The following is a 114,333-nucleotide window of genomic DNA, read 5'->3' as shown; positions in this document are numbered from 1 at the left end:
ACATCGCGTGCCGAAACAAGCTCCGGGCCCTCAGCCTTGACACCGGACACGGAAGCCAACGGCCCATTGGTTACCAGCCTGAAAAGGGCCAACTGCTTGGCTGTCCCTGAACTGTGCCCGATACTGGGTTGGAGATTTCCGAGAGTCGCCAAGGTTTGGAAGACCTGGAAGGCCATCAAGGCCGTGTCCCTCGCATAGCTGGGATGCCACGGGGGAACCAGAGTATCGCGCCTGGACAGACAGTCCGTTGGCCGCTGGCGACATCCCTCGTCAATCTCCGCTGCCAGGCGCCGATAGAAGGATCTGGCGCTGCGGGCATCCTTGTAATGGCCTGCTTGCGCCACCGCGTCGCGCAGAGCCCACATGAACCACCCCGACAATATTTCCGGACAGGGGCTGATGCCGGTTTGATCGCAACCGGTTCGCCGCCAGGCCTCGCCATTGTCCCCCTCGAAAAACGGCTTGAGCTCGCGCGCCGCAGCGCTCATCTCATAGGCACGCTCTCTCGCATCCGCCGGAAACGGCACATAACGCCGCCACTCGTCCTGGCGAATTCTCGTCAGTGCGCCATACCCGGACTGGAAATCGCTGGAACGGAAATCATTGTTGCGAAACACCCCGTACACCGCGTAATTTATCGAGTTGACCACGCCGACCAGGAGCGTCGCGACGACCAATGGCACGGCAACGCAGCTGAGAACGGTTTTCCATGTGCGCTTTGCAATGAACTGACGGACCACCCAGTAAGCGGCAAGAATCGTCATTGCGGGAAGCAGCCATACACCCTCTTCGCGCGTCAACCAGAACAGCGCCGCCACAACGCCCAGCAACACCACAGACCGCCAGTTTCCATCTCGCGGCACTTCTGCGCCGCTGCCCATGCAAGGCAGTACCCAACTGCGTATCCCCAATGTGAGCAGCAGCAGCGACAAGGACACGTACAGCCCCTCCCGAACCACGCGCCCGCCGACTGCGTCAACCCATACCGCCGGAACAAAGGCAAGCAAGACAAAGGTGGCCAACGCAGCCCAGCGCGACAGGTACAACCGCCCTATGGTCACCGAAAAGAAGGCCGCCGCGAAGAGATAGACCAGTTGTTCCGAGAACTTCAGCGGAATTCCTGTTGCATGATTGAGCAGCAGGAAAAAAGAGTAGACCATGCCTTTGGCATGCGTCAGGTTGCTGTAGTCCCCCAACCAATTCCCCATTCCAATTTCCGCAGCCTGGCGCACGAACAACAAGTCGTCATGGCCGGCTCCCCCGTAGGCCATGATGGGAAAGAGCATTCGAATCCACAGAGATGCGATACCAACCAATACAAAGGTGATTTGAAAAGAACGCGGGAAAGCAAGTTGTGGTGCCATAGGGATAAGTCAGAATGTCGCTTTGTCCGAGCAATACCTGAAATTCTGGCACGTATATTCAAGTACGAATCGCAAGAATTTGTGTACACGGTTCCCCAGGGGCGCCACGCCCCCCTCTCAGTGCCACGAAATGCGAAGTGCTCACCGAACCCACATCAAACCAAGTGACACGAAGGTTCGCATGGCCAACACGCGCATCCCGCCCATCCAGTGCCTGCTGACGTTTGAAGCCCTGGCCCGCCTGCGCAGCGTGACGCAGACGGCGGACGAGCTGTGCGTGACGCCCAGCGCGGTGAGCCACCGGGTCAAGCAGCTCGAACAGATCCTGGGCGTGCGGCTGTTCGGGCGGGCCGATTTTTCGCTGACCACCGAGGGCAGCGCCTACCTGGCCCACGTGCGCGAGGGCCTGGGCGCGCTGCAGCGGTTTCCGGGGGCCGCTGCGGCGCCCGGGCGCCGGCGGCTCAAGCTGGCTGTGACGCCCACGTTCGCGCGCACCATCCTCATTCCGCGCCTGCGCCAGTTCACCGAGGCCTACCCCGAGATCGACCTGGCGCTGCAGGTGTCCATCCCGCTGCTGGACGTGGTGGCCGAGGACGCCGACCTGATGGTGCGCTTTGGCCCCGGTCACTACGCCGACGTGGAGCATGTGGAGCTGGCCCGCGACGTGGTCACGCCGCTGGCCTCGCCCGCGTTCGTGCGCGAACACGGCCCGTTCGACCGGCCGGAGGACCTGGAGGGCGTGCCCCTGCTGCGCAGCCCGCTGGAGCCCTGGCGCACCTGGTTTGCCGCCACGGGCCTGGACTGGGCCGAGCCCAGCGAGGGCTCGCAGTTCAACGACATCGGCCTGATGTGCGACGGCGCCGCCGCCGGCATGGGCGTGGCGCTGGTGCGCCTGAAGCTCGGGGCGCCGTGGCTGGAGAACGGCACGCTGGTGCGCCTGTTCGACACCGATACGACCAGCCCCCACGCACACTACCTGTGCTGGCGCACGGGCACCATGGACCGCTGGGAGTGCGCGGCGTTCGCCGAGTGGCTGCGCAAGACCATGGCCTGAGCCCTCGCCGCATTCAAGGCCATTCTGGCCTCCAGCGCTTACCTACAAAGCGTCAATAGCTATACATTTTATAGCACACCGGATCCACCCCACCCTCCCCTGTGGCGCGCAGGGTCCCAGATTCACGCAGCCCGCCTGACGCCGTCACCCGGCACGCGCCTCTCGCCTGTCCTGTCTCTTGACCTCTCCACCATCTCACCACGCCGTGCCACAAGACGCCCACTTCAAGAAGAGATACCCCACGCTGGAGCAGAACGCGGTGCTCAACGCCACGGCGAGCGCGGTGCTGGTCAACGCGCTCGCGGGCACGGGCAAGACCACCACCCTGGCCATCAAGGCCGCCGACCTCCTGCGCACCCAGGGCGCAAGCCGCATCCTGATGCTCGCGTATTCGGAGGCCGGGCTGGCCGCCATTGCGCAGCGCCTGGAAAAGCTCGTTCCGGCCATTCCGCGCCAGGTGCAGATCATGACCGTGGAGCAGCTGTGCGCCACCGTGCTCAAGGAACAGGGCGACGAGCTGGTGCGTGTCACCGAGCCCCTGCAAAAGAACCTGCTGGTCCGCCAGGCCCACACCGCGCTGCTCCAGGACCCGGCGCTGGACAGGGCGCCCGAGGCCGGCGACTTCCTGTCGCGTGAACTGGACGTGCAGGCCTTCGCCGACTTCGAGGCCCGGGCCAAGCAGCAACTGCTGCTGCGCGACATGGACCGCTCGGACCTCGGCGCCCTGCCCTACTGCCGCGAGCACCAGCTCGACTACGGGCTCTACCAGCTGCTGGTGAAGTACGAACGCCTGCGCCGGGGGCTGAACCACGAGCCGCATTTCTACGCACCGGGCGACTGCACGTATGAAGTGGCCACGCAGCTCGGGGAGCTGGATTTCGGCGATGCCTTCGCGCCGCTGCAGGGGCGCTTCGATGCGGTGCTGTTCGATGAGCTGCAGGACCTGGACGAAGCCGCCATGCTGGTGCTGCGGCATCTGGTGCAGGGCGGCAACGGTCTGTTCGTCGGCGCGGGAGACTTCAACCAGCACATCCTGCCCGGCGCGTTCTCCGTCTTCGGCGACAGCCTGGCCCGCATCCGGCAGGAGCTGCCCGCGGACACCCAGGTGGTCGCCCTCAACACCACCTACCGCTTCGGCAACGCCATCTGCCAGGGGCTGAACCCCCTGTTCGGCGTGGAATTTGCCGCGCACTACCCCACCAAGCCCTCCGCGTTCGAGCGGCGCAGCTACACCGACGACGAGGATTGCGCCCGGCAACTGCTTGCGATCCACGACGCCGTGCTGCACCAGCAGCCCCCCGCGCCCGGCGGCACCACGCCCCCTCCTTGCCTGAACGTGGTGCTGCGGTCGCCGGAAGACTCCATCCTGCTGGAATGGATGTTCGCCCACGAAGGCGTGCACTACGCCTGCTTGGGGCTGAAGCGCTTCTACCAGCGCCGCGAGATCGCCCTGGTGCTGGCCATCATGGGGGCCATGCAGGGCTGCGGCACTGGCGTGCGGCTCACGCAGGGCATTCTGAGCAGCGCCATGGAAGGCCTGCTGCGCTACGTGCGGCGCGGCAGCCAGCCGGACCAGGACGTGCTGGCCAACGGTGCGTTCGACATGGAGGCGCTGGTGGAGGACTCCCCCGTCGAAATGGACACCCGCGCCGTGGCGGCGGAACTCATCGGCAGGCAGGACCTGGTGCGCCGGTTCCTGGTGCGCGCCAGCTTCAACCCCCAGGCCCCGGTGGCGTCCCCCGTGTGCGAACAATTGCTGGCCTTGCCCCCCGAGGCCTGCGCCGACGCGGGGCAGCTGTGCGCGCACCCGCTGGTGCACCGCTTCTTCGCGCAGGCGCCCATCAGCCCGCAGGAGCTGCGCTACTGCAGAGACAGCCTGGCGGCGCTGGCCCGCATCTGCGCCGGCTTGTCCGTGGACGAGTTCCTGGGCCGGCTCACGCTCATGGTGCAGGCCAGCATCCACCAGCACACCCAGCAGGAAGCCTCCAGCCTGCAGCTGCTGACGGTGGAGCGCTGCAAGGGGCATGAATACGACCATGTGGCCGTGCCCCTGGTGGAGCGCGGGCGCTTTCCGCGCAGTGCCGCCCGGCAGGAGGCCTATCGCGAACGCAACATGCTGTATGTCGCCATGACGCGCGCCAGCAAACGCCTGTGGCTTCTGGAAGGCAGCCAACGCCCGGTGAGCCCCGGGCCGGTGTGAGGAGGATGAGGGTGAGGAGGGGGGCTGCGGGCCGCCCACCGGCCCAATTCAAGACAAAGGAGCCTCCAGCGCTTTGCCCACATGCGCCAGCCGCTCATTGATTGATAGCAAACGGCCACACCCAGGCCATTTCACAGACCGCTGCAAGAAAACTCACGCTCCCGCGCGCGGGCTTCCTCTACAGTGGCGGCCATGAACACTGCCGCCGAACCCACCACAGCCCTGTCCGAACGCGCCGCACGCCAGGCCGAGGTTGTCCAGGCCCTGAGCCGCGTGGTGCCCGCGCACGCGCTGCTGTGGCACGCCGAAGACACCACCCCCTACGAATGCGACGGCCTCACCGCCTACCGCCAGCGCCCGCTGGTGGTGTGCCTGCCCGAAACATACGAGCAGGTGCAGGCCGTGCTCAAGGCCTGCCACCACCTGCAGGTGCCCGTGGTGGCGCGCGGCGCGGGCACGGGCCTGTCGGGCGGCGCCATGCCGCATGCCCTGGGCGTCACGCTCTCGCTGGCCAAGTTCAACCGCATCCTCGACCTCGACCCGGTGAGCCGCACGGCCGTGGTGCAGTGCGGCGTGCGCAACCTGGCCATCAGCGAGGCCGCCGCGCCCTACGGCCTGTACTACGCGCCCGACCCCAGCAGCCAGATCGCCTGCACCATCGGCGGCAACGTGGCAGAGAACTCGGGCGGCGTGCACTGCCTGAAATACGGTCTCACGGTGCACAACGTGCTCAAGGTGAAGGGCTTCACGGTGGAAGGCGAGCCGGTGGAGTTCGGCAGCGATGCGCTGGACACCCCTGGCTACGACCTGCTGGCCGCCGTGATCGGCAGCGAAGGCATGCTCGCGGTGATCACCGAGGTGACGGTGCGCATCATCCCCAAACCCATGCTGGCGCGCTGCATCATGGCCAGCTTCGACGACGTGCGCAAAGCGGGCGACGCCGTGGCGGCCGTGATCGCCGCCGGCATCATCCCCGCCGGCCTGGAGATGATGGACAAGCCCATGACCGCCGCCGTGGAAGATTTTGTGCACGCAGGCTACGACCTCACGGCCGAAGCCATCCTGCTGTGCGAAAGCGACGGCACGCCGGAAGAGGTGGAAGAAGAAATCGGCCGCATGAGCGACGTGCTGCGCGCGGCGGGTGCCACCGCCATCTCGGTCAGCCAGGACGAGGCCGAACGCCTGCGCTTCTGGAGCGGCCGCAAGAACGCCTTCCCCGCCAGCGGCCGCATCAGCCCCGACTACATGTGCATGGACTCGACCATCCCGCGCAAGCGCCTGGCCGACATCCTGCTGGCCATCCAGGAGATGGAAAAGAAATACCAGCTGCGCTGCGCCAACGTGTTCCACGCGGGCGACGGCAACCTGCATCCGCTGATCCTGTTCGATGCGAACGATGCCGACCAGCTGCACCGCTGCGAACTGTTCGGCGCCGACATCCTGGAGACCAGCGTGGCCATGGGCGGCACGGTGACGGGCGAACACGGCGTGGGCGTGGAGAAGCTCAACAGCATGTGCGTGCAGTTCACGGCCGAGGAGAACGCGCAGATGTTCGGGCTCAAGCACGCGTTCGACCCGGCGGGGCTGTTGAACCCGGGGAAGGTGATCCCCACGCTGAACCGGTGTGCGGAGTACGGGAAGATGCTGGTGCGCGGAGGGGCGATCAAGCATCCGGATTTGCCGAGGTTTTGAAGGGTGGCAGCTACACCAACACCAGAATTGAAGATTAACTGCAGTTCAAGGTGCACGCCAATTTGGCGAGAAACCCGTGTCCAAGAGTCTCCAGCACCGCCCAGCTTTTCCAGAAAGTTCTTCGAGTCTGACAACGACAGGCGTTACTTAAAATCGTCAACATGGCCATTTGCGTAGCCAGTTCAACTTCCTCCATCGAGGGCCGCATCAATGAAAAAGCTGAAATCTGCTGTACTTCCCCTCATCAGTTCGATAACTATGTGTGTATCCGGATCCGTGGGCGCCCAACAGAAACAGAGCGTCAACGAGGCTATGAGTGAAAAACTTGTGGAGATATCGAAGTCTTGCGAGGATCAAGGGAGGATCCTCGCCGAAGCCAAGATCAGCAAGTGGAAGAAGTCGGGACAGAATGTAGAGGAGCGACTCGGAGATAACGCATTTGCAATCATTTCGAAGGTGATGCATCAGCAGTGCGTGAGCATCCAACACGTAGTGCTTCTGCGCATGACGAAATCTCTCATTTCCACAGAAGAAGCACGTCGAATGAACATCGACGCAGAAATTTCGCGACAAATGGAAATCATCGAACGAACGTTGTAGCGGAGTCTATCGGCGCGTAACAACGCCCGAAAGCCGTTCACATCAAAGGTCGAGTGACTGCTTCTCTTGCGACCAACCACGGGCTTGGCCGAAAACAGCTGCCCCCGACAATCCTCAGCACCATCATCCTTCTTTCTAAGCGCCATGCTCAGCGACTCCCCCTCCACCCTCCTCCAATCCGGCAACGCCCTAGTCGCCCAGGCTCAGGCCGTGGCTACGCAGGACTTTGCGGCGGCACGGGCGCTGTGGCGGCAGGCGGGGGTGTTGTTTCAACGGGCGCATGACGCCGACCCCACTCAACATGCTGCTGCGTTTCGTCTGGGGCAGGCGTGGGTCGCAGAGGCCCATGCGCTGCAGAAAGAAGGATCTGAAGATGCGACCGCGATGTGGCGGCAGGCGGCGCTGCAGTGCGAGGTGGCCTTTGCGCTCGACCCGCACCATGCGGTGACGGCCATGCACATCGCCAGCTGCTACGCCTGGGCCCAAGACGCAGACGCCAAGCTGGCCTGGGCGCAGATTGCGCAGCATCTGCAGGAAGAACACGCGGCCAACATGGTGGCGGATCAGGCAGCACGCTAGCTGACGCAGCCCAGCCGCGGCCGAGCAACGCGATGGCCCGTGTGGCTGCTCGGCTGTTGGCTGTTCGGCTCCCCCCCCTGCTGGCTGCGCCTGCGGCGGGGCGGTTGCGGGGTGAGCATGGGCGTCGCAGCGCCCATGCCTCGTGCTCTGACTCGCCGTGGTTGTCCGAGCGGCGCGCCGCAGGCGCAAAGCGAGTTCCACGGCGCACCCCGCAACCGCACCGACGCAGGTTTGCCCCTTCGCATCGCGAAGGGGTCGCAGACTGGGGGTCGCCTTTTCTTTGGTGACTTTCTTTTGGCGAAGCAAAAGAAAGTTACTCGCACGCCGGGCGACTCCCGGCCTCCGCCCCCAACACCAGCAAGCTTGCCAACCAGTACGCCCCGGCTTCGACAAGCTCAGCCCGAACGGATGGAGTGGCGCCCTGGCTTCGGCAGGCTCAGCCACCCACCACCGCCCGCCAAATCTCCCCAGCGTGCGACACCACAAACAGCATCAGCCCGATCAGCCCGCCCACCACGGTGCCGTTGATGCGGATGTACTGCAGGTCCTTGCCAATGTTCAGCTCGATCAGCTGCGTCATCTCCTCGGTATCCCATCGCCGCACGGTGTCCTCGATGTGCTGCGCAATGAACGCCGACACATCCGGCGCCAGGCCCTCCACCCACCGCTCCAGCCGGTCATTGAGCGACTGCCGCAGCGCCGCATCCCCCGCCAGCGACTGGCCCAGCCACTGCCCCAGGTTGCGCACCTGCCGCGCCAGCACCGAATCCGCGTCGGCCAGATCGCGCTGCAGCGCCCCGCGCAGGTCCTGCCACAGCGCCTGCACATAGCCCCCCACCGTGGCATCGGTCTGCAGCCAGGCGCGGATCTCTTCGCCCTTGCGCGCCCAGTCGGGGTCGCCGCGCAGGCGCTCGATGAAGCGCTGCACCGCCGCATCGAACTGCGCGCGCAAGGCGTGCTGCGGGTTGGCGGCCACATCGGCCATCACGCTCTCCAGCGCGCGCGCCAGCAGGGCCGAGCCCTTGTCGCCCAGCCAGTCGCTGGGCAATAGCCTCTCGGTGCGCGGGTGGTCCTTCTTGAGCCAGGCCACGATGGTCTGCGCCACCCAGGCGCGGGTCTGCTCGTTCTGCAGCAGCTCGATGAGCTTGCCCAGCACGTCGTCCAGCAGCGCCTGGTGGCGGCCGTTGTGCGTGAGGGTGCCGAGCACCGCCGCCAGGGCCCGCGACATGTCCACCTGCCCGATCAATGCGCGCGCCGCCTTCTGAATGAAGCGCTCCACCTGCGCGTCCTGCACCGTCTCGAGCGCGGCCGACGCCAGGCGGGTGGCCTGGTGGCCCAGGAGCGCGGCGTTGCCGGGTGCCGTGAGCCACTGCGCCAGCCGCTCGGCGGGGTCGTGCCGGCGGATCAGCGCCACCAGCGAGGGCACGTCCAGGAACTTGTCGCGCACGAAGACCGCCAGGTTGCGGCCGATGCGCGCCTGGTTGCGCGCGATGACCGCCGTGTGCGGGATCGGCAGGCCCAGCGGGCGGCGAAACAGCGCCACCACCGCGAACCAGTCGGCCAGCGCGCCCACCATCGCGGCCTCGGCCACGGCCTTCAGGCAGTTCAGCCACAGGCCGCGCTCCACCACGCTGGTGGCCACGAACACGGCCGACACCAGCACCAGCAGCCCCAGGGCGTGGCGCCTCGCACGTTGCAGGGCAAGGGCTTGTGGCAGCGGTTCGGATTCCTGGGTCATGGCATCGGACAGGCAGCATGCGGGCGGGCGGGGCGGCCGGCCGGCCGGCGGGGGATTCAAGATGCATTCACCCTACCATGCCCGGCCCCGGCGCATGCCCCGTCTCCACTCGCGCCCCGGCCGTCCAGGCGCACCCACTGTCATTCGCGGGGCGCGGGCTCCCTGGCCAGGATGCCGCGCGCGGCGCGCTCCTCCTCCCGCAGCTCCCGCAACCGCCGCACGTTCGCCAGGATCATCTGCCGCTGGGCGGGCGTCAGGATGAGCCGCTGGCGTTCACGGTCGTCCACGGGCGGGGCGGGCACCACTGCCGCCACCGGCCGGGCGCCGTCCTGGGAGCAGCCCCCCACGGGGTGGTCCCGCCCTGCGCAGGGCGGCAGCGATCCTTCGCGGGGGTGGCGGGGGCCGCTGCTGCACACGTCCCGGCCCCCTGTCAGTGCGGCAGCCCGCGCACCGCGGGCGTCACCGCCGCGCAAGTACATGGGTGACTGTGGCGCAATGCAGAACCCCGCACAATGGGCCGGCGGCCGGGCCACCCGCGCGGCCGCCGCCCGCCCGGCAGGGCTGCCGCGCGCATGCAGGCACCGGGAAACCAGCCCACCCGCTCCCGCCGGGCTTCCCAGGTTTCCATCCTTCGGTGTTCGACAGCCACGCCACCCTCCTTGCAAGGCCGCTCGTTGCCCCTGAATTGGCGGGCAGACCCGCTACGTAACCAACGAGCAAATTGATTGCGTGACTATATACAAGAATCACCGCAGCTCCTGCGCGCCTTTTTAGTGTGACTGCATGCAGGATGCAAAAAGACAGTTTGCGGACCGGTTACGCAAGGCGATGATGGACGCAGGCTATGAACCCAGGCCGGCGGTGCTGGAGCGCGAGTTCAACACCCGCCACTGGGGCAAGCCCATGACGCTGCACGGCGTGCGCCGCTGGCTGCTGGGCGAGACCATGCCCGACCACAAGAAGCTCACCACCCTGGCCGAATGGCTGCAGGTGCCGGTGCAGCAGCTGGGCTACGGCGATGCAGAGCCCCTGCGCGTGCGGGAGCGGCAGGCGCAGTGGCATGCGGGCCTGGGCTACCAGGACCGCGAGCTGTTCGACATCTACCTGCGCCTGCCCGTGCCCAAGCGGCGCCTCGCGCGCGACGTGATCCTGGCGATCGCGCGCGCCCACGCGGCCGAAGAGGCCGAGCGCGAAACCCAGGCCCCCTAGGGATTCTCTGCACAAGCGAATCACCGCGCCGTGTGCATCTGCGGTCTCGGGCGGTCCGCGGCGCGCACTTGCCGCCCGGTGCGTGCCGAGCCCCCAGGCACCGCCACCGCGCCCGGCCACCACGAAAAAAAAGCCACCCGCAGGTGGCTTTTTTTTCAAGAGGCCCGCGAAACACGGGCGGCGGCCCGGTTCAGCCGCGCGGGGCCACCTGGTCGAGCGCGGTGCTCAGGTGGCCCACCGTGCGGTCCACGTTGTGCCACTTCTCCAGGCCGAACAGGCCGATGCGGAAGGTCTTGAAGTTCGGCCCCTCGTCGCACTGCAGCGGCACGCCAGCGGCGGTCTGCAGGCCCACCTCCATGAACTTCTTGCCGTTCTGGATGCCGGGGTCGGTGGTGTAGCTCACCACCACGCCGGGGGCCTTGAAGCCCTCGGCCGCCACGCTCGGGAAGCCGCGCGACTCGAGCAGCGCGCGCACCTTGGCGCCCAGCTCGATCTGCTCGTCGCGCACCTTGGCAAAACCGTATTCGCGCGTCTCGGCCATCACTTCGGAGAGGCGCACCAGCGCGTCGGTGGGCATGGTGGTGTGGTACGCGTGCTGGCCCTTTTCGTAGCCCTCGGCGATCTGCATCCACTTCTTGAGGTCGCACGAGAAGCTGCTGCTCGTGGTGCCGTCGATGGCCTGGCGCGCGCGCTCGCTGAGCATCACCATGGCGCAGCAGGGCGAGCCGCTCCAGCCCTTTTGCGGGGCCGAGATCAGCACGTCCACGCCGGTGGCCTGCATGTCCACCCACATCGCGCCCGAGGCCACGCAGTCGAGCACGAACAGCGCGCCCACCTCGTGGGCCGCGGCCGTCAGGGTGCGCAGGTAGTCGTCGCTCAAGATGATGCCGCTGGCCGTTTCCACATGGGGCGCGAACACGACCTTGGGCTTTTCGGCGCGGATGGTGGCCGCCACTTCCTCGGCCGGGCACGGCGCCCAGGGCGCCTGCGGGCCGCTGCCCTGCGGGCGCGCCTTGCACACCACGGAGCCGCCGCCCAGGCCCTTGTCGGCGTCGAAGATCTGCGTCCAGCGGTAGCTGAACCAGCCGTTGCGCACGATGAGCACCTTCTCGCGATTGGCGAACTGGCGCGCCACGGCCTCCATGCCGAAGGTGCCGCTGCCGGGCACCAGCACGGCGGTGTGGGCGTGGTAGACCTCCTTGAGCGTGGCCAGGATGTCCTGCATCACGCCGGTGAAGCGCTTGGACATGTGGTTGAGCGCGCGGTCGGTGTAGACCACCGAAAACTCGAGCAAACCATCGGGATCGATATCGGGCAGCAGTCCGGGCATGGTGAAAAGTCTCCGTCAAACAGGGGCGCCGCCCCGGCGTGGGGCGGGCAAGGCGGGCCAGCTTAGCATGCAGCGCGCGGCCCGCGCGCTGCCCTACCAGGTGTCCACGAACCGGTGCCCGGGCGGCGCCACCTGCGCCGATGCCAGGCCCCGTGCCAGCCATGCGCGCGTGTCGGCCGGGTCGATCACCGCGTCGATCTCCAGCGTGGTCGCCATGTGCAGCGCCTCGCCGTTGGCGTACGACCTGGCCAGCAGCTTGGCGAACAGCGCGTCGCGCTCGGCGCCCTCGGGCAAGGCCTCCAGCTCCTTGCGGAAGCCCAGGCGCACCGCGCCTTCGAGCCCCATGGCGCCGAACTCGCCCGTGGGCCAGGCCACGGTGAACACCGGCGCGTGAAAGCCCCCGGCCGTCATGCCCATGGCGCCCAGGCCGTAGCCCTTGCGCAGCACCACGCTGAAATACGGCACGCGCAGGCTGGCGGCGGTGACGAACAGGCGGCTCACGTGGCGCACCTGGGCCGTGGCCTCCACCTCGGGGCCGACCATGAAGCCGGGCGTGTCCACCAGGCTCACGATGGGCAGGCCGTGCGCGTTGCACAGCTGCATGAAGCGCGCGCCCTTGTCGGCCGCATCGGCGTCGATGGCGCCGCCCAGGTGCAGCGGGTTGTTGGCCAGGATGCCCACGGGGCGGCCCTCGATGCGCGCCAGCGCCGTGTGGATGCCCGCGCCGAAGCCGGTGCGCAGCGGCAGCAGGCTGCCGTCGTCCACCAGGCCGGCCATCGCCGCGCGGGTGTCGTACACGCGCAGCCGGTTCTCGGGCACCACGGAGCGCAGGGCCCGTGCGTCCGGCGCCGTCCAGGCACCGGTGCGCCCCTGGAAGAACGACAGGTAGTGCCGCGCGGCCGCCACGGCCCCGGCTTCGTCATCGACCAGCACGTCGATCACGCCGTTGGCATGCTGCACGCGGCTGGGGCCGATGTGCTCGGGCTTGAACACGCCCAGGCCGCCGCCCTCGATCATGGCCGGGCCGCCCATGCCGATGTTGCTGCCGCGCGTGGCGATGATCACGTCGCTGCAGCCCAGCAGGGCCGCGTTGCCCGCAAAGCAGCGCCCCGCCGCGATGCCGATCACCGGCACCTGGCCCGAGAGCGCGGCGTAGCTGGCGAAGGTGTGCACGTGCAGGCCGGCCACCACGGGCATGTCGGTGTCGCCCGGGCGGCCGCCGCCGCCTTCGGCGAACAGCACCACGGGCAGCTTCTGCGCCAGCGCCACGCCCAGCATGCGGTCGGTCTTGGCGTGGTTGCGCGCGCCCTGGGTGCCCGCGAGCACGGTCGCGTCGTAGGACATGACCACGGCGCGGGACTTCTCGGGCCCGAACAGCGCACCGTTGATGCCGCCGATGCCCGTGACCATGCCGTCGGCGGGCGTGTTGGCGATGAGGTCATCCAGGCTGCGGCGGCGCGTCTGCGCGGCGATGGCCAGCGTGCCGTATTCGATGAAGCTGTCCGCGTCGCACAGGTCGGCGATGTTCTCGCGCGCGGTGCGCCCGCCCTGGGCGTGGCGCCTGGCGATGGCCTCGGGCCGCGCGGCGTCGAGCGTGAAGGCGTGGCGGTCCCGCACGCGCTGCAGGTCGGGGCGAATGGCATCCAGGTCCTGTTGCGCGCCCTGTGCGTCCTGGGCGGCGTCCGCCCCCTCCACGGCATCGAGCACCAGCAGCGGCTGGCCCTGCACGAGGTAGCCGCCCGGCACCGCGAGCAGCGCGCGCACGCGGCCCGCATGCGGCGCCAGCAGCATGTGCTCCATCTTCATGGACTCGAGCACGGCCAGTTCGGCACCCGCGGCCACCACGTCGCCCTCGAACACGCTCAGTTGCACGAGGCGCGCGGGCATGGGAGCGAGCACGGCGCCTTCGGGTGCGGGCGCTGACGGATTTTGGTGGTTTTTAGCGCTAGCGCCCGAATCACATGCACCAGCAGCTATATTTTTGGTAGCAACCAGCAGTTCTGGCAGCACCGACTCCAGCCAGCGCGTATGCACCTGCTGGCTTTCCATTTCGGGCCGCGCGGCCAGGGCCTGCAGCAGCGCGAGGTTGGTGGCCACGCCACCGATGCGGCACTCGTCCAGCGCGCGCCGCGAGCGGCGCAGCGCATCGGCAAAGCGCGGGCCGCCCGTGTGCACGATGAGCTTGGCCAGCAGCGTGTCGTAGTGCGGCGAGGGCGTCGCGCCCGCTGCGCCGTGCGTGTCCACGCGCACGCCGGGGCCGGTGGGAAGGTCGAAGCGGGTGAGCGTGCCGCTGCCGGGGGTGGCACCGCCCTGCGCGTCCAGCGTCTCGGCGTTGATGCGCCACTGCACCGCAAAGCCGCGCACGGCGGGCGGCGCGACGGGGTCGAGCCCGATGTCTTGCAGCCTGCGGCCGGCCGCCAGCGCGATCTGCGCCTGTACCAGGTCCACGCCGGTCACCTCTTCGGTGATGGTGTGCTCCACCTGCAGGCGCGGGTTGCATTCGATGAACACGAAGGGCACGTCGCTGGAGGCCAGGTCCACCAGGAACTCGAAGGTGCCCAGGCCCTCGTAGGCTACCGCGCGCGCCATGGCCAGCGCGGCGGCGATGATGCGTTCACGCAGCGGCGCGGGCAGCGAAGGGCTGGGCGCGATCTCCACCACCTTCTGAAAGCGCCGCTGCAGCGTGCACTCGCGCTCGCCCAGCGCGACCACGTCCTGGCCGTCGCCCAGCACCTGCACCTCGATGTGGCGCGCGTTGGACATAAGCCGCTCCACATACACGCCGTCCACGCCAAACGCGGCCTGCGCCTCGCTGCGGCAGCGCGCGTAGGCGGCGGGCAGGTCGTCCTGCGCCTGCACGGCGCGCATGCCGCGCCCGCCGCCGCCGCCAATCGCCTTGATCACGATGCCGGCGCCGCCCTGCTGCGCGAAGAAGGCCTGGGCCTCCTCCAGCGACACCGCCGCCTGGGTGCCCGGCATGAGCGGCACGCCCTGCTGCAGCGCCAGCGCGCGGGCCTGCGCCTTGTCGCCGAACAGCGCGAGCTGCGCGGGCGTGGGGCCGATGAAACGCAGGCCGGCCCCGGCGCAGGCGCGCGCGAAGTCGGCGCGTTCGCTCAGGAAGCCGTAGCCGGGGTGCACGGCGTCGCAGCCCTGCGCCTGCGCGATGGCGATGATGCGCGCGCCGTCCAGGTACGCGGCGGGCCCGGTGGCGCCCAGGGCGACGGCGCTGCCCGCGGCCTGCACGTGCGGGCTGGCCGCATCGTCATCGGCAAACACGGCCACGCTGGCGATGCCCAGGTCATGAAGGCCGCGCACGGTGCGCAGCGCAATCTCCCCCCGGTTGGCGACAAGAACTTTGGTGAACAGAGCGGGCGATGGCATGGGGTGTTGCTATGGTTGGTGGAGCTGCCAGCGCAGGATGGGCAAGCGCTGGAATCGTTTCTGGTTCAAAGGTCGCGCAGCAGGCGGCGCAGCACCTTGCCGGCGCCCGTGGCCGGCAGCGCGTCGATGAAGCGCACCTCGCGCGGGGCCTTGTAGGGCGCCATGTTCTCGCGGCACCAGGCCACCAGGGCAGCGGCGTCCACGTCCTGGCCGGGTTTCTTCACGATGAAGGCACGCACCACCTCGCCCTTTTCCGCGTCGGGCACGCCGATGACGGCGGCCTGGGCCACGGCGGGATGCTTGATGAGCAGGGTCTCCACCTCTTCCGGGAACACGCTGTAGCCGGAGACCTTGATCATCTCCTTGAAGCGGCCGATGAAGGTGACGTAGCCGTCGGCATCGATCTTGCCCATGTCGCCGGTGTAGACCCAGCCGTCCCGCAGGGTCTTGGCCGTGGCCTCGGGCTTGTTCCAGTAGCCCTTGAAGTTGCCGGGGCCGTGGATGGTGATCTCGCCCACCTCGCCCGTGGCCAGCGGGGTGCCGGTGTCGGGGTCGACGATGCGCAAGGTGTTGCCCGGCACGGGCTTGCCCTGGGTGCCCCAGCGGATCGCGTCCACGGGCATGGCGGTATCCACCGTGTGGGTTTCGCTCAAGCCGTAGGCGGCCTCGTGCGCGATGCAATGGGGCGCGAACTGCCGCCACTGCTGGGCGAGCGCCTCGGTGAAGGTGATGCCAAAGCTCGTGACCGGGTTGCGGCGCAGCGCGCTCCAGTCCATGGCGCGCGCGCCCGGCACCTGCATGAGCGCGCCGTTCATGGGCGCGATGCTGTACCACCAGGTGATGCGGTGGCGCTCCAGCGCCTGGGCCACGCCCAGCGGATCGAAGCGGTACAGCAGCACGGCCGTGGCGCCGGTGTAGACGGGCAGGTTCACGCCCATCACCATGCCGGCGATGTGGTACAGCGGCGCCACCGCGAGCAGCGTCTCCTGCCGCGTCATGCCGTTGCAGTCGGCCGACGCGGCGGTCTTGAAGGTGGCGTTGCCGTAGCTCAGCATCGCGCCCTTGGGCAACCCCGTGGTGCCCGAGGTGTAGGTCATGAGCGAGACATCGTCCATGGACAGCGCCACGGGCGCGGGCCGCTGCCCGGTGCGCGTGGCGGCCAGGAAGTCCTCGCAACCCGCCGGGGCTGGCGCCATGGCGGCACGCATGGCCAGCAGCTCGGCGGGCGCGTCGATGCTGAGCGCGCCGTCGGGCAGCAGCTCGGCATAGCGCACCACGAACACGTGCCGCAGCGCCGTGCTGGCGCGCACCTTGTCCACCACGGGCAGCAGTACGTCGGCCGCGACGATCACGCGCGCCTGCAGGTCGGTGAGCTGGTATTCCAGCTCGTGCTCCTTGTTCAGCGGCCCGCAGGGGCAGACGATGGCGCCGATCTTCTGGATGCCGTAGTGCGCCATCACGTACTGCGGGCAGTTGTTCATGAACAGCGCCACGGGCTCGCCCTTGCCCACGCCCAGCGCCTGCAGGCGCGCGGCGAAGGCGTCGCTGGCCGCGTCGAGCTCTGCCCAGGTGACGGGCTGGCCGTACCAGAGGTACGCGGTGCGGTCGGGCGTTTCGCGCGCGTGGCGGCGCAGGTGTTCGTGCAGCGGCAGCTGCGGTGCGGTCTGTGGCATGGCGTTGTCTCCGAGGTGTCTGGAATCGCTGGTTCTAAGGGCTTGCTAAGGGTTTGCGATAGGCACCCCTGCCCGCCAGCGTCTTGCCAATATATACCGACTGGTAGAACAATGCTACCCATGGGTATAAATCAACCGTCACACAAAGGACAGCCTGCCATGGGCCAGCAGCTCCCCATGCAGGCCAGCGGCCGGCAGAAAGCCGCCACGGCCGGGTCGGACGAGAAGCGCGAGCGCATCCTGCGCGCAGCAGAGGCGCTGTTCGATGCGCAGGGCTACGCCAACACCACCATCGAGCAGATCGTGCAGAAGCTGGGGGTGACCAAGCCCTTCGTCTACTACTACTTCCGCAACAAGCAGGAGATCTTCGAGACCCTGTCGTGGGCACCCGCCGTGGCGTGCTTCACGGCCATGGACTTCGCCGAGGACGACCCGCGCCCCGCGCACGTGAAGGTGGCCGAGGGCATCGACCGCCTGATCCGCGCCACGCTCGCGCACCACCCGTCGGCGTTCTTTCCGTACCGCGAACCCCAGGTGTACCGCCCCGAATACCTGGTCACCCAGAAGCAGCTGGCCAACCATTTCTACGACAAGCTCTGCGCCCTGCTCGAGGAAGGCCGCGAGGACGGCATGTTCGAGTTCCACGACACCAAGATCACCGCCCTGGCGGCCTGCAGCCTGCCGGGCTTTCTCTACAACTGGTACCGGCCGGACGGCCGCCTGTCGGCCGACGAAGTGGCGCAGGAGCTGTCCACGCTGGCCTACCGGGTGCTGGGCCTGCGCGCCCGGCGCCGGCCCGCGCGCTGAGCGCGGCGAGAGTCTTTAGCCCCCACACACCCCTCAAGGAAACCTAGCCACCATGCTGCTGTCACGACGATCCACACTGGCGCTGCTCGGCGCCACATCGCTCGGCCTGAGCCGCGCGCTGCACGCCTCCGCCCCGTTCCCGGCCAAGCCGCTGCGCTGGATCGTGCCCTACCCCGCGGGCGGCGGCTCCGATTTCATGGCGCGCACGGTGGGCCAGCCCATGTCGGCCGCCGTGGGCCAGAGCGTGGTGGTGGACAACAAGCCCGGCGGCAATGGCGCCATCGCCGTGGCCGATGTGCTGCGCGGCCCGGCCGACGGGCACACGCTCATCAACGTGGACAACGGCACGCTGGTCTTCAACCCGGTGCTGTACCGCAAGCTCGGCTACGCGCCCGACAAGGACCTCAAGCTCGTGACGCTGCTGGCGCGCGCCCCGATGATCCTGGTCGTGGGCCCCGCCTGCGACGCCAAGGACGCGAAGGAGTTCATCGAGCAGGCGCGGCGCCAGCCCGGCACGCTCAACTTTGGCTCGGCGGGCGCGGGCACGCCGCAGCACATGGCGATGGAGATGCTCATGCACCACGCCCGACTGAAGATGACGCACATCCCCTACAAGGGATCGTCGCCCGCGCTCGCCGACCTGGCGGGCGGGCAGATCCCGGCGGTGATGAGCGACTACGCGGCCGCGGGCGGCTTCCTGCAGGCGGGCAAGCTGCGCGCGCTGGCGGTGGCCGACAGCCGGCGCCACCCGCGCCTGCCCGATGTCCCCACGTTCGAGGAACTGGGACTCAAGGGCGTGGAGGCCACGGCGCTGGTGGGCGTGGCGGTGCATGCGTCCACGCCGGATGCCACCGTGCAGGCGCTGCAGAAAGCCATCGCCCAGGCCCTGCTGTCGCCGCAGACCAGCGCCCGGTACCGCGAGGTGGGGATCGAGCCCGTGGGCAACACGCCGCAGGAGTTCACGCAGATGATCACGGCCGAGGTGTCGCGCTGGCACCCGCTGATACGCAGCCTGGGCATCGCGCTCGACTGACGGGCCCAGCCTTCTCCCTCCCGCCGGGGTGGCAAGCCCGCCCCGGTCTCACCACGACAAGAAAGCGAGACAAGCACCATGCTGCGCCACCCCCTGACGCGTTCCCTCACGCCCCTGGCCGCCTGTGCGGCCCTGCTGTGCACCGCCGCCGCCTCCACGGCCTGGTCGCAGGAGACCTTCAAGGTCGCCTACATCGACCCGCTCTCGGGCCCCTTCGCCAACGTGGGCGAGCTCATGCTCACGCACACGCAGTACGCCATCGAGGACATCAACGCCAAGGGCGGCGTGCTCAAGGGCACGAAGCTGCAATTGCTGCAGTTCGACAGCAAGCTCTCGGCCCAGGAGAGCCAGAGCGCGCTGCAGGCGGCCATCGACCAGGGGGCCAAGGCCATCGTGACCGGCGGCTCGGGCTCGTCGGTGGTCACCGCGCTGGTGCAGGCCGCAGCGCGCCACAACCAGCGCAACCCGGGCAAGGAGATCCTGGTGCTGAACCACTCCTCCATCGACCCCGAGCTCACCGGCAAGACCTGCAACTTCTGGCACTTCCAGTTCGAGGCCAACACGGCCATGAAGATGAAGGCCATCGCCAACTACATCAAGAAGCAGCCGGACATCAAGAAGGTGTACCTGCTCAACCAGGACTACGCGCATGGCAAGCAGTGGGCGCACTACGGCCGCGAGATGGTGGGCCTGGCGCGCCCCGACATCCAGTTCGTGGGCGAGGCGCTGCACCCCATCGGCCGCGTGAAGGACTTCGCGCCCTATCTCGCCAAGGTCAAGAGCACCGAGGCCGACTCGGTCATCACCGGCAACTGGGGGCAGGACATGACACTGCTGCTCAAGGCGGCGGGTGACGCGGGCTACAACCTGCGCTACTTCAACCACAGCGCGGGTTCCATTCCCGGCACGGTACTGGCGGTGTCGCAGGCCAAGCAGGGCCAGCTGACCTGGGTGGCCGAATGGCACCCGGGCCAGGCCGACACCCCCAAGGTGGACGCGCTCGCCAAGGCTTACCAGGCCAAGACGGGCAAGGACTTCCTCGCGCCGCGCATCGAGATGACGCCGCGCTTTCTGGCCGCGGCCATCAACAAGGCACAGTCCACCGACCCGGTGAAGGTGGCCCGCGCGCTGGAAGACCTGACCATCGACTCGGTGGTGGGCCCCGTGCGCATGCGCGGCGAGGACCACCAGCTGCTGCTGCCGCAGGTGGTCAACACCATCGCGCCGGTGGACGGCAAGACCGTGAAGGTGGGCTGGGAAGGCACGAACTATGGCTTCCGCACCGATGCCGCCTACACTGGCAATGAGCTGGCACAAGGCACGGACTGCAAGATGACCAGACCGTAGCCCCCCTGAGTCGCCTTCGGCGCCTTCCTCCAGGGGGACGACGCCCTCGCTGCGGGGAGGCCCTGGCTCGGCGTCCCTGGCCTCGGCAGCGCCCATGTCGCCGGCCGAGCGCCTTGCGGCCGCAGGGGAGGCCAACGCGACTAACATGGCCGGTCTTTGCATTCATTGACCCGACCCACGAGGACCGCGCCCATGCCCGACTTTCGCAGCGACACCGTCACCCAGCCCACGCCCGCCATGCGCGAGGCCATGTTCAAGGCCCCGCTGGGCGACGATGTGTTTGCCGACGACCCTTCCGTGAACGCACTGCAGGAGCATGCGGCGCAGTTGCTGGGCTTCGAGGCCGCGCTGTTCGCACCCTCGGGCACGCAGACCAACCTGATCGCGTTGTGGGGCCACTGCCAGCGCGGCGACGAGGCCATCGTGGGCCAGAGCTGGCACACCTACCGCTGGGAGGCCGGTGGCATGGCGGTGCTGGGCTCCATCCAGCCGCAGCCGGTGGAGACGCAGCCCGACGGCACCTTGCGCATTGCCGACATCACCGCCGCCATCAAGCCCGACGACCCGCACTTCGCGCGCACCCGCCTGGTGGTGCTGGAGAACACGACCGGCGGCCAGGTGCTGCCGCCCGCCTACATCGCCGAGGTGGCCCATCTGGCGCGCAGCCGGGGGCTGGCGATGCACCTGGACGGCGCGCGCCTGTTCAACGCCGCCACGGCCAACGCGGCGCGCCACGGCACCGATGTGTACGACGAGGCGCGTTCGCTGTGCAGCCATTTCGATTCGGTGTCGCTGTGCCTGAGCAAGGGCCTGGGCGCCCCCGTGGGCTCGCTGGTGCTGGGCTCGCGCGACTTCATCCGCCAGGCGCGCCGCACCCGCAAGATCCTGGGCGGCGGCATGCGCCAGGCCGGCGTGCTGGCCGCAGCAGGCCACCATGCGCTGGAGCACCACGTGCGCCGACTGGCCGACGACCATGCGAACCTGGCACGGCTGGCCCAGGGGCTGAGCGATATCAACCAGCGCCATCCGGTGCTGCAGGGCAAGATCACGGTCCACCCCTGGCAGACCAACATCCTGTTCACCGACCTTCATGCGGATGTGGCCCCCGCCTTCACCGCCTGGCTGGCAGAGCATGGCGTGCGGGTGACGAGCAGCCTGTACGGCGTCGCCACGCGCCTGCGCTGGGTGGCGCATCTGGACGTGAGCGAGGCCGATGTGACAGCGGCGCTGGACTGCGTGGGGCGGTTCCAGCTGCCGGGCTGATCGACCGGCTCATGCTTCAGGCGGGGTAAGTCCGACCTCCAAAAATGCCGGTGCCCACGCGCACCATCGTGCTGCCGGCGTGGATGGCGGCCTCCAGGTCGGCCGTCATGCCCAGCGAGAGCGTGTCAAAACGAGCCAAGCCTGGCTCGTTCAGGGCGCACATCTCGTCAAAAAGCGCTCGGGCGCGGGTGTGGATGGCCAACTGTGCTTCGAATTCAGGAGCCTGGTCCGGGATGCTCATGATCCCGCGCACCACCAGCCGTGGCAGTTTCGCGACAGCGCGGACCAGTTCCAGCGCGTCGGCCGGCGCCACGCCCGACTTGGTGGCCCCGCCATCGATGTTGACCTGAACGCATATTTGTAACGGCGCCAGGTGCTCCGGCCGCTGGGCCGACAGGCGCTCGGCGATCTTCAGGCGGTCCACCGTGTGCACCCAGTCGAAGTGTTCGGCCACCAGGCGCGTCTTGTTGCTCTGGATGGGGCCGATGCAGTGCCACTGCAGCGCCACGCCGGGCGCGACAGCGCGCAGGGCGGCGATCTTGTCCACCCCTTCCTGGATGTAGTTCTCGCCGAAGTCGCGCTGCCCGGCGGCCAGGGCCTCGGCCACGGCGTCGGCGCCAAAGGTCTTGGAAACCGCCAGCAAGGACACGCTGGCCGGGTCGCGCGAGGCGGCTGTGCACGCCTGCGCCATCCTGCCCAGAACCTGTTGGAGGTTGTTAGCAATCGTGGTCATAATGTTTGACAGCGTATCAAACGATAGAGGGATTCCGTGGACATTACCCAACTGCTCGCTTTCAGCGTCAAGAACAAGGCCTCCGACCTGCACCTTTCAGCCGGTCTGCCGCCCATGATCCGGGTCCACGGGGATGTCCGCCGCATCAATGTCGATGCGCTCGACCACAAGACGGTGCATGCCATGGTGTACGACATCATGAGCGACTCGCAGCGCAAGACGTATGAAGAGTTCCTGGAGGTCGACTTCTCGTTCGAGATCGAAGGCCTGGCCCGCTTTCGCGTCAACGCCTTCAACCAGAACCGTGGCGCGGCCGCCGTGTTCCGGACCATTCCCTCCAAGATCCTCACGCTCGAGCAGCTCAACGCGCCCAAGATCTTCGGCGACCTGGCCCTGAAGCCGCGCGGACTGGTGCTGGTGACCGGCCCCACGGGCTCGGGCAAGTCCACCACGCTGGCCGCCATGGTCAACTACCTGAACGAAACCGAGTACGGCCACATCCTCACGGTGGAGGACCCGATCGAGTTCGTGCACGAATCCAAGAAGTGCCTGATCAACCAGCGTGAAGTCGGCCCGATGACGCTGTCGTTCGCCGCCGCGCTGAAGTCCGCGCTGCGCGAAGACCCGGACGCCATCCTGGTGGGCGAAATGCGCGACCTGGAAACCATCCGCCTGGCCATGACGGCGGCGGAAACGGGCCATTTGGTGTTCGGCACGCTGCACACCTCCAGCGCCGCCAAGACCATCGACCGGATCATCGACGTGTTCCCGGCCGAAGAAAAGGAAATGGTCCGCGCGATGTTGTCCGAATCGCTGCAGGCCGTGATCTCGCAGACGCTGTGCAAGACCAAGGACGGCTCGGGCCGCGTGGCGGCGCACGAGATCATGCTGGGCACCAGCGCCATCCGCAACCTGATCCGCGAGGCCAAGGTGGCGCAGATGTACTCCACCATCCAGACCAGCAACAGCGTGGGCATGCAGACGCTGGACCAGAATCTCACCGACCTCGTTCGCCGCAACATCATCAGCCCGGCCGAGGCGCGCGCCAAGGCCAAGATCCCCGAAAACTTCCCGGGCTGATCCGCGCGCGGCACCCATGTACCCTGCGGCCCGACGAGCTGCCGCACACCGGAGCACTGTATGAAAGGCATTCTGAGCCTTCTGAAAATGAAAACCCGCGGCGGCAAGCCCATGGAGGACAACACGGATTCGGTGCTGTTTTCCACGGCCTTCGCCGGCCAGGGCGTGGACGATTCGATGCTCGTGCCCTGGGAGGCGCGTGCGGTGGAAGTGGGCGCCAAGCGCCTGCCCACCAGCCGTGGCGGCAAGCTGCTGCAGGGCCTGTGGGCCAAGGACAAGTACATGGCGCACCTGGACAAGGACGCCGTGGAGCGCATGGAGCGTTTCTTCGAATTCGCGGCCATCCCGTCCAACCGCGACGTGATCCGCCAGGACGAATACGGCAACTTCATGGTGGTGCTGCTCACCGGCACCATCGCGGTGGACCGCGTGCAGCCCTGGGGCGAACAGCTGCGCCTGGCCGAGACCCGGCCCGGCGACATCCTGGGCGAGATGTCGCTGCTCGACAGCGGCATCCGCTTTTCGGCCTGCACCACGCTCACCGACTGCGAGATCGCCGTGCTGAGCGCCGAGGCCATGGACGACATGATGACCAAGGACCCGCAGCTCGCCGCCAGCCTGATCGCGCTGCTGGCCCGCAAGCTGTCGCTGCGCCTGCGCGTGGTGAGCGCCCGCCTGAGCGACAACCAGAAATGATGATGCGCGGATACCACCTGCACAACGACCACCCGACAGACGAACACCCCCGGGAGAAATTCTGATGGAACGCGATCAGGCCAGTAAATTCATCAATGACCTGCTCAAGTTGATGGTGAGCCGCAATGGCAGCGACTTGTTCATCACGGCGGAATTCCCCCCCGCGATCAAGGTCGATGGCAAGGTGACCAAGGTGTCGCCCCAGCCGCTCACGCCCAACCACACGCTCACGCTGGCGCGCGCCATCATGAGCGACAAGCAGGTGGCCGATTTCGAACGCACCAAGGAGTGCAACTTCGCGATCTCGCCCGCCGGCATCGGGCGGTTTCGCGTCAACGCGTTCATCCAGCAAGGCAAGGTCGGCATGGTGCTGCGCACGATTCCGCTCACGCTGCCCACCATCGACGGCCTGGGCGTGCCGCAGGTGCTGAAAGAAGTGACGATGACCAAGCGCGGCCTGTGCATCCTGGTGGGTGCCACGGGCTCGGGCAAATCGACCACGCTGGCCGCCATGGTGGACTGGCGCAACGAGAACTCGTTCGGCCACATCATCACGGTGGAAGACCCCATCGAATTCGTGCACCCGCACAAGAACTGCGTGGTGACGCAGCGCGAGGTGGGCCTGGACACCGACAGCTGGGAAGCGGCCCTGAAGAACACGCTGCGCCAGGCGCCCGACGTGATCCTGATGGGTGAAATCCGCGACCGCGAGACCATGGAGCATGCCGTGGCCTTTGCGGAAACCGGCCACCTGTGCCTGGCCACGCTGCACGCCAACAGCGCCAACCAGGCGCTGGACCGGATCATCAACTTCTTCCCCGAAGAGCGCCGCGCGCAGCTGCTGATGGACCTGTCGCTCAACCTGCGCGGCATGGTGTCCCAGCGCCTGATCCCCAAGCAGGACGGCAAGGGCCGTGCTGCGGCCGTGGAAATCATGCTGAACACCCCGCTGATCTCCGACCTGATCTTCAAGGGCGATGTCTCCGAGATCAAGGAGATCATGAAGAAGAGCCGCAACCTGGGCATGCAGACCTTCGACCAGGCACTGTTCGACCTGTACGAGGCCAACGTGATCAGCTATGAAGACGCGCTGCGCAACGCCGATTCGCTCAACGACCTGCGCCTGCAGATCAAGCTCAACAGCCAGCGCGCCAAATCGCCGGACCTTGCCTCGGGCACCGAGCACTTCGCGATTGTGTGACAACCCCCTGAGCGGCTGCGCCGCTTCCCCCTTCTCTCGCGCTGCGCGCGGGAAGGGGGACGACGCTGGTGGCCTGGCAAAGCCAGTTCCACGGCGTCCGCTGGCCTGGGCCGCGCCAGTTTCAAACGCTGCCCCCGTGGCGGCCTTTTTTTGCAAGAACCACTCCCATGCCAAGCACCAATCCCCGCAACTACGACGCAACCCCATCCCGCAAGGTCGCCTTCCTGGGCCTGGGCGTGATGGGCTATCCGATGGCCGGCCACCTCGCGCTGGCCGGGCATGAGGTCACGGTCTACAACCGAACCGCTACAAAATCCATAGCTTGGTGCGCGGAGTACGCCAGCGCCAAGGCGCCAAGGCATGCCGCAACGCCGCGCGAGGCCGCGGCTGGTGCCGACATCGTGTTCTGCTGCGTGGGCAACGACGATGACCTGCGCTCCGTCACCCTGGGGGCCGACGGCGCCTTTGCCGGGATGAAGCCGGGCGCGATCTTCGTGGACCACACCACCGCGTCGGCCGAGGTGGCGCGCGAGCTGTACGCAGCCGCCCATGCCCTGGGCCTGCACTTCGTGGATGCCCCCGTCTCCGGCGGCCAGGCCGGCGCGCAGAACGGCCTGCTCACCGTGATGTGCGGCGGCGACGCGGCGGCCTTCGAGGCGGCCCAGCCCGTGGCCATGGCGTTCTCGCGCGCCTTCACGCTGCTGGGTGAAAGCGGCGCGGGCCAGCTGGCCAAGATGGTCAACCAGATCTGCATCGCCGGGCTGGTGCAGGGGCTGTCCGAGGCGGTGGCGTTTGGCCAGAACGCGGGCCTGGACATGAAACAGGTGCTGGAGGTGATCGGCAAGGGCGCGGCCCAGAGCTGGCAGATGGACAACCGCGGCAAGACCATGGTGGACGGCAAGTTCGACTTCGGCTTTGCGGTGGACTGGATGCGCAAGGACCTGGGCCTGGTGCTCGACGAAGCCAAGCGCAATGGCTCGCGCGTGCCCGTGACGGCGCTGGTGGACCAGTTCTACGCCGATGTGCAGAAGATGGGCGGCAACCGCTGGGACACGTCGAGCCTGATCAAAAGGCTGACGTAGCCCCCTGGGTCGCCTGCGGCGCCCCGGTGGCACGCGCCAGAAGCGCGCGCGGCCTCTTCGGCCTGGCGAAGCCGGCTCTGCGGGTGCACTCGCTTGTGCCGTGCCAGCTTCATGCCGCAACGCGCGATGCAGGGTCTTCAAGAAAAAATCCCGGTCCGCGTCATGCGAACCGGGATGTTTCGACCCAGGGGCTGTGCAGGCTATCGAGCCTGACCGCCCGCTTTCAACCGCCGGGCGATGCGCTGTTGTCGGTGGTCACTGGCGCGGGCTGCGGCGCGATGCGGCGCAGCTCTTCTTCCGAGACGATCTCGAACACGCGCACGACCTTGCTCACGCCGCTCACGCCCCGGGCGATCTCGGTGGCGCGGTTGGCCTCGCGCTGCGACACGCGGCCCATCAGGTAGACGATGTTGCGCTCGGTCACCACCTTGAAGGAATTCGCCGAGATGTCCTGGGCGTCCACCAGGCTGGCGCGCACCTTGCCGGTGATGAAGGTGTCGTTGGAGCGCTGGCTCAGGCTGCTGGCGGGCATCACGGCCAGGTCATTGACGACCGAGCGCGTGTTCTCCACCTGCGACACGATCTGCTCGACGGTCTGGCGGTCCTGGGCGCTCGGTACCTCGCCGGTCAGCAGGGCCTGGCGGTTGTAGCTGGTCACGTTGACATGGGCGCGGTCGCCCAGGGTTTCGCGGATGCGGTTGGCGGCGCGCAGCTCGATGCCTTCGTCCTCGATCTGCGTGCCGGTCGTGCGGCGGTCCACGGCCATCACGCCGCCCACGACGGCGCCGCCCACGATCAACGGCGCGCAGGCCGACAGGCCCGCGGCCAGCGCGGCGGCGGCCAGCACCGTGCACACGGTGCGCCGGGTACGTTTCAGGGTGGTTTGCTTCATAGGGGAATCTCCTGTTCGCCAAGTAACTGGGCGTCCACGCCATCGCTCAGGCAATGCAGCACCAGGGCATGGACTTCGCGCACGCGCGCGGCGCGGTCGTGCGGAACGCTGATCAACACATCGGTCTCGCGCAGCAGGGCGGCCAGCTTGCCGCCCGTGCGGCCGGTCAGCACCACCACGGTCATGTCACGCTCGTGGGCGGCCTCGGCGGCGGCCAGCAGGTTGGCGTCATTGCCGGTGACCGACAGCGCCAGCAGCACGTCGCCCGCCTGGCCCAGCGCACGCACCTGGCGCGCAAACTGCTGCGCCGCATCGTGGCTGCCACCCGTGGCGGCCGTGAGCAGCGTGCTGTCGGAGGTGAGGGCCAGCGCGGCCAGCTCGGGCCGGTCGCGCTCGAAACCGGCCACGCAGAACGCGGCGAACTGCTGCGCCTCGGCGGCCGAGGGGCCGTTGCCGCAGGCCAGCACCTTGCCGCCGCTGGTCACGCAGGCCAGCACGGCCTGCACGGCGGCGGCGATGGGGTGGCTCAGAACCTGCGCGGCCTGGTACTTCAGGTCGGCGCTGTCGATGAAATGCTGTTGGATGCGTTGCTCAAGCATGAGGGCCCGATGATACCCGCCGCGTGTTACAGCTTTTGTAGCAAACCGTAGTTCCCTGCATGGCGCCGGCGCCAGGGATGGCGGCCACCGGGCGCGCGCCTACTGCGCATCGAAGGCGGCCTGCAGCCACTGCACGGACTCCTCGACCAGCACCACATCGAAGCGGCACGGCGGCGGGGAAGGCAGGCGCAGCAGGTAGTGCCGGGCCGCGAAAATGATGCGCCGCTGCTTGGTGGCGCCAATGCTGGCCCCTGCGCCGCCAAACGCGCGGCCCGCGCGGCTGCGCACCTCGACGAACACGAGCGTGCCGTCCCGTGCACGCATCACCAGGTCGATCTCGCCGCCGCCGCGCCCGGGCGTCCGATAATTGCGCTGCACCAGTTGCAGGCCCGCCGCCTGCAGGTGGGCCAGGGCCTGGTCTTCCGCCGCATTGCCGCGCTCGCGCGTGGTGGCGGGTTTGGCGGCCGGGCCAGGGGCTTCCGCCGGTTTTCTCTTTCCAAGGAATTTCATTGAGCGCATCTTTCGCTTCAGCCCAGGGCGCCGCGCGTGAAGCGGCGGCTGCGCAGCATTATCCCGAGGGCGCCCTGTACGTGGTGGCCACGCCCATCGGCAACCTGGCCGATATCACCCTGCGCGCGCTGCATGTGCTGCAGATGGCCGACACCGTGGCCTGCGAGGACACGCGCCATACGCAATCCCTGCTGCGCGCCTATGGCATCGACAAGGGGGCCTCGCAGCTGCTGGCCGTGCACCAGCACAACGAGGCCGAAGCCGCGCAGAACGTGGTGCAGCGGCTGCAGCAGGGCCAGCGCGTGGCGTACGTGAGCGACGCGGGCACGCCCGGCGTGAGCGACCCCGGCGCCCGGCTGGTGGCCGCCGTGCAGGCGGCCGGCCTGCGCGCCGTGCCCCTGCCCGGCGCCAGCAGCATCACCACCGCGCTGAGCGTGGCTGGCGCCGTGGCCCACAGCACCGAACACGGCGGCTTCGTGTTTGCGGGCTTCCTGCCCGTCAAGAACGCTGAACGCGCCACGGTGATTGCGCAGCAGCTGGCCCATGAGCCCCGCTGCGTGGTGCTGCTCGAAGCCCCGCACCGCATCGGCGAACTGGCCCAGGCCCTGGCGGTGCTGGGCGATCGCCCGGTGACGCTGGCGCGGGAATTGACCAAGCAGTTCGAGGAAGTGACCACGCGGCCCGCCCATGAGCTGGCGGCGTGGCTGGACGGCGCCCCCCAGCGTTCGCGCGGCGAGTTCGTGGTGCTGCTGCACCCGGTGGCGGTGGCCAGCGACGATGGCTCCAGCCTGCGGGTGCTGCGCCTGCTGGTGCAGGAGCTGCCGCTGAAAACCGCCGTGCGCCTGGCCGCCGAGATCACCGGCGCATCGCGCAATGTGCTGTACGACACGGCCCTGGCATGGAAGCGCAGCGGTGCGGACGACGGTGGCGCAGACAGCGGCACCGCGGACTGATTCCGGCCCGGATTTCATGCTAATTGGCCGCAGGCCCTTGGCAGGAAAGCGCCAACAGCTACATTTTCAATAGCAAACCGACCCGCCACAGCGAGTACCGGCACCGGCCAGGGTGCGCGGCACCTCCCGCCGGACTCTCACCCCGACACCGCCAGCCCGGCCGCCACGCCGCCGAACAGGTCGCCTTCCACCTGGGGGGTGCCGGGAAATGCCGTCTTGAGGGCCTGGCGCAGCGGCCGCAGGGCCGACGAGCCGCCCGTGAGATAGATCGCATCGACCCCCTGCTGCCCCAGGCCCGCCAGCTGCACACATTCCTGCGCGCAGGCCACCACCTGTTCGAGGGGCTGCGACAGGAACCGCGCCAGCCCCTCGGGGGTGACGGATTCAGCCAGCCCGGCCTCGATCCAGTCCAGCGGCATGGGCGCGTCGGCATCGCCCAGGGACGCGGCGATCTTGGCCTGCTCCACGGTGTTGGCCATGCGGTGCCCCAGGCGCTCGTGCAGCACCCGCATGAGCCGCGCGTGCAGCCGGGCATCTGAATAGTCGGTGCGCAGGTTCTGCGCGTCGCGCAGCGCGCGCGGCGAGTACAGCCACTGGATCAGGTGCCAGGTGGACAGGTCGAAGAACACCCGGCTGGGCACCTCGCGCCCCGCGGGGCCGGTGTGCCGAAATCCGAGCAGGGGCATCAGCAGGTCCAGGCTCAGCCGCCGGTCGAAGTCGGTGCCGCCCACGTGTACGCCGGTGGTGGCCAGCACATCGCTGCCGCGCTCGGCGCGCGCCATGCGCTGCGGCCCCAGCCGTACCACCGTGAAGTCCGACGTGCCCCCGCCGATGTCCACCACCAGCACCAGCGACTCGTGCGTGATGCGCTGCTCGTGGTCCAGCGCGGCGGCGATGGGCTCCAGCTGGAACGACACCTCGGCGAACCCCGCGTCCACCGCGGCCTGGCGCAGCGCATCTTCCGCCTGCTGGTCGCGGCCAGCGTCCCCGTCCACGAAATGCACCGGGCGCCCCATCACCACCCGGGCCGGCATGCCGCCCAGGTCATCGCGCGCCTTTTGCACCAGCATGCGCAAGAAGAGGCTGATGATGTCCTGGTAGCTCACCAGCTTGTTGTGCACCGCCGTCTTGTCCTGCAGCAGCGCGCTGCCCAGCAGGCTCTTGAGCGAGCGCATCAGGCGCCCCTCCGTGCCCGCCAGGTACTGCCCCACGGCATCCCGGCCAAAATGGGTGCGGTGGTCTTCCGCATTGAAGAACAGCGCGGTGGGCAGTGTGGGGGCGCCTCCTTCGAGCGCGATCATCCGCGCGGGCCCGGTGCCCTGGCGCACGGCCATCGCGGAGTTGGAAGTGCCAAAGTCGATGCCGAGGGTGGTGTCCTTCAGGAAGGGTGTCATGGGAGGTCAGAGAATCGGTGGCGAAGTCACTCTGCACGGCCGAACTGTCGTGCCCGGGCCGGCGAGTGGCGGCGGTGGCCGCGTGGAACAGGGTGAATGGCATGCCGCGAGGCATGCCGGGGGAAACCGTCCGGCGCCCAGGGCGCCCATTGAAAAGAAAAGGCCCTTGATTCCTTCATCAAATCAAGGGCCTTCGGCGGTGCAGGCGGGTACCGGCACATCGGCCGCGCATTCACACGCCGTTGCCTGGCGTTGCCGCCGGGCCTGGTGCCTGCCACGGCATGGCTGCCCTCGGATCGGCAGCGGCAGTGGGGCTCCCGTGGAGCCGCTGCGCAGGGCGGCATTGTCTCACGCTCCGCGCGCCCTTGGCCCGAAGCGGCATGCCGCCCCCGGCAGGTGCGCATGGAAACCGGCGACCGCCCGCCGCGGCCACCGGCGGGCACGGGAAAGGCAGGCCGTCAGCCCCGGGTGAGGCCCCGGCGCGCCGGGGCCGGCGCCTTCTTCGCCGGCGGCGGGGGCTGGCAATCGCTGCACTGGCCGTACAAGGTGATGTCGTGGCCGTCCACGGTGAAGCCCGGCGGGGCCAGGTGCGCGAAGCCGCCGGGGCATGCATGGATATCGAACACGCGGTGGCAGACCCGGCACAGGAAATGGTGATGGTGGTCCTGCCCCGCCATCTCGTAGCGGGCGCTGCTGCCGGGCAGGGTCACCGGCTCGATCGTGCCGTCCTCCATCAGCGCGCGAAGATTCCGGTAGACGGTTGCCACCCCCAGCGAGGGGATGTCGGCGCGTGCTGCCTCCAGGACCTCCTGCGGCGACAAGGGACGCCCTGCGGTGGCTATCGCGGCGTGGATTGCCGCACGCTGGCGGGTTGCTCGTTCCATGGTCGTGTTTCTTGGGGGGTCGGTGGGCTCCCGCGATTCTAGGGACTCGCCGTGCCCCACGGGACCGGCGGGCGGCGCGCCCTGAGGGGGCCCACAAAGCTCCACCATGCCATCTATTGGTTCCCCGCAAGGCCTCCAGTCGGTATATTCGACCTGGCCGATAGCAGCCAGCCAACGGATTCCTGATGTGCTGCACGATGCAGCAGGCATGGCGAACCCCGTCCTTCCGGTGCCGGCGTACTGTTCGATCCGGGTCCATCCGGCCGGGTCTCCTCACGGAAAGGTCAATACGGTGGCACGCTGGTCCAGTTTCGAAAGCAAGGTCGCCATTGCATTCGGCGCCGCCGTGCTGGTGGTGGCGGCGCTGGTGGCGGCCACCTGGCGGGTGGCGAACGATGCGTCCCAGACCGCGCTGATGCTCGCGCATACCCATGAGGTGCTCAACAACCTGGCCCGCACCCGTGGCTATACCCTGCAGATCGAGCTGGCCACGCAGAACTTCCGGCTCAGCGGAGACCCCGCCCACATCGCCGAACGCGACGACACCATCGCGCAGAGAGAGCGCACGCTGGAGAGGATCCAGTTGCTGACCGCCAGCAACCCCGACCAGCACCAGCGCTGGGGCCAGCTGCGGGAAATCGTGAACCAGCGGATGGTGATCTCCCGGCAGGTCGAGATGCTGCGCAAGACCCAGGGCCAGGAGGCCGCCAATGCCTTCGTGGCCACGGCGCCGCTGCGGGCCACGCGCGCACGCACCTACGAGCTGCTCGGCGACATGGACACGGCGGAGCGCCACCTGCTCACGCTGCGTGCCAACGCGCATGCCCAGGCACGGCAGAAACTGGTGGTGGCGGGCTCCATCGCCGCCGCGATGCTGGTGGCCCTGCTGGGCGCGACCTACCTGCTGATCCGCCGGCAGCTGCGCGAAACCGAAACCAGCCAGCGCGCGCTGGCGGACAGCGAAGAGAGCCTGTCGACCACGCTGCACTCCATCGGAGATGCCGTGCTGGCCACCGACACCGAGGGCCGCATCCTGCGCATGAACCCCGTGGCCGAGCAGTTGACGGGCTGGCCCATCGCGCTGGCCCGGGGGCTGCCGGTGGAAGCGGTGTTTCGCATCGTCAACGAACAGACCCGCGAGCCCGCCCTGGTGCCCGTGGCCGCCGCGCTTGCCACCGGCGAGATTCAAGCCCTCGCCAACCACACGTCGCTGCTCGCGCGCGACGGCACGGAATGCCCCATCGCGGACAGCGCGGCCCCCATCCGGGATGCCAACGGCCAGCTGCATGGCGTGGTCCTCGTCTTCCGTGACGTCACGGCGGAGCGCCAGGCCGAGCAGACCATTCGCGCGCAGAACATCCTGCTGGAGTCGCACGTCCGGGAGCGGACGACGCAGCTCAAAGAAAGCGAAGACCACCTGCGCAGCGTCATTGGCGCGGTTCCCGCGCTGATCGCGTTCGTGAGCGCCGAGCGGCGCTATGTGTACGTGAACGACCAGTACCGCCAGAGCTTCGCCCCGGAACGCGCGGACATCACGGGGTGCACGGTGCAGGAAATACTCGGCGACGAACGCTACGGCCAGGCCGCCCCGATGATCGACGGCGTGCTGGCGGGCACTCCGCAGGCCTATGACTGGCAGCCCTTCCCCGGGGTCTGGCAGGCCATCCGCTACCTGCCCAGGTTCGAGGCGCACGACAAGGTGGGCGGCTACTACGTGCTGGGCACCGACATCACGGACCGCAAGCACTTCGAGAACCGCATACAGACGCTCAACACCGAACTGGAGCAGCGCATACGGCAGCTGGAGCACGCGACCCGCGCCCTGCGCACCCTGAGCGCCGGCAACCGCACCATGCTGCGGGCCAGCGAGGAACAGGATCTGCTGGACAGCATGTGCCAGGCCATTGTCACGGCCGGCGGCTATGGCATGGCCGTGGTCTGGTACTGCGGCAGCCGCCCGGAGCTGCCCCTTGAACCCATGGCCGAATGCGGCTACCCCGGCGGCATGGACGCGCTGCGGCAGCTGGGGCTGGACCTGAGCGGCACGGCCCTGGGCCAGGGGGTCACCTCCAGCGCCATCCGGACCGAGGAGGTCTGCCTGGTGCGCAACATGAACACCGACCCCGGCCATGCGCCCTGGCACGGCAGGCCCCACGGGCCGAGATCCGGCATCTCGTGCCCGCTGCGAGTGGCAGGCCGGGTCATTGGCGCCTTGTCCATCTACGACCCGGAACCCGACACCTTTGGCGAGGACGAAATCGCGCTGCTCACGGAGTCCAGCGATGACCTTGCCTATGGCATCGCGACCTTGCGCTCGCGCGTCGAACAGGAGCGCGTGCAGGCCGCCATGCACCACTTCACCCGGCATGACCCGTTGACGGGCCTGCCCAATGCCCTCCAGTTCGAAGAGGCGCTGGCCGCAGCCATCCACGAAGGCGGTGAACAGCCGCGCTCGCTGGCGGTGCTGCAATTCAATATCGAGCGCCTGAGCGAAATCAACGAAGCGCTGGGCTTTGCGCACGGCGACGACATCCTGCGCGAGTTCGCACGGCGGCTGCAGCGCAGCGCCCCGCCATCGGCCCTGGTGGCCCGCCTGCGCGGCGATGAGTTCGCGGCCCTCTTGCCGGACAGCGATCTGCACGCCGCCCGCCACACGGTGAACATGCTGGAGCAGAACTTGTCACAGCCGATTTCGGTGGCCGGCATCGCGCTGGATGTGGTGGCCAAGGCCGGCATCGCGCTGTTCCCGGAGCACGGGCGAACCGTGCACGACCTGCTGCGCCGCATGGACAAGGCGGTTCACCAGGCCAAGAGAATGGGCGTGGACCACGTCGTTTTCATTCCTCAGCAGGAACAGGACCAGGCCGAGCGCCTGAACATGGCGGGCGAGCTGCGCCACGCGATCGACGCCGGCCAGCTGCGGGTCTACCTGCAGCCCAAGGTCGATTTCGCCAGCGGCCGCGTCTGCGGCGCCGAGGCACTGGTGCGCTGGCTCCACCCCCAGCGCGGCCTGCTGGCGCCCGGGGTCTTCATCGAACTGGCGGAGCACACGGGGCTCATCAAGCCGCTGACGGAATGGATGCTGGTGTCCGTGCTCGACATACTCCAGGCCTGGCAGCGCCAGGACTGCGCCCTGCCCATCGCCGTCAACCTCTCGGCGCGCAACCTGCGCGATGAGCAGCTGTTCGCCAAGTTCCGCCACTGGCAGCGCGAGCGCGGCGTGGCACGCGGGCTGCTGGAGGTGGAGATCACCGAGAGCACCGTCATGGAGGATGCGCAATACGCCATGGGCGTGCTCCACGCCCTGCGGGAGGAAGGCATTCCGCTGTACATCGACGACTTTGGCACCGGCTACTCGTCCCTGGCATACCTGCAGAAGCTCCCCGTGGACTGCATCAAGATCGACCAGTCTTTCGTCGCCGCCATGACACACGACAAGAGCTCCGCCAAGATCGTGCGCTCCACCATCGACCTGGTCCATGACCTGGACCGCAAGACAGTGGCCGAGGGCATAGAGACCCGCGAGCACTGGGAGCAGCTCTTGCATCTGGGGTGCGACATAGCGCAGGGCTACTTCATTGCCAGGCCCATGCCGGCGGACGAGTTCCCGGCGTGGGCCGCCAGCTTCAGGGCACCGGCTCCCCCGCCCGGGGGATGACCGCGTTCACGCGCCGGGCAGAGGCCGTGCGCCGTGAGGGCCCCTGCACGCCCATCAGCCCCGGCGGCGGCGCAACCCCAGCAAGGCCATGGCGGCCAGCGTGGCCCCCGTCAGCACGACGCCCCATTCGCTCAGCGTGGGAATGGCGGTGGCCAGGCCCGCGGCGGCCAGTGGCATCACCGGGTCCACGATCACGCCGTTCTGGGCCCAATCGTCGTCTCCCAGCTGGCCGTCGGTCAGGTCGAAACTCACGGCGTTGCCGTCGATGGTGAGATTCGTCGGCGCAAAGAAGCTGGCGCTGGCGGCGCCGCTGCTGGCCCTGCCGTACTTGGTGAAGCCGGCGACCGGCTGCGGCCACAGGGTGGTCACGCGCACCGTGGCGCCCGGGGTGCAGTCCACCAGCCGGACGCGGAACGCGCCCTGCGGCGCGCTCTGCCCCGGCGGGGCGGCGCTGGCGGCCATGAAGCCGGTGGCGGCGGGGTCGAACCGGCAGCCGGCGCCTCCACCCGTGAAGCTGGCGCTGGCCGGGCCGCCCGCACCCGTGGTGGGCACGGTGGTGCCGCTGTAGGTGACAGGGATGGCGATGGTCTGCTGCACCTGGGCGGCAGCGGCGTAGTTCGCGTCGCCTGCCTGGTTGGCATTGACGGTGCAGGTGCCCGCGCCGGCAAATGTCACCACGCTGCCCGCGACCGAGCAGGCCCCGGCCGTCGAGGCGGCATCGATGGTGAACACGACCGGGTTGCCCGAGCCGCCGCCGAGGGCTGACACCGCATAGGCCCCGCCCACGACGGGGTACGCAGGTGGCGTGGAGGTGAACGTGATCGCCTGGCCGGGCAAGACCACCTGGTTGACGAGGACGTTCATCGTCGTCTTGATCGTGCCGTCGCCCTTGCTCGTCGCCGTGAGCGTGCGCGAGCCGGGCCCGGCAAACGTCGCCGCGAACGCCGCGCTGCCTTCGCTTTGCTGGATCTCGCCCGGCATCGTGTCGCCCGGGTTGCTGCTCGTGATCGCCCAGCGTGTCGTATCGTCGATGTTCGCATTGACCGGGTCGGCCACGGTCAGCCGGAACGGGATCGGCGCATTGGCCGCGACCGTCACCGACGCGGCGCCGGGCACCATGTCGATGGTGCCCGGGCCACCGAGCGACGGCGCGGGCAGCGGCAGGTTCTCGAAGTGGATGACGGCGCGCAGGTTGTGCCCCGGCATGCTGATGATTCCCTGGTACTGGCCCGCGACGCGGTTGGCCCGGGCGTCGTAGATGTAGTAGCCCGTGCCGCCATCGCCCATGAAGCCCTGCTCCGCCGGATCGGGATCACTCTGAATGATCGCGCTGGCGCCGCTGGACGGCACCGCGACGTTGATCGGGGTCGCATAGGGCAGGTAGGAACCTTCGGGGGTCGATGCCCTTGGGTCGATGACGATGGGGTTTCTCGTGAAGAGCTGCCCCAGGCGCGCGCGCAGCGACAGCGACGGGTTGCACATCCCATCGCCCAGCGCAAGGCAGTAGTTGCGCGTGTGTTCGCTGTCGTCCCTGTCGAACTTCATGAAATTGCGCATCCTGTCCGACACGGGCGTGATCGCGGCGACGAAACGCGGCATGTGCCCGGTCCGGGTGTTGTTGTCGCTGTCCAGCGTCAGCGGAGCCTGCAGGTTCGTCGAGCCGGCGATGGCGAAGTTCTCGCGGCGATCCGCGTTGTAGGCACCCGCGAGCGCGGAGACATAGCCCTCGCTGGCATCGACGAACAGGGACTGGTTCTGCGCATCCCGGTCGAGCGGTGCGGTGGCGAACAAGGCTGCTGCGGATGGTTCGGTCCAGCCCCCGTTCCAGGAGGTGACCTGCTGGTTCTGCGAGGTGAATCCCGGCCTGGTGTAGAAATTCGCCTGCGGCTGTGCCGTGGCCTGTTCCGGCACCGGCGCATTCACGAACGCCACCATGGTTTGCTTGACCCCCACGGAACCCATCTCGTTCAGGGCAGTGCGCAAGGTGAAGGCGCCCGTGGGCAATGATTGCGGCTGTATCAGCGCATATGCCCGGTTGCCCGGGACGCCGCTCAGCCACAGATTTTCGTCCTGGGCAAAATTCCGTGAAGCCACGGAGGGGTCGATGGACGACTGGCGCACGCTGGTCGCGGCATAGGCGTTCCTGGTGGCGCCCACCGCATCGCTGAGCGTGATCAGCAGCTGGGGCTGGTGCAGTACATGGGCCTGCCCCGCTGGCAGCTCCTTGCTCGCGAACTCGAAACTGCCAAAGGTGTTGTCGTTGGGATCGGGGGCCGCGCCCACACGCATCATCGACTCGACGTTGTTGGCCAACCGGTATTTGACCAGCTTGGTGACATCGAAGCTGTAGAAACCCGGCGTGGTGATGCGCAGGGGCTGCGCGGGACTGTCCGCATCGGTGGCGGCCGCATCGGCGCTGGCCACGGACTGGCCGCAGTGGGGTGCCGTGTCCTCGCGCTCGAAGCAATCGGCACCGTCCTGATGGGCGCTGAATATCGCGATGTAGCCAGGCGCGGCCACTTTCTCCACATAGAGCACCAGGCGCGCGCGCGCGACCTTGTCGGCATTCAGCGTGTAGGCTTCCTGCCCCACGGAGGCCGTCGTGCTCGCCTTGTCCACGACCAGCTTGGTCAACGTTCCGCTCGGCAACGTGGCGTACGAGAACTTCAGCTGCGCATTCGCGTCGGGGTTCACGAGCAGCGTGGGCTCGAAGGGGAAATAGTCCGCGTTGCGGGTGTAGCCGTCGGCGACAAGCGGCGCCTCGATCCACGACGACAAGGTCGCTCCGCCGCAGGCCTGCAGCAAGACCACCGCCGCCGCAAGCGCGAGCCCCCGGATCGCCCGGGACCTTTCCAGGGATGCGCCCGCGCTGCGCCCTGGCCGGGAGCTGTGGCGCGCCGTTGCGCCCGGCCGCATCACGGCCTCTACCATCCGAATCATGTATTCCTCACTCCGTGGTGCGTTCGAGAAAAGCCGCTCGGGCTTGCCCTGAATGGAACGGTGTCGGCCACCGTGTTCTTGTGGATTCAGGTGCAGGCCCCTGCTTGCGGGACCGGAAGTTACCGGATGGGCACGGTTTTGTATGTCCCCCGTTTGGGCGACATGACAAGGGCCCCGGGGGATGGCAGCATGGACGGAGCACCCGCCGAATGGGCGCGCATTGACGACCTGGAACCCATGCAGAAACCCACCGACCCCGCATGCAGCCCGAAGAACCGACCATGATCCGCCGCTTGCCACCGTACCGGCTGGCGCAGCCGGCCTGCCGGGCACAGCAGCCCCGCCAGGCCCGGCGCTTTTGACCTGGGCCTGTGGCAGCATCGGCGCATGGTTTCCCTTCCTCGCACAACTCCCTGGGCGCCGGATGCGGCGCCTGCGCCCCCTGCCATCCGCGTGGCGGTGGTGGAGGACGACTTCGTCTGCCGCAACGCGCTGGCGCATGCCTTGCAAGGCGCGGCCGACATGCATCTGCAGTGGGTGGCGGCCAGCCGCGCCGAAGCGCTGGCGGCGCTGCAGGCGGACGATGCGCCGCTGGACGTGCTGCTGCTGGACCTGGGGCTGCCCGATGGCAGCGGGCTCGACGTGCTGGCCGTGCTGCGCGCGCGCTGGCCCGGGGCGGCGGCCATGGTGAGCACGATCTTTGGCGATGAGGCGCATGTTCTGGGCGCCATCGAGGCCGGTGCGATGGGCTACCTGCTCAAGGACCTGCCACCCAGCGCCGTCGTGGACGAAGTGCGCAGCCTGCATGCGGGGGGCAGCCCCATCAATCCGATGGTGGCGCGCAAGCTGCTGCTGCGCCGCGCGCAGTCTCCCGTGACAGCCAAGCCCTCAGCGGGCCTGGAGCCGGGGTTGGCGGCGGCGGAGATCACGGAGGTGGCACCTTCGGCGCGCGAGGCCGAGTTGCTGCGCATGGTGGCACGCGGCTACACACTGGACGAGGTGGCGCGGGCGATGGGCGTGTCGCGCCACACGGTGCGTACCTTCGTGCGGCGCGTGTACGCCAAGCTGCAGGTGACGACCCAGGCCGAAGCGGTGAGCGCCGCGGCGCGCAAAGGGTGGATCGATGTGGCTTGATCTCGCGCGCCTGGCGCTGCGGCTCTTGCTGGCCGGTGCCGCCGCCGGGGGCGCGGCGCTGGCAGGCGTGCTGCCCGCGCACCTGGTGCAGGCGCAGGCGTGGAACCCCGCCAGCGGGGGCTGGGCGCCGCCGCCCTCGCTGCACGAATCACCCGATGCAGTGCTTTCGAGCACCATACCGTGGAGCACGGTGGACCTGCCACATGCCCGCGCACGCAGCACGGTCTCGACAGCCGCGCAGGCCGATGCGCCACCCGAGGTGTGGTGGTACCGCCTGCGGGTGCCGGGCGAGGCGCTCGCCGCCACGCCCCAGGGCACGCGCCTGTACATCCCGCGCTGGCAGACAGTGGGCACGGTGGCGGTGTATGCCGATGGGCACCTCGTCTGGCAGTCGCACGGCAGCCGGGTCTGGAACAGCTTCAACCGCCCGGTGTGGGTGGACCTGGCGGGCCATGCTGCGCCCGGCGTTCCCCTGGAGGTGCATGTGCGCATGGCCAACCTGCCCGGCGTGGGCGGCGCGCTGTCCAGCGTGTGGGCCGGGCCGGCCGAGGCGCTCTGGCCGGGGTGGCGGCTGCGCAGCCTGCTGCAGACCGACCTGGTGGCCTACCTGCGCGGTGCCTACCTGGTGCTGGGTGTGTTCGCGCTGGCGGTGTGGCTGGTGCGGCGCGGCCGGGGCGAGGCGGGCTACCTGCTGTTCTTCCTGCTGTCGGTCGGGCATTTGCTGGCCACGCTGTTCTACCTGGTCGATGCCGAGGGCTTCGGCGTGCCCGATGAATGGTTCTCCTGGCTCACGCTCGTGGGCTCGCTGGGGTCGTCGGCCTGCTCCTTCTTTCTGTTGTGCCGGATGCAGGGCCGGGGCTATCCGCGGCTGGCGCGCGCCGTGGTCGCCTATTGCGGCTTGGTGGCGCTGGCGGCCCTGCCACTGTGGGACCTGCGGCACGAGGCGATGCTGCCGCTGTTGCGCCTGGCGCTGTTTCCTCCGGCCCTGGTGGTGCTGTGCGTGGCGGCGCTGGGCGCTTGGCGCGAACGCTCCTGGTCCAGCGTGCTGCTGGCCGGGTCCGTGGCGCTCTCGTTCCCCCTGGCCGTCCACGACCTGGCGATGCAGCGCTACCGCATCAGCATCGAGCACATCTACCTCACGCCCTACGTGTACATGGGCGTGTTCACCATGTTCCTGCTGGTCGGTTTCACGCGCTACCACCGCGCGCTGGAAGTCGCCGAGCAAGCCAATGCCGTGCAGGCCGAGCGCCTGTCCGCGCAGGAATTGCAGCTGCGCGAAACACACGAGCTGCTGCGCGCCGCCGAGCGCGAGCAGACGCTGCTGCACGAGCGCCAGCGCCTGATGCGGGAGATGCACGACGGCGTGGGTTCCTCGCTGATGAGCGCACTGCGGCTGGTAGAGACTGCGCCGGCGGCACCCGTGGACGTGGCGCAGGTGCTGCGGGAGTGCATCGACGACCTGAAGATCTCCATCGACTCACTGGAGCCCGTGAATGCGGATCTGCTGGCACTGCTGGCCGGCCTGCGCTATCGGCTCGGGTTGCGGCTGGAGGGCGCGGGACTGGTCATGCACTGGCAGGTGGACGACCTGCCGCCGCTGCCCTGGCTGGACGCGCAAAACGCGCTGCACGTGCTGCGCATCCTGCAGGAGATCCTCACCAACATCCTCAAGCACAGTGGCGCGACGGAGATCGTGCTGAGCACGGCCGAGGCCGTCTGGCCCCCGCCAGAGGGCGGCGGCGATGGCACGCGCGGCGTGCAGGTGTGCATACGGGACAACGGCCGTCCATTCACCCCCCCGGCGTCCGAGGCGCTGGCGCCCGCCCGCCGGGGCCTGCCCAACGTGCACAGCCGCGCGCTGGTGCTGGGCGCGCATTGCACCTGGAGCACCAGTGGCGGCGCCCAGGCGCAAGGTTCCACGTTCACGCTGTGGCTGCCGCTGCACAAGCAGGGCTGACACCCCGCCCTCCGCGCGAGCCAGCCGCCACGGGATCGTTGGCACCGGTTCAGGGCCGATGGCGCCAGCACAAGGCATCCACCGCAGCGACAGCGGTGGCGATCCAGAGGGCATGAAGTACCGCCATCGAGCGAAGAAGACTGTGCGATGGGGACTTCCGTGCGCAGCGGGACCCTAGCCGCGCAGGAAGTCTCTTGCCACCAGGCCATGCCGGCGCAACTTGTCGTACAGCGTCTTTCGGGGGAGATGGAGCTGCTCGGCGGCCTGGGCCACGCGGCCCCGTGCCTGGCGAAGCGCTTCACGTATCAGCGCGGCCTCTGTTTCGTCCACGCGCGCGGTGAGCGACGTAGAAACCGGCGGCGGATCGGCTTGCGAAAGCCCGTCGGGCAGGCCCAGGCAAAGCCTCTCAGCAACGTTGCGCAGCTCGCGGATATTGCCGGGCCACCGGTGGGCCTTCCAGCGGCGCAGGTCGTCATCGCTCCATTCCGGTTGCGCCATGCCGTGGTGTTGGGCGAACTCGCGCAGGAAGTGGGCCATGAGCAGCGGGATGTCCGGCATGCGATCGCGCAATGGCGGGACGTCGATCGTCACCACATTGAGCCGGTAGAACAAATCCTCGCGGAATCGGCCTGCCGCCGTCATGGCCTTGAGGTCCCCCTTGACGGCGGCGAGCACGCGGCAATCGACGGGTATGGAGACATTGCTGCCCAGCCGTTCGATCTCGCGCTCCTGCAGCACCCGCAGCAGCTTCAGTTGAACGGAGAGCGGCATCGACTCGATTTCATCGAGGAACAATGTGCCTTTGTTGGCGAACTCGATGCGCCCCACGCGCCGCTTGGCGGCGCCGGTGAAGGCACCCACCTCGTGGCCGAAGATTTCACTCTCGATGACGCTCTCTGGCAGGGCGCTGCAGTTGAGCGCAACAAAGGGACCGCTGCGGCCGCTGGCGGCATGAATCGCCCTTGCCACGACCTCCTTGCCCGCGCCCGTCTCACCGGCGATCAGGACATCCACGTTGGTCGCCGCCAGTGCGCGAACCAGCTGGCGGACACGCTGCATGGCGGGTGTCTGGCCAATGAGCGGACGCCCCTCTTCGCAAGGCAAGCGCTCGCGCAGGCGCCGGTTTTCTTCCAGCAGCACGCGCCGCTCGACGGCCCGGCGCACGACGCCGACCAGCGTTTCCGAGGAAAACGGCTTCTCTATGAAGTCGTAGGCGCCTTCGCGCATTGCCTGCACCGCCATGGCGACGTGCCCGTGCCCGGTGATGAGAACCATCGCGACTTCACGATCATGCTGGCGCAATCTGTTGAGCAGCTCCAGGCCATCCATGCCGGGCAACTTGACGTCGCTCACGACGGCCCACGGCTGCACGTCCTCGAAAACATCCAGCGCGGCCTCCGCGCTGCCGACCGCCTTCACGGCGATGCCGGCAAGCACCATGGCTTGCTCGAGGCCGCGCCGCACGGCGGGCTCGTCATCCACGAGGAGAACTCGCGGCCTTTCGTCGGCAGGGATGGGTGGCACGGGCATCAATAGACCTCCAGCGTGATGGTGAAGAGCGCGCCCTGCCGGTCCAGGTTGCGCGCTTCGATGCGCCCGCCGAAGCTCTCGACGATGCTTTGCGAAAGGGCGAGCCCAAGACCCAGCCCCGCGCCCGCGGGCTTGGTGGTGTAGAACGGTTCGAACAGCCGTTGCATGGCCTCTGGCGCGATGCCGCCGCCCGTGTCGCTGACGGAGATGACGGCATGGCGCCCCTTTTGCCGGACCGCCACCCTCACCAGGCGCTCCGCCCGGGACTCGACCGCGTCGAGCGCGTTGCGCATCAAGTTCACGAGCACCTGTTCGAGCCGGGTGGCGTCGGCCCGCACCGGGCGGGTCGCCAGCGTTGAGCTGACCAGGATATCCGCCCGCACCTCGCACCGCCGAGACTCTACGAGCATGAGCGCATGATGGATCGCCATGTCCATGGCCACGGGTTCGAGGCTGGTGCTGTCGGCGCGGGCAAAGGCCTTGAGCAGCGCCATGATGCGCCCCATGCGGGCGGTGAGTTCGCTGATGAGGTGAAGGTTCTCGCGCACCTCTTCCAGGCGCGCGCCGTCAAGCAGCGTGATCGCGTTGTCCGACAGGGTCCGCAGCGCGGTGAGCGGCTGGCTGAGCTCGTGGCCCATGCCCGCAGACATCTGCCCGAGCACGGCGAGCTTGCCCGCGTGCACCGCACCGTCCCGCGTCTCATGAAGAATCGCCTCGGTACGGCGCAGTTCTTCGATCTTGCGTTCCAGCGAGGCATTGGCGTGGCTGATATCCGCCGTGCGCTCGATGATGCGCTGCTCAAGCCGGGCATTCGCTTCCACCAGCGCGCGCTTGGCTTTGCGCATCTCCTCACGACGATACCGGCCTTCCTGAAAGCCGATGGTGAGCGCCCCCAGGAAGGCGACGACGGAGGCGGCGGCCAGTGCGGCCAGGACGGCGGCGCGGCGCGAGGGTGCCTGGTCCACCAGAAGTGCGGCACGCCAACCCAGATCTTCGCTCGCATGGGTGGCCATGGTGTAGTGCGTGATGCCCCCTTCGCGCACGAGCGTTGCGTGGGACCGGGTGAAATCCAGCCCCGGCCCGGGCAGCGCGAGCAGCGGCAGGTCCCCATACTGCCGCGATTGCCGGATGCGGTCGCGCGCGGCCGGTGCGAGCGCGGCGACGGTGCGGTACCGCCACTCGGGAACGGAGCTGAGAATGACCACGCCCTCGCGGTCCGTGAGGATCACCACGTCGGTGCTCTGCCGCATGGCTTCCTCGAACTTTTCGAGCGAGAGCTTGACCGCGATCACACCGCGGGCGCCGCCCGGCGCCACCACGCCGGCCGCCAGGAAGTAGCCGGCTTCGCCGGTGGTGGATCCGATGCCGTAGAAGCGCCCGGTGCGGCCCGCCATCGCATCCTTGAAGTAAGGCCGATAGGCATAGTTCTCGCCAACGAAGGTCAGCACCTGGTTCCAGTTGCTCGAAGCCAGCGTCGTCCCGCCGGCATCCAGCAGGTAGACGGCAGAAATGCCGGAGGCCTTCGCCACTGTTTCAAGATACGCGTTGGCGGCGGCCTGGGCCGCCAGCGTGTTCGTGTCCAGCAGCGAGCCAAGCGTTGACTTGAGTCCGATGATGCCTGGCAGGGCTTCGTTGCGATGGACGAGCGCCTGCAGGCTGAGCACGACAAACTCGAGGCGTTTCGCGGCGCCCCGGGCCTGCTCTTCCCGATAGAAAGTGAAGGAGGCCACATAGGCGACCGCGCCGCACAGCGCGCATGCCGCCAGCACGGCAACGTGGCGCCACCGCCAGCGGAGCGTCGTGCCCGCCCGGGCGGGTATCGAGAGATCGCCCGAGGATGCATCGCGCGCCGGATCCGCCGCAGGCAAGACCCGCAGCGAAGAGGCATTGCGGGGTGTCGTCATGGGCGATCCGTGGGGTCAACCTGCCTGCACGGCGCAGGCCCATTCTTCCATCAGCGCCGTCCCCGGCGCGATGCAGGGGGCTCGGGCTCCAGCTCCCCGGGGGTGGTGTCGGTGGCATCCCTGAGCTGCCCTTCATGGTCGTGGTGAACCAGCAGCTGCCGCGTGCGCTGCCAGGACGACAGGCGGGCGGGCGGCACGTCAATGTAGGAGGCCAATGCGGACAGCGACGATGGCTCATGGGTGGATGGCGCCTCGCGTTCATGCTGGCGGCGGCGCCACGGTGCCACCACCAGCATCGATACAAGGATCGCGGCGATCACTGCCGCGTACAGGCCAAGCAGATGTAGCACTTCGGGCTGCGAGCGGGCATTGAGCACATAGGGCCAAGCGTACCAGACCGCACAGAACCAGATCGCGAGGGTGAGCGCAGGGCGCAGCACGCGCAGCCAGAGGTACATGGCGAGCGTGCGCCGCGGTGACCGCCCCGCGCCGAACGCCTGCAGCGAGACCCGGGCGGCATCGATGATCGGCTCCTCGCCCACTGGCTGCCCCCAGGAATGCCGCCGGCTCGGTGGGCGCACGTCGGCGTGCGGCGCGGGCGGCAGGGAATGGTCGTCAGGCTCATGAGACATCGGAGACTCCTCGGTCGGGGCTCGTCCACACAGCGCGCTTGCCGCGGCGGCGCATCAGAGCGTTGGGAAGCGCGACCACGGTGGTGGTCATCGTGATGGTCCAGAATGCGATCGGATACCAAATCGTTCCCGCGAAATAGCGCATGAGATCGCGGTCGTAGCGCCGGTCGATCCACAGGCTCAGCAGCATCTGCAGGATGCAGGTCATGGCCAGCAGCGTGCCTTGCCAGTGCGGAAGAAGCGTGGAGTGCCAGACCGACTCCTGCGGCAGCAGCGGACGCATCGCGCTGATCAGCAGCACGATCGCCATCGCGTAGGCCCACACCACGCTCGCCATGTATTCGCCATAGATGAGCCACAGGCGCCAGCTGCGCAGACGCAGGATGGAGGGCGTGATGCGCAGCATGGTCTGGATACCGCCCACCGCCCAGCGCAGGCGTTGTTTCCAGAGGCCGCGCAGGGTTTCCGGCATCAGAATCCAGCACAGCGCGCGCGGCTCGAACCGCAGCCGCCAGCCAAGGAGCTGCAACTTCCAGCTGATGTCGATGTCTTCGGTGAGCACATCGGGGCTCCAGAAGCCCACCTCGAGTACCGCGCGGCGGCGGAACATGGCGAGCACGCCGGACACCGTGAACAGCGTGCCGACAAGCTGCTGCGAGCGCTTGATGAGACCGATGATCGAGGAGAACTCACCCACCTGCATGCGCCCGAGCAGCGTGGTGCGCGTACGGATGCGCGGGTTGCCCGTGACGGCGCCAATGCGGTCCGAGACCAGCATGCGCCGCAGCATCCAGGCGATGGCGTTGGGGTCCACCAGCGCGTCCCCGTCGATGCCGAGAATGTACTCGCCGCGCGCGAGCTGGCTCGCGGTGTTGAGGCCGACGGCCTTGCCCTGGTTGCTGGCGTTGTGGATCACGCGCAGGCGGCTGAACTCCAGCGTCATCGCGTCGAGCAGCTCGCCAGTTCCATCGGTGCTGCCATCATTGACGGCGATCACTTCATAGTTCGGGTAGCGCGTGCGCATCAGCTGCTCGATCACTTCTCGCAGGTGAGGCGCCTCATTGAAACAAGGGACCACCACCGTGACGAACGGCCGCGAGGGCAATGCCAGCAAAGGGTCGGTCTCTACGTCGTCCTTGCGTTCGAACGCCCACGCGTGCGAAAGGCCGCCGGCCATCCACACCCATGCCATGAAGAACGGGTAGTAGAAAACGAAACCGAAGAGCAGCGAGGGCAGCGCCTGGACGAGCCACGGGCCGGAGGTCATCGGGATTCCCCGGCCTGCGCAGGCACCGCAGGCGCCGTCTGTGGAGGGACCGTCGCCGCGGCACCCGCCGGCGAGCGCAGCGCGCGCGGCAGCAGCTTGCGCACCGAGATCGCGCGGCGCACCGTGTCGAGCGAGGGATGGTTGCCAAGAAAGTCATCCGGGTAGTAGCCCAGGTGCCGCACGCCTGCGCGCTGCAGCTGCGCCCACTGGCGCGTGAGCTCGTCGTTGGGCACGGGCTTTCCGGTATGCCAGTCGCGGGCCTGCAATTCGAACACGGTGCCGTCCAGGCCACGGGGGGTGTCGGCTGCGCGGCGCGCCAGCCGGGCAAGCCAGCCCTGGGCATCGCTCTCGCGCTCCATGCGCGGCATGGCCATCAGCGCAACATAGTCGTAGGCCGCGAGCGATGCTTCGTAGTTTTGCGCGAACCATTGCTCCGCCTCGGGTTCGAGCACGGGCCGGGCGTACAGGTTGCGCGCGGTTTCGAGCGTTGGCCGCCAGGCGCCCACCCGGCCCAGGAGCTCCTGGGTGAACTCGATGAGGTGGCGGGTCTTGGCGGTGGTCCAGCGGGACCGCAGCGCCGGATCGGCCTGGATTGCGCCCACATCGGGCGGCAGGCCCCAGCGGGCGTAGGCGGACAGCGCGTCGGGAGAGGCGTCCTCGTCGTCGGCCAGCATTGCGTCGTCGTGGAACAGCAGGCCATCGAAGAAGGTGTAGCGGCCCAGGTCTTCATAGATGTCGCCGATCAGCGTGCGCACCGCCGGATGGAAGGGCGTGAGCCGGTGATAGCGGTCGGCCGGCGCCTTGCCGCCCCGCGCCATCACCGTATGGGCAGACAGTGGATGCGAAGCCGGCAGACGGTAGGCCATCACCGGCATCCAGGCATAGACCTTCACGCCGGCGCGGCTGCGCAGCTGCCAGGCAGCGCGGCCGAACAGGTCGGCGCGCACGGGCAGATGGCGGTTCGGGAAGTACATGGCATCGGCCACGCCGTCGCCATCGGGGTCGGCGTAGGCCTGCAGGAACACCGAGCGCGGCCGCACGGCGGCCACACGCTCGATCAGTGCCGAAAGGTTGCGCTCCTGCTGTCCCGGATCGGGGTCGTACACATAGTCAAGGTCCACGTGCATCACGCGGTTGACAGGCCGCGTCTCGCCGCCCGCAGGGCTGCGCAGGAGCTGGGCGTATTCGGGCGCCGCATTGTCGTAGACGGCCAGCGCGCGGCGGATGCGTGCGAGCGGCACGGCGGCCGTATTGGGACCATCGTCCAGCGTGAAGGTGATCGGCATGCCCGCGCGCTCGGAGGCCCGCAGCGCCATCGCGTTGTAGGCGCCATAAGGCCAGACGGTGGCGCGGACCCTGGCGCCGGTGCGCGCCTCGATGATCTCCCGGCTGCGGCGCAGGTCGGTCTCGATGCGGTGCCGGTAGGCGGCATCTTCTTCGTAGCGGCCGGTCCCGGGATCGTAGCGATGCGTGGCGGCGGCCGCCAGCATGTTCCCCTGCGGGTTGGCCTGGATTCCCATGTGCATGGCATCGCTGTGGCTGGCGAACTCGGCCAGGCCCGAGCGCGCCATTTCGGCGGCCTCGCGCCAGAGCAGGAAGTTCTCGCGTGGCGCCGGCTTGTCGCCCCAGTGCACCGGCTGGCCTTCGGGCACCTCGAGCCAGCTCGTCACCAGCGCGAACAGCGCCGGGTACCCGTAGCGCTTGAGCAGCGGAAACACCTTGGTGTAGGCGCTGCGGTAGCCGTCGTCGAAGGTCAACAGCACGGGCCGGACGGGCAGGGGCCGGCCGCCCGCACGCGCGTCGATGATCTGCTGCAGGCTCACCGGGTGGTAGCCGCTGTACTGCAGCCAGGCGAACACCTCCACGAGCGTGCGGTCGTCAATGGCGGTGGCATCGGGCGAGCTCTCGAAACTGGCGCGCACGCCGGTGCGCACGTCATGGAATGAGATCACGCGAAAGCTCACGCCATCGTCGGGGTCAGCCGGCGGCAGCGGTTGGGCGGGCGCAAGCCGGGACAGCGCGCACAGCGCAAGCCCGATCAGCAGCCATGCCATGGCGGCCCGCAGGAAGGGGAAGGTGTTCTTTGCGGACATCACTGCAGGGGCATCGAGAAGTTCAGAAAGACGCTGCGCTGTCGTTCGCGCACGCCGTCGTAGGGATGGCTGGCGATGCCCAGGCCGTAGCGCAGCGTGAGCCGCTGGCCCAGGCTCCAGCTGTGTTCATAGCGCAGGCTCCACAGCGGTCCGCTGCCGAAGCCGCGCTGGTGATAGTTGCCGCCACCGACCTCGATGGCCTGGAAGAACTGCCGGTCGTCGCTCTTCCACGTGAGCCATTGGGCCCGCGCCGCAAGCCGCACGCTGGCATCGCGCGGCGGGTTGAAGTACGGCGTGTCCAGCACGCGGCCACGGCCCGTGCCGGCCTCGAGCCGGGTCTCGGCCTGGACGCGCGGCGTGCTGACCCAGCGCTCGGTCCAGCCCAGGCCCAGGCCGCTGCGCACATTGCCGTCGCTGAAATCCAGGCGCTGCCACTGCAGGTTGAAGCGGCGCGCCTCGTTCACCACATGGCCCACGCCGCCCGCCATCTCGCGCGCGCCTGTGCCAGCTACCCGCGCCTTCCAGGGCAGTTCCTTGCTGTCGCCATCGTAGGCAGCCCACAGCCGCCAGGCATCGCTGGCGCGGTAATCGACGCGACCGGCCACCCCGTTGCGGTAAGGGCCGGCAGCGGCATGCTGCAGAGCACCTTCGGCCACCCAGGGACCGCGCTGCCAGCGCAGGCCGAGGCCACCACGGACCCTTTTGGCGTTGCCGGCCTCGGTGCTGCCCTGGGCGAGCGACTGGTCGTAGAACACGCGCCACTGGTCTGCGATGAGTCCCGAACTCAGCCGACTGTCGATGCGCCACTCGCTGCTGGCGATCACGGCGCCACCACGCGACGCCGCGGCGTCGACCTCAAGCCGCGCACCGGTGAGGGTATCGCGCTTGCGTTCCATGTCGCGCACCTGCAGGCTGTCGGGAACATCGGCCACCAGCGATGCGGCGCGCTGGCGGGCTTCGCCGAACCAGCCCGCACCGAGCAGCGCCTCGACATGGCCGACGCGCATGCCGATGTCGTCGGGATGGTCCGCCATCTGCGCCTCAAGGCGCGCGAGCCCGGCCTCGGGGCGTTCGCGCAAGCGCTCGGTGAGGCTGGCGCCAAGGGCATAGCCCGCGTTGAGCGGCGCGTCCAGCGTCAGCGCCGTGAAGCTCTGCTGAGCAAGCGCGAGCCGGTCGGTGTAAAGCTGCATCAGCGCACGCATGCCAATCACCTCGGTGTATTGGCTGTTGGGCCGGCCAGGTTCGGGTGCCAGGCGCGTGAGCGCCGGCGTGCTCTCCTCGAGCCGCTTGAGCAGCGCTTCAGCCTGTTCGAAGCGGCCGGTGTCCAGGTAGGCATAGACCAGACCGAAGTGGATTTCGCCCGGCATCGGCACGTCCGCCCCACCCTTCGCGATGGCGGCTTCATACAGGGGCACGGCCTCGGCCGAACGGCGCTCCTGCGCGAAAGCGCGGGCCGCCGCGGCGAGTCCGTGGAACGACAGGTCGATGCCCGCCAAGCTCAGGGTTTCGTAGAGCGCGACGGCGTCCCCGGGACGGCCACGCTCCACCAGCGCGAGCAGCCGATCGGACTCAAGATTCCTGCGCAGCACGCGCCAGGCCTCGGCGTCCGCGCCGCGGGCCTGCTGCGCCGCGGCTTCGAGCCGGACCAGGGCGGCCTCCTGGTCGGCCAGCACCTTGTCGAGTGCGACCACGCGCGCCACGCCCCGGCGTTGGTCGCGCTCCTGGAGGGCCCAGCGCAGCCGCTGGGCCAGTGCCTTCTGTTGCAGCATGGACAGCGCCAGCGCGGAAAAGGCGCCGGGGTTTTTCCCTGCGGCTGCTTCGGCGTCGTCGAAGGCGGTAGGCGCCGCGCCGTTGTCGGCGAGCAGAAAGTCGGCCTCGCGGCGAATGTCCAGGCGCTCGGGGCGCAGCGCACCGGCCTCGGCGTAGGCGGCCATCGCGATCAGTGGCTGGTCTTCGGCGCGGGCCACGGCAGCGCGCAACTCCAGCAGCGCGACACGGACTTCGATGTGCTCTACCGCTTTCCGCATGAGCGCCTCGCTGATTGTTTTCGCGCCCACGACATCTCCGCTGTCGAGGCGCCAGAAAGCTTCGTGGATGCGGGGTCCGAGCGCCTGCGGCTGCCGCGCGCGCCAGATGCTGATGGTGTCGCCTTGCAGCGCGGTGTCCTGCACGCGCCGCGCGGCCACGGCGAGCGCCTCCAGCGCGTAGTCGCTCAACCCCGCCGCGGTTTGCTGGCGTCCCAATGTCACGGCTTCGGCGAACTGGCGGCCGGCGGTCGCCATCACGACGGCGTCGGAGACCAGACGCTGGCGCACGCTGTCGCTCAATGGCACGTCGAGCCAGTCCTTCAACTGCTGCAGCGCTTGGGCCGGGGGGACATGCCCCCCGCGGTGCGCCAGGATCAAGGCATCATGCCGCTGCGGGTCATAGGCCATGGAACTGCGGTCCGTGGCGGCTGGGGTGGAGTCCGCCGGGTTCGCGAATGCCACCGAGGCACCCAGCATCAATGCGCAGGCGATGGGAGGGAAAGCCGTTGACCACCCTCGATGCCGCAGCGGAACTGCCCCGACAGCCCCGGATGGCCGTTCCGCGGCAAACGATCCGCCGTCTTGTTGGAGGACTGGCACTCGGCAATCCGGCTATCGATGGAATTTGGCAGCAGTGCGCGGCGCCCATGCACGCCGCAGGCGCTCGTCGTCATCGCCGATGACCGCCTGGCAAGACGGGTGGAGGCAGGGTGGAGGGGCGTGCGGCTTGGGGTGTGACAGCATGGAGATGGGGGTTCCTGAACCTGTGTTGGACGAAGCCGCCTTGTTCATGGCGGCTTGAAATCACGCAAGAAGATGGTTCACACGGCATCCATTTCTGCAATCGATGAACCGATCAACGAATGTCCATCTAGCAACGCATGTGCCACACGGCGCCATCCTTGGAAGTCATTGATTTCAAAGAGATTTCCATTTCCATGGCGGCACCTTTCCCGCATTCCTGGATGAAAATCCATCCCAGAAAACCGGAGAGGCTGGAAATCCGCACATGCCGCGCGGTGATGCCCTGCGCCCGCGTTCACCCCGGACGCGGCATGTGCCTGAAGGAAAGACAACCCCGGGCTTGTCCGGCCCGTGCCGGCGGCCAATGAGCCGACAGACCGCCCCCATACGCTGGGCGCCTTGCGGCTGGGGGGTGTCGCTGCGGGTGGATGGCCGCGCTGCGCATCCACAGAATGGCCATGGGGCTTCGGCAGCAACCTCGACGGATCCGAAACCTTTCCAGCCACGGACTGGGCGGCCGCCTTCAACGATCCAGCGTGCGCAACACCTGCGCGAGCTTCTTCACAGCGGTCTCCAGTTCCTTCGGCGCATACGCGGCAAACCCCATGAGGAATCCGGCCCGGCTCGTGCCCGCTGCATGCAATGGCGTCAGTCCCAGCAGATCGATATCGGCACGCTGCGCTGCGCCCATGGCTTCCAGCTCGGGAATGTCGCGAATGAACCGGCAGGGCATTTGCATGCCGCCGTCCGGCACTTCAGGCTCGACGAAGTCCGCCAGGTGCCTGCGCACGAGCAGTTCCAGGGCATCGCGCCGCTCACAATAGACGGCACGCATGGTCCGCACGTGGGCCCCGAAATGGCCACCCTCCATGAAGCGCGCCAGGGTCAGTTGCGGAATCGGCGCACTGTGCCCATCCAGCAGGGTGCGTGCGGCGGTCATCGGAGCCACGAGTTCGGGCGGCAGCACCATGAAGGCAATGCGCAAGCCCGGAAACATCGACTTGGTGAATGTGCCGATGTAGATCGTTCGCCGGTTCGGGTCCAGACCCTGCACGCAGGCCGTGGGCTTGCCCGCGTAATGGAACTCGCTGTCGTAGTCATCCTCGATGATCCAGGCCTGGTGCTGCCGGGCCCACTCGATGATGTCCAGCCGCCGGTCCAGCGCCAGGGTGGCTCCGGTCGGAAATTGATGCGAAGGCGTGAGAAACACCGCCTTGCCCGGTTGCCGCGCCTTGCGCAGAGGCTCCACCCGCATTCCCTCCCCATCCAGCGGCACGGGCACACATTCCAGCCCCGCGGCGTCGAACGCCTTGCGCGCGCCGTGGTACACGGGGTCTTCAACGAAGATGCGGTCGCCAGCGTCCAGCAGCACGGTAGCGCACAGGGTCAGGGCCTGCTGGGAGCTGGTGAGCACCAGCACACGCTCGGCCGTGGCATGCGCGCCGCGTTCGAGATTGACGTAGTTCGCAATCGCACGCCGTAGCGGCTCCATCCCTTGCGGTGGGCTGTGCAGCAGTGCCGTGGTGCCCCAGTCCTTCAGCACCTGCCGCTCCAGCCGCTCCCAGGTGGCCAGCGGGAAGCCGCGCGTTTCCGGCACGCCGGGAGCGAACGGGCGGGGAGCCAGGAAGTCCCGCACCCCACCGCCGCGGAACATGGCCGATCCGCGCTGGCTCAGCCGCAGAGGTTCCCGCAGTGCTGCAGGGCGCCGCCCCGTGCCCCGCCCCCGCAAACGCTGAGCCCTCTCCGAAACGAAGCTGCCGCTGCCCACGCGCCGTTCGATAAACCCCTCGGCATGCAGCTGGCTGTATGCCGCCTCCACCGTGTCGCGGGACAGGCCCAGCGACTTTGCCAGTGCGCGCGACGCAGGCAGTGGCGCCCCCACCTCCAGCGCACCGTCGAGGATGAGTTGCCGGATGGCGCGCTGAATGCGCGCGTGCAGGGGCAAAGCGCCATGCGCTGGATCGAGCACCCAGGCTTTCACGGATTCGAGTTGCGCATGCTTGAACAATTGGCCGGTATCTCATCGAAAAATTGGCTGGGCACAGTATGCCATTTCAAGCCTATAAATCCGCACCATGGCCCGCTCCATGGGGCCACTTTCAGGAGCCCCGATCCCACATGCCGTCCCCACCGCCCGCCTCCTCTTCCCGCTGGTCCGATCTCGCCCATCCCATTGTCGCGGGCCTCATTTCCGTCATCGTCAACTACGGCGGTACCTTCATTCTCGTGTTCCAGGCGGCCAGGGTGGCAGGCCTGAGCCCGGAGCTGACGGCATCGTGGGTGTGGTCGATTTCGATTGGCGTGGGCGTCACGGGGCTCATGCTCAGCTGGCGGACGCGCGAGCCGATCATTACCGCCTGGTCCACGCCGGCAGCGGCGTTCCTGGTGACTGCACTGGCCACCACGCCCTATGCCGAAGCGGTGGGCGCGTACCTGATCTCCGCCGCGGCCTTTGTGGCGCTGGGGCTGTCAGGCTGGTTCGAGCGCTTGATCCGGCTGATTCCTCCTGGCGTGGCCGCAGGCTTGCTCTCGGGCATCCTGCTGCAATTCGGCATCCAGGCTTTCGGCGGCATGGGCATCGATCCGGTGCTGGCTGGCTTGCTGATCATGACGTATGTGGTGCTCAAGCGCTTCAGCGCACGCTATGCCGTCGTGGGCATCCTGGTGCTGGGCCTGCTCTTTCTGCTCATGCAGGACCGGGTGGACCTGTCGGGACTGAGCTTGAAGCTCGCCGCCCCGGTCTTCACCATGCCGGCGTTCTCGCTCAATGCGCTGCTGAGCGTCGCCTTGCCGCTGTTCCTCATCACGCTGACCGGCCAGTACATGCCCGGCATGCTGGTGCTGCGCAATGACGGGTTCAGGACCAGCGCCAATCCCATCGTGGCGCTGACCGGGCTCGGCTCGCTTCTGATGGCGCCGTTCGGTTCGCATGCCTTCAACATCGCCGCCATCACCGCAGCCATCGCCACGGGCCGCGAGGCGCACGAAGATCCGTCCAAGCGCTGGATCGCGGGCATCGCCGCAGGCGTGTGCTACATCCTCGTGGGCGTGTTCGGCGTGACGCTGGCGGCTGTCTTCATGGCATTCCCGGCAACCTTCATCACCACGCTGGCGGGGCTGGCGCTGCTGGGCACCATCGGCGGCAGTTTGGCCACCGCACTGGCCGATGCCAAGACCCGTGAAGCGTCGCTGATCACCTTCCTGGCCGCGGCGGCCAATATCACGCTGCTGGGCATCGGTGGTGCGTTCTGGGGCCTGGTGGTGGGCCTGGCGGCGCACGCCGTGCTCAATGGCACACTGCCGCGCCGCGGGCGCCCCGCCACCGCGGCAGCGGCCGCAGAGCCCGCGATCGTCAAGAGGGAAAGGAACCAGGCCAATGCTTGAGCCACCGGACACCCAGACCCGCCACGGCCGGCATGGCCGCTATCCGCAGGCAGCTTCCGTCGATGACTTCCGGCGCAACTTGGCGGCGGTGCGCGCCCGCATGGATGCCGCCTGCCGCCGCGCGGGGCGCGACCCGGCCGGGGTGCGCCTGCTGCCGGTGAGCAAGACCAAGCCCGAGTCCAGCCTGCGCCTGGCCTACGCGGCGGGTTGCCGCCTGCTGGGTGAAAACAAGGTGCAGGAAGCCTTCGGCAAATGGGAAGCCATGCAGGACCTGGCCGATCTGCGCTGGTCGGTCATCGGCCATCTGCAGACGAACAAGACCAGGCTGGTGGCACGCTTCGCCAGCGAGTTCCAGGCACTGGACAGTCTGCGCGTGGCCGAGGCGCTGGAGCGCCGCCTGCAGGCCGAGGGCCGCGCGCTGGATGTGCTCGTGCAGGTCAACACCTCGGGCGAGGCCAGCAAGTACGGCCTGTCGCCCGAGGACGTTCCGGCGTTCCTGCGCGCGCTGCCCGCTTTCCCCGCGCTGCGCGTGCGCGGGCTGATGACGCTCGCGCTGTTTTCGCCAGAGGCGGAGCGGGTGCGGCAGTGCTTCATTCTGCTGCGCACTCTGCGCGACCGCTTGCGCCAGAGTGCGCCCGCCCACATCGCCCTGGAGGAACTGTCCATGGGCATGTCCGGCGATTTCGAGATCGCCATCGAGGAAGGCGCCACGGTGGTGCGTGTCGGCCAGGCCATCTTTGGCGCCCGCCCCCTGCCCGACAGCCACTACTGGCCCGACGAGCCCAGCACCCAGGAGCCACGTCCATGAAAACCGCCATCGCCCTGCGCCATCTGCATTTTGAAGACCTGGGCACGCTCGAGCCGCTGCTGGCGGCGCGTGGCTATGCCGTGCGCTATCTGGACGCCATCACGGATGATCTGCACGCCGTGGACACGACCGCGGCGGATCTGCTGGTGGTGCTGGGCGGCCCCATCGGCGCTTTCGATGACCACATCTACCCCTTCATCCACGACGAGCTGGCGGTGATGCGTCAGCGGCTGCAAAGCCGGCGACCGCTGCTGGGCATCTGCCTGGGCGCGCAGCTGATTGCCCGCGCGCTGGGTGCGGGTGTTGCCAGCATGGGCATCAAGGAAATCGGCTTTGCGCCCCTGGTGCTGACCCCGGAAGGCGAGGCATCGCCGCTGGCGGCGCTGGCCCACATGCCCGTGCTGCACTGGCATGGCGACCGCTTCGACATTCCCGAGGGGGCAACGCGACTGGCGGGTACACCCACCTGCGCCAACCAGGCCTTCCGCATGGGACGCCACGTGCTGGCGCTGCAATGTCATCTGGAAGCCGACCCCCGCCAGATCGAGCGATGGCTGGTCGGCCATGCCTGCGAACTCGCGCAGGCGGGCATCGATCCGCGCGCATTGCGCGCCGAAGCGCAAGCCTTGCAACCCGGTTTGCCGCTGGCGGCACGGGCGGCTTTCACCGCCTGGCTGGACGGGATCGAGGCAGGCCTTCAGGAGGAGACTCCGTGAGAAAAACCCGGCATTCCACGGCATCTCGACCGCCATGAACCGGCCCGGCCTGGACCGACCCCGGGCCAGAAATGGATAGCCCCATTTCTGGCCCGGGACGCACGCCGCCGTCGCATGCGCCGAGGGCTGCGGGGCCCCTCAGTGCCTGTGCGAATGATGGGCATCCGGCACGTGGGCGTGGCGGTGCCGCACCGGACCGTGGACGTGCACATGGCTGTGCGGCCCCGCGGGCATGGGCTCATGGGCGTGCCCATGGTGACCGTCGTCATGGGTGTGGGCGTGCTCATGTTCCAGGAACTCGTGCGCATGCTCGTGGTGATGCGACTCCATCAAATGAACGGCTACCCCCAGCAGCATCAGCACGCCCCCCGGCAGCATGCCCCACCCCCCGGGGCGATCCCCCAGCATGAGCGCCAGCGCCGCGCCCATGAACGGAGCAAAGGCAAATACCGATCCCGTGCGTGCCGCCCCGAACGCGCGCTGTGCAAGCAGGTAGAAACGCAGGCTCAGGCCATAGCCGCTCGCACCCACGGCCAGAAGCCCCAGGGCGGGCCCCGCTGCGGGAGCGGGCTCGTCCGTCAGCCAGGCCAGCGCCAGCGTGGCGGTGACGCCCAGCACGGCCTTCGCCACCACGACCTGCCCCGGGTCACGCTCCGCCAGCGCACGTGACAGCGTGTTGTCCAGGCCCCAGGCTGCCGTGGCGCCCACAACGACCATCAGTCCCCAGAACTGGCTGCTGTTTCCGCTCTGCCCCTGGTCCAGCACGAGGGCGATCCCGCCGGCCAGCAGCAGTGCCACGGCCAGTCCCACTCTGCGGTCCATGGTTTCGCCGTAGAGGCGCCAGGCCAGCAAGGCCGTGAACAGCGCCTCCAGGGTCAGCATCAGCGACGCGCCGGTGCCGCTCGTGCGCTGCAGACCCCAGGCCAGGGCCACGGGGCCGATGATGGCGCCCAGCAAGGCCATCGCCAGCAGGCGCGGAAAGTCTGAACGCCGCAGGCGCGCCTCCCGCTCGGCGGGCTGGCGCAGCAGTGCGCCGATGAAGGCAGCGCCTGCATAGAGCAGCGCCGCCGTGGTGAACGGGCCAACGCCCAGGCCGAGTTTCTGCACCAGCGGCGTGCTGATGCCAAACAGGACGGCCGCCAGCAACGCAAGCAGGCCGCCCCGCAGGGCGGGAAGGGTGTGGGTCGGATCTTTCATCAGCGCTCCATTCTTGCCCATCGGCCCGATCGGCGCCCCCGCCCTGCTGGCATTCTTCTTTCTTTCCCGCCTCCAAAAAAGCTCCGGCCAGGGCGCTGTTCGCACCCGCAGCGCTGGCCCTTGCCTGCCATGTGTGGCTACAAGCTCGAGCCCCCATCGACGACCAACTGGACCCCGGTGATGTAGGACGAATCGTCCGAGGCAAGAAACAGCGCGGCCTTGGCGATGTCCCAGGGCGAACCCTGGCGCCCCATCGGGCATCGCGCATCACGGGCCCGGTGGCCGGCTGCAGCCTCTTCCGCGCCGCCGTACAGAGCGTCGGCATGGGGGGTGCGGATCATGCCGGGGATGATGCAGTTGCAACGCACCTGGTCCGCGGCATATTGCCGGGCAATGACACGGGTCATGTGGTTCAGGCCGGCTTTGGACGTGCTGTACGACAGAAACTGCATGGGACTCCACTTCAGGCTTGCCGTGGACGAGACATTGATGATGGAGCCCGACTTGCGGGCGCGCATCCCGGGCACCACAGCACGTGACGTGGCCATCGCTCCGCGAAGGTTGATCTCCATGACCCGGTCCCAGTCCTCATCCTTCACCTCCAGGAGGTCGCCCTGCATTTCAATGCCCACGTTGTTGTGCAACACGTCGATGCGCCCGTGCTGCGACAGAAGCTGGCGCACGACATCGTTCACTTGCGCCGTGTCGGTGACGTCCATCTGCACGGCCTGGGCGCGGCCGGATTCCCCGTGAATCATCTTTGCAGCGAGCCCGGCGGCGTCCAGCGAGCGGTCTGCACAAACCACGATCGCGCCTTCCCGCGCGAAGGTGAGCGCACACGCGGTCCCATTGCCCACCTGCCCTGCGTCCGTGAAGTCCTTGCGCAGGGTACCGGCACCCGTGACGAGCACCACCTTGTCTTTCAGTTTCATAGCCCATCCTGTGAGGAAACGTTTCCTCTCATGCTATGCCAACCTCGTCATGGAGCGGATGGGGATAACCCCACGGTCTCGCGGCTCGCTGGGTGAATTTGTGCAACGGGCCTATTGCCTTAGGGGAATTTCAGAAATCAACACCTGTCGGCATGGCAGGGTAAACCCCGGTCAACCCTTTGGCAGAATCTGCGCAAAATAGCGCAAACGTTTCCACAACAAGGAAAAGGACCCATGACCAACGAAGAGTTGCGCCAGGCGCGCATCCAGACCGTGCGAGACCACATGGCGCTGGAGTGCACCCAGGACTGGGACGGTGTCATCGACACCTTCGAGCACCCGCGGTATGAGATGTATGGCAATGGCGCTGTCTACGACGGCGAAGAGCAGGTTCGCGCCTACTTCCACGCTTCGCGCCAGGCCTTCCCGGACCAAGCCAACGAAGTCATCGCCATCGCCGCCGACGATGCACAGAACACCGTGCTGGTGGAGTTCTTCCTTTTCGGAACTCACCTGGGCGAGTTCCGCGTGCGCGACAGGACGTTTGCGCCGACCGGCAAGAGCTTCAAGGTGCGCATGGCGGCCACGTTCCTGTTCAAGCCGGGCTCGGCGAAAATCATCTGCGAGCGCCCCTACACCTCGCCGGACCTCAAGCTTCAGCAACTCGGGCTCCTGTAGGTGCAACACCCACCCCTTCAGGCCGGCGCGCTAGATGGTCGCGCACGACTCCCGCTCGATGAGCCGCATCTCCACAACGGCCGAACGGGGGCCTGTGGATTCGTCTCGCATCTGGGAGAGCAGCAGCGAGGAGATGTCGCCCGACAACGCCTTGATGTCCCAGGCCAGCGAGGTGATGGACGGGCTGTGCAGTTCCGAGAAGTCCGAGTCGCCGATGGATATCACGCTCACGTCTTTCGGGATGGCCCGCCGAGCGCTGCGTATCGCGGCCAGGACGCCCGCCAGAATCTTCGTGCCCAGGCACAGGAAGGCCGTGGGCCGCTCTCCCGGCATGTTCAGGAGCATCTGGGCCCGCTCGGGAGGAAAGTTCATCGACGAATCCGCCAGGCAAATCAAGCTGGGGTCGAAGCCTATGGACGCTTCCACGAGGCAGTCCTGATAGGCCCGGATCCGGTCCTTGATGGGCTGGATCTGGCTGCCCGGTGTCAGAAGGGCGATGCGCCGGTGGCCCCTGGCAATCAGATAGCGCATCGCGGAGCACGTGCCCTGGTAGTGGTCGACCTTCACCGAACTCAGTGCGTTTCCTCCATCGCGGTCGAACAGAATTGTTGGCGTGCCTTTGATTTCAGACACCAGGTGCGCGATGGAGTCGGTTTGGCACGGGCCAAGAATGATGCCGTCGACCTCTCGGCTCTTGAACAGGCGCACGAGGTTGACTTCGGTCGAGATGTCGTTGTTGGAACTGGCGACAAAGCAGGCGTAGCCACTTTCGGACAGGCTGCGCTCGAGTGTCTTGACCAGGCGGCCGTAGAACGGATTGGAGATGTCGCTCACGATAACGCCCACCGCATGGCTCTGCTTGGAACGCATGGCCCGCGCAATCGCATTGGGCTGGTAACCCAGGCGCGCCGCAACCTCCTGAACCTTTTTCACCGTGTCTTCACTGACACGGCCCGCCCGGTTCATGGCCCGAGATGCGGTGCTGATCGAAACGCCCGCCACGCGAGCCACATCGTGAATGCTAACTGCTGCCATCGAATCCGCCGTCCGTTCAAATCATTCAATCGCCGCAATTTTACGCCTATTTTTAGTTTTTGCGGAAACGTTTCTTCATATTAACGCGGACAGGATACCCCATGGCAACCCCCACCTCGCTGACCCCACAAGATGAGCTGCTCACGGTCAATATCAGGAACATGGACTATTTCCCGGGCGGAGCACCGGGCTCGGAAATCATTCCGCTCTTTCTCGACCGGGAAAATGGAATATGGGTGCTTTATGGGAAATTCGCCCCTGGCACCAGGCTTCCAAAGCACTTCCACACGGGTACGGTGCACTTTTTCACCACCAAGGGGCAATGGAACTACGTCGAGTACCCCCAGAACCCGCAGACCGCCGGGAGCTACCTCTATGAGCCGGCGGGCTCCATCCACACTTTTTGCGTGCCTGACGACGCACCGGAGCCGGCGGAAGGATTCATGGTCGTTCACGGAGCCAATGTGAATTTCGATGGCGAGGCCTTCATGAATGTCCGCGATGCAGGGGCCATCGAAGACGGGATATTGAATTATGCAAGGACACAAGGGCATTCCATACCCGCATATATCTCACCCAGGGCTGCCGGATACAAAAACAGATAATCCCGGCCTGATTTTCAACCGCAAAAGGAGACATGATATGAAGTCGCGCAGAAACGTTCTGAAAACCACTGCGGCGGTCGCCGCCTCGGTGTTTGCTCCTGCCCTGTCATGGGCGCAAGCCAAATGGACGGCGAAAAAGCCGATTCAATTGATTGTTCCTGGCCAGGCGGGGGGCAACTCCGACATCTTTGCCCGACTGATCTCCAACGCCATCGGCAATGCCCTGGGCCAACCCATCGTGGTGGACAACAAGCCTGGCGCCTCGGGAACCCTGGCATCGGGCATTCTGAGCAAGTCGCCAGGAGACGGCCACTACCTGCTGGCCGCCAGCAGCGACACCCATACCATCTACCCGCACTTCTTCAACAATCCGAACTTCCGCCCCGAAGGCCACGTCCCCGTGGCCGTGCTGTGCTTCGTGCCGTTCGCGCTGGCCGTGCGCAAGGACCTGGACGTGAAGGACGTTGGCGAATTCATCGCGCTCGCCAAGCGCCAGCAAGTGAGCTTCTCGACCTGGGGCGTGGGCACCACCGGCCAGGCCGCCATGATGCTCTTCGGCCGCGCCGCCGGCACCAGGGAGATGCTGCACGTGCCGTTTACCGGCAGCGCTCCGGCTATTCAGGCGCTGATGGCTGGCCAGGTGGATGCCATGATGGGCGCCGTTCCACTGATTTCATCGGCACGCGCACACCTGAAGCCGCTGGCGGTCATGTCCAGGAACCGATCGCCGGCGATGCGCGATGTCCCCACGATGGACGAGGCAGGGCTGGTCATCAACGAGACCAAGGAGTTCTGGGTGGGCATCATGGCGCCGCCCGGAACCCCCGCCGATGCCGTGCACACCATCGCCGACGAGGTGCGCAAGGCGATGGCCCTTGCGGCCGTGAAGAGCCGCATCGAAGAGCTCGGTGCCATCGCCGAATTCGTCGGGCCGGAGGACTTCAAGAAGGTCATCTCCCACGAGTTCGCCCAGTGGGCCCGGATTGCCCGTGAAGCGGGTGTGACGCGCCAGAACATTGGCTAGGTGCACGCATGTCGTCATCCGTGCTTTTCCTGCGATGAAACAGCTCCACCTGGGCAACACCACGGTCGACAAGGTCGTGGAAATCGACAATTTCTGGGTAGACCCCACTTGGCTCTATCCCAACATTGAACCGTCAGCGGTCTTGAAACACCAGGAGGCCTTGGGCCCGACGTTGATTCACCCAGAGACGAAGAAACTCAACCTGAGCTTTCACAGCTATCTGGTGCGCACGGGGACGGCCAATATCCTGGTGGACACCTGCAACGGAAATCACAAGGACCGGCCCCGCGCGAAGTGGCAGCACATGTTCAAGTCGCAGGAGTACTTGCGCAATCTGGCACGCCTGGGCCTGGGCCCCGAGGACATCGACATGGTTCTGTGCACCCACCTCCACACCGACCACGTGGGGTGGAACACCGTGCTCAGCGACGGCCGATGGACGCCGACTTTTCCCCGCGCAAAGTACATCTTTGCACGGGAAGAGTTCGAACATTTCCTTCGGCAGCACCAAAGCGGGCCGGAATTTCCGGTGGGCCAGGGCTCCTTCCTGGACAGCGTGCTGCCGGTCGTGGAGGCAGGGCAGGCCCTGTTGGTCGACTCCAACCACACGGTGGATGGAGACCTGGCCAAAGGCGTCTGGTTCGAGGATGCCAAAGGGCATACGCCAGGCCACGTCACGGTCCATGTGCAGGACAACGGACAGCACGGGGTCATGACGGGCGACATCTTCCATCACCCCATCATCTTCCTGGAGCCCGGGCTCATCAACACCGGCGACTGGAACCCCACGCTGGCGCGGGAGACGCGGCAACGGCTTTGTGAGCGATTTGCCGACACATCGTCCGTCCTGCTGACGATGCACTTCCCCGCGCCGACCGCCGGCCGCATCCATTCATGCAGTCACGGCTTCAAGTTCAAGTACCTCAGCTGACGGGCCAGTGCAACCCCAAAAAGGAGACAACCGATGACGAAGACATTCAAGCTATCTCGCGTTCTTGCCGGCCTCGTGATGCTGGCGAGCGTGGCGGCCCTTGCGCAAGGCAAGGACTATCCCCACCGTCCCATCAAGCTCTTGCTTCCCTTGTCCGCGGGCAGCGGCGGCGACGCCCTGGGCCGCCTGGTCGCCGAAGCGATGGGCAAGCGCTTGAACGGATCGTTCTTCGTTGAAAACAGGGTGGGGGCCGGCGGCACCATCGGGGCCGCCCAGGCGGCCAAGTCGCCGAGCGACGGATACACCATCACGATGGGAGGCATGACGTCCCACATCATTGCGCCGGCCGTCTATGCGAAGCTGCCCTACGACCCCGTGAAGGACTTCACTCAAATTGGCCGCATCGGTACCGCAGGGGTCGTGGTGGTTTCCACGATGGCATTTCCCGCCAAGGACCTCAAGGGGCTGGTCGCGCACTCCAAGACCCTCGACAAACCGCTTCAGTACGCGACCTGGGGTCATGGTTCCACCGGTCACCTGTGTGGCGAAGTCATGGTTCAGAAAGCGGGAGCGAAATTCGACCACATCCCCTTCAAGTCTTCGTCCGACCTGGTCACAGGCCTTCTGGGCAACCACATCAACGTGGCGGTGCTCGACATGGGCACCGCGTCGCCCCTCGTGAAAGCAGGCAAGATCCGGGCGCTGGGCATCTGCGGAACACGCTCGCCCAGCATGCCGGACGTGGGGACCTACCCGGACCAAGGCATTGATTTCAAGAGCGAGCTCAGCTGGGTGCTGTTGGCCCCCGGGGGGTTGCCGGCGGAGTTGACGCTCAAGCTCACGGAGGCGCTGAAAGAATCGTTGGCGGACAAAGGCGTTGCGGACCGGATGCTGGAACTCGGAATACAGCCGGCCTACCTGCCGCCAGCGCAACTGCGCCAGCTGATGGCCGAAGACGTGGCAACCTGGAAGCAGGTGGCGGAAGCCGCGAACGTGCTGCCAAACTGAGCGCCACGCCCACATTCCTGCCAAGGCGGCGGATGCGGGCCGATTCTGCGAGTTGGCTCACTCGCGGGAAGCTGGGGACCACGGCGCAGGAGCGGTCACCGCACTCGCGGCCTATCGCCGCTGGCAAGGATGCGCTGCACCAACAAAAAGGGCTCCCAAAGGGAACCCAGTTTGCTTGTCATCAGTGCGGGTCTGTTCAAAACACTCCCCATGGCAGCGGCACCCGCGAAGTGCCGCCACCATGGGAAGGCCCGCAACTGCGTCAATTCAATTACATGGCGCTGAATTCGCCCGAAGGGATCTGGCCGGTGCGCACGGCTTCGGCAGCCTGGGCACGCACTGCGGCGCGGTCGGCCGTGGACTTGTAGGTCACCACACGCGAACCGGCGGGCTCGATGGAGCGGGTCTGTGCCACGGTGGCGGCTTCGGCTTGCACTTCGGCGCGCGTGCGGTTCGTCTCGAACTTGGTGGCGAACTGCGAAGCATCGGCTTCATCGGCCTGGGCACCGAAAGAAGCGAAAGCAGCCACAGCGGCGATGGAGAGGAAACGTGCGGTCGTGTTCATGATGAAAATCCTTGAAGTTAAAAAAGCGTCTCAAAAAAGCCGGGACAAAAACCATTTCTGAACCGGGTTCGGTGAGTCGCCTTGCGGGTTCGGCTCATCGATGGGTTGAACTGTACGCCTGGGGTATCCAAAGAAAAACCACCTGGTCGCGAACTAACTGTTCCAGTATTGAGAACAATCGAAAAGGAGCGCAGCTCCCCAGACCATTCTCAACAGCAAGCCGAACATCAACGCCTCGCCCTCCCATGTCCAGGCCCGCCTCAGTCGAGGGACACACTGGCGCTCTTGACGATGGCCTGCCAGCTTTTCAGGTCGTTGGCCAACAAGGTGGCCAGTTCTGCCGGCGTGGAGGCGACGGGCTCCGCACCTTGTTCTTTCAAACTCCGCACGACAGCGGGATCTGCCAGCACTTCGTGAAGCGCCTGGTTCAGGCGGCCAAGGATCGGGGCAGGCAGCCCCTTGGGCGCAAAGACGCCGAACCAGGAGTCCACGACCATGTCTTTCAGGCCGCCCTCCCTTGCGGTGGGCAACTGAGAAAAAACAGGGGATCGCTGAGCGCCGGTGACGGCGATCGCTCGCAACTGGCCCGATTTGATGAAAGGCAGTGCGGTGGGTATGGTTGAAAACATGACCTGTGTCTGGCCCGCCATCAAATCCGTCAGCGCGGGAGCGGCGCCTTTGTAAGGCACATGGGTCATGGAAATGCCGGCCTGCTGCGACAGCATTTCCCCCGCGAGGTGAAAGATGCTGCCGGGCCCGGCCGAACCATAGTTCACTTTGCCCGGATGGGCCTTCGCATAGGCCACCAGTTCAGGCAAAGTCTTGATCGGAAGTGTCGGGTTGACGACCACCACGTTGTTGACACGCGCCACGAGCGACACCGGATCAAAGCTGTTCACGGGATTCCAGGACAGCTTTTTATACAGCGATGGATTGATCGCATTCGTTCCGTTGTAGCCCATCAGCAAGGTGTAGCCATCGGCCTTGGCGTTGGCGACTGCCGCCGCGCCGATGTTGCCGCCAGCACCGCCACGGTTGTCGACGATCACGGGTTGGCCCAGCTTCTTGCCCAAACCATCCGCCACGATGCGGCCGAGGATGTCGGTGGTCCCACCCGCCACGAAGGGCACCACGAGGGTGATGGGCTTGTTGGGGTAGTCCTGCGCACAGGCAAGTTGCGTGGCGAGCGGCAGTGCAACTGCCAGAGCGGCCTTGGCGGTCGCGGTGAGAACGGATCGGCGAGATGTAGCGTGCATGGTTTGTCTCCTATGGATGTGGCGAGTCCTCGGGCCGCGAGGAGGCGGCCCGAGCTCGGGTTTTCGCGAAAGTGGGAAAGGTCGTCTAGAACGACGCCTCGGCCTGCATGGACACCGCGCCGTCCGGCTGCGCAGTCCACAGCGTCAGGCCATCGCCGCTGGAAGCCGCATTGACGGTCAGCGGGGTGCCGAGCAGATTGGGCTGCACGCCGCGGTAGCGGAATTGCCGGAGCGGCCGCGTCCCCAGTCGTGCCGCCAGCCCCGCCAGGAGGGTGGCCTGCAGCGGTCCGTGCACGACCAGGTTGGCATAGCCCTCGACGTTGCGGCAGTAGTCCAGGTCGTAGTGGATGCGATGGCCGTTGAAGGTGAGCGCCGAGTAGCGGAACAGCACCGTGGAGGTCGCCTCGAAAGGTTCGCTGTGGCTCGGTGCCGGCATGGCCACCGCGGCGGCGCGCGTCGTGCCAGGCGGCGTGGGTTGCTTGTAGACGATGTCGTGGTCTTCGGTGATCGCCACCGTTTGGCCATCGAGAATCTCGTGCCGCACCGTGACGAAAACCAGGTCGCCGCTGCGGCCGCGCTTGTGCTCGACCGAGGTGACGGCGGAGCGCTTGCGCACCGTGGTGCCCAGCGCCACCGGTGCGTGGAACGCGAGGCGACCGCCTGCCCACATCCGGTTCGCCAGGGGCACCGGAGGCAAGAACCCACCCCGGGCCGGATGGCCATCGCGGCCGAGTTCGCTGGCGGGAAGCCCTTCCAGGAAATACAGCCAATGCCACAACGGCGGCAGCGGCGTGCCTTCGGCGAATTGCGCCTGCGGCAGCCCCAGCGTGGCGGCCATGAGGCGGGCATGGCGTACCGACAGCGTGTCTTCTGCGACAGACTCCCGGCCCATCCAGGTTCGAAGGAAATCCAGATCGATGGCGCTGCCATCCGAGGTGTTCAGTGTGCTCATGGAGTGATCTCGTGTCATGCGGGAAGGAATTCGGCGCGCACGGCGGCGCCGTGCTGGTCCAGACCTGGCGCGGCCGTGAAGCGCCCGCTGTCCCAGGGGGCGCGGACGGGCGGTGCGACCAGGTCGAGTTCCTTGTCGCCGACAGCCATGGGCCAAGTGCGCAGCGCGGGGTGCCGGGCCATATCGGCAACGGATCGCACCTGGCCGTAGGCGGTGTTGGCGACCTGCAACTGCTGCAAGGCCTGCGCAAGATCCAGTTCAGCGAACCTCTGGGCGATGAGTGCGTTGATTTCCAGGCGGTTCTGCACACGCAGGTAGTTGCTGCTGAAACGCTCGTCCTGCGCCAGCGCGCCCTGCCCCAGGAAGGATTCGCAGAAGTTGTGCCATTCGCGCTCGTTCTGGATGCTGATGACCACGCTGCCACCATCGCGCGTGGCGTAGGCCCCGTAGGGGGCGATGGAGGGGTGCTGCAAACCCTGGCGCGTGGGAGCGCCGGCACCGTAGATCGCGTGCACGTACGGCACCGTCATCCAGTCGGCGGCGCCATCGAAGAGCGAGACGGAGATGCCGCAACCCTTGCCGGTGCGTGCGCGCGAGGCCAGGGCGGAGACGATGCCGATCGTCGCATTGAGGCCGGCACCGATGTCGCAGATCGACACGCCAATGCGACCGCACGCCTCGGGGGAGCCAGTGATGCCCGCCAGGCCGCTCTCGCATTGCACCAGCAGGTCATAGGCCTTGAGCGTGCTGGCGGGCCCCTCGGCGCCATAGCCGCTGATGTCGCAGGTGATGAGCCGGGGGTGGCGCACGCGCAGTGCGTCGCTGTCGAGCCCGGCGCGGGCCAGCGCCCCCGGAGCGAGGTTCTGCACGAAGACATCGGCCTTCGCCAGCAAGGCGTCGAGCACCGCGCGGTCATGCGGCTGCTTGAAGTCCAGCGCCACGGATTCCTTCCCGCGGTTGGTCCAGACGAAGTACGAGGCCTCGCCGTTGGCCGCACGGTCGTAGCCACGCGCGAAGTCGCCTTCGGGGCGTTCGATCTTGATGACCCGTGCGCCCATCTCGACCAGCCTGCACGTTGCGAGCGGTGCCGCCAGGGCTTGCTCCATGGCCACGACAAGAAGACCTTCGAACGGTTTTTTTGAAGGGGCGGTCGACGCCAAGGAGGTTGAAAGCAGTTCGGTGTTCATAGGCCGAAGTTTCAAACTCTGCGTCTCTGCCAACAAGCGAGTTTTTCCAAACCCAGCCTTCGTCTCGCGCGAACGCTCTTTGTACATACTAGGCGCTACTAAAGCTCCTGTGCGGGATCAATTCATGCGCTACGACTTGATGGATCTGAGAGTGTTTCTGGCCGTGGCCGATGCACAGAATCTCTCCCGCGGCGCCGCCCGCTGTTTTCTGGCACCGTCTTCAGCCAGCCTGCGCCTCAGGGAGCTTGAGGAAGCCGTCGGGACACCACTCTTCAAACGCCATGCCCGCGGAATGGAACTCACGCCGGCTGGAGCCGTCATGCTGGAACACGCCCGCCGGTGTATTGCTCAGCTCGAACAGATGCATGCCGACCTGGCGCCATTCGCTGATGGAATTCGAGGCCACATCACCCTGTTCGCCAACAACAATGCCATCAGCAGTCACCTGCCTGGCGATCTGGCGCGATTCTTCGCGCGCCATCCATCGGTGCGCATCACCCTGGAGGAGCGGCCGAGCCTGGACATCGTGACAGCCGTCATGGCAGGGCGCGCCGATCTCGGGGTCGTGGCCGTCGAACAACCGCACTCGGAACTGCGCTACCTGCCTTACCGAGAAGACGAACTGATTTTGCTCGTGCCACGTTCCAGCCCGCTGGCGGGACGCGGCAGCATCAATTTCGGCGCGTGCCTGAGTGAGCCTTTCGTCAGCCTTCAGTCCGGCATGGCCCTGCACACATTTCTGGCCAATCACGCGGTGGCGCTGGGCGGCAAATTGGATATCCGGGTGCAGGTATCGGGCTACCGCGCCATCGCGCAGCTCGTGGCCTCCGGGGCTGGCATCGGCGTCGTGCCACGCTCAGCGCTCCAGGATGCTGACCTGCAGCACCTGGCAGTGCTTGATATCAAGGAAACCTGGGCCATGCGCCATCTGCAGATATGCCTTCGGGAGCAGACCCTGCGCAGCCCTTTCGTTGCGCAGTTCATCGACACACTGTGCGAAGGAAACGCAAGCTCCTGATCACGGGCACCCGGCGGCCACGGGTTCATGCATGCTGGACACTGTCCAAGCGACTGCTCAATGTGACCTGGCGGTGGCCAGCCCGGCCGCAGTTCTCATGGATGTTGCCGGAAGGCCTTGGCGCAGACACGGCGTCAGCGACCATCTGGTCCAGTTTCACGAGCAGCTCTTGCGAAGTGGTTGCGACGATGTGCCCGGCATCGGTCGGTACCAGCCCCCCCTTGCGGCGATAGAAGAGCACAACGCCCAGGCGCTCCTCAAGAATCCTCAAGCGACGGCTGGCACACATGACCGACATGTGGCACAGCGGAGACGCATGCGTCAACGAACCTGTTTGCGCGCAGGCGACCACCAGCCGCAGGGACAACAGGTCCAGCCGAGCCATGTTGGTGGAGGGCGCCGACACCTTCTTCACCGATGCGACTTCATTCGCATTGCGCGACATTCACGCCGCATCCAGGGCTGTTTCGCGGGCAGCGCGCATGCATGGCGCCTGGCGCGCGCCCCACGCCGAAAATGCGGATGGCATATCTCATGGCTCCGTTCAACGGGAAAGGGCACTCCAGGACCTCTACAGAATCAACAACGCTCGGAAGTCATTGACATTGGTATGGGTGGGCCCGGTGACGAAAAGATCCCCGAGCGCCGAGAAGTAGCCGTACGCGTCATTTCTCTCCAGGTGATCGGCCAGCGTGAGGCCAGCCCCGCGGCCACGGGCGATCGTGTCGGGCATCACGAAGGCCCCCGCGTTGTCTTCAACACCATCGATTCCATCGGTGTCGGCTGCCAGCGCCCAAACGCCTGGCTCCCCCTGAAGAGCGTGGGCTAGCCCCATGCAGAACTCTCCCGCTCTCCCACCTCGGCCACGCAGGCTGCCAGCAGGTTGGGACCTGACCGTGACCGTGGTCTCTCCGCCAGAGAGCAGCAGCAACGGGCTCGTTCTGGAGTTGCCATCGCGCAGGGCATATCTTGCCAACGCAGCATGCACTTTGCCTACCTCCCGCGACTCGCCCTCGATGTCGTCGGAGAGGATGCGCGTCTCCATGCCCAGGCGGCGCGCTTCCTCGGCGGCTGCCAGCAATGATTCGTGGGGCGTGGCAATGAGGTGCACGCTGTTCCGCGCAAAACGCTTGTCTCCCGGCTTTGGGGTTTCCAGCTTTCCCTCGGCCAGGGCTGCGTGGACCGCCTCAGGCACCGCGATGGAGTAGCGGGCCAGGATGTCGAGTGCGTCACGACAGGAGGTGGCGTCCTCCACCGTGGGGCCGCTGGCGATGACCGAAACGTCGTCGCCGAGCACGTCGCTGATCGCGAGGGTGACGACCTGCGCGGGCCAGCATGCCGCAGCCAGCTGCCCGCCCTTGAGGCGCGACAGGTGTTTGCGGACACAGTTCATCTCCCGGATGTCGGCGCCACTTTCCAGCAGCTCCTTGTTGATGCGTTGCTTGTCGGCCAGATCGAGTCCGGCGACCGGGAGGGTGAGCAGCGCCGAGCCACCACCCGATATCAGGCAGACCACGAGGTCGTCCTCGCAGAGGCCCCGGGTCATTGCATGGATGCGCACGGCGGCGGTCCGGCTTGCTTCGTCAGGTACGGGATGAGAGGCTTCCATGATCTCTATGCGTTCCGGCAATCCCTTCGGGCGCGGCGGGGTGTGGCCATATCGCGTGACCACCAGCCCGCTCATTGGCGCACCCTCGGGCCACGCCGCCTCCAACGCGTGCGCCATCGCCCCTGCTGCCTTTCCGGCTCCCAACACCAGCGTGCGGCCTTTCGGGGCAGGAGGTAGATGGGCCGCCAAGGTCTCCGACGGCTGTGCGCGCCGCACCGCCACCCTGAAGAGGCGCTCAAGAAGCGCTCGGGGGTCGGCAATCGGGTTCACGCTGCAGTCCCCACCACGTTGACGGGCTCACCACGGACAAACGCCTCCAGGTTGTCGACGAGCTGGTCTGCAAGGCCCTGGATGGCTTCCTGGGAAGCCCAGGCGACGTGCGGGGTCAGGATGAAGTTCGGCAGGTCCAGGAGCGCCATGAAGGGGTGGTCGGCTGGCGGCGGCTCGGCGGAGACGACGTCGAACGCCGCTCCGGAAATCTGCCCGCCGCGCAGGGCGGCGGCCAACGCTGCCTCGTCCACCAGGCCGCCCCGTGCCGTGTTGACGATGAGCGGCTTGCGCGCCATCTTGGCGAACTCTTCGGCGCCCAGCATGTTGTGGCTCTGAGCGTTCAGCGGGCAATGGAGCGTGATGATGTCGGAACGCGCAAGGACGTCGTCGAATGGGGTGTAGAGGCTGCCCTGGCCAGAACGGCCCTTGAAGGCCGAGAAGAGCACCTTCATGCCGAGCGCGCGCCCGATGGCCGCCACCGCATTGCCAAGCACGCCGTCGCCCACGATGCCCAACGTGGAGCCGGCGAGGTCGCGCACGGGGTAGTCGAAGTAGCAGAACTGGCCTGACTGCTGCCACCGGCCAGCCTTCACCGATTCCCGGTAGGCACAGATGCTCCGCCGGAGCGCGAACATCAGCGCAAAGGTGTGCTCGGGAACTGTGTTTCCAGCGTAGTTGCGGATGTTGGTGACCGTGATGCCATGCTGGGCGCATGCCTTCAAGTCGATGTTGTCGGTTCCGGTGGCCGCCACGGCCACCAGCTTCAGCCTGGATGCCTGCTGCAGGGCCTGGGCGCCGAGCTTCACCTTGTTGGTGATGACGATGTCGGCGTCCGCGATGCGCTGCGCCACCTCGCCAGGCTGCGTGTTTTCGTAGCTCACGAGCTCATGCTCGAACAAAGGTGCGCGCAGAGTGGTGTCAGGGGACAGCGTGGAACGGTCAAGGAATGCAATCTTCATGGCGGTCCTGGCAGCGGCCAGCTTAGTAGTGGAGGCGAATAGGAATGTGGAAACGCAAAAATCAGCTGTCCCCCATTGCAGGGACAGCTGACGAGAGGGTCTACGTCGAGAGAGGCAAAGGTCTAGTCAACAACCGCCCCCGACGCCTTGACGATGGGTGCCCATCGGGCAATGTCTTCCTGCAGCAGCTGCGCAAGCCGTGTCGCCCCCCCGCTCAGCGGCTCGACGCCTGCAACCTTGAATCGCTCCAGCACATCGGGGGCGGCGACCGCGGCGGTGACCCATTGGGTCAGCTGGGATACCACGGGTGCTGGCGTGCCACGTGCCGCGAACAGGCCTACCCAGAGGTCTCCGACGTAGCCAGGAACCACTTCGCTGATGGAGGGCACGTCGGGAAGCGCGGGAGACCGCTTGGCGGAACTCACGCCCAGGGCGCGCAGCTTGCCGCTCTTGATGAACTCGATGCACGAGGGCAGGCTGGCGAAGGCCACGGGGACCTGTCCACCCATGACGTCGGTCAACGCAGGTGCCACACCGCGGTACGGAACATGCTGCAGCGGCACGCCCGTGCTCGTGGAAAGCATGGCCCCCAGGAGGTGGTTCAGCGAGCCGTTGCCCGCGGAGGCGTACTGAATCTCTTCCTTGCTGGCGCGAGCCACCTTGATGAAATCGGCCAGGTTCCTGGCGGGAAAGGATGCATTCACCACCAACACGTTGGGCACGACGCCCACGGGGGCGATGGGCTCGAAGTCCTTGACCGGGTCGAATGGCACCTTTTTATACAAGGCAGGGTTGATGGCCTGTGTGCTGCTGATGGTCAACAGCAAGGTGTAGCCATCCTTGGGCGCGCGCGCAGCGAAATCGGTGCCGATGTTCCCGCCGGCGCCGGGACGGTTGTCCACGATGATCCGCTGGTTGCTCAGCTCGCTCAGCTTCTGGGCCAGGATGCGGCCGACCGTGTCGTTGGTGCCACCGGGCGCCTGCGGCACGACGATGGTCACCGGCTTGGACGGGTATGTATCGGCAAAGGCATTCAAGCCCAGCAGGCCCGTTGCGGCCAGGACGCTGAACTCGCGGCGTGTTGGATTCATGGTTGTCTCCTGTATTTCTGGTGTGGGGAACGGGGTTCCTAGAGCTGCGCGAGCAGCTCCTGGGCACGGAGGTACACGGGCTTGTCGACCATGGCTTCATCGAGCTTGATGGCTCCTTCTCCGCGGGCGAACGCCTCGTCAAAGGCATCCACCACTCGCTGGGCCCGCTGGATTTCGTCGGCGGTCGGCGTGTAGCACTCGTTGACCACATCGACGAACTTGGGGTGCACGACGACGGCCCCCCGAAATCCCAGCCCGCGGGCACGCAGCACCACGGCACTGAAGTCCTCGGGAGTACCAAGCTCGGCAATCGATGCAATGAAGCCGATGGGTTGGATCCGGGCCGCACGTGCCGCGGTCAGGACGGCCATGCTGGGATAGAGCAATGCGTCGGCGGTCGGGAGGCCTCTGCAATCGAGCGAGTAGTCCTCACTGCCGAGCATCATCCCCATCACGCGGGGCGAAGACGCCGCGATGTCGTGGAGATGCGGCAAGGCCGCCGCGCTTTCAATCTGCAGGAGAAAGCGCACATGCCCCGGTGGCACCGACGCCGCTGCTTCCAGGTCCGTGACCATCTGCGCGATGATCTGAACGTCGCGTGCATGCTCCACCTTCGGGAGCACGATGATGTCCAGGCCGGGCAACACCGCGGATTTCAGGTCCACGACCGCGGTGAGCCAGTCGCCGTTGATGCGCACGGCGGCCAGCTTGTTCACCGCCTTCAGACGGCCCATCGAATCCGCGAGCCGCTCACGGGCAACCGGTCGCTGGGAAGGGTGGGTTCCATCCTCGAGGTCCAGGATGACAGCGTCGCTGGACTTGGTGACGGCGCTCCGCAGCAGCTTCTCATTGGCTGCCGGAACGAAGAGGAAAGAGCGGACAGTTTTCATGGCATCAAGTGGGTTGTGCGGCTGCAGCGGGACCTGCTTCGGCAGACGGCTTGGCGGCGCCAAACCAGGCGGTGTTGTCTTGGCCGAGCGCAGGCGCGCCGCGGCGAATAGGGGGGCGCTGCCCATTGATGCGGTAAGGCGCCGCATGGACGGATACCGTCCGGCCATCTGGAGCGACCTGGTCGACCAGAAGCTGGCTTTCGGCGATATAGGGATGCTCCAGCAGGTCCGCGATGTCACAGACCGGGCCGGCAGTGATGTCCCGCACCGCGAAGAACTCCAGCGCCTCCGGCAGCGTGAGTTGGGTGATGTGCCCCTGGATGAGCGCATCCAGGGCGTCTATGTTCTTCAGCCGCGCCTCATGGGAGGAAAACCGCGGGTCCTGAAGGCCTTGCGGGTAGCCGATGCCTTCGAACAAGCGGGCCAGCGTGCCCTCCATGCCGGCCGACAAGGCCACCCACTTCTCGTCGCGGGTCTTGTAGACGTTGCGCGGTGCATGGGTGGGCGAACGGCTGCCCGACCGCGGCGTCGACTTGCCCGTCAGCTGGAACTCCGCTGCCTGGGGCCCGAGGATGGAGAACAGCGGTTCGAACAACGACAGGTCAATCTCCTGGACCGATGCGTTCGCATTGCCACGCTGGCCATGGAGCGCGGCGAGCGCCAGCGCGGCGCCGTAGATGCCGGCCACGGAATCGGCCATGGCGAAGGGTGGAAGCACCGGCGGCAGGTCGGCGAAGCCATTCATGGCCGCGAAGCCGCTCATGGCTTCAATCAGCGAGCCGAAACCACCCTTGCTTGCAAACTGGCCCGTCTGGCCCCAGCCGGAGATGCGAACCACCACCAGCTTCGGGTTCAAGGCATTGAGCCGGTCCTTGCCGAGTCCCATGCGCTCCAGCGTGCCAGGGCGGAAGTTCTCGACCAGGATGTCGGCATCGGCCAGGAGAACCGTCAGCCTGGCCATGTCGTCCCCGGTGCGCAGGTTGAGCTCGACGCTGTCCTTGTTGCGGCTGTACGCGAGCCAGTAGGTGCTCATGCCTTCGCGCTGCCAGGCGCGCAGCTCGTCGCCCTTGCGCGGCGGCTCCACCTTGATGACCGTGGCGCCGAGGTCTGCGAGCACGTGGGTCAGCATGTTTCCAGACACCAGGCGCGAGAGGTCGACGACTTTCACCCCCGACAGGGGTTGCGTGCCGCCACGGGCCGAAGAGTGGTTTTGTGGGTTCATCAGTAGCTCCTGGGGCAAGTCTCTGTTTTCAGCTGATATCTGTAAAATACATTCGACATCTACTGGATATCGCAAAAATCAATATCAATGGAACTGCGCCAACTTCGGTACCTGATTGGGGTCTGTGAGGCGGGGGGCGTGCTGGCTGCGTCCAAGACCTTGCACGTGGCGCAGCCAGCGCTGAGCCAGAGCATTTCCTCGCTGGAGGGCGAGCTGGGGGTGCAGCTGTTCGTGCGGACGAACCGGGGAATGACCCTCACGGATGCGGGCCGCACCATGCTTGAACACGCGCGGGTTGTGCTTGCCGACATCGAGCGGGCCCGCAGTGCCGTTCAGCATTCGGCACTGGACATCCAGGGTGAGATGGCCGTGGGGTTGCCGACGACCGTGGCGCTGGTGGCAACGCTGCCCATCCTGCGCGCCACCAGGACGCGGTACCCGAAGCTGAAGCTCAAGATCATCGAGAGCCACAGCGGCTTTCTGGGCGAGTGGCTGCGCGCCGGACGGCTGGACCTGTCGGTTCTGTTCGTATCCGGCAATGAGCCGGCTTTCGAGTACCGCCTGCTTCTTGAAGAACGGCTCGCGCTGGTGACCACGCCCCAGGACACACCTGCCACCAGGGAGATTTCCTTGAAGTCTCTGGCCTCCCGCCCGCTCGTGCTTCCCGCCCAGGAACACGGGTTGCGCAGGATCATCGACAGGGTGTGCGCGGAGCATGGAGTGGAGCTGGAAGTGATTGCGGAGATTGACTCGCTGCCGAACATCAAGAAGGCGGTGCAGGAAGGCATGGCCAGCACCATCCTGTCGCCGGGCGCGGTTGCCGACGAGGTGCAGGCGGGCCACCTGGCGGTCACCACCATCACCCGGCCGCACATCCCGCGCCAGGTGGCATGTGCGACCTCGATGACGCGCCCCGTGACGCCGGCGACCGCGGCCATGATTTCGCTGGTGACCGAGGAAATGCGCTCGCTGGTTGAGCAAGGGCTCTGGCCAGCAGAGTGGATTGGCGACGCGCCTGCCTAGGTGGCCAGACAGCGGCGGGGATGCCCCTTGCGCAGGTGCATCAGCGCCCAGCTGAGCTGAAGTGGTCGCGCACGAAGTCGATGCCCTTGCCGTTGTAACCTGCGCGCAGGGCCGGACTGGCTCCAAACTCCATGTACGACTGCTCTTGGGCGCTGTACGGCTTCCAGGCACTCAAGCCCTGGCCGTTGGGGTCGCCGGTCTTTGCGAACTGCACCCAGGCATCCGCCATCGTTCTTGCGACGGTTGCATCGACAGCATTGAAGGGGCGGTTCTTCCCGCGGTGCGGTGACTGCAGTTGTCGAAGACGAACTGCAGCTCATCCCCGTGGATGGGCATTGCCGCCGCCTCATTGCGATGGCGGATGAACACGTAGCGGTAGCTTTTCAGGCCATGGTCCTGGTAACGCGCCAGCAGTTCCCGCGTGCCAAAGAGGTACTCCGTATCAGCGTAGAGGTCGGCCAGCGCCTGAGGAACCTTGTCGTCGCTGGCCACGGCGTACGCGGCCCAGGCTGCCTGCTCCCTGCCCTTGAAGGACTGCTGGACGAAGCCCTGAAAATCCGCCACGGTCTTGATGGACCAGTTGCGGGTGGCCCCGCCCCCTTCGTTCTCGTTGTTTCCAACAAGGATGGGGACCTTGGCGAACTTGCCGGTGGCGTACGCCTGGTAGTCGGGCGTCTTCACGGCGTAGCCATCGTTGATGATGCTCACCGGCCGTCCGGTGGCGAGAGACCGGCCAGAGGGCTGCTTCTTGAGCAATTCCACGAAGTCGGTAGCAGGGAGCTTGCGCAGCGCGCCCAGGTCGCTGCCGAAACGCAGCCCGTACAGCTCCGCATCCTTCAGCGCCATCGTCGGGCGCATCACACCCACGCTCTGCATGATCGCCTTCTGGAACGTGCCCTGGGCCATGTCCGTGGTCATGAGCGTGCTGATGGCATGGGCGCCGGCGGATTGGCCCATCACGGTCACCCTGGCCGGGTCGCCACCAAAGGCCGCGATGTTCCGCTGCACCCACTTGAGCGCGGCCGCCTGGTCCATCAGGCCGTAGTTGCCCGAGGCCCGCTGGGGCGACTCCGCAGTGAGTTGGGGGTGGGCCATGAAGCCCAGCAGGCCGAGGCGATAGTTCAGTGTGACGACGACCACGCCGCGGCGGGCAAGGGCTTCGCCATCGTAGGAGGGATGGGAGCCTGCGCCGTACGCGAACCCGCCACCATGGATCCAGACGATGACCGCCAGGCGTTCATCTTTGCGCCGGGCCGGTGTCCAGACATTCAGGTTCAGGCAGTCCTCGCTCATGCCACCGCGCTGCTCAGGGTACTCCTGCGGCTGGACGCAGTAGTCGCCGAACGCGGTGCTGTCGCGCACACCGGTCCATGGGGCGGCTGGCTGCGGCGGCTTCCAGCGCAGGTCGCCGGCGGGCGCGGCGGCGTAGGGGATGCCGTAGAACTTCTTCACGTCCGTGCCGTGGCCACGGACAACGCCCGACTCGGTCCGTGCCGTGGCGAGGCCGGTGTCAGCGCCACCACCGGGGGATGCGCAGGAAATCAGGAGGCCCATGGACAGACCCGTCGTCAGTAGACGTAGTGCGAATTTCATGCCCTTGCCCCCTCACTCGGCTTTGATGTTGCCTTCGCGAACCACCTTGGCCCACGCGGCTGTTTCCTGGTCCACGAACTTGCCCAGTTCTGCGGGGCCCATGTAGGCGGCGAAGGCGCCCTGGTCTTCGATCTTTTTCTTGTAGTTGTCGCTCTCGACGATAGTCTTGATGGCTGCGGCGAGGCGGGCCGTGATGGCGGAAGGTGTCTTGGCGGGGGCGAAGACGGCGAACCAGCTTTCAACTTCGTAGCCGGGCAGCCCCGCCTCGGCAGCGGTCGGCACATTCGCAAGGGATGGATGGCGCTTGGGCCCCGCATACGCCAGGGCCTTCAACTTGCCCGCTTGCACCTGGCCAATGACGGATGGCGGCGTCGTGATGAACATGTCGACCTGGCCGCTGATGAGGTCGGTGATGACCGGACCAGCGCCCTTGTAGGGCACATGGGTCACAGGGACCTTGGACTGCTTGCCGAACATCTCGCCGGCAATGTGCTGAATCGAGCCATTGCCAGAAGATGCGTAGAACAGGCCCTTGGGATTCTTCTGGCCGTAGGCGATGAACTCCTTCAGGCTGTTGACCGGAAGGGTGGCACTGACCGCCACGACGTGCGGTGCGCGCATCACCAGCGCGATGGGCACAAAGTCAGAGGTCTTCCAGCGAATCTGCGAGAACAGCGCGGGGTTGCCCACGTGATAGCCCGAGTACTGGACCAGCAGCGTATGGCCATCGGCCGGTGCGCGGGCCGCAAACTCGGTGCCGATGTTCCCACTGCCGCCGGGCCTGTTGTCAACCACGACGGCCTGGCCAAGCGCCGTCTGCAGCTGCTCGCCAATCAGGCGGGCCACGATGTCGGTGGAACCCGCCGGGGCACTGGGCACCACGAGCGTGACGGGTTTGGAGGGGTAGGTTTCCGCGTGCGCAGCCCCGAACGCCGCGCACACCGCGATGCCCAGCAATGCATTTCTACGAATCATGTCTGTCTCCTTTTTTTTGTGGGAAAAGCATCCCCATCCCGGGTGCCGTGAGGCCATCCGGGCTGAGAGAATCGGGGAAGTGTTCGGCGGCTAGCCCGCAGGCGCCAGCTCAGAAATCTCGATGAGGTTCAAGTCGGGGTCGCGCAGGTAAATCGAGCGAATCCTGGAAGTGGCGCCCGTGCGCAGGACCGGGCCCTCGGCGATGGGAATCGAATGCTGCCGCAGGTGCTCGATGACCTGGTCGAGCGGAACCGATGCCAGGAAGCACAGGTCCAGCGCGCCGGGTACAGGCGTGTGGGCCTTGGGCTCGAATTCCCGCCCCTTCACATGCAGGTTGATTTTCTGGCTGCCGAACTTGAAGGCCCGGCGCTCCACCGGGGGCGTGCCACCGATGAAGGACTCCAGCTTCATCCCCAGTACTTCGGTGTAGAAGCGAACGCACTCTGTCTCGTTGGCAGTGGTAAGGACCAGGTGGTCGAGGTGGCTGATCATGGTGTGGACTACTTTGCAGATGCCGTGTTGCGAGCGACGGCGCGCTCCCGGATTTCATCGAAGCCCGCCGGTGGCGCATGGCGCTTGAGGCGTTCACCGGCGCGGCTCACCTGGGCGGGGAGCTCGTGGCCAATCAGCCGCTCCAGCTCGTGGGCCGCCTGGATGAGACCAGGAACATCGACACCCGTGTCGTAGCCCATCCACTGCAGCATGTGGACCACGTCCTCCGTGGCCACATTGCCGGACGCACCAGGGGCATAGGGGCAGCCACCGATGCCGCCCAGCGACATGTCGAACTGGCGGATGCCGGCCTCGACCGCCGCAAGTGTGTTGACCAGGCCCATCCCCCGCGTGTTGTGGAAGTGGCCGGTGATGTTCAGTTGGGGATAGGCCTTGGCGACTGATTCGCAGATGCCATGGACCTGGGTGGGGTATGCCATCCCCGTCGTGTCGCAAAGCGTGACGCCCGTTGCACCCAGGCCAACGAACTGACCCACCAGGTCCAGCACGGTGGCCTGCGGCACCTCTCCCTCCATGGGGCAACCGAACACGCAGGACAGCGAAATGTTCACAGGTACCTTGGCCGACACGGCAAGGGCAGCCACATCACCCAGCTGGCGCAGCGACTGTGGACGGGTCATCCTCAGGTTGGCCAGGTTGTGGGTTTCGCTGGCCGACATCACCAGGTTGAATTCGTCGACCCGGCACTCCAGGGCGCGCTCGCCGCCACGGACATTGGGAATCAACGCGGTGTACACAACACCGGGCTCGCGCCGAATGCGGAGCATGACGGCCTCGGCATCCCTGAGCGCAGGGATTGCGGTCGGCGAGGTGAACGACGTCACTTCGATCTTGGAGTACCCCAGTCCGCTCAGATGGTCCACCAACCGCACCTTGTCGTCGGTCTCTACGAACGCGGCCTCGTTCTGAAGGCCGTCGCGGGGGCCGACCTCATTGATCTTGAGCTTGATCGCCCTGCCCTCAAACATGGTGGGCCTCCTTCTCGCTGCGTGCTGGCCATCCTGCGGTTTCCGACAGGACGTGGGTGTGTTCTCCCAGCAGAGGCGCTGGATATGAAACACGTCCGGGTGTGGCGCTGAGCTTGGGAACGATGCCGGGTACCTTCACTCGCGTTCCGTCGGCGGTTTCCTGCTCGACAATCATTTCCCGGGCGATGTACTGGGGGTCGTGCACGATGTCCTCCACCGTGTAGACCTTGCCTGCAGGCACCTTGGCCTCGTCGAGCACGTTGAGCACTTCGGCGAGCGACTTGGTGAGTGTCCATGCCTCGATGGCGGCGTCGATTTCCTGAACCCGTGCGACACGGCCGTCGTTCTGGGCAAGTGCCGGTTCATGCTCCAGGTCATGCCGGCCTATGGCAGCCATGAGCCGTTTGAAGATGCTGTCGCCATTGCCCGCAATCAGCGCATAGCCACCATCAGAGCACCGATAGGCATTGGTCGGCGCGATTCCTGGCAGCGCGCTGCCCGAGCGCTCACGCACAGCGCCGAAGACGTCGTATTCGGGCACCAGGCTCTCCATCATGTTGAAGACACTCTCATAGAGGGCGACGTCAATCACCTGGCCTTCGCCGCCCCGGGCATCACGGTGGTAGAGAGCCAGCATGACGCCGAGGGCTCCGTGCATGGCGGACAGACTGTCCCCAATGGAGATGCCGCAGCGCACCGGCACCCGCCCAGGCTCGCCCGTCAGGTGGCGCAGGCCGCCCATGGCCTCGCCGAGAACGCCGAAGCCGGGCTTCTGCCTGTAGGGCCCCGTCTGCCCATACCCAGAGATACGCAGCATGATGAGCCTGGGATTGAGCGCATGCAGCGTCTCCCAACCCAGACCCCAGGCCTCCATGGTTCCGGGCTTGAAGTTCTCGATGACCACGTCTGCCTCGGTGAGCAGCGCACGGGTTGCGTCCTGGCCTTCGGGCGTGCGAAGGTCCAGTGCGACCGACCTCTTGTTGCGGGATTGGACCTCCCACCAGACCGAGGTGCCCTCCCGGAGCAGGCGCCATTTTCGCAGCGGGTCGCCAACCCCTGGCGGCTCCACCTTGATGACATCCGCGCCGAAGTCGGCCAGAGTCTTGCCAGCAAACGGGCCCGCAATCAGCTGCCCGAGTTCCAGTACCTTGATTCCGTGGAGTGCTTGCACGTTCGCCTTATCCGTTGTCTGTGGGGCGACTGTAGGAGGATCATTGCTGTCGTGGAATTGCTCATTTTTGGCACGGCATTCGCGTTTTGCGAAACCTTCCTAGAATTGACCCATGCCCACGCTCATCAACCCCGCACGCGTTGACTTCGTCACCCTCAGGCTTTTTTGCGCAGTCGCGCAGGCGGGCAGCGTTACACGGGGGGCTGAAGCCTGCAGTCTCGCTGTCTCGGCCGCGAGCCGGCGGCTGTCGGACTTTGAAAACGCTTCGGGAACAAGGCTCTTCGATAGAACATCCCGTGGAGTCCAACTGACACCTGCTGGCCACTTGGCAATGCAGCATGCACTTCGGCTTTTCCAGGGGTTCGAACAGTTCAGCAGCGAGATCCGGGACTACACCAAAGGGATACGCGGCCATGTCCGCCTGTGGGCCAACATGTCCGCACTGACGGAGTTCCTGCCTGGGTGCCTCTCCACGTTCATGGCCGAGTACCCCGACATCCATGTGGAGCTCGAAGAGCAACTGAGCGGTGACATCGTCCGCGCGGTGGTCGAAGGCGTTGCGGACATTGGCATATTCGCCGAGAACACGGCGGTCGGCGACTTGAACGTGGAGCGATTCCAGCAAGACCTTCTTGTGGCCGTTTGTGCGCACAACCATCCATTGGGAAAGCGGAAGCGGGTCAGCTTCAGGGAATGCCTGAAGTACGACTTTGTGGGCCTGAATCGTGGGAGCTCTTTGCTTGAATTGACCTCGCGAGCCGCAGAGCAATATGGCGAAGTGATGCGCGTTCGCGTGCAGGTCCGCAGTTTCGACGCGATGTGCCAGATGATCAACGCGAACCTCGGGATTGGAGTCTTGCCAGTTGCCGTCTTGAGAAATACGCAACCCCATCCACTCAAGACGGTCCATTTGAGTGAGCCGTGGGCCAGGCGCAACCTTCTCCTCGGAGTGTCGCCGTCCTGTTCAGCCGCGGCGGGACTTCTGCGAGACCACCTGAGGCTGTCCGCCGCGAGTTCCTGTTGAGAACCAGCAGTGTGCGCAAACCGCGGGACGGCTCAGTGCCAGTCCACTGGTTCTTGGGAACGTCGATGCAAGGGTAGCTAGCCTAGGCGAGATGGAAGTCGAGACGCCTGGCGAAGTGTTCCCGCTCAAGGCCATGGCAGCTACCGGGCCTTGTCTTCTTCAGTTTTTTGATCGTCGGACCCACGATACCGGCTGCCTGGGGCTTGCGGCCGACAGCGCATCCCAAAGATGCCGGGCAGCCAGGCTGTGATGCCGGCTGCGTGAGCGCACCAGGCAGGCTTGCCTGCGTAGATTCTTGTCAGCCAAAGGGGTGGCGTCGTTCACATCCAGGCTCAGCGCGGCAGCGCCGTTGAGCAGTGCAACCATGCTGTTTTCACGCGCAGCATGCACAAGATCTTCAAGCGCATCGGACTCAAGTTGGACGTTTGGCTTCAGCCCCAGCGCGGCAAAGGCGTTGTCGAGCTGGCGGCGCATTGAATACTCGGCGGGAAGCAATGCCAGAGGATGCTTCGCGACGTCGGCGAGGCTCAGCGAGCGCCTTCTGGCCCCCAACCCGACAGCAACAGCAGACTCCTCGAAACATGCCAGGACTTCAAGATCCGCATGTGGTTCCGGGTCGAAACTGACAGCAAGATCAAGATCACCGCGCAAAACGCCTTCGATCAAGGCTTGTGCAGTCCGTCTGCGCAGCGCAATCGAAAGCTCCGGCCACTGAGCTTGCGCGGTGCGCACCACGGGGAGTACCCAGCATCCAGCGTAAGACTGCACCAGGCCGACGCGGACCAGCCCTGCCACGGTGTTCGCACGTTGGCGCGCATCGCGCAGGGCCGACTGCAGTTCCATCAGACAGGCCGAAACCCGGCGGTCAAGCTCCTGCCCAGAGACCGTCGCAATGGCGCGCCCGCTCGTACGGTCGAACAGATGCACATCGAGGGTCGATTCCAACAAGGCGATTTGCTCCGACAGGGCCGCCTGAGAGATCGAGGCATCGCGCGAAGCTGCATTGAAGCTGCGCGCACGCATCGCTGCCGCGAAGTAGCGCAACTGGCGCAAGGAGACAAGATCAAGTGGATCGCGGTCGCGTGTGCCCATCGTTATCGGATTATCCGATAGATACGACCAGAAAATGCAAATTGCGTAGACCCGCTGCACTGTCGACACTACAACACGAGACAACTCCAACCAACTGTGCACCGATGAAAAGACGCAACTTCCTTCAGTACGCTGGCGCGGCCACGGCACTTCCCGCCCTCGGCGTGACGCCCTGCGCTCACGCGCAGGCTTTTCCCTCAAAGCCGATCCGGATCGTGTGTCCCTATCCAGCAGGCGCTACTACGGATGCGGTTTCGCGCCTGATGGCGAATGCCTTGCAAACGCACAGCGGTGCTACGGTGATGGTCGACAACCGCAGTGGTGCGGGCGGGAACATCGGCACCGAGGCGGTCGCACGCGGTGAGGCCGACGGATATACGCTGCTGCTGGGTGCGCTCGGCCCGTTGGCCGCCAACCCAGCGCTGTATCCCAAGCTCAACTTCGATGCAGCAAAGGACTTCACACCGCTGGCATGGGCCGCTTCGGTGCCGTTGCTCTGGGCCGTGCACCCCACCTTTGCAGCGACGACGGTCAACGAAGCCCTCGAACTGCTGCGCAAGAGCCCCGGCAAGTACTTCTACGCGTCTGCTGGCAATGGCACACCTCAACACTTGGCGGGCGAACTGTTCAAGCAGCAGACCCGTACGTCCATCCTCCACATTCCGTACCGCGGCTCCGCCCCTGCACTCAACGATGTGCTGGGAGGGACGGCTCACATGGTGTTCGAGGCCATGCCGGCCATCTTGCAGCATGTGCACAGCGGGCGCCTGAAGGCGCTTGCGGTGACGGCAGCCCAGCGCATTCCCTCCTTGCCCAATGTGCCAACGCTCAAGGAATCGGGTGTGGATGCCGAAATTGGCGGCTGGTACGGTTTCCTGGCCCCCGCTGCCACGCCGGCCGACCGCACGGACTGGTTGGTCAAACACATGGGCGCAGTGCTCGCAACCAAGACCACTCAAGACAAGCTGGCCGCACTCGGCTCGGTACCTGTCGATAGCTCCCCCCAGGCTTTCGCGCGACTGATGGCGAGCGAGCGAACACGCTGGCAGAAGCTGATCCGCGATGTCGGCATCAAGATCGACTGAACACGGAGCCCCCCATGCCGCATATTGCCATCCAGGTTTCACCGCCGCTGCTTGCAGCGATTGAATGGGAGCCTGTATTGCGGGCTCTACACCATGCGCTGGCGGAGCGCGGATGGGCAGTGCTCGCAGACCTGAAGTCGCGCGTGACTCCCATCGCCGCCGAGTTGTGCGGAGTAGATCCGCAAGCGCAGCAACTGATCGCGACCCTCATGCTGACCAACCCGCGCCCGCCGGATACCTGCGCCGCGATGGCCGCGATGGTGTTCGATCATCTTTCTCACGCAATCGACGCCCACCCGGCGCCCATGGACTGGGTGCAATGCTGCGTGTTTCTGCGTGAGCATCCGAAGACACACTACCTCAAGCGGGAGTGGAATGGACCACTTCCAACCGCAAGACAACGACCTGATCTTGCCGAACGGCAACCAGCTTAGGAGCAGCGTCCTGCCCAACGTCCCAGACTATGTCTACCCCGGAAAGGGATATCGGCATCTTTGCGATGCCCGCAGAGTTCCAACGGTCGCTTTGGGCGCCGCGATCGAAGACCGCAAGCCGCACGTAGCGCAAAGGGCTACCGTGAGCGAGATCGAACGCCATGCTCGCTTCGTCCAATGCTGATCTGAGCAGAGCGGCAGTCCGTCTGCGGAATTCGAATGCCCTGGTCCAGCTTGAAGCACGCCAATCGGACCAAAGGGCTGATCCGCAGCGGCATTGGCGGATCGTCTCGATCCATCACTGCGCTCAATGGTGAATGAAAGCGCGTCGCCCGGACATATTGCTCCCGAGCCCAGCAGTTGCCCCCAAAGTTGCCCCCACTTTGCGCTGGCTTGGGGCGGATAACTACAGACGGGTCTGGAATGAAAAAAGCCCTAAGTCGTTGATTTACTTAGGGCTTTTTAACTTCTGCGGACGTCTATGGACGACTACAAAATGAGTAGTGGTGGCCTGGGGCGGAATCGAACCACCGACACAAGGATTTTCAATCCTCTGCTCTACCGACTGAGCTACCGGGCCTGAGCCTCAAATTATAACCAGAAAAATCGAGGCATCTGAAGAACCTGAAGGAATTTTTGCGGTGCTGCTAGGTGCGCTTGCCTCGCCCCAGGTCCACGCCCAACTGGCGCAACTTGCGGTACAGGTGAGTGCGTTCCAGGCCGGTTTTTTCGGCTACCCGCGTCATCGAGCCGCCCTCGCGGGCAAGGTGGAATTCGAAATAGGCTTTCTCGAAGCCATCACGCGCTTCGCGCAGGGGGCGGTCCAGATCAAACCCCTGGTGGGCGTGCGGGCCGGCGTCCACGCTGGCCATCACGGCCGATACGGCCGGCAGTTGCGAGAACGTGGGGTCGGCGGGAGCGTGAACGGGCGCCTGGGTGGCGGCCGCCGGGGCCGATTGGTGGGCGGCATTGCGCGCCAGGCCCTGCTCCACCGCCTTGAGCAGCTTTTGCAGGGTGATGGGCTTTTCAAGGAAAGAGAACGCGCCGATGCGCGTGGCCTCCACGGCGGTGTCGATGGTGGCGTGGCCGCTCATCATGATCACGGGCATGGTGAGCACGCCGGCCGTTGCCCATTCCTTGAGTAGCGAGACACCGTCGGTATCGGGCATCCAGATATCGAGCAGCACCAGGTCGTAAGTATTGCCCGACCGGGCAGCACGCGCCTGGGTTGCGTTTTCTGCGAGGTCTACGCTGTGACCTTCGTCGTTCAGGATTTCCGACAACAGATCACGAATGCCGAGCTCATCGTCGACCACCAGAATGTTTGCCATGTGTGTTGAAGCGCCTTGGGTACTGCGGGGCGGTGTTGTTATGACGCCACCGCTGGTTCAGGGGCGAATGATAACGACACTTGGGCTCCCCGCACCACGCCATCTTCGATGCGATTCGACAAGTCGATGCGTGCGCCGTGCTCGTCGGCAATCTTTTTGACCACGGCCAGCCCCAGGCCGGTACCCCGCGGCTTGGTGGTGACGTAGGGTTCGAAGGCCCGCTGAAGGATGTGCGCGGGGAAGCCGGCGCCGCTGTCCGATACCGTGAGCCGCACGCGCCGCGAGGACTCGCTCCAGCGCGTGCTGATGCGCACCGCGGGCACGGGCTCGGAGGTGCTGGCACGGGCCTGTTCCGTGGAATCCTGCGCGTTTTGCAGCAGGTTGTGCACGACCTGGCGCAGTTGCTGCGCGTCGCCCGCGATGCTGGGGCAGCGCGGGTCCAGCTCGGCTTCCACACGCACGGTGGCGTTCTCTTCCCCATACAGGTGGAGCACATCCGCGACCAGCGCATTGAGATCCAGCGCATGCAGCTCTGCGGCGGGCAACCGTGCGTAGTCTCGGAATTCGTTGACCAGCCGCTTCATGGCGTCCACCTGGTCCACGATGGTCTTGACGGACTTGGCCAGGATGGCTTGCTCTGGATCCGGCAGTTTGCCCGAGAGCTTCATTTCCAGCCGCTCGGCGGACAGCTGGATGGGCGTCAGCGGATTCTTGATTTCATGCGCCAGGCGCCGTGCCACCTCGCCCCAGGCCTGCGCACGCTGTGCTGAAACAATTTCCGAAATGTCGTCAAAAACCAACAATCGGGCCGAATCAGGCAGTTCGGCCCCCCGGGCCACGAGGCTGGTGGCGTGCTGCCCCACGCCGCCGGACGACGCATGCAGTTCAAACGGTTGCTGCCAGTGGTCCAGCCCATGGCGTTCGGTGTCCCCCAGGAAGGCGTCGAAATGGCCCTGGATCGATGCCGCAAACTCGGCAAGGCCGGGCACCTCGGACAGCGGACGCCCTTCGTACACCGCCATGGGTGCGCGCAGGATCCGCGTGGCGCCGGGGTTGGACGACCGGATCAGCCCCTGCGCATCCAGGACGATGACCCCCGCTGTCAGGTTGTCCAGAATGGTCTGGAGATTGGCGCGGGCGGCATCGACCTCACCCATGCTCTGTTCCACGGCCTGCCGGGCATCCGCCAGTTGCTGGGTCATCAAGGCGAAGGACCGCGTGAGGCCGCCCAGTTCGTCCTTGCCCTGCAGCACGGCCTTGGGGCTGAGGTTGCCGGCCGCCACCTCGCGCACCCCTTCGGCCAGCACGAGCAGGGGGCGTGCCAGCTGATTGCCCAGCAGCACCGCCAGCAGCACGGCTCCAAATACCGCCAGGAAAAGGCTCAGCGTGAGCGTGCCCACGTACATGCGCCGCAGGCCTCCCCGCGCCAGCGCGCGCTCCTGGTATTCACGGTTGGCCTCCTGCACGGCGATGGCGTTCGCCACCAGCGCGGGCGGCAGCGGGAGCGTGGCTTGCAGGTACCGGGGCTCCACGAGCAAGCCCACACTGGGACTGCTCACCAGGGCAAGCACCTTGACCCGCGCGTTCTGCGCGGCGGCAGGGTCCGATATATCGTCCAGCCCCTCGATCTGCGCGGTGGCGCGCTGCTGGCGCACGGTGCGCAGCAGGGGCACCCCGGGGCGGTCGGGGTTCAGGCTGAAGCGCGACTGGCCGGCACTGGCCACCGCCTGCCCTGCAGCGTTCCAGAGCACGACATCGGTGGCGCCCAGCTGCTCGCGGATGCGTTCGAGCACCAGCCCGGCGGCGGCATCGGGCACCTGGGCCACCTGCGCACCCGCGTTGCGTGTCTTGGCGGCCATGTCGGTGGCCAGCGAGTCGAGTGAAACCCGGGCCAGGTTCACCCCCGCCGACAGGGCCCCTTCCACCTTCACATCGAACCAGCTCTCGATGGAGCGGGTGACGAACTGGTAGGACACCACGTAGATCAGCAGCCCCGGCATCAGGCCCACCAGCGCGAAAATGGCCGCCAGCTTGACGAGCAGCCTGCTGCCAAAGCGCCCCTTGCGCAGGCGCATGCCCAGGCGCACCGCCACCCAGACCAGCACGGCCAGCAGCAACAGCGCCACCAGCACGTTCACGCCAAAGAGCCAGGCGTAGTTGCGCTCGTACAGCGCGCGGTTGTTGGTCGCCAGGGTAAGCAGGAACATCAGCACCAAGCCGATGGCAGACATGGCGGCGGCGCCCACCCCCACCGCCCAGCGCACGGCGCGCGACTGGCGTGCGGCAGCGTGGGCTGATGCGGAGGCCGCCGCCGGCCGGGGAGCGCCGGGGTGGCTCACTTCGCAGGCTCCGCTGCCAGGCGCTGGCTGCGCGAAACCAGCAGATTCCATCCGGATCGCCCCACGGCCCCGATCTGAAACGGGCGGGGCAACTGGGACATGTCGAGCCTGAACCGGAAGTTGACCGTGTGCACGGCATCTGCCTCGATCACCTCGTTTTCAGCGATCTTCCAACGTGAAATCCGCTGAATGGCAGACAACGCGTCGGCATAGTCGTCAAAGTTCTGCCCCAGCACCACGCCCAGGCCGCTGTTGGTGAACGGTACGGGGGAGATGTTCAATCGCCATCTTCGCGTCAATGGCTGATAACTTAGGCGCAGATAGCGGGTGGTTTCCGCCACTTGGCGGTCAGACCAGTACCAACGGTCGCGCAGCACCTGGGCCTCCGCCACGAAGAACATGGGAATGCCTTTGTTCAATGCGTCTTCTGCGAGTTCCGGCAGCATGAACTGCAGGTTGGTGCTGAGGTACAGGCCGTCTTCGGCCCGCTCGAGCCGCAGTTCGCCCACCTCGGGCGCGGCGGCTTGCCCTGCCGCGACCAGCCCCGGCAGCAGGGCGGCACATCCCATGAGCACAAAAATTGCGCAAACCACCATCCACCGAGCCATCACGGACTCATTGCGGCGATTTTTGCAACAGTGCGTAAAAAAATCCGTCGTGGTCACCCGGTTGATTGTCCGGGACAGCCCCGGGCTTGTCCCCGTTGCCGGGAATTAAATGCCCCGGCGACGGCAGCAATTGCGCATCGGTGTTGTGTGCAAGAAACGTTTGCACCTGGTCGTCGCCTTCGGCGCGGAACACGGAACAGGTGCAATACAGCAGCCGCCCGCCTGGGCGCAGAAGGGGCCAGAGCGTCTTCAGCAGGTGGGCCTGCAGGGCGGCCAACTGGGCAATGTCGCTCTCGCGGCGCAGCCAGCGCACGTCGGGGTGGCGCCGCACGATGCCCGAGGCGGTGCATGGCGCATCGAGCAAGATGGCATCGAACAGTTCACCCCCGCAGTGCTGCTGCCACCAGTCCTGGGGGCGTGCGGCGTCGGCCACGACCACCTGCGCACGAAGCCCCAGGCGCTGCATGGTGTCACCGATGCGGGCGCTACGGGCGGCGTCGATCTCCAGCGCGGTGACCTGTACAGGGGCGCCAGCACCGGCCAGCTCCAGAAGGTGGGCCGTCTTGCCCCCCGGTGCGGCGCAGGCGTCGAGCACACGCAGGGGCTGTGCGAGGTCCAGGCCGTCCAGCAGCAGGGGCGCCGCCATCTGCGCGGCAGCATCCTGCACCGACACCCAGCCCTGGTCAAAGCCCGGCAGGGATTGCACAGGCACGGGGTGCCGCAGCACCAGCCCGGCCTCGCCCCACGAAGACGCTTCCAAATTAATAGCATCTAGCGCTTGCTGGTATTGCGCCGGAGTGCATTTTTGCTTGTTAACCCGCAACGTCATTGGCGCGTGGGCGTTGTTGGCCTGAAGGATCTGCTCCCAATGCTGGGGATGGTCCTTGCGCAGCCGTGCGATCCACCACTGGGGATGGTTCCAGCGGGCCAGCGGGTCGTCGCCGGTGCGGGCGACCAGCGCATCGCGCTCGCGCAGAAAGCGGCGCAGGCACCCATTGATGAACGAGGCCTGCGCGCGGGTGGATGCGCTCCGCTTGGCCGCCTCCACCGCCTGATTCACCAGCGTGAAGGCCTCATACGGCGATTCGTCCGGGTTCCAGCACAGCGCCAGGGCCGTGCACAGCAAGGCATCCGCCGCCGGCGGCGGCGTGCGGGCGACCATCTGGCGGCGCAATGCCTCGGCGCGCCCGGCCTGGCGCAGCACCTGGAACAGCAGAGACTGCACGCCCGGGCGCAGACCCACGTCCACCGCCCCCATGGCGGCGGTTCCGGACTGGCCCCCGCGAATGGCAAGCAAGGCGCCGGCCACGGCATCCAGCTGCTGCCACAGCGCCACCGGCTGTCCGCCCCCGGACGGCGGGTGGGCGGGGCGGCGGGGCGAAGGAGGTTGCCCCCCGGAAGAAGACGTGGGGCGCGCAGGGGGTTGGGTCATGGTGGTCCTGAAAACGGTCTACAGGCCCCGGGCGGCCTTGAATCCGAACACCCAGGCCAGCAGGTTCGCGGGAAACTGGGCAATGGCGGCGTTGTAGTGCAACACCGCATCGTTGAAGACGCGAATGGCCTGGTCGTTCTGCTGGACATGTTCATCCCACCGGATTTGCCAGGGCGACGGCAAGGCGTCCCGCGCGTCAGCCGCTGTGGGCGGTGGGTCGCCCTGCCCTTCCCTGCGCCCCGCCTTCTGCCAGCAAGCCTGCAGCACATCGCGTGCGGCCGTCAGAGCGGCGATTGCATCTGCCTGCAGGGGACGGGCACGCGCCATTGCGAGCGACGCACTCAATTGGGTGGTGGCGCCCTGCAGTGCTGCCATCTCCTGTTCCGGGGCACTCAAGGTGGAGGGCTGGACAGCATGCGCGGCTCCAAACTCTCCCAGCAGCGCCACCAGCCGCACCATGTGCGCGTCAAAACTGCCGAACGCCTGCACGACGGCAGAGCGCAGCCGCATCAGGCGGTTGTAGGCGCCCAGGGCCCAGAAGACGGCGATGGCAAAAACAATCCAGAAAAGAGGCGATGACCACATGCACAGCTGCCGTCTCCGCGTGCACCACGCGTTCCGGCCCGAAAAGTAAATGGAGAAAGGAAAAGAAGAAAGGTGCGCAGACGATGTGTCCAAAAAAAAGCTCCCGGCCTGCCAGGGACAGGGCGGGAGCTCTTCAGTGACAGCCCTCGGGCTTAGTCAGCAGCTGCGTCGGTGGCCGTGGAGGCACTGCCCTCGACTTCGGTGGCATCCGCCTGGGCTTCCATCTCGGCCGCTTCGGCTTCGGCGATGGCGCGGCGCTCGGCGTCGTCCATGGCATCCTTGGCCTTGCGTGCCTGGTGGTAAGCCAGACCCGTACCGGCCGGGATCAGGCGGCCCACGATCACGTTTTCCTTCAGGCCGCGCAGCTCGTCGCGCTTTCCCATGATGGCAGCCTCGGTGAGCACGCGGGTGGTTTCCTGGAAGGAAGCCGCCGAGATGAAGGAGTCGGTCGACAGCGAAGCCTTGGTGATACCCAAGAGCAGGTTGCTGTAGGTCGCGGGAATCTTGCCCTCGGCCTGCAGCGCCTCGTTGGTGTTGAGGATCTCGGAGCGCTCGACCTGCTCACCGGCGATGTAGTTCGACTCGCCGACGTTCTCGACCACGACGCGGCGCAGCATCTGGCGAACGATCACCTCGATGTGCTTGTCGTTGATCTTCACGCCCTGCAAGCGGTACACGTCCTGCACTTCGTCCACGATGTAGCGCGACAGTTCCTCGATGCCCAAGAGGCGCAGGATGTCCTGCGGATCGGCGGGGCCGTCCACAATCGACTCGCCCTTGTTCACCACCTGGCCTTCGTGCACCAGGATGTTCTTTTCCTTGGGCACGAGCTCTTCGAACACGTGGCCTTCAGGATCGGTGATCTGCAGGCGGACCTTGCCCTTGGTTTCCTTGCCGAACGACACGGTACCGGTCATCTCGGCCAGCGTGCCCTTGTCCTTCGGAGTGCGGGCTTCGAACAGCTCGGCCACGCGGGGCAGACCGCCGGTAATGTCGCGGGTCTTCTGGCCTTCGACCGGAATACGCGCCAGCACTTCGCCGGGGCCCACGTCCTGGCCGTCGCGCACCTGGATCAGCGCGCCGACCTGGAAGCCGATGGTCACCGAGTGGTCGGTGCCAGGGATCTTCACTTCGTTGCCCTGCGCGTCGATCAGCTTCACCTGTGGACGAACGACCTTGGCAGCGCCGCGGCGCTTCGGATCGATCACCACCAGCGTGGACAGGCCGGTCACTTCGTCGACCTGCTTGGCCACCGTGAGACCTTCTTCGACGTTCTCGAACTTGGTCTGGCCGGCGAACTCAGTGATGATGGGGCGCGTCAGCGGATCCCAGTTGGCCAGGATGGTGCCGGCCTTGATCTGCTGGTCGGCCTTGACCGTCAGCGTCGCGCCGTAAGGCACCTTGTGGCGCTCGCGCTCGCGGCCATGCTCGTCGTGGATGATGATCTCACCCGAACGTGCAATCACCACCAGCTCGCCCTTGGTGTTGCTCACGTAGCGCATCGTGGCATTGAAGCCGATCACGCCGTTGGACTTGGCTTCCACGCTCGATGCGATGGCGGCGCGCGAAGCGGCACCACCGATGTGGAACGTGCGCATGGTCAGCTGCGTGCCGGGTTCGCCGATGGACTGGGCTGCGATCACGCCCACGGCTTCGCCGAGGTTGATCAGGCCGCCACGGCCCAGGTCGCGTCCGTAGCACTTGGCGCACAGGCCATAGCGGGTCTCGCAAGTCAGCGCCGTGCGCACCTTCACTTCGTCGACGCCAGCGGCTTCGAGTTCCTCGATGAGGTCTTCCTCGAGCATGACGCCCGCCTGGACCAGCACCGCCCGGGTTTCCGGATGCAGCACGTCTTCTGCGGCCGTGCGGCCCAGGATACGGTCGCGCAGCGATTCGATCACTTCGCCGCCTTCGACGATGGCGCGCATCAGCGAACCATTGGAGGTTTCGCAATCCTCCTCGGTCACGACCAGATCCTGCGTCACGTCCACCAGGCGGCGGGTCAGGTAACCGGAGTTGGCGGTCTTGAGCGCCGTGTCGGCCAGACCCTTACGGGCACCGTGGGTGGAGATGAAGTACTCCAGCACGTTCAGGCCTTCGCGGAAGTTCGCGGTGATAGGCGTCTCGATGATCGAGCCATCAGGCTTGGCCATCAGGCCCCGCATGCCGGCCACCTGGCGGATCTGGGCGGCGGAACCGCGGGCACCGGAGTCGGCCATCATGTAGATGGAGTTGAACGACTCCTGGTCCACTTCCTTGCCGTGGCGGTCCATGACCTTCTCTTTGGAGAGCCGGGCCATCATCACCTTGGACACTTCGTCGCCGGCCTTGCCCCAGATGTCCACCACCTTGTTGTAGCGTTCGCCAGAGGTGACCAGACCGGACACGTACTGCTGTTCGATCTCCTTCACTTCCTTCTCGGAGCGCTCGATGATGCCGGCCTTCTGTGGAGGCACCAGCATGTCGTCGATGGCGATCGAGATACCGGCGCGCGTGGCCAGACGGAAGCCGTTTTGCAGCAGCTTGTCGGCGAACACGACCGTTTCCTTCAGGCCGCACTTGCGGAAGGACACGTTGATCAGGCGCGAGATTTCCTTCTTCTTGAGCGCCTTGTTCATGTTGGAGAACGGCAGGCCCTTGGGAAGGATCTCGGACAGCAGTGCGCGGCCAGCGGTGGTTTCCACGAGCGAGGTGGACGGAACGAATTCGCCCGTTTCCTTGTTCTTGGTCCACTCGGTCATGCGCACCGTGATCCTGGCGGCGAGTTCGACCTCGCCGGCGTCCAGAGCACGTTGCACTTCACCGGTGTCGGCGAACACCAGGCCTTCGCCCTTGCCGTTGATGCGGTCACGGGTGGCGTAGTACAGGCCCAGCACCACGTCCTGCGAAGGAACGATGGAGGGCTCGCCCGAGGCGGGGAACAGCACGTTGTTGGAGGCCAGCATCAGCGTGCGGGCTTCCATCTGCGCTTCCACCGACAGCGGGACGTGGACAGCCATCTGGTCACCGTCGAAGTCGGCGTTGAACGCCGCGCAGACGAGTGGGTGCAGCTGGATGGCCTTGCCTTCGATCAGGATGGGCTCGAAGGCCTGGATACCCAGACGGTGCAGCGTAGGCGCACGGTTGAGCATCACGGGGTGTTCCTTGATGACCTCTTCCAGGATGTCCCACACCACCGGCGTGCCGGATTCGACTTCCTTCTTGGCGGCCTTGATCGTCGTCGCGATGCCCATGGCTTCCAGGCGCGAGAAGATGAAGGGCTTGAACAGTTCCAGGGCCATCAGCTTGGGCAGGCCGCACTGGTGCAGCTTGAGCGTTGGGCCCACGGTGATCACGGAACGGCCCGAGTAGTCCACCCGCTTGCCCAGCAAGTTCTGGCGGAAACGGCCCGACTTGCCCTTGATCATGTCGGCCAGCGACTTCAGGGCGCGCTTGTTGGCACCCGTCATGGCCTTGCCGCGGCGGCCGTTGTCCAGCAGCGAGTCGACGGCTTCCTGCAGCATCCGCTTTTCGTTGCGGGCGATGATTTCAGGGGCCTTCAGCTCCAGCAGGCGGCGCAGGCGCGAGTTGCGGTTGATGACGCGGCGGTACAGGTCGTTCAGGTCGGAGGTCGCGAAGCGGCCGCCGTCCAGCGGCACCAGCGGACGCAGGTCCGGTGGCAGCACGGGCAGCACTTCGAGCACCATCCACTCGGGCTTGATGCCCGACTTCTTGAACGCTTCGAGCACCTTCAGGCGCTTGGCGTTCTTCTTGACCTTGACTTCGGAGCCGGTCAGGTCGCCGCGCAGGCGTTCGATCGACAGGTCGATGTCGATGGATTCCAGCAGGTCCTTGATACCTTCAGCGCCCATCTTGGCGATGAATTCGTCGCCGTATTCCTTGCGCTTGGCGTCGTAGTCGTCCTCGGACATGATGCTGAACTTCTTCAGCGGGGTCATGCCGGGGTCGGTCACCACGTAGGCTTCAAAGTACAGCACGCGTTCGATGTCGCGCAGCGTCATGTCCAGCACCAGGCCCAGGCGCGATGGCAGCGACTTCAGGAACCAGATGTGCGCGCAGGGCGCGGCCAGGTCGATGTGGCCCATGCGCTCGCGGCGCACCTTGGTCTGCGTGACTTCAACGCCGCACTTCTCGCAGATCACGCCACGGTGCTTCAGGCGCTTGTACTTGCCGCACAGGCACTCGTAATCCTTGATGGGGCCGAAGATCTTGGCGCAGAACAGGCCGTCGCGCTCGGGCTTGAACGTGCGGTAGTTGATGGTCTCGGGCTTCTTCACTTCGCCGAAAGACCACGAGCGGATCTTTTCGGGCGAAGCCATGCCGATGCGGATGGCATCGAAGTGCTCATCCGGCGTGAATTGCTTGAACAGGTCGAGTAGCGATTTCATAGTGACTCTTTCCTTTTCTGCTTAGGAGCGTTCCAGCTCGATGTCCAGGCCCAGCGAACGGATTTCCTTGACCAGCACGTTGAACGATTCCGGCATGCCGGCTTCGATGGCGTGTTCGCCCTTGACGATGGATTCGTACACCTTGGTACGGCCCACCACGTCGTCGGACTTCACGGTCAGCATTTCCTGCAGCACGTAGGCGGCGCCGTAAGCTTCCAGCGCCCACACTTCCATTTCCCCGAAACGCTGGCCGCCGAACTGCGCCTTGCCGCCCAGCGGCTGCTGCGTGACGAGCGAGTAAGGACCGGTCGAACGGGCATGCATCTTGTCGTCCACCAAGTGGTGCAGCTTCAGGTAGTGCATGTAGCCGATGGTCGTCGGACGCTCGAAACGCTCGCCGGTGCGGCCGTCGAACAGGTATGCCTGGGTGCGGGTGGGCGTGAGGCCCTTGCGCTCGGCAATGTCGTCCGGGTAGGCGATCTTCAGCATGTCCTTGATTTCTTCTTCCGAAGCACCATCGAACACCGGAGTGGCATAAGGCACGCCGCTGGTGAGGTTGGCCGCCATGTTCAGCACATCCTCATCGCTCAGTTGCGAGAGGTCTTCGGTACGGCCGCGGGAGTTGTACACCTCTTCCAGGAACTTGCGCAGCTCGGAGGCCTTGGCCTGCTGCTGCAGCATGTCGCCAATGCGCTGGCCGATGCCCTTGCCGGCCCAGCCCAGATGGACTTCGAGCACCTGCCCGATGTTCATCCGCGAGGGCACGCCCAGGGGGTTCAGCACGATGTCGGCAGGGGTGCCGTCGGCCATGTAGGGCATGTCTTCGACCGGAACGATCTTGGAGACCACACCCTTGTTGCCGTGGCGGCCGGCCATCTTGTCGCCGGGCTGCAGGCGGCGCTTGACGGCCAGGTAGACCTTGACCATCTTGAGCACGCCCGCTGGCAGCTCGTCGCCTTGCGTGAGCTTCTTGCGCTTTTCTTCAAAGGCCAGGTCGAAGCTGTGGCGCGTCTGCTCCAGAGCGTTCTTGATGGACTCGAGTTGCGTGGCGACTTCGTCTTCGGCGGGGCGGATGTCGAACCAGTGGAACTTCTCCACCGAGGCCAGGTAGGCCTTGTCGATCTTGGTGCCCTTGGCCAGCTTCTGCGGGCCGCCATTGGCCACGCGGCCGTTGAGCAGCTTTTCGATACGGTCGAAGGCGTCGGCCTCGACGATGCGCAGCTGGTCGTTCAGGTCCAGGCGGAAGCGCTTGAGTTCGTCGTCGATGATCTGCTGGGCGCGCTTGTCGCGCTGGATGCCTTCGCGGGTGAACACCTGCACGTCGATCACGGTGCCTTGCGAGCCCTGGTCCACGCGCAACGAGGTGTCCTTCACGTCGGAAGCCTTTTCGCCGAAGATGGCGCGCAGGAGCTTCTCTTCAGGCGTCAGCGTGGTCTCGCCCTTGGGCGTGACCTTGCCCACCAGCGTGTCGCCGGGCTGCACTTCGGCGCCCACGTAGATGATGCCGGACTCGTCCAGACGGTTCAGCTGCTGTTCCGACAGGTTCGGAATGTCGCGCGTGATTTCTTCGGCGCCCAGCTTCGTGTCGCGCGCCATCACCACCAGTTCCTCGATGTGGATCGAGGTGTAGCGGTCTTCGGCCACCACGCGCTCGGAGATCAGGATCGAGTCTTCGAAGTTGTAGCCATTCCAGGGCATGAAGGCGATCAGCATGTTCTGGCCGATGGCGATCTCGCCGAAGTCCGTCGATGCGCCGTCGGCGATCACGTCACCCTTGACCAGCTTGTCACCCTTCTGGACGATGGGGCGCTGGTGAATGTTGGTGTTCTGGTTGGAACGCTGGTACTTGATGAGGTTGTAGATGTCCACGCCCACTTCACCGGCCACGGCCTCGTCGTCGTTCACGCGCACCACGATGCGGGTGGCATCGACATAGTCGACGATACCGCCACGGGTCGCGGTGACCACGGTGCCCGAGTCCACGGCGGCCACACGCTCGATGCCCGTGCCCACCAGGGGCTTCTCGGGACGCAGCACGGGCACGGCCTGGCGCGACATGTTGGCGCCCATCAATGCGCGGTTCGCATCGTCATGCTCCAGGAATGGAACCAGCGAGGCGGCCACCGACACGATCTGCGCGGGCGACACGTCCATGTACTGCACACGGTCTGCACCGCACAGGATGGATTCACCCTTTTCGCGGGCAGAGACCAGTTCGCCCGTCAAGCGGCCGTCCTTGTCGAGCACGGCGTTGGCCTGCGCGATCACGTACTTGCCTTCCTCGATGGCCGACAGGTAGTCGATCTCGTTCGTGACCTTGCCTTCCACCACGCGGCGGTACGGGGTTTCGATGAAACCGTATTCGTTCAGGCGTGCGTACAGGGCCAGCGAGTTGATCAGGCCGATGTTTGGGCCTTCAGGCGTTTCGATAGGGCAGACGCGGCCGTAATGGGTCACGTGCACGTCGCGCACTTCGAAGCCTGCGCGTTCGCGGGTCAGACCGCCCGGGCCCAGTGCGGAAACACGGCGCTTGTGCGTGATTTCAGCCAGGGGGTTGGTCTGGTCCATGAACTGCGACAGCTGCGAGGCGCCGAAGAATTCCTTCAGGGCCGCCGAGATCGGCTTGCTGTTGATCAGGTCGTGGGGCATCAGCGGCTCTTGCTCGGCCTGGCCCAGACGCTCCTTCACAGCCTTCTCGATACGTGCCAGGCCGGTGCGGTACTGGTTCTCGGCCAGTTCGCCCACGCAGCGCACGCGGCGGTTGCCCAGGTGATCGATGTCATCGACTTCGCCGTTGCCGTTGCGCAGGTCCACCAGGATCTTGACCACGGCCAGGATGTCCTCGTTGGACAACACCATGGGGCCGGTGGATTCGTCGCGGCCGATCTTGGCGTTGAACTTCATGCGGCCCACGCGCGACAGGTCGTAGGTGTCGGGGTTGTAGAACAGGCGCTGGAACAGGGCCTGCACGGCGTCTTCCGTGGGCGGCTCGCCGGGGCGCATCATGCGGTAGATGGCGACGCGGGCTGCGAACTCGTCCACCGTTTCGTCGATGCGCAGGGTCTGCGACATGTACGCGCCCTGGTCGAGTTCATTGGTGTAGATGCACTGCACGTCCTGCACGCCGGCACTGCGCAGCTTCTTGAGCAGTGCCTCGGTCAGTTCGTCATTGGCCTTGGCGATGATCTCACCGGTGTCCGCATCCACGATGTTGCGGGCCACCACGCGGCCGATCAGGAAGTCTTCGGGCACGCTGATGTGCGTGGTGCCGGACTGCTCCAGTTCGCGGGTGTGGCGCGCGGTCACGCGCTTGTCCTTGGCCACGACGACCTTGCCGGACTTGTCGGTGATGTCGAAGCGCGCCACTTCGCCGCGCAGGCGCTCGGAGACGAACTCCATCTGCGCGCCGCTGTCCATCAGGCGGAAATTGTCGTTGACGAAGAAGTTCGCCAGGATGGATTCCGGGTTCAGGCCGATGGCCTTGAGCAGGATCGTGACCGGCATCTTGCGGCGGCGGTCCACGCGGAAATACAGGATGTCCTTCGGGTCGAACTCGAAGTCGAGCCAGGAACCGCGGTAGGGAATGATGCGCGCCGAGAACAGCAGCTTGCCCGAGCTGTGCGTTTTGCCCTTGTCGTGCTCGAAGAACACGCCGGGCGAGCGGTGCAGCTGGGACACGATCACGCGCTCGGTGCCGTTGATGATGAACGAGCCCTTGTCGGTCATGAGCGGCACTTCGCCCATGTAGACCTCTTGCTCCTTCACTTCCTTGACCACCTTGGACTGCGACGTCGAGGACTCGCGGTCATAGATGATCAGCTGCACCTTGGCCCGCACGGCCGACGCGAACGTCAGGCCACGCGTCTGGCACTCGCGCACGTCGAAGGCGGGCTTGGCCAGGTTGTACTCGATGAATTTCATCTCCACGAAACCGTTGTGGGAGACGATAGGAAAGGCAGCGTCGAATGCAGCCTGAAGGCCTTCGATGGTTCTTTTCTGGGGTGCTTTATCAGCCTGCAGGAAAGCGGTGTATGCGTCCTTCTGCATCTGCAGCAGATAAGGAACTTCGAGCACGCTATCGCGGGTGCCGAAGCTTTTGCGAATTCGCTTGCGTTCGGTGTAGGAATAGGCCATGAGATCTCCGGGCAAAGACATGAGTCCTGGGTCTTCGACGACTGACCCGCAAGGAGAGGTGTCCTTGCGGGCTTGGCGGTTGGCCACTACCAACCATGGCGGACGGTGATGCATTGCACATCACCCGAACCAAGGCGTCTTCTGCTGTCGGGGTTGTCAGAAGACACTCGAAAGACTCGTGGAAAACGAGGCTTGCGGGTGCGCTCTGAAAGCACCAAAGGCTGGAGGCCCTTTGAGGAGCACTCCAGCCCTTGAACGAGACCGAATTACTTGAGTTCGGCCTTGGCGCCGGCTTCCACCAGCTTCTTGACGGCAGCTTCGGCGTCGGCCTTGGCAATGCCTTCCTTGACGTTCTTGGGAGCGCCGTCCACCAGGTCCTTGGCTTCCTTGAGGCCCAGGCCGGTGATTTCGCGCACTGCCTTGATGACGGACACCTTGTTGGCGCCGGCTTCCGTCAGCACCACGTTGAATTCCGTCTTTTCTTCAGCAGCAGCAGCGCCAGCACCGCCACCAGCGGCAGCAGGAGCAGCCATGGCTGCAGCGCTCACGCCAAACTTCTCTTCAATGGCCTTCACCAGGTCATTGAGTTCCAGGACCGTCATGCTGTCCAGCGCGGTCAAGAATGCGTCTTTATCGAATGCCATTTTGATTTCCTAACAATTGTGTTGGTTGACTGCCCGGCTATCAAGCCGCGGCAGGTTCGGCGGCCGGTGCGGCTGCGCCTTCGCCTTTTTTCGCCGCCAGTGCGCCCAGCACAACGGCCGTACGCGACATGGGGGACATAAGCAAGCCACAAATCTGAGCCAGCAGCACTTCCTTGGAAGGAATGTTGGCCAGTTGCTTAACGCCGTTGACATCCAGGGCCTTGCCACCGAAAGCGCCACCACGAATCACCAGCTTGTCGTTGGTTTTCGCGAAATCGGCCACCACCTTGGCGGCGGCCACAGCGTCTTCGGAGAAGCCATAGATCAGCGGACCGGTCATCTGGTCAGCCACCACGTCAAACGCGCTGCCAGCTACAGCACGGCGAGCCAGGGTGTTCTTCAGAACACTCAGGTTCACGCCCTTGCTGCGAGCTTCCACACGCAGTTTGGTCATGTCGGCGACCGTGATGCCGCGGTACTCCGCGATCACAAGCGTTTGAGCTTTAGCGGCGAGGCTGGTCACTTCACTGATGACCGCTTCTTTCTCACTGCGATTAAGACTCAAGGTCTACTCCTTAAATTGCACATTCAGGCTTGCACCCTCCTGCGCGCTCTTGTTGCAGCGACCAACTGTTTCGGAACGGATTCCATCTGCAGCGGGATCGCCATCTGCGTTGGCCCCAGGGGGATTAAGTGCGAACTTGCACACCAACGGTCTTGGATGGCCTGAAGGCAGCTTGAATGCCAGCTTCAGCCCACCACATCGGACCCTTTGACAGGTCCGAAGATTTCTTTTCGCAATTACGCTGCGATGGATTGCGTATCCACGCGGACGCCCAGACCCATCGTGGAAGACACGGCGACCTTGCGCAGGTACAGACCCTTGCTCGAAGCAGGCTTGGCCTTGTTCAGTGCATCGATCAGGGCAGCCAGATTGCCTTGCAGCTTCTCGTTGTCGAACGAACGGCGGCCAATCGTGCTGTGCACGATACCGGCCTTGTCCACGCGGAACTGCACTTGACCAGCCTTGGCGTTCTTCACGGCCGTGGCAACGTCAGGCGTCACTGTGCCCACCTTGGGGTTGGGCATCAGGCCACGCGGGCCCAGGATCTGGCCCAGCGTACCCACGACGCGCATCGCGTCAGGGGCAGCAATCACCACGTCGAAAGGCATGTCGCCAGCCTTGACCATGGCGGCCAGGTCGTCCATGCCGACGATGTCGGCACCCGCGGCCTTGGCTTCTTCAGCCTTGGCACCCTGGGCGAACACGGCGACGCGCGTCGTCTTGCCGGTACCGTTGGGCAGCACCACGGCGCCACGCACCACTTGGTCGGACTTCTTGGCATCAATGCCGAGCTGCACGGCCACGTCGATGGATTCATCGAACTTGGCGGTGGCGGCTTCCTTCACCAGGGCCACTGCATCCGCGAAGGCGTACAGCTTGGTGCTGTCAACCTTGCCCTGCAGGGCTTTTTGCTTTTTCGTCAACTTGGCCATTTACAAACCCTCCACCGTCACGCCCATCGAGCGTGCGGAACCAGCCAGCGTACGGACAGCTGCGTCAACATTCGCGGCATTCATGTCCTTCATCTTGGTCTTGGCGATTTCTTCGAGCTGTTCGCGCGTGATCTTGCCGACCTTGATCTTCAGCGCATTGGCCGAACCCTTTTCGAGCTTGATGGCCTTCTTGATCAGAGTCGTCGCAGGCGGCGTCTTGATGATGAAGGTAAAGCTCTTGTCTGCGAAAGCCGTGATGACCACGGGCAATGGCAGGCCTGGCTCCACACCTTGGGTCTGCGCATTGAATGCCTTGCAGAACTCCATGATGTTGAGGCCACGCTGACCCAGTGCCGGGCCGATGGGTGGGGATGGATTGGCCTTACCAGCTGGGACTTGCAGCTTGATAAAACCGACGATTTTTTTCGCCATGTTTTACTCCTTACGGGTCATAACGCCTGCGCTGCACCACGCAGCAACCGGCTCCCCGGGGTTAACGACTCGCTATCACGATGTTCGCACCGAGCCGAAAAGCGCGACATCCAATTGCTTGCCCTGGCGTGCCAGGGCGATCAGGGTTTTTATCGAAGACGTTCTTATGTCTTTTCGACCTGACCGAATTCCAGCTCGACCGGCGTGGAGCGGCCGAAGATCATCACGGAGACGCGCACGCGGCTCTTTTCGTAATTGACCTCTTCGACGGAGCCATTGAAATCCGTGAACGGACCTTCCTTGACGCGAACCAGCTCGCCCACCATGAATTCGATCTTGTGGCGCGGCTTGTCCGTGCCTTCCTGCATCTGGCTGACGATCTTCTGGACTTCCTCTTCGGAAATAGGGGCGGGGCGGTTCTTGGCCCCCCCCACGAAACCGGTCACCTTGTTGGTGTGCTTCACCAAGTGCCAGGTATCGTCGTCCATCACCATCTCGACGAATACATAGCCAGGGAACAAGCGACGCTCCGTCGTCTTGCGCTGGCCGTTTTTCATCTCCACCACTTCTTCGGTCGGCACCAGAATGCGACCGAACTTGTCTTGCATGCCCGAGCGACCAATGCGCTCCTGGATATTGCGCTCCACCGCCTTTTCCATGCCCGAATAGGCATGGACGATGTACCAACGCAGATCCGGATTTGCCGAAGCAGAAGCGCCTGCAGGAGCTTCTGCTCCAGTGATTTCCGCAGCGGTCGTCATGACTTTCTCCAACCCAAAACCAAGTCGTACAAGACCCATTCCAGCGTCTTGTCCGTGAACCACAGGAAAAGCGCCATGATCACCACGAAGGCAAACACATACGCCGTCATCTGCAAGGTTTCCTTGCGGGTAGGCCAGACGACCTTTTTCACCTCGCGCCATGCATCCTTTGCGAAGGCAACGAACTGACGGCCAGACTCCGACACCAGGAACACGCCCGCAGCCGCCACCAGACCGACGATCAGCGCAGCCCATTGGACGAGAGCGCCCTGCTTGCTCAGCAAATAAAAGCCCGCAACCGAGGCGATGACCAAAGCCACCACCGCTGCGAGCTTGGCCTTGTCTGCGCCTGTATTGACAGTTTCAACCTGTGAAGTGGCCATCTTTGAGTATTTCCTGCTTCCGATTCACGGCATCACTTAAGACACCGAAGCCCGCCAGGGCCTGGCGGGCTTGTTTTGGGCCACATTCAAGTGGCAGGGGCAGTAGGAATCGAACCTACAACCTTCGGTTTTGGAGACCGACGCTCTGCCAATTGAGCTATACCCCTGTATACCTTTGCCAGTTAAGCAATGATCTTGGCCACGACGCCAGCGCCGACCGTACGGCCGCCTTCGCGGATGGCGAAGCGCAGGCCTTCTTCCATGGCGATGGGGTTGATCAGCTTGACGGTGATCGACACGTTGTCGCCAGGCATGACCATTTCCTTGTCGGCCGGCAGCTCGATGGCGCCGGTCACGTCGGTCGTGCGGAAGTAGAACTGTGGGCGGTAGTTGTTGAAGAACGGGGTGTGGCGGCCGCCTTCGTCCTTGCTCAGCACATACACTTCAGCGGTGAAGTGGGTGTGGGGCTTGATCGAGCCGGGCTTGCACAGCACTTGGCCGCGCTCCACGTCTTCGCGCTTGGTGCCGCGCAGCAGCAGGCCGACGTTGTCGCCAGCTTGACCTTGGTCCAGCAGCTTGCGGAACATTTCCACGCCGGTGCAGATGGTCTTTTGCGTGTCGCGGATACCGACGATTTCGATTTCTTCGCCGACCTTGATGATGCCGCGCTCGACGCGACCGGTCACCACGGTGCCGCGGCCGGAGATGGAGAACACGTCTTCCACGGGCATCAGGAAGGCACCGTCCACAGCGCGCTCTGGCGTGGGGATGTAGGTGTCCAGCGCTTCGGCCAGCTTCATGATGGCTTCTTCACCCAGCTTGCCCTTGTCGCCTTCCAGGGCGAGCTTGGCCGAGCCACGGATGATGGGGGTGTCGTCGCCTGGGAAGTCGTACTTGTCCAGGAGTTCGCGCACTTCCATTTCGACGAGTTCCAGCAGTTCTTCGTCGTCCACCATGTCGCACTTGTTCAGGAACACGATGATGTAAGGCACGCCCACCTGGCGGGCCAGCAGGATGTGTTCGCGGGTCTGGGGCATGGGGCCGTCAGCAGCCGAGCACACCAGGATGGCGCCGTCCATCTGGGCAGCGCCGGTGATCATGTTCTTCACATAGTCGGCGTGGCCGGGGCAGTCCACGTGGGCGTAGTGGCGGTTGGCCGTTTCGTATTCCACGTGCGCGGTGTTGATCGTGATGCCGCGGGCCTTTTCTTCGGGCGCCGCATCGATCTGGTCGTATGCCTTGGCTTCGCCGCCGAACTTGGCGGACAGCACGGTGGCGATGGCCGCCGTCAGCGTCGTCTTGCCATGGTCCACGTGGCCGATCGTGCCCACGTTGACGTGAGGCTTGGTGCGCTCGAACTTTCCTTTTGCCATTTTTCCGACTCCGAAAAAAATCTATACCAATACGACAGGATCTCGGCGCAACCAGAATCGGACGCACCTGAAAGTGGTGCCCATGGCGGGAATCGGACCCGCGACCTCTCCCTTACCAAGGGAGTGCTCTACCACTGAGCCACATGGGCAACTTGATGCCGCTCGCACAACATCAAAATCTCTAACTCAACAAACCAGCACAAGCGAGCAATGGAGCGGGAGACGGGAATCGAACCCGCGTCATTAGCTTGGAAGGCTAGGGTTCTACCATTGAACTACTCCCGCATCGGCCAACAGCCTCTGCGCGCCCAGCCTTGCAACCAAGCAAAACCGGACATCACTCTCAACACTACTCTCTCACTGGTGGAGGGGACTGGATTCGAACCAGTGTAGGCGTAAGCCAACAGATTTACAGTCTGCCCCCTTTAGCCACTCGGGCACCCCTCCGGAGAATTTCGAATTATAGCACTAGTTTTTTGCAACACGGGGAAATTAGCAGCCCCGCAGGATCACCCGAAGAGACACATTCCCTGGATTGCACGCGTCATTGGTGCGGCTGGCGGGGATCGAACCCACGACCCTTGGCTTCGGAGGCCAATACTCTATCCACTGAGCTACAGCCGCACGACCGAACTGGCACAGCCTCGGATTATCGCATGCAACCGCCGCCAGCAAACGCACACAACCCCGATGCACCACGACCAACACGAGCACCCACAGACGCACTAGGGCGCAACACGGCAATCCTGGGCATCAACAACCCCTGGCAATGCCAGGCCCAACCCCACAAGAAAGGCATCGGTACTCACCCCGCCGACACCCACCAGATCAAAGCCGCCCTCCCCCAGGATCCAGTTGCGGATGAGCCCATCGAACAAGGCATGCAAGCCCACGGCCGCCTCCACGGGCGTCATTGGCAAGACGACCCCTTGCAACTGCGCAGCCAGCTCGAAGTCGCGCGCCAACTGGCGGGTGAAACCATCCGACGCAGCCACGTGACGATCACGCACCCCCACGAGCTCGCTCACATATTCCACCTTGTAGAGCGCAATCTCGAAAACCCGGCGCGTCCGCTCGTCAGAGGCCACGCTGCGCAGCACAAGCGCCATCACCGCACGCAGCCGCTGCACCGGATCCGGACAGGTGCTGCACTCGAATTCCCCATAGCCCTGCTCGAGCGGAAGGGTCACCCGGTCCATCATGGCACTGAAGAGGTCCACCTTGTCCTTGAAATGCCAGTAGATCGCCCCCCGCGTCGCCCCCGCAGCCTGCGCGATATCGCTCAGGGAAGCACGCGAAACCCCCTTCTCCCGGAAGACCTGCTCCGCGGCATCTATCAGGCTGTTGCGCGTGGCAATTGCATCCTCTTTGGTTCGACGCGCCATGGGGTGTATGTCTCCTCGTTCTCAATGCCTAGTCACCGGCCGGATGCACCAAGACATCCGGCGGTCACAATTATACATTCATGTTTGTATGTATAATCGCGCACTTATTTTGTCGGGCTCTCATCTTGGGGCGCTTCCAGCCAGCGGCCCTTTCCCCTACAACCCAATTCCTTGACGCCAATCAAAAGGACTCCCATGCCCACACCGCGTGACGCATCTGCCATTCCCTCCTTTCGCGCCTCTACAACCCACAAGGCCATCTCCCTGGTCGCAGCCACCGCAGCGGCGGTGCTGCTGGCTGCCTGCGGCAAAAGCGACGGCCAAGCCCCAGCCGGCGGGCAGCAGATGCCCCCCGTCGAGGTTGGGGTTGTCACCGCAACGCCCGGCGATGTGGGGCTGATCACCGAATTGCCGGGCCGCGTGGAAGCTTCCCGCGTCGCCCAGGTGCGCGCCCGGGCTGCGGGCATCCTGCAGCAGCGCCTTTTCAAGGAGGGCAGCGACGTGAAGGCAGGCCAGCCACTCTTTCGCATTGACGCTGCCCCGTACGCGGCAGCGTCGGAAAGCGCCCGCGCCAGCCTCGCCAAGGCCCAGGCCAACCTCGCGCAGGCCAGCGCCCAGGTGGAACGCTACCGCCCGCTCGTGAGCGCCAATGCCATCAGCAAGCAGGACTTCGTCAATGCGGAAGCCGCCGAAAAGCAGGCCCAGGCAGACGTGGCCGCCGCCAGGGCGTCGGTGCGCACCGCCGACATCAACCTTGGCTATGCCAGCGTGACATCCCCCATATCGGGCCGCATCGGGCGGGCGCTGGTCACGGAAGGTGCATTGGTCGGGCAGGGAGAAGCCACTGCCCTGGCCGTCGTGCAGCAGATCGACCCGGTGTACGTGAACTTCACCCAATCGGCCAGCGATGTCTTCCAGCTGCGCCGTGCCATGGAAAGCGGCCAGTTCAAGCGCGCCGGCGGCACCGAGGCAGCCAGCGTCAAGCTCGTCCTGGGCGACGGATCGGAATACGCCCAGACCGGCAAGCTGCTGTTCACCGACCTGTCGGTGGATGCCACCACGGGACAGGTCACGCTGCGCGCGGAAGTTCCCAACCCCAAGGGGGAGCTGCTGCCCGGCCTGTACCTGCGCGTGCGCATCGAACAGGCCCAGGCCAGCAATGCCATCACCCTGCCCCAGCAGGCTGTCACGCGCACCCAGCAGGGTGACACGGTCAGCGTGGTGGGCGAGGACGGCAAAGTGTCCCAGCGCCCCATCAAGGTCAGCGCGGCCCAGAACAACCGCTGGGTGGTTCTCGACGGGCTGAAGGCTGGCGAGAAGGTCATGGTGGACGGCTTCCAGAAGCTGCAGATGCTGCCGCCCGGCACGCCGGTGAAGCCGGTTCCATGGCAGGCGCCGGGAGCGCCATCCGCGGCGCCCCCGTCGCCGGCCGCCGCAGCAGCACCTGCGGCACCCGCCGCTTCTGCCGCGTCTTCGTCGAAGCCATAAAGGGCACCCCAGCATGGCCAAGTTCTTTATCGACCGACCCATCTTTGCATGGGTGATCGCCCTGTTCATCATGGTGATGGGCGGCGTGGCGATCACGCAGCTGCCCATCGCGCAGTACCCACCGGTGGCTCCGCCAGCCATCGTCATCAACGCGGCCTATCCGGGCGCATCCGCGCAAACGCTCGAAGACAGCGTGCTGTCGGTCATCGAGCGCGAGATGAACGGATCACCGGGGCTGATCTACATGGAATCCGTCGCCCAGGCCGACGGCTCCGGCAGCATCACGCTGAGCTTCCAGCCCGGCACCAATGCCGATCTGGCCCAGGTGGATGTGCAGAACCGCCTCTCGCGCGCCACGCCACGGCTGCCCTCGGCCGTGACACAACAGGGCGTGCGCGTGGACAAATCGCGCTCCAACTTCCTGCTGTTCACCATGCTCTCGTCGACCAACCCGGCGACGGACACGGTGGCCCTGGGCGACTACGCGTCGCGCAACATCGTCCCCGAGCTGCAGCGGCTGCAGGGCATCGGCCAGGCACAGCTGTTCGGCACGGAACGCGCCATGCGCATCTGGATCGACCCCGCCAAGATGGTGAGCTTCAACCTTTCGGCCGCCGAAATCACCGCCGCCATCCGCGCCCAGAACGCCCAGGTGGCCAGCGGCACGATCGGCGACCTGCCCAACATCGCGGGCCAGGGGATTGCGGCCACGGTGGTGGTCAACGGCCAGCTCTCCAGCGTGGAGCAGTTCGGCAACATCGTGCTGCGCGCCAACACCGACGGCTCCACCGTGCGCATCAAGGACGTGGCGCGCGTGGAGCTGGGGGGCCAGGCCTACGCCACGGCCGCGCGACTGAACGGCAAGCCCGCCGTGGGCATTGGCGTCCAGCTGTCGCCCAGCGGCAATGCCCTGGAAGCCGCGAAAGCCGTGCGCACCAAGATGAATGAGCTCTCGCGCTACTTCCCCGAAGGCATGAGCTGGAGCATTCCCTACGACAGCTCGCGCTTCGTGGACATCTCCATCAAGCAGGTGGCCGAGACCCTGCTGGAAGCGGTGGCGCTGGTGTTCCTGGTGATGTTCCTGTTCCTGCAGAACTGGCGCTACACCATCATCCCCACCATCGTGGTGCCGATCGCTCTGCTGGGCACCTTCGCCACGCTGCTGGCGCTGGGCTTCTCGATCAACGTGCTGACCATGTTCGGCATGGTGCTGGTGATCGGCATCGTGGTGGACGATGCCATCGTGGTGGTGGAAAACGTCGAACGCATCATGAGCGAGGAAGGACTGTCCCCGCTCGAGGCGACGCGCAAGGCCATGCGCCAGATCTCGGGCGCCATCATCGGCGTGACCGTGGTGCTGATCTCGGTGTTCGTGCCGCTGGCCTTCTTCGCGGGCTCCACGGGCAACATCTACCGCCAGTTCTCGGCGGTGATGGTGGCCTCCATCGGCTTTTCCGCCTTCATGGCCCTGTCGCTCACGCCGGCCCTGTGCGCCACGCTGCTTAAGCCCGTGGAAGCCGGGCACCACCACGAGAAGACCGGCTTCTTCGGCTGGTTCAATCGCGGCTTTTCGCGCACCGCCAAGGGCTATGAAGGCTTCGTGGCGCGCATGCTCAAGCGGGCAGCACGCTACCTCGTCATCTACGCCGCCATCATTGGCGCCGTCGCCGTGGTGTACATGCGCCTGCCCACCTCGTTCCTGCCCAGCGAAGACCAGGGCAACATCATCGTCAACGTGCAGCTGCCCCCCGGCGCGACGCAAGAGCGCACGCTGGCCGTGATGCAGCAGGTCGAGGAGTTCATTCTCAAGCAGCCCGAAGTGCAGAGCATGGTGGGCGTGCTGGGCTTCAGCTTCTCCGGCCAGGGGCAGAACGCCGCTCTTGCCTTCGTGACCTTGAAGGACTGGAGCGAACGCCACGGCCCGGGCCAATCGGCGCAGGACGTTGCCAACCGGGCCTTCGGCGGCCTGATGGGAATCCGCGATGCGTTCATCTTCCCGCTGAGCCCGCCTCCCATTCCCGAGCTGGGCAATGCCAGCGGCTTCACGTTCCGCCTGCAGGACCGCGGAGGCGCCGGCCACGAGGCGCTCGTGAAGGCACGCAATCAGCTGCTGGGCATGGCCTCGCAAAGCAAGGTGCTCACGCAGGTGCGCCCGGACGGCCTGGAAGACGCGCCACAGCTGCAGATCGACATCGACCGCGACAAGGCCAACGCCCTGGGCGTGCCGTTCGATGCCATCAACTCCGCGCTGTCGACCGCGCTGGGCTCGAGCTATGTGAACGACTTCCCGAACCAGGGCCGCCTCCAGCGCGTGGTCGTGCAGGCCGACGCGCCTTCGCGCATGCAGCCCGACGATCTGCTGAAGATCAACGCCGCCAACAGCCAGGGCAAGCCGGTGCCGCTCTCTGCCTTCGCCACCACCCGCTGGGTCAATGGCGCGCAGCAGACGGTGCGCTACAACGGCTATCCCGCCATGCGGATCTCGGGCTCGCCAGCCCCCGGTTTCAGCACGGGCGCCGCCATGGCCGAGATGGAAAAGCTCGCGGGCCAGCTGCCCGCAGGCTTCGGCTTTGAATGGACCGGCCAGTCGCGCGAGGAAAAGCTGGCGGGCTCCCAGTCGCTGATCCTCTACAGCTTCGCCATCCTGGCCGTGTTCCTGTGCCTGGCCGCGCTGTACGAAAGCTGGTCGATTCCGCTGGCCGTGATCCTGGTGGTGCCCCTGGGCGTGCTGGGCGTGCTGCTGGCGACCCTGCTGCGGGGCTATGCCAATGACGTGTACTTCCAGGTGGGCCTGATCACCATCATCGGCCTGTCGGCGAAGAACGCCATCCTGATCATCGAATTTGCCAAGGACCTTCAGGCCCAGGGCAAGGGCGTGATCGAGTCGGCGCTGGCGGCCGCGCACCTGCGGTTCCGCCCCATCGTGATGACCTCGATGGCGTTCGGGCTGGGCGTGCTGCCGCTGGCCATCGCGTCGGGCGCGGGCTCGGCCAGCCAGCGCGCCATCGGCACGGGCGTGCTGGGCGGAATGATCACGGGCACGGCACTGGCCGTGTTCTTCGTGCCCGTGTTCTTCGTGGTGGTCCGCAGCCTGTTCAAGGGGAGCGCGCGCCAGCAGGAAATGAACCGCCGCCACGCAGAAGAAGCAGGAGTTGGAACCCATGACTAATCACCGCAGCACCTCCATCGCACTGGCAGCGGCAGCGCTGCTGGCCGGCTGCTCGTTCATCCCCGTCTACGAGCGACCCGCGGCCCCCGTGCCGGCCACGTACACCACGGCGGCTTCCGCCAGCGGCACCACGCAGGGCGCTGCGGCCGCGGCCCCCTGGCAGGACTATTTCGCCGAGCCCCGGCTGCGCCAGCTCATCGACGCCGCGCTGGCCAACAACCGCGATCTGCGCGTGGCCGTGCTCAACATCGAACAGGCACGCGCCACGTTCCAGGTGCGCCGGGCCGACCTGTACCCGGGCGTGGGCCTGGCGGCCAACGCCAGCCGCGCACCGGCCGCGGGCACGGGCGACCTGACCAACTCGTTCAGCGTCGGACTTGCGGTTTCGGCCTGGGAGATCGACTTCTTCGGCCGCATCGCCAGCCTCAAGGAGCAGGCGCTCGCGCAGTACCTTGCCACCGAAGAGGGCCGCAATGCGGCGCAGGTCAGCCTGGTGGCCGCCGTGGCCAACGGCTGGCTGAACCTGCTGGCCGACGAGGAGCTGCTGGACCTGTCGCGCCAGACCCTCGCGTCGCGCGAGGAATCGGTGCGCCTCACGCGCATGCGGCTGGACGCGGGCGTGGCCTCGGAGCTGGACTTCCGCCAGGCAGAGTCCCTGACCCAGGCGGCACGCGCCACCCTGGCGCAGCAGCAGCGCCAGCGCGCGCTGGACGAGAACGCCCTGGCCCTGCTGCTCGGACAGTCCCTGCCCGACGACATCCGCGCCAGCCTCACGGGCAGCCGGCTGGCCGCTGCGCCTGCCATGGCGCAGTTGCCCGCAGGCCTGCCGTCCGAACTGCTGACGCGCCGCCCCGACATCCGCCAGGCAGAGCAGCAGCTGATCGCAGCCAACGCGAACATCGGCGCGGCGCGGGCCGCGTTCTTCCCGCGCATCTCGCTCACGGCCCAGGCAGGCACCGCCAGCGGCGAACTGTCGGGCCTGTTCAAGAGCGGCTCGTGGGGGTTCACGATCGCGCCGTCCCTGCTGCTGCCCATCTTCGACGCGGGCCGCAACCAGGCCAACCTCGAGAGTGCGCAAGCCGGGCGGGGCATCGCCATCGCGCAATACGAAAAGGCCATCCAGACGGCCTTCCGCGAAGTCTCGGATGCGCTGGCGGGCCAGGCCACCCTGGGTGAGCAGGCCGAGGCCCAGCAACTGCAGGCCCAGGCGGAAGGCGCGCGGCTGCAGCTGGCCGATCTGCGCTACCGCAACGGCGTATCGAGCTACCTGGACCTGCTGGACGCCCAGCGTTCCCTGTTCGCCACGCAGCAGGCCGTCGTGCAGGTCAAGCTCGCGCAGCTGCAAAACCAGGTGGCGCTGTACAAGGCCCTGGGCGGCGGCGCGCCCGAAGCCGCTGCGGTGGCGGGCAATCCGTCCTGACGCGCACGGCGGCGCCAGGCCACGCGCGCCCGCACCGCAGGGTGGCGGCGCGCGCGGGCTGTCTCGCGCATCTGGCGCGGCGCCTGTGCGATGCTCACGGGGAGGCACCAGCCCCGCAGATATAATTGAGGGTTGATTTCATCAAAGCCCCCCGATACACCCTGAGGACGTCATGAGCGACAACCACCACGAAGAAGCCCATACCGGCCCGATCAAGAACCCCAAGCAGTTGCTGGTCGCGGTACTTTTCTCGTTTGTGATTCCGATCTTTGCCATCATTGGCTTGGTCCTGTATGTCACGTCGGCCGACAAGCCGGCCGCTGGCGCAGCCAATCCCGAGAAGGCCATTGCCGAGCGCATCCAGAAGGTGGGCATGGTCGAAATCCGCGATGCCAACCGCCCCCTGCGAAGCGGCGAAGACGTCTACAAGGGCCAGTGCGCGGCCTGCCATGCCACAGGCGCCGCGGGGGCTCCCAAGTTCTCGGACGCCGCTGCCTGGTCGGCCCGCATCAAGACCGGCTTTGAAGCGCTGGTCCAATCCGCGCTGAAGGGCAAGGGCGCCATGGCGCCGCAAGGCGGCGGCGACTTCAACGACACCGAAATCGCGCGGGCCGTCGCATACATGGCCAACGCCGCCGGCGCCAAGTTCGCGGAACCCGCGGCACCCGCCGGAGCAGCCCCCGCGGCTGCCGCCGACGCCGCGTCCGCAGCCCCTGCCGCTACGGCGGCCGCAGCAGCGCCCGCTGCCGAAGCCGCTCCTGCTGCTGCAGCAGCAGCGCCCGCTCCTGTGGCCGCTGCCGCCGCAGGCGCTGGCGAAGCCCTGTACAAGCAGGCGTGCCAGGTGTGCCACGCGGCTGGCGTGGCCGGCGCCCCCAAGTTTGGTGACAAGGCCGCCTGGTCGGCCCGCCTGCCTGCCGGCATCGATGCGCTGTATAACAGCGTGGCCAAGGGCAAGGGTGCGATGCCTCCCCGCGGTGGCGCCGCTCAGGCGTCGGATGCCGATCTGCGTGCCGCCGTCGAGTTCATGGCCGCGGCCGCCAAGTAAGCCCTTCTCTCCCGCATGCGGCGGAGCGCCGCGCGGGCCCATGAAAAAGCCGGTTCTGTGGACCGGCTTTTTTACTTTCTGCGCCCTGGTTCCTTCTCTTTCTTCTTCAGGTGCGCGCCATGCCCGCCCTGGGCGCCCGCCCCTGCATTCCACCAGCGCTCCAGCGGCCATGCGGGCTCATGACGAAGCCGTAGCGCCCCGGCAAATCCTCTGCCCGCACATCCAGCGGTACCCAGCGGCCCGCCTCCACCGCCTCGGCGGCCAGGGGCACGTCCAGGGTGTGCACCAGCCCCACGCCCAGCTCCGACTCCAGGTAGACCCGCCCCTGCGCATCCACCAGGCAGTCCTGCACCGCGGCCCCCCGGCCGGTGTGGGAAAGCACGGAAAAATCCGGCTGTATGCGCCACACGAGGGGCGTGGCTTCCAGTTCCACATACACGCGCTGCGGCCCGTTCTGGAAAAACCATTGCCCCTGCGCGTCGTGCTCGTAATTGCGCGCGATGAATTCGACCAGCTTTTCATGCTGCAGCAGGGACCCCTTGCTGCGCGGAAAGGGGCCTGCGGCCTGGACCTGGTCGTCGCGCAGGTACCAGTGGCCGCGCGCATCCAGGCCGAGCCATCCGTAGCAGTCGGGCACGTTGGGCCACTTGGCCAGCGCCTGCTTGACGATGTCATCCATGCGGCGATTGTGCTCCCGCGCGCGCCACGGCCCCCGCATGCTCTGCCAGCCATCCCCCGACTGCGTCGGGCATGGCGCGCACATGCCCCGGCAAGCGCCCGTGGGCAAAGCCGACATGGCCGCCGTGCGGGGGCTGCCAGAGCGTGACGAACCCGTTGGCCACCTCCTGCGGCAGCGGCAGGCTGGCGGCCGGAACGAACGGGTCGTTGCGCGCATTGACGACCAGGGCAGGAAGGCGGATGCGGTGCAGCAGCGGCTTGGCGGAGGCGCGCAGCCAATAGTCTTCGGTGTTGCGAAAGCCGTGCAGCGGTGCGGTGAACACGTTGTCGAACGCATACAGGTCACGCGCCGCCATCAGGGCCTGCCGGTCGAACAGCGCCGGGTGCTGCGCCAGCTTCTGCAGCGCCTTGGGCACCAGGGTGCGCATGAACATGCGCGTGTAGACCTGCCGGTTGAAGCCGCGCCCGATCGCGTGCCCGCCTGCGGCCAGGTCGATGGGCGAGCACACGGCGGCCACCGCGTCCGCGCTGCGCGCGGCGTCCTCGCCCACTTCGGCGGCCCAGCGCAGGAGCGCGTTTCCCCCCAGGGAGACACCCACCGCCATCAGCGGCCCCCTGTGCGATGCACGCAGGCGCTGCAGCATCCAGCCGATCTCGGCGTGGTCGCCCGAGTGGTAGGCGCGCGGCGCACGGTTGATCTCGCCACTGCACCCCCGGAAATGCGGCAGCGCGCAGGCCCAGCCCTGCTCGCGCGCCAGGTCGGCGAACGCTTCGCAGTAGTGGCTGCGCGACGAACCCTCCAGGCCATGGAAGACCACCAGCAACGGCCGGGGCGCGCCGGCCGCC

At 66.2% G+C, this 114,333-nt stretch carries 93 protein-coding genes and 6 tRNA genes (2 of these 99 running past the window's edge); 36 read left to right on the top strand and 63 right to left on the bottom strand.

Annotation, left to right across the window (positions count from 1 at the left end):
- Positions 1–1,364, bottom strand: the 5' portion of a protein-coding gene (locus tag AC1RCS_RS02055) for a hypothetical protein (protein WP_492245702.1). Its footprint begins 349 nt before the window's first position; only the first 1,364 of its 1,713 coding nucleotides appear in the window; it begins with the start codon at positions 1,362–1,364; its stop codon lies off the left edge, out of view.
- Positions 1,365–1,545: 181 nt separating this feature from the next.
- Between AC1RCS_RS02055 and AC1RCS_RS02050 the strand changes: the two genes are divergently transcribed.
- From AC1RCS_RS02050 to AC1RCS_RS02030, 5 genes are all read left to right on the top strand, one after another.
- Positions 1,546–2,418 (top strand): LysR substrate-binding domain-containing protein, encoded by an 873-nt coding sequence (locus tag AC1RCS_RS02050; RefSeq protein ID WP_492245703.1) that lies wholly within the window; start codon positions 1,546–1,548, stop codon positions 2,416–2,418.
- A 205-nt stretch (positions 2,419–2,623) separates the two neighbouring features.
- The gene (locus AC1RCS_RS02045; protein WP_492245704.1) at positions 2,624–4,618 is read left to right on the top strand and encodes a UvrD-helicase domain-containing protein; all 1,995 of its coding nucleotides are present in this window, start codon (positions 2,624–2,626) and stop codon (positions 4,616–4,618) included.
- Positions 4,619–4,810: 192 nt separating this feature from the next.
- A complete protein-coding gene (locus tag AC1RCS_RS02040) occupies positions 4,811–6,310 on the top strand; it encodes an FAD-linked oxidase C-terminal domain-containing protein (protein ID WP_218297318.1) in 1,500 nt (499 codons plus the stop codon).
- A gap of 210 nt (positions 6,311–6,520) precedes the next feature.
- Positions 6,521–6,910 (top strand): hypothetical protein, encoded by a 390-nt coding sequence (locus tag AC1RCS_RS02035; protein ID WP_492245705.1) that lies wholly within the window; start codon positions 6,521–6,523, stop codon positions 6,908–6,910.
- 144 nt (positions 6,911–7,054) lie between these two features.
- Positions 7,055–7,489: a hypothetical protein gene (locus AC1RCS_RS02030; RefSeq protein WP_492245706.1), complete on the top strand. Its 435-nt coding sequence runs from the start codon at positions 7,055–7,057 to the stop codon at positions 7,487–7,489.
- 436 nt (positions 7,490–7,925) lie between these two features.
- Here AC1RCS_RS02030 and AC1RCS_RS02025 read toward each other — a convergent pair whose 3' ends face one another.
- Both AC1RCS_RS02025 and AC1RCS_RS02020 read right to left on the bottom strand, forming a co-directional pair.
- On the bottom strand, positions 7,926–9,227 hold the full coding sequence (locus AC1RCS_RS02025; protein ID WP_492245707.1) for a DUF445 domain-containing protein: 1,302 nt from the start codon (positions 9,225–9,227) through the stop codon (positions 7,926–7,928).
- Between the two features lie 140 nt (positions 9,228–9,367).
- On the bottom strand, positions 9,368–9,574 hold the full coding sequence (locus AC1RCS_RS02020) for a hypothetical protein (protein ID WP_492245708.1): 207 nt from the start codon (positions 9,572–9,574) through the stop codon (positions 9,368–9,370).
- A 436-nt stretch (positions 9,575–10,010) separates the two neighbouring features.
- Here AC1RCS_RS02020 and AC1RCS_RS02015 point away from each other — a divergent pair, with 436 nt between their 5' ends.
- Positions 10,011–10,436: an XRE family transcriptional regulator gene (locus tag AC1RCS_RS02015; protein ID WP_218297323.1), complete on the top strand. Its 426-nt coding sequence runs from the start codon at positions 10,011–10,013 to the stop codon at positions 10,434–10,436.
- Between the two features lie 190 nt (positions 10,437–10,626).
- Here the strand turns inward: AC1RCS_RS02015 and AC1RCS_RS02010 are convergent, their stop codons facing one another.
- The 3 genes from AC1RCS_RS02010 to AC1RCS_RS02000 form a co-directional block, all read right to left on the bottom strand.
- Positions 10,627–11,766 (bottom strand): aminotransferase class V-fold PLP-dependent enzyme, encoded by a 1,140-nt coding sequence (locus AC1RCS_RS02010; protein ID WP_492245709.1) that lies wholly within the window; start codon positions 11,764–11,766, stop codon positions 10,627–10,629.
- Between the two features lie 93 nt (positions 11,767–11,859).
- Positions 11,860–15,132: an acetyl-CoA carboxylase family protein gene (locus tag AC1RCS_RS02005; protein ID WP_492245751.1), complete on the bottom strand. Its 3,273-nt coding sequence runs from the start codon at positions 15,130–15,132 to the stop codon at positions 11,860–11,862.
- Positions 15,133–15,212: 80 nt separating this feature from the next.
- Positions 15,213–16,820: an AMP-binding protein gene (locus tag AC1RCS_RS02000; RefSeq protein WP_492245710.1), complete on the bottom strand. Its 1,608-nt coding sequence runs from the start codon at positions 16,818–16,820 to the stop codon at positions 15,213–15,215.
- A gap of 159 nt (positions 16,821–16,979) precedes the next feature.
- Here AC1RCS_RS02000 and AC1RCS_RS01995 point away from each other — a divergent pair, with 159 nt between their 5' ends.
- From AC1RCS_RS01995 to ltaE, 4 genes are all read left to right on the top strand, one after another.
- A complete protein-coding gene (locus AC1RCS_RS01995) occupies positions 16,980–17,627 on the top strand; it encodes a TetR/AcrR family transcriptional regulator (protein WP_492245711.1) in 648 nt (215 codons plus the stop codon).
- A gap of 52 nt (positions 17,628–17,679) precedes the next feature.
- Positions 17,680–18,660 (top strand): Bug family tripartite tricarboxylate transporter substrate binding protein, encoded by a 981-nt coding sequence (locus tag AC1RCS_RS01990; protein WP_218297327.1) that lies wholly within the window; start codon positions 17,680–17,682, stop codon positions 18,658–18,660.
- Between the two features lie 78 nt (positions 18,661–18,738).
- The gene (locus AC1RCS_RS01985) at positions 18,739–20,007 is read left to right on the top strand and encodes a branched-chain amino acid ABC transporter substrate-binding protein (RefSeq protein WP_492245712.1); all 1,269 of its coding nucleotides are present in this window, start codon (positions 18,739–18,741) and stop codon (positions 20,005–20,007) included.
- A gap of 192 nt (positions 20,008–20,199) precedes the next feature.
- Positions 20,200–21,270, top strand: coding sequence for a low-specificity L-threonine aldolase (gene ltaE / locus AC1RCS_RS01980; RefSeq protein ID WP_218341362.1), 1,071 nt, complete (start codon positions 20,200–20,202; stop codon positions 21,268–21,270).
- Positions 21,271–21,286: 16 nt separating this feature from the next.
- Here the strand turns inward: ltaE and AC1RCS_RS01975 are convergent, their stop codons facing one another.
- Complete coding sequence (locus AC1RCS_RS01975) at positions 21,287–22,003, bottom strand: YggS family pyridoxal phosphate-dependent enzyme (protein WP_492245713.1); 717 nt, start codon at positions 22,001–22,003, stop codon at positions 21,287–21,289.
- Positions 22,004–22,039: 36 nt separating this feature from the next.
- Here AC1RCS_RS01975 and AC1RCS_RS01970 point away from each other — a divergent pair, with 36 nt between their 5' ends.
- The 4 genes from AC1RCS_RS01970 (at position 22,040) to AC1RCS_RS01955 (ending at position 26,062) form a co-directional block, all read left to right on the top strand.
- A complete protein-coding gene (locus tag AC1RCS_RS01970) occupies positions 22,040–23,083 on the top strand; it encodes a type IV pilus twitching motility protein PilT (protein ID WP_010463046.1) in 1,044 nt (347 codons plus the stop codon).
- A gap of 60 nt (positions 23,084–23,143) precedes the next feature.
- On the top strand, positions 23,144–23,779 hold the full coding sequence (locus AC1RCS_RS01965) for a Crp/Fnr family transcriptional regulator (protein ID WP_218297331.1): 636 nt from the start codon (positions 23,144–23,146) through the stop codon (positions 23,777–23,779).
- Between the two features lie 64 nt (positions 23,780–23,843).
- Complete coding sequence (locus AC1RCS_RS01960) at positions 23,844–24,980, top strand: PilT/PilU family type 4a pilus ATPase (protein WP_218297332.1); 1,137 nt, start codon at positions 23,844–23,846, stop codon at positions 24,978–24,980.
- 167 nt (positions 24,981–25,147) lie between these two features.
- Positions 25,148–26,062, top strand: coding sequence for an NAD(P)-dependent oxidoreductase (locus AC1RCS_RS01955; protein WP_492245714.1), 915 nt, complete (start codon positions 25,148–25,150; stop codon positions 26,060–26,062).
- A 223-nt stretch (positions 26,063–26,285) separates the two neighbouring features.
- Here AC1RCS_RS01955 and AC1RCS_RS01950 read toward each other — a convergent pair whose 3' ends face one another.
- The 3 genes from AC1RCS_RS01950 to AC1RCS_RS01940 form a co-directional block, all read right to left on the bottom strand.
- On the bottom strand, positions 26,286–26,954 hold the full coding sequence (locus AC1RCS_RS01950) for a BON domain-containing protein (protein ID WP_218341359.1): 669 nt from the start codon (positions 26,952–26,954) through the stop codon (positions 26,286–26,288).
- The gene (locus tag AC1RCS_RS01945; protein WP_218297335.1) at positions 26,951–27,553 is read right to left on the bottom strand and encodes an SIS domain-containing protein; all 603 of its coding nucleotides are present in this window, start codon (positions 27,551–27,553) and stop codon (positions 26,951–26,953) included. The genes AC1RCS_RS01950 and AC1RCS_RS01945 overlap by 4 nt, the downstream gene beginning before the upstream one ends.
- A gap of 99 nt (positions 27,554–27,652) precedes the next feature.
- Positions 27,653–28,063: a YraN family protein gene (locus AC1RCS_RS01940; RefSeq protein WP_369641205.1), complete on the bottom strand. Its 411-nt coding sequence runs from the start codon at positions 28,061–28,063 to the stop codon at positions 27,653–27,655.
- Here AC1RCS_RS01940 and rsmI point away from each other — a divergent pair.
- Positions 28,063–29,016, top strand: coding sequence for a 16S rRNA (cytidine(1402)-2'-O)-methyltransferase (gene rsmI / locus AC1RCS_RS01935; protein WP_218297337.1), 954 nt, complete (start codon positions 28,063–28,065; stop codon positions 29,014–29,016). The genes AC1RCS_RS01940 and rsmI overlap by 1 nt on opposite strands.
- Before the next feature lie 137 nt (positions 29,017–29,153).
- Here rsmI and AC1RCS_RS01930 read toward each other — a convergent pair whose 3' ends face one another.
- Positions 29,154–30,410, bottom strand: a complete 1,257-nt coding sequence (locus tag AC1RCS_RS01930) for an Hsp70 family protein (RefSeq protein WP_492245715.1) — start codon at positions 30,408–30,410, stop codon at positions 29,154–29,156.
- Positions 30,411–30,868: 458 nt separating this feature from the next.
- A complete protein-coding gene (locus AC1RCS_RS01925; protein ID WP_218297339.1) occupies positions 30,869–31,294 on the bottom strand; it encodes a Fur family transcriptional regulator in 426 nt (141 codons plus the stop codon).
- A gap of 292 nt (positions 31,295–31,586) precedes the next feature.
- On the opposite strand from AC1RCS_RS01925, the gene AC1RCS_RS01920 reads away from it, so the two are divergent.
- On the top strand, positions 31,587–34,952 hold the full coding sequence (locus AC1RCS_RS01920; RefSeq protein ID WP_492245716.1) for an EAL domain-containing protein: 3,366 nt from the start codon (positions 31,587–31,589) through the stop codon (positions 34,950–34,952).
- A gap of 54 nt (positions 34,953–35,006) precedes the next feature.
- On the opposite strand, the gene AC1RCS_RS01915 is transcribed toward AC1RCS_RS01920, so the two are convergent.
- Positions 35,007–37,892, bottom strand: coding sequence for an IPTL-CTERM sorting domain-containing protein (locus AC1RCS_RS01915; RefSeq protein WP_492245717.1), 2,886 nt, complete (start codon positions 37,890–37,892; stop codon positions 35,007–35,009).
- Between the two features lie 387 nt (positions 37,893–38,279).
- Between AC1RCS_RS01915 and AC1RCS_RS01910 the strand changes: the two genes are divergently transcribed.
- A complete protein-coding gene (locus AC1RCS_RS01910) occupies positions 38,280–39,026 on the top strand; it encodes a helix-turn-helix transcriptional regulator (protein WP_218297342.1) in 747 nt (248 codons plus the stop codon).
- Complete coding sequence (locus tag AC1RCS_RS01905; protein ID WP_492245718.1) at positions 39,016–40,983, top strand: sensor histidine kinase; 1,968 nt, start codon at positions 39,016–39,018, stop codon at positions 40,981–40,983. The genes AC1RCS_RS01910 and AC1RCS_RS01905 overlap by 11 nt, the downstream gene beginning before the upstream one ends.
- Positions 40,984–41,157: 174 nt before the next feature.
- On the opposite strand, the gene AC1RCS_RS01900 is transcribed toward AC1RCS_RS01905, so the two are convergent.
- From AC1RCS_RS01900 to pgaA, 6 genes are read right to left on the bottom strand one after another with little or no spacing between them, the layout of a single operon-like run.
- The gene (locus AC1RCS_RS01900) at positions 41,158–42,513 is read right to left on the bottom strand and encodes a sigma-54-dependent transcriptional regulator (RefSeq protein WP_218297344.1); all 1,356 of its coding nucleotides are present in this window, start codon (positions 42,511–42,513) and stop codon (positions 41,158–41,160) included.
- On the bottom strand, positions 42,513–44,417 hold the full coding sequence (locus AC1RCS_RS01895) for a sensor histidine kinase (protein WP_492245719.1): 1,905 nt from the start codon (positions 44,415–44,417) through the stop codon (positions 42,513–42,515). Before AC1RCS_RS01895 ends, AC1RCS_RS01900 begins: the two co-directional genes overlap by 1 nt.
- Before the next feature lie 50 nt (positions 44,418–44,467).
- Positions 44,468–45,049 carry a poly-beta-1,6-N-acetyl-D-glucosamine biosynthesis protein PgaD gene (gene pgaD / locus AC1RCS_RS01890; protein ID WP_218297346.1) on the bottom strand — a complete coding sequence of 194 codons (582 nt, stop codon included), beginning with the start codon at positions 45,047–45,049 and terminating at the stop codon, positions 44,468–44,470.
- Positions 45,039–46,316 carry a poly-beta-1,6-N-acetyl-D-glucosamine synthase gene (gene pgaC / locus AC1RCS_RS01885; protein ID WP_218297347.1) on the bottom strand — a complete coding sequence of 426 codons (1,278 nt, stop codon included), beginning with the start codon at positions 46,314–46,316 and terminating at the stop codon, positions 45,039–45,041. The genes pgaD and pgaC overlap by 11 nt, the downstream gene beginning before the upstream one ends.
- Entirely contained in the window at positions 46,313–48,409 is a 2,097-nt protein-coding gene (gene pgaB, locus AC1RCS_RS01880; protein ID WP_492245720.1) for a poly-beta-1,6-N-acetyl-D-glucosamine N-deacetylase PgaB, read from the bottom strand. The genes pgaC and pgaB overlap by 4 nt, the downstream gene beginning before the upstream one ends.
- Complete coding sequence (gene pgaA / locus AC1RCS_RS01875) at positions 48,409–50,898, bottom strand: poly-beta-1,6 N-acetyl-D-glucosamine export porin PgaA (RefSeq protein ID WP_492245721.1); 2,490 nt, start codon at positions 50,896–50,898, stop codon at positions 48,409–48,411. Before pgaA ends, pgaB begins: the two co-directional genes overlap by 1 nt.
- Positions 50,899–51,338: 440 nt before the next feature.
- On the opposite strand from pgaA, the gene AC1RCS_RS01870 reads away from it, so the two are divergent.
- Positions 51,339–51,548 carry a hypothetical protein gene (locus tag AC1RCS_RS01870; RefSeq protein ID WP_492245722.1) on the top strand — a complete coding sequence of 70 codons (210 nt, stop codon included), beginning with the start codon at positions 51,339–51,341 and terminating at the stop codon, positions 51,546–51,548.
- A gap of 155 nt (positions 51,549–51,703) precedes the next feature.
- Here AC1RCS_RS01870 and pdxR read toward each other — a convergent pair whose 3' ends face one another.
- Complete coding sequence (gene pdxR, locus AC1RCS_RS01865; RefSeq protein ID WP_492245723.1) at positions 51,704–53,188, bottom strand: MocR-like pyridoxine biosynthesis transcription factor PdxR; 1,485 nt, start codon at positions 53,186–53,188, stop codon at positions 51,704–51,706.
- Between the two features lie 110 nt (positions 53,189–53,298).
- On the opposite strand from pdxR, the gene AC1RCS_RS01860 reads away from it, so the two are divergent.
- From AC1RCS_RS01860 to AC1RCS_RS01850, 3 genes are read left to right on the top strand one after another with little or no spacing between them, the layout of a single operon-like run.
- The gene (locus AC1RCS_RS01860; protein ID WP_492245724.1) at positions 53,299–54,564 is read left to right on the top strand and encodes a benzoate/H(+) symporter BenE family transporter; all 1,266 of its coding nucleotides are present in this window, start codon (positions 53,299–53,301) and stop codon (positions 54,562–54,564) included.
- Positions 54,557–55,372, top strand: coding sequence for a YggS family pyridoxal phosphate-dependent enzyme (locus AC1RCS_RS01855; protein ID WP_492245725.1), 816 nt, complete (start codon positions 54,557–54,559; stop codon positions 55,370–55,372). Before AC1RCS_RS01860 ends, AC1RCS_RS01855 begins: the two co-directional genes overlap by 8 nt.
- Positions 55,369–56,088, top strand: coding sequence for a glutamine amidotransferase (locus AC1RCS_RS01850; RefSeq protein ID WP_492245726.1), 720 nt, complete (start codon positions 55,369–55,371; stop codon positions 56,086–56,088). The genes AC1RCS_RS01855 and AC1RCS_RS01850 overlap by 4 nt, the downstream gene beginning before the upstream one ends.
- 138 nt (positions 56,089–56,226) lie before the next feature.
- Here AC1RCS_RS01850 and AC1RCS_RS01845 read toward each other — a convergent pair whose 3' ends face one another.
- The gene (locus tag AC1RCS_RS01845; protein ID WP_492245727.1) at positions 56,227–57,285 is read right to left on the bottom strand and encodes a DMT family transporter; all 1,059 of its coding nucleotides are present in this window, start codon (positions 57,283–57,285) and stop codon (positions 56,227–56,229) included.
- A gap of 137 nt (positions 57,286–57,422) precedes the next feature.
- Positions 57,423–58,217 (bottom strand): SDR family NAD(P)-dependent oxidoreductase, encoded by a 795-nt coding sequence (locus AC1RCS_RS01840; protein WP_218297355.1) that lies wholly within the window; start codon positions 58,215–58,217, stop codon positions 57,423–57,425.
- Between the two features lie 234 nt (positions 58,218–58,451).
- Between AC1RCS_RS01840 and AC1RCS_RS01835 the strand changes: the two genes are divergently transcribed.
- Complete coding sequence (locus AC1RCS_RS01835) at positions 58,452–58,895, top strand: ester cyclase (protein ID WP_218297356.1); 444 nt, start codon at positions 58,452–58,454, stop codon at positions 58,893–58,895.
- Between the two features lie 30 nt (positions 58,896–58,925).
- Here the strand turns inward: AC1RCS_RS01835 and AC1RCS_RS01830 are convergent, their stop codons facing one another.
- Positions 58,926–59,930, bottom strand: a complete 1,005-nt coding sequence (locus tag AC1RCS_RS01830) for a LacI family DNA-binding transcriptional regulator (RefSeq protein ID WP_218297357.1) — start codon at positions 59,928–59,930, stop codon at positions 58,926–58,928.
- 101 nt (positions 59,931–60,031) lie between these two features.
- On the opposite strand from AC1RCS_RS01830, the gene AC1RCS_RS01825 reads away from it, so the two are divergent.
- From AC1RCS_RS01825 to AC1RCS_RS01810, 4 genes are read left to right on the top strand one after another with little or no spacing between them, the layout of a single operon-like run.
- Positions 60,032–60,535, top strand: coding sequence for a 2,4'-dihydroxyacetophenone dioxygenase family protein (locus AC1RCS_RS01825; RefSeq protein WP_218297358.1), 504 nt, complete (start codon positions 60,032–60,034; stop codon positions 60,533–60,535).
- A 37-nt stretch (positions 60,536–60,572) separates the two neighbouring features.
- On the top strand, positions 60,573–61,559 hold the full coding sequence (locus tag AC1RCS_RS01820; RefSeq protein WP_218341341.1) for a Bug family tripartite tricarboxylate transporter substrate binding protein: 987 nt from the start codon (positions 60,573–60,575) through the stop codon (positions 61,557–61,559).
- Between the two features lie 34 nt (positions 61,560–61,593).
- A complete protein-coding gene (locus AC1RCS_RS01815) occupies positions 61,594–62,490 on the top strand; it encodes an MBL fold metallo-hydrolase (RefSeq protein WP_492245728.1) in 897 nt (298 codons plus the stop codon).
- A 33-nt stretch (positions 62,491–62,523) separates the two neighbouring features.
- The gene (locus AC1RCS_RS01810) at positions 62,524–63,498 is read left to right on the top strand and encodes a Bug family tripartite tricarboxylate transporter substrate binding protein (RefSeq protein WP_218297361.1); all 975 of its coding nucleotides are present in this window, start codon (positions 62,524–62,526) and stop codon (positions 63,496–63,498) included.
- Between the two features lie 271 nt (positions 63,499–63,769).
- Here the strand turns inward: AC1RCS_RS01810 and AC1RCS_RS01805 are convergent, their stop codons facing one another.
- The 4 genes from AC1RCS_RS01805 to AC1RCS_RS01790 all read right to left on the bottom strand — a co-directional run bounded on the left by AC1RCS_RS01805 (position 63,770) and on the right by AC1RCS_RS01790 (position 67,458).
- Entirely contained in the window at positions 63,770–64,063 is a 294-nt protein-coding gene (locus AC1RCS_RS01805) for a DUF4148 domain-containing protein (RefSeq protein WP_369641186.1), read from the bottom strand.
- A gap of 260 nt (positions 64,064–64,323) precedes the next feature.
- Positions 64,324–65,319 (bottom strand): Bug family tripartite tricarboxylate transporter substrate binding protein, encoded by a 996-nt coding sequence (locus tag AC1RCS_RS01800; RefSeq protein ID WP_492245729.1) that lies wholly within the window; start codon positions 65,317–65,319, stop codon positions 64,324–64,326.
- 85 nt (positions 65,320–65,404) lie between these two features.
- Complete coding sequence (locus tag AC1RCS_RS01795) at positions 65,405–66,271, bottom strand: HTD2 family dehydratase (protein ID WP_492245730.1); 867 nt, start codon at positions 66,269–66,271, stop codon at positions 65,405–65,407.
- Positions 66,272–66,285: 14 nt separating this feature from the next.
- On the bottom strand, positions 66,286–67,458 hold the full coding sequence (locus tag AC1RCS_RS01790) for a CaiB/BaiF CoA transferase family protein (RefSeq protein ID WP_492245731.1): 1,173 nt from the start codon (positions 67,456–67,458) through the stop codon (positions 66,286–66,288).
- Between the two features lie 124 nt (positions 67,459–67,582).
- Between AC1RCS_RS01790 and AC1RCS_RS01785 the strand changes: the two genes are divergently transcribed.
- A complete protein-coding gene (locus AC1RCS_RS01785; RefSeq protein ID WP_218297365.1) occupies positions 67,583–68,476 on the top strand; it encodes a LysR family transcriptional regulator in 894 nt (297 codons plus the stop codon).
- A gap of 25 nt (positions 68,477–68,501) precedes the next feature.
- Here AC1RCS_RS01785 and AC1RCS_RS01780 read toward each other — a convergent pair whose 3' ends face one another.
- The 6 genes from AC1RCS_RS01780 to AC1RCS_RS01755 all read right to left on the bottom strand — a co-directional run bounded on the left by AC1RCS_RS01780 (position 68,502) and on the right by AC1RCS_RS01755 (position 74,517).
- Complete coding sequence (locus AC1RCS_RS01780) at positions 68,502–68,921, bottom strand: helix-turn-helix domain-containing protein (protein WP_218341336.1); 420 nt, start codon at positions 68,919–68,921, stop codon at positions 68,502–68,504.
- A 126-nt stretch (positions 68,922–69,047) separates the two neighbouring features.
- Positions 69,048–70,355 (bottom strand): glycerate kinase type-2 family protein, encoded by a 1,308-nt coding sequence (locus tag AC1RCS_RS01775; protein WP_492245732.1) that lies wholly within the window; start codon positions 70,353–70,355, stop codon positions 69,048–69,050.
- A complete protein-coding gene (locus AC1RCS_RS01770; RefSeq protein ID WP_218297368.1) occupies positions 70,352–71,314 on the bottom strand; it encodes a D-2-hydroxyacid dehydrogenase in 963 nt (320 codons plus the stop codon). Before AC1RCS_RS01770 ends, AC1RCS_RS01775 begins: the two co-directional genes overlap by 4 nt.
- 122 nt (positions 71,315–71,436) lie before the next feature.
- Complete coding sequence (locus tag AC1RCS_RS01765) at positions 71,437–72,405, bottom strand: Bug family tripartite tricarboxylate transporter substrate binding protein (protein ID WP_218297369.1); 969 nt, start codon at positions 72,403–72,405, stop codon at positions 71,437–71,439.
- A 38-nt stretch (positions 72,406–72,443) separates the two neighbouring features.
- A complete protein-coding gene (locus AC1RCS_RS01760) occupies positions 72,444–73,295 on the bottom strand; it encodes an HpcH/HpaI aldolase/citrate lyase family protein (RefSeq protein ID WP_218297370.1) in 852 nt (283 codons plus the stop codon).
- Positions 73,296–73,299: 4 nt separating this feature from the next.
- Entirely contained in the window at positions 73,300–74,517 is a 1,218-nt protein-coding gene (locus AC1RCS_RS01755) for a CaiB/BaiF CoA transferase family protein (RefSeq protein WP_218297371.1), read from the bottom strand.
- 87 nt (positions 74,518–74,604) lie between these two features.
- Here AC1RCS_RS01755 and AC1RCS_RS01750 point away from each other — a divergent pair, with 87 nt between their 5' ends.
- Positions 74,605–75,540: a LysR family transcriptional regulator gene (locus tag AC1RCS_RS01750; protein ID WP_218297372.1), complete on the top strand. Its 936-nt coding sequence runs from the start codon at positions 74,605–74,607 to the stop codon at positions 75,538–75,540.
- Positions 75,541–75,580: 40 nt separating this feature from the next.
- Here AC1RCS_RS01750 and AC1RCS_RS01745 read toward each other — a convergent pair whose 3' ends face one another.
- The 6 genes from AC1RCS_RS01745 to AC1RCS_RS01720 form a co-directional block, all read right to left on the bottom strand.
- Complete coding sequence (locus tag AC1RCS_RS01745; protein ID WP_492245733.1) at positions 75,581–75,769, bottom strand: carboxylesterase family protein; 189 nt, start codon at positions 75,767–75,769, stop codon at positions 75,581–75,583.
- Positions 75,712–77,094, bottom strand: coding sequence for a carboxylesterase/lipase family protein (locus AC1RCS_RS01740; protein WP_492245734.1), 1,383 nt, complete (start codon positions 77,092–77,094; stop codon positions 75,712–75,714). The genes AC1RCS_RS01745 and AC1RCS_RS01740 overlap by 58 nt, the downstream gene beginning before the upstream one ends.
- A 51-nt stretch (positions 77,095–77,145) precedes the next feature.
- Positions 77,146–78,108 carry a Bug family tripartite tricarboxylate transporter substrate binding protein gene (locus AC1RCS_RS01735; RefSeq protein WP_369641173.1) on the bottom strand — a complete coding sequence of 321 codons (963 nt, stop codon included), beginning with the start codon at positions 78,106–78,108 and terminating at the stop codon, positions 77,146–77,148.
- Positions 78,109–78,198: 90 nt separating this feature from the next.
- Positions 78,199–78,600, bottom strand: coding sequence for a VOC family protein (locus AC1RCS_RS01730; protein ID WP_218297375.1), 402 nt, complete (start codon positions 78,598–78,600; stop codon positions 78,199–78,201).
- An 8-nt stretch (positions 78,601–78,608) separates the two neighbouring features.
- The gene (locus AC1RCS_RS01725; protein ID WP_492245735.1) at positions 78,609–79,589 is read right to left on the bottom strand and encodes a hydroxymethylglutaryl-CoA lyase; all 981 of its coding nucleotides are present in this window, start codon (positions 79,587–79,589) and stop codon (positions 78,609–78,611) included.
- Positions 79,582–80,760, bottom strand: a complete 1,179-nt coding sequence (locus AC1RCS_RS01720) for a CaiB/BaiF CoA transferase family protein (protein ID WP_492245736.1) — start codon at positions 80,758–80,760, stop codon at positions 79,582–79,584. The genes AC1RCS_RS01725 and AC1RCS_RS01720 overlap by 8 nt, the downstream gene beginning before the upstream one ends.
- Before the next feature lie 112 nt (positions 80,761–80,872).
- Between AC1RCS_RS01720 and AC1RCS_RS01715 the strand changes: the two genes are divergently transcribed.
- Positions 80,873–81,784, top strand: coding sequence for a LysR family transcriptional regulator (locus AC1RCS_RS01715; protein ID WP_369641171.1), 912 nt, complete (start codon positions 80,873–80,875; stop codon positions 81,782–81,784).
- A 159-nt stretch (positions 81,785–81,943) separates the two neighbouring features.
- Here the strand turns inward: AC1RCS_RS01715 and AC1RCS_RS01710 are convergent, their stop codons facing one another.
- Positions 81,944–82,876, bottom strand: coding sequence for a LysR substrate-binding domain-containing protein (locus AC1RCS_RS01710; protein ID WP_218297379.1), 933 nt, complete (start codon positions 82,874–82,876; stop codon positions 81,944–81,946).
- Positions 82,877–82,980: 104 nt separating this feature from the next.
- Here AC1RCS_RS01710 and AC1RCS_RS01705 point away from each other — a divergent pair, with 104 nt between their 5' ends.
- The gene (locus AC1RCS_RS01705) at positions 82,981–83,961 is read left to right on the top strand and encodes a Bug family tripartite tricarboxylate transporter substrate binding protein (RefSeq protein ID WP_492245737.1); all 981 of its coding nucleotides are present in this window, start codon (positions 82,981–82,983) and stop codon (positions 83,959–83,961) included.
- A 14-nt stretch (positions 83,962–83,975) separates the two neighbouring features.
- Positions 83,976–84,395 carry a 5-carboxymethyl-2-hydroxymuconate Delta-isomerase gene (locus AC1RCS_RS01700; protein ID WP_492245738.1) on the top strand — a complete coding sequence of 140 codons (420 nt, stop codon included), beginning with the start codon at positions 83,976–83,978 and terminating at the stop codon, positions 84,393–84,395.
- Positions 84,396–84,899: 504 nt separating this feature from the next.
- Here AC1RCS_RS01700 and AC1RCS_RS01695 read toward each other — a convergent pair.
- The 21 genes from AC1RCS_RS01695 to AC1RCS_RS01595 all read right to left on the bottom strand — a co-directional run bounded on the left by AC1RCS_RS01695 (position 84,900) and on the right by AC1RCS_RS01595 (position 105,687).
- Positions 84,900–84,975 (bottom strand) — tRNA-Phe (locus AC1RCS_RS01695).
- A 67-nt stretch (positions 84,976–85,042) separates the two neighbouring features.
- A complete protein-coding gene (locus tag AC1RCS_RS01690) occupies positions 85,043–85,726 on the bottom strand; it encodes a response regulator (protein ID WP_218297382.1) in 684 nt (227 codons plus the stop codon).
- A 38-nt stretch (positions 85,727–85,764) separates the two neighbouring features.
- Positions 85,765–88,065 (bottom strand): sensor histidine kinase, encoded by a 2,301-nt coding sequence (locus AC1RCS_RS01685; protein ID WP_218297383.1) that lies wholly within the window; start codon positions 88,063–88,065, stop codon positions 85,765–85,767.
- Entirely contained in the window at positions 88,062–88,673 is a 612-nt protein-coding gene (locus AC1RCS_RS01680) for a DUF4390 domain-containing protein (RefSeq protein ID WP_492245739.1), read from the bottom strand. Before AC1RCS_RS01680 ends, AC1RCS_RS01685 begins: the two co-directional genes overlap by 4 nt.
- 7 nt (positions 88,674–88,680) lie before the next feature.
- A complete protein-coding gene (gene rsmB, locus AC1RCS_RS01675) occupies positions 88,681–90,105 on the bottom strand; it encodes a 16S rRNA (cytosine(967)-C(5))-methyltransferase RsmB (protein ID WP_492245740.1) in 1,425 nt (474 codons plus the stop codon).
- An 18-nt stretch (positions 90,106–90,123) separates the two neighbouring features.
- Entirely contained in the window at positions 90,124–90,690 is a 567-nt protein-coding gene (locus AC1RCS_RS01670; RefSeq protein WP_218341323.1) for a LemA family protein, read from the bottom strand.
- 152 nt (positions 90,691–90,842) lie between these two features.
- Positions 90,843–95,078, bottom strand: coding sequence for a DNA-directed RNA polymerase subunit beta' (gene rpoC, locus AC1RCS_RS01665; protein ID WP_218297385.1), 4,236 nt, complete (start codon positions 95,076–95,078; stop codon positions 90,843–90,845).
- A gap of 21 nt (positions 95,079–95,099) precedes the next feature.
- A complete protein-coding gene (gene rpoB, locus AC1RCS_RS01660) occupies positions 95,100–99,212 on the bottom strand; it encodes a DNA-directed RNA polymerase subunit beta (RefSeq protein WP_218297386.1) in 4,113 nt (1,370 codons plus the stop codon).
- A gap of 266 nt (positions 99,213–99,478) precedes the next feature.
- Entirely contained in the window at positions 99,479–99,856 is a 378-nt protein-coding gene (rplL, locus tag AC1RCS_RS01655; protein ID WP_008907085.1) for a 50S ribosomal protein L7/L12, read from the bottom strand.
- A gap of 40 nt (positions 99,857–99,896) precedes the next feature.
- Positions 99,897–100,421, bottom strand: a complete 525-nt coding sequence (gene rplJ / locus AC1RCS_RS01650; protein WP_218297387.1) for a 50S ribosomal protein L10 — start codon at positions 100,419–100,421, stop codon at positions 99,897–99,899.
- Positions 100,422–100,657: 236 nt separating this feature from the next.
- A complete protein-coding gene (rplA, locus tag AC1RCS_RS01645; protein ID WP_218297388.1) occupies positions 100,658–101,353 on the bottom strand; it encodes a 50S ribosomal protein L1 in 696 nt (231 codons plus the stop codon).
- Positions 101,354–101,785, bottom strand: a complete 432-nt coding sequence (gene rplK / locus AC1RCS_RS01640) for a 50S ribosomal protein L11 (RefSeq protein WP_063459212.1) — start codon at positions 101,783–101,785, stop codon at positions 101,354–101,356.
- A gap of 164 nt (positions 101,786–101,949) precedes the next feature.
- The gene (gene nusG, locus AC1RCS_RS01635) at positions 101,950–102,546 is read right to left on the bottom strand and encodes a transcription termination/antitermination protein NusG (protein WP_082437456.1); all 597 of its coding nucleotides are present in this window, start codon (positions 102,544–102,546) and stop codon (positions 101,950–101,952) included.
- On the bottom strand, positions 102,543–102,929 hold the full coding sequence (gene secE, locus AC1RCS_RS01630; protein WP_218297389.1) for a preprotein translocase subunit SecE: 387 nt from the start codon (positions 102,927–102,929) through the stop codon (positions 102,543–102,545). Before secE ends, nusG begins: the two co-directional genes overlap by 4 nt.
- 91 nt (positions 102,930–103,020) lie before the next feature.
- Positions 103,021–103,096, bottom strand: a tRNA-Trp gene (locus AC1RCS_RS01625).
- 15 nt (positions 103,097–103,111) lie between these two features.
- Positions 103,112–104,302: an elongation factor Tu gene (gene tuf / locus AC1RCS_RS01620; protein WP_056642984.1), complete on the bottom strand. Its 1,191-nt coding sequence runs from the start codon at positions 104,300–104,302 to the stop codon at positions 103,112–103,114.
- A gap of 74 nt (positions 104,303–104,376) precedes the next feature.
- Positions 104,377–104,451: transfer RNA gene (locus AC1RCS_RS01615), tRNA-Thr, on the bottom strand.
- A 62-nt stretch (positions 104,452–104,513) separates the two neighbouring features.
- Positions 104,514–104,587 (bottom strand) — tRNA-Gly (locus AC1RCS_RS01610).
- 76 nt (positions 104,588–104,663) lie between these two features.
- A tRNA-Tyr gene (locus AC1RCS_RS01605) sits at positions 104,664–104,749 on the bottom strand.
- A 101-nt stretch (positions 104,750–104,850) separates the two neighbouring features.
- Positions 104,851–104,926 (bottom strand) — tRNA-Arg (locus AC1RCS_RS01600).
- Positions 104,927–105,027: 101 nt separating this feature from the next.
- On the bottom strand, positions 105,028–105,687 hold the full coding sequence (locus tag AC1RCS_RS01595) for a TetR family transcriptional regulator (protein WP_492245741.1): 660 nt from the start codon (positions 105,685–105,687) through the stop codon (positions 105,028–105,030).
- A gap of 195 nt (positions 105,688–105,882) precedes the next feature.
- Here AC1RCS_RS01595 and AC1RCS_RS01590 point away from each other — a divergent pair, with 195 nt between their 5' ends.
- From AC1RCS_RS01590 to AC1RCS_RS01575, 4 genes are all read left to right on the top strand, one after another.
- Complete coding sequence (locus tag AC1RCS_RS01590; RefSeq protein WP_492245742.1) at positions 105,883–107,175, top strand: efflux RND transporter periplasmic adaptor subunit; 1,293 nt, start codon at positions 105,883–105,885, stop codon at positions 107,173–107,175.
- A gap of 13 nt (positions 107,176–107,188) precedes the next feature.
- Positions 107,189–110,344 carry an efflux RND transporter permease subunit gene (locus AC1RCS_RS01585; RefSeq protein WP_218298047.1) on the top strand — a complete coding sequence of 1,052 codons (3,156 nt, stop codon included), beginning with the start codon at positions 107,189–107,191 and terminating at the stop codon, positions 110,342–110,344.
- Complete coding sequence (locus tag AC1RCS_RS01580; RefSeq protein WP_492245743.1) at positions 110,337–111,764, top strand: efflux transporter outer membrane subunit; 1,428 nt, start codon at positions 110,337–110,339, stop codon at positions 111,762–111,764. The genes AC1RCS_RS01585 and AC1RCS_RS01580 overlap by 8 nt, the downstream gene beginning before the upstream one ends.
- A gap of 172 nt (positions 111,765–111,936) precedes the next feature.
- A complete protein-coding gene (locus AC1RCS_RS01575) occupies positions 111,937–112,809 on the top strand; it encodes a c-type cytochrome (RefSeq protein WP_492245744.1) in 873 nt (290 codons plus the stop codon).
- 106 nt (positions 112,810–112,915) lie between these two features.
- On the opposite strand, the gene AC1RCS_RS01570 is transcribed toward AC1RCS_RS01575, so the two are convergent.
- Together AC1RCS_RS01570 and AC1RCS_RS01565 are read right to left on the bottom strand one after the other, a co-directional pair.
- Positions 112,916–113,488, bottom strand: coding sequence for a DUF2946 family protein (locus AC1RCS_RS01570; RefSeq protein ID WP_492245745.1), 573 nt, complete (start codon positions 113,486–113,488; stop codon positions 112,916–112,918).
- On the bottom strand, positions 113,481–114,333 hold the 3' portion of the coding sequence (locus AC1RCS_RS01565) for a YheT family hydrolase (protein WP_492245746.1). 167 nt of this gene lie beyond the right edge of the window; only the last 853 of its 1,020 coding nucleotides appear in the window; its start codon lies beyond the right edge, outside the window; it ends in the stop codon at positions 113,481–113,483. Before AC1RCS_RS01565 ends, AC1RCS_RS01570 begins: the two co-directional genes overlap by 8 nt.

This window comes from Acidovorax sp. GW823-FHT01C06 (assembly GCF_058798375.1).
The sequence above is the reverse complement of the archived record's forward strand: the minus strand, read 5'-3'. Positions and strand labels throughout refer to the sequence as shown.

What these genes read in the sequence shown, in the direction of transcription:
- AC1RCS_RS02010 (WP_492245709.1), bottom strand. Translation starts at nt 11,766, where the DNA reads ATGCCCGGACTGCTGCCCGATATCGATCCCGATGGTTTGCTCGAGTTT.
- AC1RCS_RS01590 (WP_492245742.1), top strand. Translation starts at nt 105,883, where the DNA reads ATGCCCACACCGCGTGACGCATCTGCCATTCCCTCCTTTCGCGCCTCT.
- AC1RCS_RS01910 (WP_218297342.1), top strand. Translation starts at nt 38,280, where the DNA reads ATGGTTTCCCTTCCTCGCACAACTCCCTGGGCGCCGGATGCGGCGCCT.
- AC1RCS_RS01915 (WP_492245717.1), bottom strand. Translation starts at nt 37,892, where the DNA reads ATGATTCGGATGGTAGAGGCCGTGATGCGGCCGGGCGCAACGGCGCGC.
- AC1RCS_RS01985 (WP_492245712.1), top strand. Translation starts at nt 18,739, where the DNA reads ATGCTGCGCCACCCCCTGACGCGTTCCCTCACGCCCCTGGCCGCCTGT.
- AC1RCS_RS02000 (WP_492245710.1), bottom strand. Translation starts at nt 16,820, where the DNA reads ATGCCACAGACCGCACCGCAGCTGCCGCTGCACGAACACCTGCGCCGC.
- AC1RCS_RS01860 (WP_492245724.1), top strand. Translation starts at nt 53,299, where the DNA reads ATGCCGTCCCCACCGCCCGCCTCCTCTTCCCGCTGGTCCGATCTCGCC.
- AC1RCS_RS01585 (WP_218298047.1), top strand. Translation starts at nt 107,189, where the DNA reads ATGGCCAAGTTCTTTATCGACCGACCCATCTTTGCATGGGTGATCGCC.
- pgaB (WP_492245720.1), bottom strand. Translation starts at nt 48,409, where the DNA reads ATGTCCGCAAAGAACACCTTCCCCTTCCTGCGGGCCGCCATGGCATGG.
- AC1RCS_RS02035 (WP_492245705.1), top strand. Translation starts at nt 6,521, where the DNA reads ATGAAAAAGCTGAAATCTGCTGTACTTCCCCTCATCAGTTCGATAACT.
- AC1RCS_RS01930 (WP_492245715.1), bottom strand. Translation starts at nt 30,410, where the DNA reads ATGACACCCTTCCTGAAGGACACCACCCTCGGCATCGACTTTGGCACT.
- tuf (WP_056642984.1), bottom strand. Translation starts at nt 104,302, where the DNA reads ATGGCAAAAGGAAAGTTCGAGCGCACCAAGCCTCACGTCAACGTGGGC.
- rpoC (WP_218297385.1), bottom strand. Translation starts at nt 95,078, where the DNA reads ATGAAATCGCTACTCGACCTGTTCAAGCAATTCACGCCGGATGAGCAC.
- AC1RCS_RS01735 (WP_369641173.1), bottom strand. Translation starts at nt 78,108, where the DNA reads ATGATTCGTAGAAATGCATTGCTGGGCATCGCGGTGTGCGCGGCGTTC.
- AC1RCS_RS01700 (WP_492245738.1), top strand. Translation starts at nt 83,976, where the DNA reads ATGCCGCATATTGCCATCCAGGTTTCACCGCCGCTGCTTGCAGCGATT.
- pgaC (WP_218297347.1), bottom strand. Translation starts at nt 46,316, where the DNA reads ATGACCTCCGGCCCGTGGCTCGTCCAGGCGCTGCCCTCGCTGCTCTTC.
- AC1RCS_RS01810 (WP_218297361.1), top strand. Translation starts at nt 62,524, where the DNA reads ATGACGAAGACATTCAAGCTATCTCGCGTTCTTGCCGGCCTCGTGATG.
- AC1RCS_RS01760 (WP_218297370.1), bottom strand. Translation starts at nt 73,295, where the DNA reads ATGAAAACTGTCCGCTCTTTCCTCTTCGTTCCGGCAGCCAATGAGAAG.
- AC1RCS_RS01840 (WP_218297355.1), bottom strand. Translation starts at nt 58,217, where the DNA reads ATGAAACTGAAAGACAAGGTGGTGCTCGTCACGGGTGCCGGTACCCTG.
- AC1RCS_RS01795 (WP_492245730.1), bottom strand. Translation starts at nt 66,271, where the DNA reads ATGAGCACACTGAACACCTCGGATGGCAGCGCCATCGATCTGGATTTC.
- AC1RCS_RS01960 (WP_218297332.1), top strand. Translation starts at nt 23,844, where the DNA reads ATGGAACGCGATCAGGCCAGTAAATTCATCAATGACCTGCTCAAGTTG.
- AC1RCS_RS01830 (WP_218297357.1), bottom strand. Translation starts at nt 59,930, where the DNA reads ATGGCAGCAGTTAGCATTCACGATGTGGCTCGCGTGGCGGGCGTTTCG.
- AC1RCS_RS01670 (WP_218341323.1), bottom strand. Translation starts at nt 90,690, where the DNA reads ATGTGGTCATCGCCTCTTTTCTGGATTGTTTTTGCCATCGCCGTCTTC.
- AC1RCS_RS01740 (WP_492245734.1), bottom strand. Translation starts at nt 77,094, where the DNA reads ATGGGCCTCCTGATTTCCTGCGCATCCCCCGGTGGTGGCGCTGACACC.
- AC1RCS_RS01570 (WP_492245745.1), bottom strand. Translation starts at nt 113,488, where the DNA reads ATGGATGACATCGTCAAGCAGGCGCTGGCCAAGTGGCCCAACGTGCCC.
- rplK (WP_063459212.1), bottom strand. Translation starts at nt 101,785, where the DNA reads ATGGCGAAAAAAATCGTCGGTTTTATCAAGCTGCAAGTCCCAGCTGGT.
- AC1RCS_RS02050 (WP_492245703.1), top strand. Translation starts at nt 1,546, where the DNA reads ATGGCCAACACGCGCATCCCGCCCATCCAGTGCCTGCTGACGTTTGAA.
- AC1RCS_RS02040 (WP_218297318.1), top strand. Translation starts at nt 4,811, where the DNA reads ATGAACACTGCCGCCGAACCCACCACAGCCCTGTCCGAACGCGCCGCA.
- AC1RCS_RS01710 (WP_218297379.1), bottom strand. Translation starts at nt 82,876, where the DNA reads ATGGGCACACGCGACCGCGATCCACTTGATCTTGTCTCCTTGCGCCAG.
- AC1RCS_RS01945 (WP_218297335.1), bottom strand. Translation starts at nt 27,553, where the DNA reads ATGCTTGAGCAACGCATCCAACAGCATTTCATCGACAGCGCCGACCTG.
- AC1RCS_RS01805 (WP_369641186.1), bottom strand. Translation starts at nt 64,063, where the DNA reads ATGAACACGACCGCACGTTTCCTCTCCATCGCCGCTGTGGCTGCTTTC.
- rplL (WP_008907085.1), bottom strand. Translation starts at nt 99,856, where the DNA reads ATGGCATTCGATAAAGACGCATTCTTGACCGCGCTGGACAGCATGACG.
- rplA (WP_218297388.1), bottom strand. Translation starts at nt 101,353, where the DNA reads ATGGCCAAGTTGACGAAAAAGCAAAAAGCCCTGCAGGGCAAGGTTGAC.
- AC1RCS_RS01995 (WP_492245711.1), top strand. Translation starts at nt 16,980, where the DNA reads ATGGGCCAGCAGCTCCCCATGCAGGCCAGCGGCCGGCAGAAAGCCGCC.
- AC1RCS_RS01745 (WP_492245733.1), bottom strand. Translation starts at nt 75,769, where the DNA reads ATGGCGGATGCCTGGGTGCAGTTCGCAAAGACCGGCGACCCCAACGGC.
- AC1RCS_RS01800 (WP_492245729.1), bottom strand. Translation starts at nt 65,319, where the DNA reads ATGCACGCTACATCTCGCCGATCCGTTCTCACCGCGACCGCCAAGGCC.
- AC1RCS_RS01595 (WP_492245741.1), bottom strand. Translation starts at nt 105,687, where the DNA reads ATGGCGCGTCGAACCAAAGAGGATGCAATTGCCACGCGCAACAGCCTG.
- AC1RCS_RS01705 (WP_492245737.1), top strand. Translation starts at nt 82,981, where the DNA reads ATGAAAAGACGCAACTTCCTTCAGTACGCTGGCGCGGCCACGGCACTT.
- AC1RCS_RS01895 (WP_492245719.1), bottom strand. Translation starts at nt 44,417, where the DNA reads ATGACGACACCCCGCAATGCCTCTTCGCTGCGGGTCTTGCCTGCGGCG.
- AC1RCS_RS01690 (WP_218297382.1), bottom strand. Translation starts at nt 85,726, where the DNA reads ATGGCAAACATTCTGGTGGTCGACGATGAGCTCGGCATTCGTGATCTG.
- rpoB (WP_218297386.1), bottom strand. Translation starts at nt 99,212, where the DNA reads ATGGCCTATTCCTACACCGAACGCAAGCGAATTCGCAAAAGCTTCGGC.
- AC1RCS_RS01835 (WP_218297356.1), top strand. Translation starts at nt 58,452, where the DNA reads ATGACCAACGAAGAGTTGCGCCAGGCGCGCATCCAGACCGTGCGAGAC.
- AC1RCS_RS01580 (WP_492245743.1), top strand. Translation starts at nt 110,337, where the DNA reads ATGACTAATCACCGCAGCACCTCCATCGCACTGGCAGCGGCAGCGCTG.
- AC1RCS_RS01750 (WP_218297372.1), top strand. Translation starts at nt 74,605, where the DNA reads ATGGAACTGCGCCAACTTCGGTACCTGATTGGGGTCTGTGAGGCGGGG.
- AC1RCS_RS01790 (WP_492245731.1), bottom strand. Translation starts at nt 67,458, where the DNA reads ATGAACACCGAACTGCTTTCAACCTCCTTGGCGTCGACCGCCCCTTCA.
- AC1RCS_RS01940 (WP_369641205.1), bottom strand. Translation starts at nt 28,063, where the DNA reads ATGAAATTCCTTGGAAAGAGAAAACCGGCGGAAGCCCCTGGCCCGGCC.
- rsmB (WP_492245740.1), bottom strand. Translation starts at nt 90,105, where the DNA reads ATGACCCAACCCCCTGCGCGCCCCACGTCTTCTTCCGGGGGGCAACCT.
- AC1RCS_RS01955 (WP_492245714.1), top strand. Translation starts at nt 25,148, where the DNA reads ATGCCAAGCACCAATCCCCGCAACTACGACGCAACCCCATCCCGCAAG.
- AC1RCS_RS01990 (WP_218297327.1), top strand. Translation starts at nt 17,680, where the DNA reads ATGCTGCTGTCACGACGATCCACACTGGCGCTGCTCGGCGCCACATCG.
- AC1RCS_RS01765 (WP_218297369.1), bottom strand. Translation starts at nt 72,405, where the DNA reads ATGAATCCAACACGCCGCGAGTTCAGCGTCCTGGCCGCAACGGGCCTG.
- AC1RCS_RS01770 (WP_218297368.1), bottom strand. Translation starts at nt 71,314, where the DNA reads ATGAAGATTGCATTCCTTGACCGTTCCACGCTGTCCCCTGACACCACT.
- pgaD (WP_218297346.1), bottom strand. Translation starts at nt 45,049, where the DNA reads ATGTCTCATGAGCCTGACGACCATTCCCTGCCGCCCGCGCCGCACGCC.
- AC1RCS_RS01850 (WP_492245726.1), top strand. Translation starts at nt 55,369, where the DNA reads ATGAAAACCGCCATCGCCCTGCGCCATCTGCATTTTGAAGACCTGGGC.
- AC1RCS_RS01975 (WP_492245713.1), bottom strand. Translation starts at nt 22,003, where the DNA reads ATGACCACGATTGCTAACAACCTCCAACAGGTTCTGGGCAGGATGGCG.
- AC1RCS_RS02030 (WP_492245706.1), top strand. Translation starts at nt 7,055, where the DNA reads ATGCTCAGCGACTCCCCCTCCACCCTCCTCCAATCCGGCAACGCCCTA.
- AC1RCS_RS02015 (WP_218297323.1), top strand. Translation starts at nt 10,011, where the DNA reads ATGCAGGATGCAAAAAGACAGTTTGCGGACCGGTTACGCAAGGCGATG.
- AC1RCS_RS01965 (WP_218297331.1), top strand. Translation starts at nt 23,144, where the DNA reads ATGAAAGGCATTCTGAGCCTTCTGAAAATGAAAACCCGCGGCGGCAAG.
- AC1RCS_RS01950 (WP_218341359.1), bottom strand. Translation starts at nt 26,954, where the DNA reads ATGAAGCAAACCACCCTGAAACGTACCCGGCGCACCGTGTGCACGGTG.
- AC1RCS_RS01845 (WP_492245727.1), bottom strand. Translation starts at nt 57,285, where the DNA reads ATGAAAGATCCGACCCACACCCTTCCCGCCCTGCGGGGCGGCCTGCTT.
- AC1RCS_RS01820 (WP_218341341.1), top strand. Translation starts at nt 60,573, where the DNA reads ATGAAGTCGCGCAGAAACGTTCTGAAAACCACTGCGGCGGTCGCCGCC.
- AC1RCS_RS01715 (WP_369641171.1), top strand. Translation starts at nt 80,873, where the DNA reads ATGCCCACGCTCATCAACCCCGCACGCGTTGACTTCGTCACCCTCAGG.
- AC1RCS_RS01925 (WP_218297339.1), bottom strand. Translation starts at nt 31,294, where the DNA reads ATGGAACGAGCAACCCGCCAGCGTGCGGCAATCCACGCCGCGATAGCC.
- AC1RCS_RS01815 (WP_492245728.1), top strand. Translation starts at nt 61,594, where the DNA reads ATGAAACAGCTCCACCTGGGCAACACCACGGTCGACAAGGTCGTGGAA.
- AC1RCS_RS01725 (WP_492245735.1), bottom strand. Translation starts at nt 79,589, where the DNA reads ATGTTTGAGGGCAGGGCGATCAAGCTCAAGATCAATGAGGTCGGCCCC.
- AC1RCS_RS01855 (WP_492245725.1), top strand. Translation starts at nt 54,557, where the DNA reads ATGCTTGAGCCACCGGACACCCAGACCCGCCACGGCCGGCATGGCCGC.
- nusG (WP_082437456.1), bottom strand. Translation starts at nt 102,546, where the DNA reads ATGACGACCGCTGCGGAAATCACTGGAGCAGAAGCTCCTGCAGGCGCT.
- AC1RCS_RS01730 (WP_218297375.1), bottom strand. Translation starts at nt 78,600, where the DNA reads ATGATCAGCCACCTCGACCACCTGGTCCTTACCACTGCCAACGAGACA.
- ltaE (WP_218341362.1), top strand. Translation starts at nt 20,200, where the DNA reads ATGCCCGACTTTCGCAGCGACACCGTCACCCAGCCCACGCCCGCCATG.
- AC1RCS_RS02025 (WP_492245707.1), bottom strand. Translation starts at nt 9,227, where the DNA reads ATGACCCAGGAATCCGAACCGCTGCCACAAGCCCTTGCCCTGCAACGT.
- AC1RCS_RS01785 (WP_218297365.1), top strand. Translation starts at nt 67,583, where the DNA reads ATGCGCTACGACTTGATGGATCTGAGAGTGTTTCTGGCCGTGGCCGAT.
- AC1RCS_RS01900 (WP_218297344.1), bottom strand. Translation starts at nt 42,513, where the DNA reads ATGCCCGTGCCACCCATCCCTGCCGACGAAAGGCCGCGAGTTCTCCTC.
- AC1RCS_RS01825 (WP_218297358.1), top strand. Translation starts at nt 60,032, where the DNA reads ATGGCAACCCCCACCTCGCTGACCCCACAAGATGAGCTGCTCACGGTC.
- AC1RCS_RS01905 (WP_492245718.1), top strand. Translation starts at nt 39,016, where the DNA reads ATGTGGCTTGATCTCGCGCGCCTGGCGCTGCGGCTCTTGCTGGCCGGT.
- AC1RCS_RS01680 (WP_492245739.1), bottom strand. Translation starts at nt 88,673, where the DNA reads ATGGCTCGGTGGATGGTGGTTTGCGCAATTTTTGTGCTCATGGGATGT.
- AC1RCS_RS01755 (WP_218297371.1), bottom strand. Translation starts at nt 74,517, where the DNA reads ATGAACCCACAAAACCACTCTTCGGCCCGTGGCGGCACGCAACCCCTG.
- secE (WP_218297389.1), bottom strand. Translation starts at nt 102,929, where the DNA reads ATGGCCACTTCACAGGTTGAAACTGTCAATACAGGCGCAGACAAGGCC.
- AC1RCS_RS01780 (WP_218341336.1), bottom strand. Translation starts at nt 68,921, where the DNA reads ATGTCGCGCAATGCGAATGAAGTCGCATCGGTGAAGAAGGTGTCGGCG.
- AC1RCS_RS01575 (WP_492245744.1), top strand. Translation starts at nt 111,937, where the DNA reads ATGAGCGACAACCACCACGAAGAAGCCCATACCGGCCCGATCAAGAAC.